A 115,343-nucleotide genomic window follows, 5' to 3' on the forward strand; every position below is an offset into this window, starting at 1 on the left:
TCCCAACCTTTCTATTTTGCTATTCAAATCTTATTATATAAAATAATTGTTGAAATGTACAGAATCTTTAATAAATAATTGATTATATATTTAGTTCCAAAACCTAAGGAAAAAACACATTGAAATAACAATCTTATTACAAAATAAAATTTTTTAAAAATTTTTTATATTAATCTTTAAATTTATTTGATTTTGAAATAAAATAGACATATACTATATAAATACAAAAAATATAATTAAAGGAGAGATTTTAATGGATGACCCCAATCAATTAAAACCAAAAAAGTATTCATTATCAAGTTATTTACAATTTATAATTCCATCAATTATAGGTATATTAGTTTTGATGGTGCCTTTCAATTACCAAGGTGACACTACAATTGTTGTAGCATTACTCGCAAGTAAACTAACAAGTGCTACACAAAACATCTTACCAGGTATAGTATTAACCTTCATTACTATTACTGGAATAGCTACACTTATCTATAAATTATTTAAACCCTCAATTATAGAAGATAATGAATTTTTAAAGGGAATATTTAATGTTTCTATATTTTGGGTTATCACACGTATAGTAGGAATGATATTAGGTTTTCTAGTTTATTTTAAAATTGGACCTGAATGGATCTATTCTGATGCTACAGGTGGATTAATACTATACGACTTGATCCTTACATTATTTACTATGTTTTTATTTGCAGGGTTTTTATTGCCTTTCCTTACTGACTTTGGACTATTAGAATTTGTAGGTTCTCTTTTAACCCCAGTCATGAGACCTGTATTTACACTACCTGGTCGTTCATCAATAGACTGTATTGCCTCATGGGTAGGTGATGGAACTATCGGTGTCACACTTACTAATAGACAATATGAACAGGGCTATTATACAGCAAGAGAAGCTTCTGTAATAGCTACTACTTTTTCAGCCGTATCTATCACTTTTTCACTTGTAGTATTAGGTCAAGTTGATTTAATGCATATGTTTGGAATATATTATCTAACTATCATACTCTGTGGGGTTATAGCAGCTTTAATACTACCAAAAATTCCACCTTTATCTAGAAAAAAAGATATATATTATACTGAAAATAGTATGGATACAGGAGAAGATATTCCTGAAGGATTTACCACTCGAGAATGGGGAACTAAACTTGCTATTGAAAAAGCTAAAAAAACAGGTAACCCTAAAGATTTTGTTATCAATGGTACAAAAATAGTTTTTGATATGTGGCTAGGTGTTTTACCAGCAATAATGGCTTTTGGTACAATAGCTCTTATAATAGCGGAAACTACACCAGTATTTGAATGGTTAGGAATGCCATTTATACCACTATTAAAACTACTTAATGTTCCTTATGCTACAGAAGCTGCCCAAACAATGGTTGTAGGTTTTGCTGATATGTTTTTACCATCTGTAATAGGTGCTAGTATACCAAGCGAAATGACTAGATTTATTGTGGCTACTCTTTCTGTAACTCAATTAGTTTATCTATCTGAGGCAGGAGCTGTAATATTAGGTGCTAGAATTCCAGTAAATTTAAAAGACTTGTTCTTTATATTCATAGAAAGAACTCTTGTAACATTACCAATAATTGTACTAGTAGCTCATTTAATCTTTTAACTTTAAAAGGTACCTATCTAAAGATAGGTACCTTTTTTATACTAATATCTATATAAGGCTGCTATTTTTTTCTCCAATTAAATTTAGGATGAAATTGCCCCATACTTTATCTGTTCGAGAAACAAATAACTTTTCTTGACCTTTTCTTTGTTCTTATTTAAATATAGACTCTAAAGTTTTCCAAGCTTCTTTATGCAATTACTTGTCTGATTTAATATCAGGACTTCCTGATATATGTTTATCTATTAAATTGTTATATTTATTTGCAGCTTTATAGATTGGGAACATACTAAATCTAATTTCTAATAAAAGTTAGACTTTTCTCCTTCCAATTATTAGTGATATGACAAATAATATTAAGAATATGAAAAACAATATTTTAGCCATACCTGCTGCTACTTCCACTATTCCAAAAAAACCAAATATTCCTGCAACTAATGCAATTATTAAAAATATTACAGCCCATCTAAGCATATATCTCACCTCTTTTATTGTCTTAATATTCCAATTCTTCTCTTAATTCATATATATCCTATTAATATATTTATAAACATTTTTGATGTTTTTGTTAGTTATGTATCATTATTGGTTATATATATTAATATAAATGAAAGTAAAAGAGGTGAAATTTGTGAAAGTTAGAAAGTTAAATATAAAAAACATAATACATAGTATGAAATATAGAATAAAACACGATGAAGTTCCAGCACTCGGTGCTCAACTTACATATTATCTTATACTGTCATTTTTCCCTTTTTTAATATTTTTACTTACACTTTTAAGTCATACTTCAATTTCCACTTCAGATGTTATGGGTAATTTATCAGGTGTATTACCTGAACAGTCATTTTCATTAATATCCGATACAATTGAAGAAATCTTACAAAATGGCTCTACACCACTTCTTTCTTTTTCTATTATAGGTACATTATGGTCATCTTCTAGTGGCGTTGCTGCCCTTATAAAAGGACTTAATAAAGCTTATGATCAAGAAGAAAATAGGCCATTTTTATTGTTAAGAGGTTTTGCAATTCTTATTACTATAGCACTTGTAATTGGTATTATGTTGACTTTTACTCTATTAGTATTTGGACAGATAATTGGAAACTATATATTTAGTCTTTTTAATCTAACCGAAGTATTCAGACAATTGTGGGCTACTATAAGATTTGCTTTTCCTATAATAATGCTTATAATTATGTTTACTCTTTTTTATAAATATGCTCCTAATAAAAAAAGATTAAAATTAAAAGAGGTGATACCTGGAGCATTGTTTACTACAGCAGCATGGATAGGAATATCACTATTGTTTTCTTTTTATGTAAATAATTTTGGAAATTATGCTAAGACATATGGTAGTATTGGTGGTATAATAATTCTTTTAATTTGGTTATATATAAGTAGTATAATAATACTTATCGGTGGAGAATTGAATGCAACCCTTGCTTTTGATAAGGTCTCTATAGTAAAACAAATAGAAGATAAAAAATAAAGACTCAGCTGAGTCTTTATTTTATGAAAAAATCATTTTATAATACCTATTAATGCTGGAATCTAATTCATCAATAGTTATAAATTTACTCATTTTTATAGCTTCTTTTCCTTCTATAAATAATATCACCGTAGGAGCTACAAATATTGAATATTGACCTTTTGCTTCTATATTATTATTTATATCTACTTCAATAGATTTTATTTTAGGATACTTTTCTAATAACTTTTTTAGCTTTGGACCAAAGCCAACACAATTAGATCACATATCATCAGAAAAAAATAATAAAGTCATATTATTTTTATCAATTATTTTTTGTATTTCATCAAATGTATCTATTCTTTTCATACTATCACCTCTTTTACCCTTCTTCTATTACATTTTTAACCCATTTTTTTGATATTACTCTAGGTATTCCTATCATGGCTTTAACAAACTCTTCTAAAGACACCAATACTACAACAAAATATACTGGCAAGTTAAGAATATGACCTCCTATTATTGCCATTGGCACTCCTATAAGCCATACACTTCCAGCTTCAATAAACAATGAAGCTGTAGTATCTCCTCCCCCTCTTAATATACCAACTATAAGGGTTGTATTAAATACCTTAAATGCCATAAATATAGCAAATACAATTAGTATTTTCTCTACATTTTCTCTTACTATAGCTGAAACTTCAAAAAATGATATTATTAGAGGAGAAAAGACTATAATTAAAATTCCTATTATGATACCAATTAAAGGAGTTATAATAGAAAATCTCTTAGCATAGCCTATAGCTTGAGTTTCATCCTTTGCTCCAATACTATTTCCTATCATAACTGCAGCAGCATTTCCTATGCCCATAGATACAACCATAAATACCTGTTGAACTGTATTTGAAATTTGAACAGATGCAAAAGCTTCTGTACTTATTCTTCCATATACAGCCGAATAAGTTATAACACCTAATGACCAAAAAGCTTCATTTAAAATCACTGGTGTTGTAGTTTTAACTATTCTCATTATAAATGCTTTTGATAAATCCTTCATTTCTCTTATCTTAGCATCAAGAACTAAACCTTTTCTATATATAGTTGTAAGCAATAATGTTAACTCGATTATCCTTGCAATTAGTGTAGCAATTGCAGCTCCTTTTATACCTAATTCAGGAAAGCCAAAGTTTCCAAATATTAGCAGATAATTTAATATTGTATTTACTCCTAATGAAATTGCACTAACAATCATAGGTAATTTAGCATTTCCTATACTTCTAGCTGCAAAGGAATATGAAAATGTAATAGCAGTAATACTATAACTAAAACAAACTATCAACAAATAACTTACACCTAATTTAATTACTTCTTTATCATTAGTAAATATTCCAAGTATTTTTTCAGGAATTAAAAGTGCTGACAGTGTAAAAACAAGAGAAATTAAGGTTCCACTTATAATAGAAAATCCTAACACTCTTCTAATATTAGTAATATCTCTTTTGCCCCAATATTGAGATATAAAAATAGCTGAACCACTATTTAACCCAAACATCAAAAGGGTAAAAAAGAAAAAAAGTTGATTCGCAATACCTACTGATGCTATTGAAGTTTCACCTAATTTACCTATCATTACTGTATCTACCATGTTTAAAGAAGACGAAATTAAGTTTTGTATGGATATAGGAAGTGCTATTGAAATTAATCTTTTAAAAAATTGTTTATCATTTAATAAATCTTTCATAAAATCACCTACTTACTCAAAATTATCATATGATTATATTATAAACTATTTCGTGTATCTAATCTATTAAATGTTTTATTTATTTGATAAAATTCATGAAAAGATAAACATAAAAAGACACCCATATGGGTGTCTTTTTATGCAATAACTTTATTGTAATTTTGTTCTTTATTTTCATCCTTTTTATCAATTGTTATTCCAGTATATCCATAAATTATAGATATTATTGGATTTAATATATTAACAAAAGCAAATGGTGCATACATTAATGGATTTATACCTAAAGTTTTATGCATAAAAGCACCACAAGTATTCCATGGAATTAATGGAGATGTAAGAGTAGCAGAGTCTTCTAACGCTCTAGATAAATTCTTTGAAGCTAAATCTCTTTCATCATAAACATCCTTATACATTTTTCCTGTAATAACAAGTGCTAAATATTGGTCCCCTGTAACTAAATTAACTCCTATACCTGTTAATATTGTAGATAAAATAAGTGAACCTGTACTATTTGCAACTTTTAGTATTTTTTCAGCAATAGCATAAAGCATACCTGTTTTCTCCATAACACCACCAAAACTAAGTGCTACAACTATTAAAGATACAGTCCACATCATAGAATCAAGGCCTCCTCGTGTGAGCAACTTATCTACTGCTTCTACTCCTGTAGTAGATTCAAACCCATAATGTGCTGCATTTATAATATCACCTAAATTTGCCCCTTGAAAAGTAACAGCAAGTATAGCTCCTGCAAAAACTCCTCCAAGAAGTCCCGGTATTGCTGGAACTTTAAATATAACCAATAGTATTACTATTATTGGCGCTATAAATAGTATTGGAGATATAGTAAACTGATTTGATAATCCTTGTAAAATAGTATTAATTGTATCCACATTTGATACTGAACTACTATATTTCATACCTATAATTCCATATAGTATTAAGGAAATTAAATAACTAGGTCCAGTTGTATACATCATATGTTTAACATGTTCAAAAAGATTTGATCCTGCCATAGCCGGTGCTAAATTCGTAGTATCTGACAATGGTGACATTTTATCTCCTGCATAAGCACCTGATATTATTGCTCCTGCTACTATAGGCAAAGGTATTCCTAAACCTTCTCCTATACCAATTAATGCAATACCAACAGTACCTGCTGTTGTCCATGAACTACCTGTAGATAAAGCAACTATTGATGCAAGAATGGTACTTGCTACTAAAAATATACTTGGTGATAAAATTTTAAGTCCATAATAAATCATTGTAGGTACAACACCTGATAATATCCAAGTACCTATAACCATACCAATTATAAGTAGTATAAGTATTGCTTGCATTGAGGTTTGTATAGAATCAATTATTCCTTTTTCTATTGCATCCCACTTATATCCTACCTTGACACTTATACCTGCAGCTACTATAGTAGCCATAATTAAAGGTATGTGTGGATCCGCTTCATACACCTGAAGTGCAATTATTAATGCTCCTATTAAAAATAGAACTGGTACCATAGCTAATTTAAAACTTATTTTACTAGAATTATCATAGTCATCTGACATACAAAAATCCCCCTCCTTTTATTTGTACATATTATAACAAGAGGGTTACAAAAAAAATCAAAAATATTTATTAAAATTCAAAAATAAATAAGTAATTTTCTGAAAATAATATTTATCCACTAATGTATTTTAAAATTCTATTACTAAATATTTAATTTCTAAACTCTATCTCCGTCATTAAACTATCTATAAACTTTCTTATGCTAATTCTTCCTCCTGTATCTCTTTTCCCTCTTATATAATCCATTTCTGATTTTACATCTTCAAAATTAAACAATGAATTATTATAATTAGTAAATGTTTCATTCATATAATCTTCTATTCCCAAATGTGCTAAATTCGACAATGCTTTATTTATAGCTCTTCTTATTCTCTGCTCAGAAGCACTAGAATTTTCACTTATCTTTTCACAAATTTCCTTTATTTTAAAATCAAATATGCTCTCATCTTTTTCAATCAAAAATGAACAAATATTTATAATATCTTCTGCTCCTTTTTCCCCCATAATACCTAACTTATTTAATATATTCCTAATTCCACTTAATTCATCATAATTTTGCTCTTTAAGTTCATCTGAATTCTCATTATTCATAAAAGCATTTTTTATATTTTTCAATGTTCTTTTCATATTTATAGATTCAATTATATTATCCATTACCTTTTTAATTTCTACAATATTTAACGGTTTAGTTATAAAAAAATCAACCCCTTTATTATATGCTTCAGATATCATATCTTTTGAATTTACTTGTGATACCATTATAAATTTCATTTCCAAATTTAACTTTTTAATCCTATCTACTAATTGTATTCCATCTATATTGGGCATAAGTAAATCAACCATTACAATATCAGGTCTATATTTTTTTATTTCTTCTATTGCAATATCACTACTCGTAGAAAAACCTACTACATTTGCTAAATTATTATCTTCAATTATATTTTCTAATGACTTTATTATAGCTATATCATCATCAACAACATATAATTTTAGCATCTTTTCACTCCATCTCTTCTATTGGTATTATTATAATAAATTTTGTAGATTTGGAATTTGAACTTACTTCTATATTTCCTCTAAACTCTTTTTCAACAATATCCTTTACAACAGTTAATCCTATTCCTCTTTTAATATTACCTGAATCTTTATTAAATTTAGTAGAAAAGCCTGGTTCAAATATATAATTTATGTTATTTTCTTTTATACTTGGACCATTATCTTCTATTATAAATATATATCTATTATTTTCTTTGGTATATTTAAAGTTAATATTGCCATCATTTTCTCCTATAGACTCTATTGCATTCATTATTAAATTTCTAAATACTGACATAATATAATAGTGTTTATATATATTCACATCTTCTTTTATGTAAACATTTAAACTTATATTTAAATTGTTTTTTTCTATATACATATCAATATTTTTTTTCAAAATATCCATTATTGCATATAAAGTCATAAATTTATACCTTACTTTATCTTCCATAATAGATTCTATTCCACCAATTACTCTACTATAATTTTTCTTTATCTCATGTACATCTTTAGATATCATAAGAGCCATTTTTTTATCATCATCATTCTCTAACTTCTCATATAAATTATAAGCATTACTCATCACATTTTCGATATAATTGTTATTCATATTCATATAATAAACTTCACTTTCTAATTCTGATGAAAGTATGACTAATCTTCTATATCTTTCTTCATGTTCCTTTTTTACTGTGAAAAGATTATAGTAATGTATAGATAATAATATTATAAAAGCAAATCCTCCTCTAATTAAAGCTATTAATATTAATGATTTTATATTTGTTTCAAATCCTATATCAGAATATATAAATACTCTAAATATAACTTCTGATAAATTAGCAAATAGATCACATAATACAACAGTTATAAACCAAAAGAAATGGGAAGTTTCTTTTCTTTTATAATATAAAAAATAATATATTAACCCATATACAAGGTGAAATGTAACCTCAGGATAACTTTGTTTAAAAGCAGGTATGAAAGATTTTCCATCTAATGTCATAAATAAGCTTCTAAAAATTACACCTGTCATTCCTGTAAATACTGATGTTATTATTGGATTGAGACTTTTATATAAATTCAAGAAAACTGGAAAAATAACTAAAGAAAGCGTTATTCTAAACCCAGCTAATATATAACTTAAAGAAAAGAAAGAAAATATTACATCCATTAATGAAATATATATTCTTTTTTTAAAATGAGTCCATTTAACCATTTGTAACACATCCATTATATCTTATAAATAGTAATATTATGCATTACTAAGCATGCATAATATTACTATTTAAATATACTTCTATCTCTCTTCTATCGAAGCTAAATATCCCTTCTTTTTCATATAGATTCAAATTGTTAATATCTATAGAATGGATCAAGTTTTTATCTTCAATAAATAAATCATATATATTAGTTAAGTCCATTTTTTTAGGTCTATTTTCAAATGATAGTTCTAAAAATAATTTAGATAAACTCTGTACAATATATACATCATATTTGCTAAATATAGTATCTCCACAACCTTCACATATTAATGCTCTAACTCCATAAAACCTTACTCTATATCTTCCCCAACCTGCTCTTACATCAGAAATACCTTCTTTTAGTTCTTCACCACATAAAAAACATCTTAACTTATTATTCATCTTCTTCTTTCCTCCTCATAATTCCATCTACCATTTCCCATACATCTTCTTTGAAATGACAAACTGATATTACTAAAGGCGGTATTGCTAAAGCAACTACAGAATAATATTTAGGATCTTGTGATTTAGGTTGCTGAAATAAAAACTTTATATCTTTACCATGATATTGTTTTTCTATAGGATCTCCAAGTGAAGCACTTCCCTCTACATCTTCAACTTCTATTCCCCTTTGACACATTCTCTCTATGGCATGCTTACTATAATATAAAGAATCTCTTTTTGTAGATTCAATTATATAATCTTGTTCATTCCTAAATTCTTTTTTTACTAAATCTAATTCCACTTTAAGATTCTCCTTTCTTTAGCATAAGTTAATTTTATACTATTATTAAAACTAATACAATATTACGGATTAATATAAATTGGCTAATCTTATCAATCACCAACTCAAAAAATCTACATATAATATATTAGAAACAAACTTACTTACATTATTTCTAAAGGAGGATTTAAAAATGTCAGAAGTAAAAGGTGTTGGAAAAATATTTAAAGAAATTGACACTGAATTGTTATTCTTCTTTCTACTTTTAGTTATTTTATTCAGTTACAACAGCACATATTAAAGGGGGTGAGGTAATGTCTTGTTACGGAAAGGGCGTAGATTCTGAATTGTTATTCTTCTTCCTACTTTTAGTAGTACTATTCTGCTACTGCTAATTCAAATAAATAGAGGAATTAAAAATATGGGCATATGCCCATATTTTTAATTTTTAATTTTTTGTACCTTAACCCATTTACATAATCTGTTTTCTATTATATCAATTAATCTAAAGATTCCAAAGCCCATTATGCTCAAAGCCAATATTCCACTAAACATTTCTAAATAGTCTACGGTTATCCATTTATTCATTATAAAATAACCTATTCCATATTCAGTAGCAAAGTTCTCTGCATAAAATAGTACAGCAATACTTGTACCAATACTTATTCTTAAAGCAGTTATTATATTAGGCATTACTCCTGGTATTATCATATGTCTATATATTTGATAATTAGAAAGTCCTAATGATCTTACTGAATAAAATAATTCATTAGATAATTCTTTTACTCCATCTCTAGTAGTTACGATAATTGGAAATATGATTATTACTATTATTAAAACTATTTTTGACAAATCCCCAATGCCCAATAATATCATAAAAACTGGTAAAAAAGCTATTTTAGGTACAGGATATAAAATATAAATTATTGGTGTAATTAATTTATCTATTTTATTATTCATTCCTGTAACTAGTCCAATTGTTACTCCAACAATTAAGGCTATTGAGATAGCTATAAATATTCTAAAAAGACTTATTAATATATGTTTAGATAATGTCATAGGAAATAATTTTATAAAGGTTATAATAGTATCATGAGGACTAGGAACTACAGATAAGTCTACTATAAAATAAATTATATACCAAAATAATAGAATTATTGTTATAGCATAAATATTTTTACTGTTTTTCATAATATCTATCCTCTTCTAAAAGTTTCCTTACTCTTAAACACATTTCATAAAATTCCATCTGATTTCTTGATTGTTCTACACCAAAATAAGGATTATTTATTATACTTTTAACATTTCCATGATTCATAATAACAATTTTTTGTCCTAAAAATACTGCTTCTTCTATATTATGAGTTACAGAAACTATAGTTAAAGGTTTATTTTTATATATTTTAAGTACAAGATTTTGTAATTTTTCCTTTGTCATCTGATCTAATGCAGAAGTTGGTTCATCCATTAATAACAAGTCAGGGTTTATAGCTAAGGCTCTACATATACCTACTCGTTGACTTTGTCCACCACTTAATTCTATAGGATATTTATCTTTATAATCATATATTGATAACTCCTTTAATATACTTTCAACCTTATCATTTATTTTTTCCTTAACTACCCCTCTAGCTTTTAGTCCTAAAGCTACATTATCCCATACAGTTTTCCATGGTAATAATCCATGATTTTGAAGTATAACAGCAGTATTTTTTCTAATACCATTATTTTTAATTCCATCTATATATATACTTCCTTTGTCAGGAAAAACTAGACCAGCAAGAGAATATAGTAATGTTGTTTTACCACAACCAGAAGCACCTATTATAGCACAAGTAGTATTTTTCTCTACAAATAAATTCATCTTATTTATAGCTACTTCATCACCATATTTTACTACTAAATCTTTAACCTCTATCATTAATCCAAAAACTTCCCTTCTACCATATCATCATATTCAATGTTTATCTTTTTATCATTCACTTTTTCAACCCATTGAATGACTTTATTCATATATTCAGAAGAAGGTAATCTAGCCATATGATATTCAGGCATATCAATACTATCTATTATTTCAGGATTTAATTCTAATTTCTCTATTAATATTCTCCTAGATTCTTTTTCATTTTCTTTAATATATTTTACTCCTTTATTGTATGCTCTATGAAATTTTGATATAGCTTTTTCCTTCTCAGAAATTGCATCATAAGTAAATACCATTGCTTCAGGTGTGAATTCTTCTTCATTTTCATATACTCTCTTCTCTAATCCTCCTAATTCACCCATAGATGCCATAGGCTCGGGAATTATTGCCATATCCATATTTCCTGACTTAATCATTTCTAAACGAGTAGGGATCTCAGGTATAAATATCTTATTCATTTTATATTTAGAAGATAAATATTGTTCAGATAAGAAATTAGATACGCTTACCTCCATCATACCTATATCAATAGTTTCTTTTTCTTCAAACCCTTTCTTTACTAGGAACGGAAACTTTCCATCTGTACTAGTAGTTATTTTTATCTTAAAATCATTATTAACATTATTAACAAAAGCAATAAGATCTGTCATAGCTCCATCTAATTGCCCACTCTGTAATGCACTTTCTCTATTAACTGCATTTGTATATACTTTTATATCCATATCTAAATTTTCTTGTTCAAAATATCCCATTTCTTCAGCTACAAATATTGGAGCTGAATCAACTGCTGGCATTACTCCTATTTTTAATGATGAAATTTCATCCTCATCATTATTACATCCTATAATACTAAATACAATACTAGTAATTAATAAAATCATTAATATTTTTTTACTCATATATTTCTCTCCTCTATGATAATTTTAAAACACATAATCTATTTTATAACTTATAAATATATTTGGCAATAATGTATCAATTACTTTATAATATATTTAGCACTAAAAAAGGAGGCATAATATGATTAATTCTAAAACCATTACAACAAATATTAATAAAAAAAATATTAAAGATATCTGGATTGCTTCAAGACCTTTATCTTTAACACTAGCTTTATATTCTACTACATTAGGTATTGTAATTGCATATAATGAAGGATACTTATTTAAATCTGAGTTTATAGTTATAGATATATGGAAAATATTTTTAGTAACTATTGCTGGATTACTTATACAAACTGCAACTAATTTTATAAATGATTTTTTTGAATGTGAATATAAATATAGAGAACAAAGTGATATCAAATATAATTTTTTAGGTAAACAAAGAACCAAATTTGATATATTAATATTTTTATTAGGAATTGGATGCTTTCTTATAACTATGGGAATTGGCCTTTATATAATGCTAATCTCTACACCTAAACTTATAATAATAGGATTAATAGGAGTTATAGGAGGATATTCATATACTGGAGAACCTATAGTTTATAAAAAAAGAGGACTAGGAACTCCTTTATCATTTATTTTAATGGGACCATTAATGGTATTTGGAAGTTATTTAGTTTTTTCTAAAAACTTTTCATTAAATCCAATAATTATAGGACTTCCAGTTAGTTTAATGATACCTTTGCTAATGATGAGTAATGAAATAAGAGACTATAAAAGAGATAAATCTCTGGGTATAAATACTTTAACAGTAAGAATGGGGTATAAATTCGGGAAAATATTATTTATAACTTTATTAGTCTTATCTTATAGTTTAACTACCTTATATGTATTATTAAATATTTTGCCAATATGGACTTTATTTATATATTTAACCATACCTTTAGCTATAAAATCATATAAAAATGTATCCGTATCAAAAAAAGAAGGTGTCCCTATCACAAATAAACTCCATCTTATATTTGGATTAATAACTATAATTTCATTAATTGTATAAAAATAAAGGAATCGCATATGCGATTCCTTTACTTTTATATATTAATATATAATCCCAATATTAAAGCTAATATTGTCATTATAAATATTATCACTAAGAATTTCCATACATATTTTAACCATTTACCATAAGGTACTCTTCCTATAGCTAAACCACCCATTACAACAGCAGATGTTGGAGTTACTAAGTTAACTATACCTGATGCTGATTGATAAGCTGTTATTACTAATGATCTTGCAACATTAGCAAAATCTCCAAGTGGTGCCATAATAGGCATCGATACTGTAGCTAATCCTGATGTTGATGGTATTAAGAATGATAATGGTATATAGAATAAATATGTTAAAATTATAAATGGTATACGTCCTGCTTGTGAAAGTGTAGTTTCTCCAGCATGTAGTACTGTAGATGTTATATTACCTGCATTCATTACTACAGTTATACCTCTAGAAACACCAACTATTAAAGCAACACCTAAAAGATCTTTAGCTCCTGTTACAAAAGAATCAATAAATTCTTCTTCGCCAAAATCATCTTCACCAAATGCATGTATAAAGCCTATTATAATTGCTGCTACCAAGAATAACGCTGTCAATTCTGGGAACCACCACCATAACGTAGGAATTGCTTCCACTCCAAAATCTTCTAATGGTAGTACACCATAAATCATTGTAGCAAATGTAAGTGCAAATAAAACTAATATAAATAATCTTTTGCCTGTTAGTTCTGGAAATTCACCTTCATCTTTTTTACCTAAGAAATATTCTTTATTGCTTTCTCCCATATCTGCAACAAGAGATTTAGAAGGATCATCTTTAACTTTTTTAGCATATCTAGTAGTATAAAGGATAGCTAAAATTAATCCTGCTACTAACATAATAAGTCTTATAAGTATTCCTTTACCTAATGCAACATCTGCAAAACCTGAAGCTATTCCTGTTGCAAATGGATTTACTGTAGAACCAAGTACTCCGACACCAGCACCTAGTAATATGACTGATACTCCAGTAACAGCATCATATCCAGCTGCTATAAATACCGGTATTATTAAAGGATAGAATGCTATAGTTTCTTCTGCCATTCCATAAGTACTTCCACCTAAAGAGAAAAGAGCCATAAGTATAATTATCATCCAACTTTCTCTTCCTTTGAAGGTTTCAACTACTTTTGCAATACCCGCATCAATAGCTCCCGTTTTCATAACTACTCCTAAGAATCCACCAATTACAAGTACGAATAACGCTACATCTATAGCATCATAAAAACCTCTAATAGGTGCCATCATTACGTCAAATGCTCCTTGTGGTGTAGTTTCTTCTTCTGGTAATTGTTCATAGGTTCCTGGAACTGGAGCATCATTTTCTCCTAATTCATATTCACCTGCAGGAACAATCCAGGTTAAAATAGCTACTACTATTATGATTGCTACAAGAATTGTGTATGCCGTAGGCATTTTAAACTTCATGTAATCACTCCTTTGTGTTTTTTCTACATTTATAATTATACCCAAGTAGCTTAATTATAATCCTAGTAAATATTTATTAGTCGTAAGGATTGATAATAAAATATCAATAGGTATATAAAATGTATAAATTTATTTTAAATAAATAAACTTAAAATGTATGTTACATTTATAAATGTAACATACATAGCTTTATTACACAACCGTTATTTTTTTACTTTTTCTAAATATTTATTTCTTCGTTGTATCTTTATACATATTTTGTTCAAGGTTAATCTTTGGATAAATAAACTTTTTAAGAATAATTATAAACCATATCATAAGAAATACACCTTTAAATACACTACTTATACTTATACTCCACCATACACCCTTAAGACCTAATAAATCATCAGAAGATAAAATCATAGCAAAAGGAACTCTAAGTCCTGTAAGTATTATTCCCACTAAAGATGGTGGTAATGTTCTACCAAGACCATTAAATGCTCCTGTAGTTGCTATTTCTATAGTCATAAATATTTGAGATACTCCTAATATTCTTAAATATATTACTCCTTCTGCTATAACATCTTTTTCAATAAAAAATTGTTTCATTATAATTTCCCCACCAAAAATCAATATTACTGTAGCAAAAACACCTATAACTCCAACCATTAAAAGACCAGTAAAGTATCCTTCTTTTATCCTTTTAAACTTTTCAGATCCATAATTCTGGCCTACAAAGGCAGATAATGCAGATGAAAATCCTCCTGCTGTCATCCATGAAATAGCTTCGATTTGTGATCCTACCTTTTGTACTGCAATAGGACCAGCGCCAAATCCTGCAAGTATTCTAGCTATAAGCATAGAAAAAAAGGTAAATAAACCACTTTGAATAGCAGGAGGCATGCCCATTTTAGTAATTTTTTTAATATATGTAATTTCTATGTTTTTTAAAAATTTAATATCATTAAATATTTCAATTCTACCTTTTATGCTATATATAAATAATATTGTAACTAACATTTGAGATACAATAGTAGCTATTGCAGCTCCTTTTACACCAAAACTAATTAAAGGTCCTAATCCAAATATAAATAATGGATCCAATATAATATTAGAAATTAATCCTATTATATTTATCTTAAAGGGAGTATTACTATCACCACTACCATTAAAAATAGCAGTAAACACAGGATTTATAAAGTAAAATGGTATGCCAAATGAGATTATCATTAAATAATCTCTTGACATATTGACTACATCTACCTTTGGTAAATCAAAGAATCCTATAAGACTATTTCTAAAAAAGAATAATATAAATGCATATATAATACTAAATATAATATTTAATTGTATTGAACTTCTTATATATCCTTTAGCATCTTTTATATGATTTTTACCTATTGATTGTGCTACTCCTACTTCTGCACCAATTTTTGATATTGTTATAAATGCAACAGCAAACCAAGTGAAAAAACCTGCTGTTCCTACTGCTGCTACAGAATCGCTACCTAACTTACCTATCCAAAACATATCAGTGATATTATAAGCCATTTGACCAAAAGAAGTAGCCATAATAGGTAATGCTAATCCTGTTAAAGCTTTTAAAATATTTCCATCTGTTAATTTTCCTTTTTCTATCAATTTTTATTCACCTCATAGTATTAATATAAATATATATAATTATATTTGTTTTAATATCTTTATACAATATAAATAAAAGCTGAGATAATTTAAATTATCTCAGCTTTTATTACAATTTGCTTTTCTCAAAATATTTTTTTGTTTCAAGCACAACTACACTACTTAATCCAATGAGCCCAATCAAGTTTGGTGCTGCCATAAGTGCATTCATTATATCCGCCAAAAACCATACTAATTTAAGTTTAGCAGTAGCACCTATTACTATTGCTATAACAAAAATTATTCTATAATATTTAATAGATTTACTTCCAAATAAGTATTCTAAACATTTCTCTCCATAATAGCTCCATCCTAGTATTGTGGAAAATGCAAAGAAGATTATACCAAATGATACTATAAAACCTCCAGGTCCTGGAAGTCCCTTATTAAATGCTTCACTTGTTAACTCTGCTCCATTTAACCCAGATGCCCAAGCTCCTGTACTTATTATTACAAGTCCTGTAAATGTACATACTATAATAGTATCTATAAATGTGTCTAGCATAGCAATAAGACCTTGACTTGCAGGGGATTCAGTTTGAGCAGCTGCTTGTGCTATAGGAGCACTACCAAGTCCAGCTTCATTAGAAAAAACTCCTCTTGAAACACCACTTTTTATAGCATACATAACTGTAGAACCAGCAAAACCACCTGCTGCTGCACTTCCCGTAAATGCATCTGAAAAAATAAGCTTAAATGCATTAGGTAAAGTTTCTATATTAAATAACAATATAACAAAACATCCTAATATATATGCTCCTGCCATAAAAGGTACTAGAACTCCTGTTACTTTTCCTATATTTTTTATTCCACCTATTATCACAAGCCCTGTTAAAAGAGCTATTACCAATCCTGTGATTAATGGAGATATATTAAAGCTATTATTTAATGCATCTGCTATAGAATTAGATTGTACAGTATTCCCTATTCCAAATGAAGCTATTACAGCAAAAAATGCAAATGTTTTTCCAAGCCATTTCTTCCCTAATCCTTTTTCAATATAATACATAGGACCACCGGCTATTTCTCCATCTTCTTTTCTTACTCTATACTTTATCGCAAGAACTGCCTCTGCGTATTTAGTAGCCATACCAAAAAAAGCAGTTATCCACATCCAAAATAATGCTCCAGGTCCTCCTGCTGCTATTGCTGTAGCAACCCCAACAATATTACCTGTACCAATTGATGCCGCTAAAGCCGTTGTAAGAGCTTGAAAAGGAGATATGTCTCCTTCATTATCACTTTTTGAGAATAAACTTTTAAATGATGCACGGAACTTAAATAATTGTATTAATTTTAATTTAACACTTAAAAATATACCAGTACCTAATAATAATATGAGTAATGGAGTACCCCATAAGAAATCACTAATATTCTTTAAAATCTCTGAAAATAAATCCATAATTTATGCCTCCTTAGAATATGATAAATTTATTATAACACCTTGTTAATTTATTGTCAGTATATAATGTGTTTAGTTTTGTTAATAGTTTTAAAATATTAATATTAGTTATTTACTTATTTTGCTCTATATTATATCATTTTATTTATTCTAAATTTTCATTTAACAATACCATATGAATATGATCTTCCCATGTTCCATTTATATTTAGGTACCTTTTAGATAGCCCTTCATTTATAAATCCTAATTTTTCTACCACTCTAATTGATCGCTTATTTCTAGGCATTATATTAGCTTCAATTCTATGAAGACCAATAGTACTAAAAGAATATCTTATAACTCTCTTAATTGCTTCTGTCATATATCCTCTGTTTAATTTATCTTTGTCCATTTTGTATCCTAAAAAACAAGATAAAAATCCTCCCATTACAATATTGGATAAAGCAACACTTCCTATTATATTTTCATCATTATCCTTTTCAAATATATAAAATTTTTGTAAATTACCATTTTCTATTTTGTTAATTTCATCTTCTATAATTTGCTTATGGTAATCTACAGTATAATAATCACTATGTTTTTTCGGTTCAAATTCAGATAAAAAATCTTTATTTCTAATATTAAAATCTAAAATAATATCTACAAACCTTTCATCTGATTTTTTCAAATTTAATCTTTCTGTTTCTAAAATTAATTTTTCTATACTCATCCAATCTCCCCCTAAATATTTTTTTCCATAATATAATTAACAAATACCATATTATTATGTTTTTTATTCTGTTTTTCAACTATGTTAAATCCTCTTTTTCTAAAAAAATCTTTTGCTGTAATACTTGCTTCTGTAGTTAATTTAGTAATACTTAGATTTTGAGCCTCTTGTTCAATTCCACTTAAAAGTATAGTTGCAATTCCTTGACCTTGATGATTTTTTGAAACATACATAGTATTAAGATATCCATCTTCCCTTAAATCGCTAAATCCTACAATTTTTTGATTAATAACTGCTACAGATGTTTTGTTTTCATATAAAAAATTCTCCCATTTTTTCTTTTCTGGTATCTTTGGTGCCCAAGCATTTACTTGTTCTAATGTATAGTCTTTTATATTTATACTATGAACTGTATTATAAAATAATTGAAGTACCTCTTTTAAATCTTTCTCGTCATATTTTCTTATTAGCATGTAATTACCTCAATTTCATATTAAATTTAATTGCAATATATTATACCAAACAATTATATATAAATACCAATTATACATTTATAGTATGTTTTAAAATAAATCAAAAAAAATATAATTGATAATGATTATCATTAATAGTATTGGGTATATCTTAAATAGAGAAAAATAAAAGGAGGAATTATTAATGAGTTTCAAATTACCAGAATTAGATTATTCTTATGATGCACTAGAACCAAATATAGATGCAAGAACTATGGAGATACATCACACAAAACATCATCAAGGATATACAAATAAATTAAATAATGCACTAGAAGGCCATAAAGACCTTCAAGATAAATCAATCGAAGATCTTCTAAAATCAATAGATACATTGCCAGAAGATATAAAAACTGCAGTTAGAAATAACGGAGGAGGTTTTTATAACCACTCTATATTCTGGAAAGCTATGAGTCCAAATGGTGGAGGAAAACCAGAGGGCGAATTACTTGAAAAAATAGAAAAAGCTTTTGATAGTTTTGATAAATTTAAAGAAGATTTTACTAATGCTGCAAAAACTAGATTTGGTAGTGGATGGGCTTGGTTAATTCTTAAAGATAATGGCGAATTGGAAGTTGTATCAACACCAAATCAAGATTCCCCTGTTATGGAAGATAAAAAAGTATTACTTGGTTTAGATGTATGGGAACATGCATATTATCTAAAATATCAAAATAAAAGACCTGATTATATAGAAGCATGGTGGAATGTTGTAAACTGGGACTATGTAAATGAAAGATATGAAAATTTAAAATAAACTAATATGATTAAGTCTCGAATATTCGAGGCTTAATTTAATTTTTCTAACTCTTTAGTATTTTTTCTTTCCCTATGAAGAATTTCTCCAACTATATCTCTTGATTTATCATCTAAATTACCTCTTAAAACTTTTTCAGCCATGTTTATTCCTTTTTTTTGACCTTCTAGAGCTTTATTTATTATATAATCATCATCCTTTTTATGAGTTTCAATCTTTAATTTTAATTCAGCCATATTCCCTTTAAGACCTAAATTTTCATCTGGCATCCCACCAATATTTTGAATATATTCAGATAATATAGCTATATTTTCTCTATGTCCTTTTTGTATTTCTTGAAAAACATCTTTATTTTTTTTGTTTTCTAATTTAGATATAAATACATTAAAAGAATCTAAAGCCATGTATTCTCCTTGTAATAAACTAATTAAAGCTTCTTCTATTTTTTTATTCATAATTTCACTTCCTTAATTTTTATACTTTTATTATTCTCATAATCTGTTCTAAATATGTTGGGATATTAGCAGGATATTCTTACTATATTGTAGAATTTTTAATATACTTAATAATATAGTAATTTAAAACTAAAGGAGGTTTTTTAATGAATGAAACATTAAGTGTATTGAATAATAGGATGTCTTTAAGAAGGTATAAAGATAAACCTATATCAGAAGAACATTTAGAACAAATTCTTTATTCTACAATGAGAGCGCCAACAGCTGGTAATATGATGCTTTACTCTGTATTAGTTATTAAAGATAAAGAAAAAATCAAAAGGCTAAGTAGCACCTGTGACAACCAAGCTTTTATAGCTAAAGCTCCATTAGTATTAATATTTCTAGCTGATATGCAAAGATGGACTGATTATCTTCACCATTGTGATATTGAAGATTTTTGTAAAGAAAAAGAAATGGAATATAATGGTCCAAATAATGCAGATCTTTTCTTGTCTATATCAGATACAATGATTGCAGCTCAAAATGCTGTTATTGCAGGAGAATCCCTTGGAGTCGGTTCTTGCTATATTGGAGATATTATGGAAAACTATGAAACACATAAAGTAATGTTTAATTTACCTGATAAAGTATTCCCTATTGGTATGCTTTGTCTTGGATATTATCCTGAAAAACTGAAAAAAACTCTAATACCTAGATTTAATAAAGAGTATATAGTGTTTGATGAAAAGTATAAAAGATTATCTTCAGAAGAGTTTGATGATATGTTCAAACATTTGAACGAAAATTTAAATCCTAATAACTCATTTGGAGCAAGAAATATTGGACAATTAATGTATTCAAGAAAATTCGGTGCTCCTTTCTTCAAAGAAATGGAAAGATCTGTGAAAGTTATTATGGAACATTGGAATAAATAATTACAAATTACCTCTATTAATGTTATAATAATTAAGCAAAAGAAAAAGAGGTGAAAAGTATGGATAAACTAGCAGGTAAAGGTTGTAAACAATTAATACCTGATGAAGATAAAATACCTTTAAAAGATATAGAAAGAAATATAATTAAGAGATATAGAAAATATCTTTGGTCTCCTTTTGTTAAAGCTATTTCTAATTATAACCTTGTAGAAGAGGGTGACAAAGTAGCTGTTGCTATATCTGGAGGAAAAGATAGCCTGCTTTTGGCTAAATTATTTCAAGAGCTTAAAAAACATGGTAATATAAATTTTGAAATAGAATTTTTAGCTATGGACCCTGGATATCATGAAGACATAAAAAAATTGCTGATAGAAAATTGCAACTACCTTGATATCCCCGTTAAAATATTTGAATCTAAAATATTTGAAATAGCAGATGAAAAAGCAAGTGAATATCCTTGTTATTTATGTGCCCGCATGAGAAGAGGTGCATTATACAGGAAATCTAAAGAGCTTGGATGTAACAAACTTGCACTTGGGCATCACTTTAACGATGTAATTGAGACAACTATGTTAAATGTGTTATATTCAGGTAATTTTAAAACAATGTTACCAAAACTAAAATCTCAAAATTATGAAGGTATAGAATTAATCCGTCCAATGTATTATATAAGAGAAGATGATATAGAGAGATTTACAGAGACAAGTGGTATATGGCCATTAAATTGTGCTTGCATGGTTGCTGCTAAAAAAATAGGAAATAAAAGATATGAAATAAAGGAACTTATTTCACAAATGAAAGAAAATTTTGTTGATGTGGATAAGTCAATTTTTAAAGCTGCAGAAAATGTTAATATAGATAGAATTCTTGGATATAAAAAAGATGATAAAAAATATTCATTTTTAGATTTTTATGATGAATAACGATAAAATGACTCCTAATATTAGGAGTCATTTTATTATGCAATTTTTCTAGCCATTATTACACCCATCACTGAAGCCATCATAAGTCCTCTAGTCCATCCACTAGAATCCCCCAATGCATATAAACCTTTAACATTAGTCATAAAATTATCATCTAATTTTATTTTATTACTATAAAACTTAACTTCTGGTCCATATAACAATGTCTCTCTACTTGCAAATCCAGGAACTACTACATTCAAAGATTCTATAAATTGAAGAATATTAAGCATTGGTCTATATGGTATTGCAGATGTAATATCTCCTGCTACAGCATCAGGTAATGTTGGATTAACATTGGATCTAGAAAGCTCTTCTTGCCATGTTCTTTTTCCATCTAATATATCACCATATCTTTGTACTAATATGTTTCCATCGCCTAACATATTAACTAATTGGGATACTTTTTTCCCATATTCAATAGGTTGATTAAAAGGCTCTATAAAATTATGGGAACTCAATATTGCTAAATTTGTATTGTTTGATTTTTTATCTTTATATGAATGTCCATTTACTATAGCTAAATTATCATCATAATTCTCTTGGCTTACAAATCCACCAGGATTTTGACAAAATGTTCTTACTTTATCTCTAAATGGTGATGGATATCCTATTAGTTTTGATTCATATAATACATTATTGACTTTTTCCATAACTTCATTTCTTACCTCTACTCTAACCCCTATATCTACAGTTCCCGATTTATGGCTAATATTATGTTTTATACACATATTTTTTAGCCAATCTGCTCCTTTTCTACCAGCAGCTATTATTACTTTATCTGATAATATTTTTTCTGTAGATTTTTTTCTCTTTGAATCTATTGTGATTATTCCTTTAATGTTATCATCCTCTATTATTAAATCTTCTACCAAAGTATCAAACATTATTTCTACTCCACTTTGAACTAAATACTGCTGTATTTTATAATATATCTCTTGAGCCTTTTCTGTTCCAAGATGTCTTATAGGGCAATCAACTAATTTAAGTCCAGCCTCTATTGATTTTCTTCTTATATCTTTAATTTCTTCGGTATTTTCAAGTCCTTCTACATTTTCATCTGCCCCAAACTCCAAATATATGTTATCAGTATAATTTATCATTTCTTGAGCAAATTTTTCTCCAATTAAATTAGGTAATTCTCCACCTACTTCAGGGCTCAAAGACAATTTGCCATCAGAAAATGCTCCTGCACCTGAAAATCCTGTAGTTATATGACAATATGGTTTACATGAAACACATTTAAATAATTCTTCCTTAGGGCAATGACGTTTTTCAATACTAGTTCCTTTTTCAATTAATAATATTTTTGTATCATATTTCTTTTTAATTAATTCTAAAGCAGTAAATATACCAGATGGTCCCGCACCTACAATTACTAAATCATAATTCATATAAACTCCCCCATTATAAATAGTCGAATATTATACTAATATTATATAATATAGTTCAGGTTTAGTCCAATATAATTCTAAAGTCCTCTTAATCCCTCTGGTTTATAAATATCTTCTTTTAATGCTTCATCAATTTCATTTAACAATCTATCTTTATCATCATTTAATGTTCCTTTAAGAGAAATATAATTTGACGCATGATTTGAACGGAATACACAATTTTTAACATTAAGATTTTCTATAAATAATTTTGTTTCTATCATAACTTCCTCTGGAGATAACAATTCAAAATTTCCTTCTATATAATCATTATATAATTCTGTATCCTCTTCCATCATTAATGTTAATAACCCTACATAATCAGGATTAATCTCATTTATTACTTTAGCTGAATCCATAGCATGTTCTTTGATATAATCTTTACCACCTAAACCAGATATCAATGTTACTGATAATTTTATGCCAGACTCCTTGGCTTTTTCTCCAGCTTTAATCATAGTTTTTCTATCTACACCTTTAGTAATTTTATTCAATATATCTTCATTTCCTGATTCTATCCCCATATACATAATACCTAATCCATTATCTTTCAACACTTTAAGATCATTTAAGCTTTTATTTAGTATATCTTTAGGTGTAGCATAAATACCTATCCTTTCACATTCAGGAAATATCCTTTTTATATGTTGTAAAATAATTAATAAATCCTCTGTTTTCAATATTAAAGCATCACCATCAGCTAAAAATATTCTTTTTATATTTTTATAATATTCCCTTGCAGAATTTAAATCTTCTAATATATCATCTAATTTTCTTATTCTGAATTTTTTCTCCTTATACATACTGCAAAATGTACATTTATTATGAGCACAACCAATTGTTGCCTGTACTATTAGACTCCTAGCTTCACTAGGGGGCCTAAAAACTCTTCCTTCATATCTCATCTTTTTTCCTCCACTCTTATTTCAACTAAAAATAATCCAGTATAAATCTTTACTTGCCTTTTGAAAATATCCCACTTTTAAATAATTCTATATAATATTATAGTACAAAAAAAGATAAAATTACAAATGTCCAAATCAAGTTGCTCACAATTGGCAGGCTTAGTGCTTACCTTTTTGAAATAATAAACCCTCCATTAAAACACCAGACTTTGAATCTATAGTATAATTGATAAAATAGGAGGTGGTGGCAATTGAAAACATACAAAACTTCGGAGGTTGCTAAAATAATTGGCATACACCCCAATACCGTTCGTTTTTATGAGGAATGGGGATTAATACCAAAAGCAGATCGTAAGCCCAATGGATATAGAGTTTTTACGATTTTTCATATTGATCAGCTAAAGCTTGCCAGAATTGCTTTTAAGATAGAGATCCTTCAAAATGGCTTAAGAAAAAAAATTGTAGAAACAATAAAAGCTTCGGCAAATGGGGACTTTGATAAAGCAATCTCTTTAGCGAAAGAGTATCTACATCTTATACACAAAGAACAGAAAAATACCAAGGAAGCAATCAATATAGCAAAACAGATTTTATACGGAAAAACCTCATCTGATAGGTTGTGTTTGAAACGCAAAGAGGTTTCTGAGTATTTGAATATTTCTATAGATAAACTACGAAATTGGGAATTAAATGGTCTATTGTCCGTTAAGCGAAAACAAAATGGCTACCGTTTTTATACAAGCGTGGATATTGAAAGGCTAAAAATAATACGGTCACTCCGATGTGCCAATTATTCATTAGAAGCTATATTGAGAATGCTCAATGCTATGTCTGTAAATCCACAGATAAATATGGAGAAAGTATTGAATACTCCTAAAAGTGATACTGACATTATTTCTGTGTGTGATAAGTTGATTCTATCTTTACAGGAAGCAGCCCAAAATGCGGAATTGATAATAGAAATCCTAAAGGATATGAAAGTTAAATTTAATAACCCTCCATATTAACACCAACCTTTTTTCTACTGTTATAATTAGTTAGTCAATAACAGTAGAAGGAGGTTTTTTAAATGAAAGAAATCATTAAAGTAAAGCAGCTATCCAAATCTTATAACGGTTTAATAGCAATCCAAAACTTGGATTTGTCAGTACAGTACGGTACGGTATTTGGGCTGCTTGGTGCAAACGGTGCAGGAAAAAGTACTACAATCGAATGTATATTAGGTACAAAGAAACCTGATACAGGAGAAATATCAATTTTAGAAATGAATCCCTTCCTTCAAAGAAAACAACTTTTTGAAAATGTGGGTGTTCAGTTTCAAGAAGCAAATTATCAAGATAAGATTACTGTAGCTGAGCTATGTGAGGTCACACAGTCACTCTACAAAAATACTGTAGATTATCGAGAATTGCTGAAGCAGTTTGGAATATCTGACAAAACCAAAAGTATGGTCAAAGAACTTTCTGGCGGTCAGCGTCAAAAATTATTTATTGTTTTAGCACTAATACCAAATCCTAAAGTGGTATTTTTAGATGAACTGACCACAGGACTTGATGCTAGAGCAAGACGAGAGGTATGGAAAATTCTATATGATTTAAAATCAAAAGGTTTGACTATTTTCTTAACCTCTCACTTTATGGACGAAGTTGAGCTATTGTGTGATAAAATCTGCATATTGAAAAAAGGACAGGTGATATTTCATGGAACAGTAAAGGAAGCAGTTTCCGCAAGTCCTTTTGAAAAATTTGAAGATGCTTATTTATGGTATTCAGACGAGGAGGTAATGGACAATGAGAACATTTAGTACAATGCTGAAAAATGAGTTGAAACTATCCCTACGTGGTATGGATATGTTTATTTTTGCTATTTGTATGCCACTTGTTGTTTTAATAATCTTGGGAGTGATATATGGAACTAAGCCCGCATTTAATGGTGCGCAATATAGTTTTTTAGAGCAATCTTTTGGGGCTTTAACCACTATCGCTATTTGTGCAGGAGGTGTTATGGGACTTCCATTGGTAGTCTCGGATTACAGAAGCAGAAAGATATTAAAGAGATTTAAGGTTACACCTGTAAGTCCCGCAATGATATTGGTAGTACAGGCTGCCATTTATACACTTTACTCTATTGTTTCATTGTTGTTACTTTATGCCGTTGCAGCAACTTTCTTTGATTTTCAGTTGCTTGGTTCTCCCTTTGTTTTCTTGGGTGGTTATTTGTTGGTAATGCTTTCAATGTTCAGTATTGGTATGATGGTAGGAGGTATTTCGCCGAATACCAAAATTGCAAGTGCTGTTGCAAGCATTTTATATTTTCCAATGCTCATTTTTTCAGGTGCAACTTTACCTTATGAGATAATGCCCAATACTTTGCAGAAAATAGCTGATGTACTGCCACTGACACAGGGGATAAAACTACTGAAAGCAGCTTCTTTAGGTTTATCCATTGATGATGTCATAATCTCTATAATTATTATGATAGCCCTTGCAGTAATTTGTATTGCAGTTTCCCTGAAGTTTTTCAAATGGGAATAGTAATACATTTCGAATAAATTTTGTCTCCTATATATAGGAGTAAATTACACAATGATAAATAAAAAAGGCTATGCGACATTAAAAAGATGATTTCTGCATTTAGCAGGAATCATCTTTTTAAATCCCAATTTTTATATATTCTTTATAGTAAATGATATATTATCCTCCTCCATATGATTTGATTAGATTTTGAAATACTGTGATTGTATAATGAACACCTTAATCCGAATGTATAAAGGCGTTAGTCCAGAAGATAAATTATAGCATAATGTAAATACTTCTCTCATAATTACTCTTTTTTGTAAGATACAGGCTTTGCATATTTAAATTCTCTAATTTCAAAATATCTAGGAATTTTAATATTGTCATATTCAGTTATTTCTATTTCAAAACCATAACTTTCCATTTTATCTATAGTTCCATTAGACAACGTTAATACTGATTGAATATCACCTAAAGACCCTATAGCCTTTATTTTAATTGGTGCACTTATTGGTTTACTGTTGAAGCTTAGATCTTCTCCTACCTTTATCATTTTTGAAAATAATGTATGTCTAAGATCATTTATAGCTATAGCTTCTATACCTGTCCCGTTAAGATCGTTAATTATCTTTAGAATAAAATCATAATCTTCTTCTATAGAAATAGGATATTCATAAGAGTCTTGAGAATTTGGATTATTTATAACTATCTCTACACCTTTACCTTCTACTTCTTTATACCCTGTAAACATCTTATATTTATCAAGTTCTTTAGAAAGTTCTTTCACATAGTCACTTTCTTTAGATATTTTAGATTCATGTTTTCTAATTTCATTCTCCAAATTTTTAAGTTCATTCATTAATGACTCTTTTTCTTTTTCTAAATTTGAGAGTTCATTTACTAATTCTTTATTTTTTTGACTCGGTATGAAATTAGGTCCTACTAAGGTATTTACCGTTTTATACTGAATAGCAATTATTATACCAAGTATTACGCATACTGTAATTATTAAGGACTTAGAGAACAGATTTTTCATTTACTACCTCCTAATTTATCTTAAAACCATAGGGTTCTTATATATTAAATGTTTTTCATTTAAATATTTTACTATTTTTTCTATAAATTCTAATTTATATTTTATACCATTTAACCTTTTAATTGCAAGAAAACTTTAGATTGTAGAGTTCTATAAGGTTTTAATATTGTTATTTACTACTATTGAAAAAGATATTACTATAAAATTTCATACATCGTATCCTTAGACTAATTAGTTTAAGGATTTTTATAGTTATGAATCTTCATATATGGTAAAATATAGATGTTAGGTTGAAAGATTTAAAGCTTGCTATAAAGATTAAATTAATTGTTTGTATTTGTGTATGGAGGTGTAAATGATTAAAAAAAGCAAAAAAATTACGAGTTTAATTATTGTATTATTACTATTATTAAATATCTACTTTATTTATAACATAAATAAAGTAGATAAGAAAATGAAATCTTTAAAGCATAATATGTTAGCACGTTCTGATATAGAAATGGATAACGCACTTAAAAACATTAGTACACTAAATGATAAGTGGGAAGAAATAAGTGATGCTGAAAAAGTGAAGTACTTAGAGAGAGCAGATAGTAACCTTATATTAGCAATGGAATTAATGAGCAGAGCCGACAAGTTTTTTCTACCTGTAAAAACATATAGAGATGGAGTATACACTTTAGAAGAAAAAATAATAAATAGCATCGATGAAAATACACAAAAGGAATATATTAAAGGATTAGAAAATGATTTTAGAGTTCTTTCAATATTCATAACTAATAACTTCATAGTTTCAGATATTAAAAAAGAAGAAGCGAACAAGAAATGGAAAGATGAAGTGAAATATTTGAAAACTAAGGAAGTAAAGTACTGATTAATAAATGATACATAATCTTTATAAACAGAGTGAATGTTGAATAGTTAAGCTTAGCTAATTAATATTTAAAGGAGGAATTTTATATGACAAATATCTTGCCTACGATTTGGATGTTAATTTTATTGCCTTTATATTTAGGAATACCGGTAATAACTTTATATTTTGTAATTAAAATAGCGATAAAAAAATCAATAAAAGAATTAAAAGATGAAAATATTCTATAATTAAAGAGATACAACATTTATACAGTAATAATGAGTCTCTAGATAAATCTATAAAATCAGAAATATAAAGAAAATTCACTTAATAAACTTTTATACTATGTCATAAAAATATTTAATATTGAGTAAAGCTCATAGATAATAGATATGGAATGAGGGAATATATTGAAAAAAGATAAATATGAAAATTTATTAAAACATTTTTATTGGGGAAATTTTGATACGGGTGTCATCTTCATATTTCTTTCCCTTTTTATTTGGGATAAGACTGAAAACATGATAACTGTTGCAATAGCTTTTTCAATTCCTATTATTATTGATACACTTATTGATTATTTTTTTTCTTATTTAAGTGATAAAAAAAGCAGAATAAAGCTTATAATAATTGGTAATATAGGATCTTCAATATTTTTAAGTTTATATGGTTTTTCTATCAGCATATATATGCTATATGGATTTATTTTTTTAAAATCTTTATTTGCTAAACTGTATCAAAGTTCACTACAACCTTATATAAGAGAAAACATTGAAGAACACGAATACATGGAATTTATCGCAAAAAGAAACATAAAAATTAGTGTAGGAGCTTCAATCGGTGGATTTACTCTTATGTTTTTATATGGATTTACTCAGAGTCTTCCTTTAGTTTTTATTGTTTCAGGATTGATAGAATTATATTCCACAGTATATTTATTAAAACTTAATGATACAAAAGCTCACAGAAAGAAAACAAAGGAAGATTTAATAGATTTAGATTGGATAAAGTATATTACATTAATTTACACAATTGAGGGTTTTGCGATAGCTTTAATAATGAATAGAATGATTATATACATGCATGAATTTCAAAAAGTATCAATGCAAAATGTGGGTTTGATTTTTTTTATAGTATATGGGATCTCTAATATTATGGCATCTAAACTATATAAGGGCTTTAATAAAACATCATTAAAAACAATGCTAATAGTTTCATTTGTTTCTCAAGCAATATTATTAACTTTATTTACAATTATAAATCAAATATATATTGTTGTTGCTGTTTGGTTTTTCTTTGAGTTAGTATCTAATATAACTGACATCTATTCTAGAGATAAGATAAACCGTAGTATTTTTACAAATATAGGCAAAAAACTCTCTAAGTTTAGAATTACTATTGCCTTAGGCAATGTTTTAGGACAACTTGTAATAAGTAAAATTTGGGATGGATTAGGAGTTAGTATTAGTTTTTATTTTTCAAGTGTAGTTTTAATCATTTTATCATTTATTATTTTGTTTAAGAATAATAAAGACTTCGAAAAAAATTAATCTTAGTCTTGTAATAAATATGAGCTTTTCTTAATAGCCATTGAGTAAAACTCAATTAAAATAAATTAAATTTTGAGGAGGTTTTAAAATGAAAAAAAGATTATTATTAATTTTTACTATCACAACAATGACAGTTATATTATTAGCAGGCTGTACTCAAATAGAAGATGAAATTTCAAAAGAAGAAGCACAAGAATTGGTTATTGAAAAGCATAGTGGAAATATTGGAAACGTAGAGATAAGATATATAGAAATTAAAAATAATAAATATATTGTAGAATGGGAAAATGAAGAGAACTTAGAAAGAGGTATAGATGAAGTTGATAAAAAAGGAAATGTGAAGATGATAGAAACAGAAATAGAATAATATATAGTTTGATTTAGCTGAGTTTTACTTAATATTAATTGAGTAAAATTTAAAAATTTATTAATATTTACTCTTTCAAAAAAAGCAAATATTAAGGAGGGACGATGTAATATGTCCGAAGATAACAATAACAACCAAAATAACAAAAATTATTATTTGGGTTATGGAATTGGTTTTGGATTACTTGGTGGTGCTTTGCTTGCAGTAATCCTTGGATTATTTCTTAATACTCCACTAGTTTGGGCTTTCGCACCTGGCTTTGGAATGTTAGCTGGAATGATTATCGGCATTGCAATGGATACAAATAAAAATAAGGGATAAATAATTTTCAAAGAGCTAAATATCACATATGATGAATTAGAGATACTTAATTGAGGGAATTTTAATACTTTATATAGAAGTTTATAATTTCAAAATAATAGAGAAATATGCAACGAAAATATTTTTATTGCATATTAAAAATGAAAGTAATAATTATTAAGTTAATGGTCGTTTATATTAGGGGGGATTGTATGATATTTTTTCAAATTGTAATTGAAATTATCTTGTTCTTTTTTGTATTTTTTATGACTTTTCAGATTACAACAATCATTCATGAGTTTGGTCATGCTATACCAGCATTAATCTTAACTAGAGATAGAGTAAAAATAACATTAGGTAGATTAGATAAAAATAATAAAAAGTTTAAACAAATAAGCTTAAGAAGATTAGACATTGAAATTAAAAGTTTTAGTCCTTTCATAGGATTTGCACATTGGAAATCATCTCAGCTTACAAAATACCAAAGGATAGTTATTCTTGCTGGTGGACCAATTTTTTCTCTAGTTCTTGCTATTATAATGGTATTTATAAGTATAGGTTCAGAAGGTAAATTCTTAATGGGAATATTTAATTTTAAAGAAATAACTATACTAGCGAGAAATATAGCATTAGTATCATTTTTATTTACATCTATTCCAATAATATATCCAAATTGGTGGGGGGATTATGGCGATTATCCTAGTGACGGACATCAGATATTAAAATTAATTAAAGATAATGAAATTAATTAAGACATACTTTTTTAAACTATGTAGTATGATAAGGTGAAATTGAGTTTACATAAGTGACTGACGAATTCATTTTACCCACTAGTTATGAAATCTCGTATGTGGTCAAATATAGATCCTAAATTGAATAAAGCTCAATTCAAGGTAGGATTTTATAGCTCTATTATTTTAATTTATTTTGTTGATATAAATTAAAATAATATATTAATAGTACTAATTAATGCATGTGCTACCTTATTTATAATGTTTGGATTTCTAATGGGAGGGATTTGAGCTCCATTAATCCTAGTAATAAAAATGATTTTGCGTTTTATACCACTTTCTTGGATTTACAGATTAATGTCTTCTTTATTTTTATAATTAAAAGTTTTTTTATTATGATTATATTAAAAAAATATATAGATTAGCATATTAATATAAAAAGATATTGACAATATAAAAAGAATAGTATAATATAAGGATGAACAATGTTCAGGAGGGACATAAAGAGTGGAAAACTATAATGTAAATTATAAAGAGATTATCTTATCTAAAGCTAAAGAAATTGCCATGAATGAAGGTATAATCAAAATAAATATCCGTACTGTAGCAAAAAACAGTGGTATTGCTATTGGAACAGTATATAACTATTTTCCCTCAAAGGGTGATTTGCTAGTAGCTGTTATTGAAGACTTCTGGGAAGGAGTTTTTAAGGATATTGATTGGAGAGGTTTAGCAGATAATAATTTTTATGACAATCTAGAAAAAGTTTATAGTGTTTTACATGATTATCTTCACAACTTTAAAGAGAATTGGCTAGAACAGTTGGCTCTGCTAAAAACACAGGAGAAATTAATTGGAAGACAAAAAGAAGATGAATATTTCCAAAAGATGTATAGTAAAATAATATTATTAATAGATATGGATAGTAATTTACAACAATATCAATGGTCGCAAACTATTTCAAAAGAAAATATGGCAGAGTTTATATTCGAAAATATGCTAATTATGCTTAAAAAAGAAAAAGGGGATATGAAATTTTTTATTGAACTCTTAAAAAAAATAATGTCAAATTGAAATCATACTAGGTATGATTTTTTATTTGAACAATCATGAACAATGTTCACTAATATATTAAGGGGTGATTAGATGCAAGCTATCATGGAAACTTTATTTGATGCATTATATTTGACTAGTGTAATTACTATAGGGATTATAATGATATTAAAGGGTGGAAATAATAAACAATTTAAATTATTTGGAATTATGGCAGTTGTACTAGGAGTAGGAGACTCTTTTCATTTAATACCTAGAGCATATGCTCTTCTTACTACAGGTCTAGAAAATAATGTTGCTGCACTCGGAATCGGGAAGTTTATTACATCTATTACGATGACAATTTTTTATGTGATTCTATATTATATATGGAGACAACGTTATAATATTAAAGGACGTAAAGAGATTACATTTACTATTTATGCTTTGGCTATTGTAAGAATAATATTATGTTTTTTACCTCAAAATGAATGGTTAAACCACAATTCACCTGTTTCATGGGGAATATATAGAAATATCCCATTTGCCATTATAGGAATTATAATTATATATATATTCAATTCAGAAGTTAAAAAACATGGTGATAAAAATTTTAAATTTATGGCTTTAGCTATTATACTATCTTTTGCATTATATGTACCAGTTGTATTATGGAGCAATGTATTTCCATTAGTCGGTGTACTAATGATACCTAAAACTCTTGCTTATGTTTGGATAGTACTTATGGGATATAATGAACTTAGATTGGAATCTAAAAAGAAAGTAATATAAAAAATATATTAAATATGGAGGTATAAATAAATGAATCGTTATATAAAAACTGCAATTTATTATGCTATACTTGGACTTGCAACAGGTGTCTTTTATAGAGAATTCACTAAATTTAATGGAGTAGATGGAGAAACATCTTTAGCTTTTATACATGTTCATACATTGATTTTAGGTATGATATTTTTTCTAATTCTTTCGTTATTTGAAGATAAATTTCATATAAGTACTTTTAAAAGTTTTAAGGTTTTTAATATTTTTTATAATGTTGGACTTATGACAACTATAGGAATATTTTTAGTAAGGGGTATTACAGAAGTGTTAGAATCAAACATTAGTAGAGGTCTAGATAAAGCTTTAAGTGGAATAGCTGGGCTTGGACATATTTCTCTATCAATTGGACTTATAACAATGCTTTTAATTTTAAATAAAGCATCTAAAAAATTGAATAATCAAACACAAAAAATATAATTGCATTTTAGCTCATAGGGTAGAGAAAAACTATACAACCATTAATATTACTAGGATAGAGCAAAGTTTTTGATCTATCCTTTTCTATTTTTCTTATTTTTTTATAACATATTAATTAATTATAATATGTAAAAGTTAAAAACCTACTATTGGAATATTTTCTTTCAAAACTTTTTTAATAAATTTATCATCTTCTTTTTCTCTTTGATTAATTAATATTATCCCGTTAACTATAAGTTTATATGTTAAATCTATCTTTTTTAGCAATATTTATATCACTTATCATAGTTGAATAATTCAACAAGTACAAGCATATATTTTAAAAAGGAAAAGTATCTATACAAATAACTTAACATAAAAATTAATATTAACTATTTAATTAAGTGTGTTAATACACCAAAAAGAAAGGGGTCTTAATGTGAAAAAAATTATTAATAATCCAGAAAATGTTGTAAATGAAATGCTAGAAGGAATAGTAAAGGCTCACCCTAAGTATGTAAGAAGAATTGAAGGTACAGATGTTTTAGTTAGAAAAACATCACCAATAAAAGGTAAAGTAGCTTTAGTTAGTGGAGGAGGTAGCGGTCATGAACCTTCTCATGCTGGATTCGTAGGAAAAGGAATGTTAAATGCAGCAGTATCAGGAGAAGTATTTACTTCACCAACTCCAGATCAGGTTTTTGAAGCTATTAAAGCAGTAGATGGAGGAAAAGGAGTTCTATTAATAATCAAAAATTATACAGGAGATATAATGAACTTTGAAATGGCTGAAGAAATGGCTGAACTTGAAGATATTAAAGTAAAACATGTTGTAGTTAATGATGATGTTGCTGTTGAAGATAGCACCTATACATCAGGTAGACGTGGAATAGCTGGAACTATTTTAGTTCATAAAATAGCAGGAGCTGCTGCTGAAGAAGGTATGAGCTTAGAAGATGTTCAAAGAATCGCTCAAAAAGTTATTAAAAATGTTAGATCTATGGGTATGTCATTATCTTCTTGTATTGTTCCTGCTGCAGGAAAGTCAAGTTTCGAATTAGAAGAAGATGAAATGGAAGTAGGGTTAGGTATTCATGGGGAGCCTGGAACTCATAGAGAAAAGATTAAAAAAGCTGATGAAATCACTAAAGAATTATTAGATAAAATACTAGAAGATATTGAAATAAAAAAAGAAGATGAAGTAGCAATATTAGTAAATGGCTTAGGTGCAACTCCTCTTATGGAACTTTATATAATGAATAGACACCTTCATAAATTATTAAATGATAAAAATATTAAAATATATAACACAATAGTTGGTAATTTTATGACTTCATTAGAAATGGCAGGAGCTTCTATCACTATATTAAAACTTGACGATGAATTAAAACAATTACTTGATTCAATTGCTGATACACCAGCCTTTAAAAATATTTGATTATACAGAGGAGAATAACTATGATATCAAATACTTTACTTATAAAAATATTAAATAATATAGCTATTACTATAAAAGAAAATAAAGAATATTTAACTCATCTAGACTCAGTTATAGGGGATTCTGATCATGGATTTAATATGAACAAAGGCTTTAACGAGGTAAGACAAAAATTAGAACCTCTACAAAATAAAGATTGTGGAACTATACTTAAAAATGTTGCTATGACACTTATTTCAAAAGTGGGTGGAGCTTCAGGTCCTCTTTATGGAACTGCTTTTTTAAAAGCATCAGTAGTTATAAAAGATAAATATGAGATTAGTGAAAAAGATTCTATAAAAATGTTTGATGAATCAATTAAAGGAATTATATCAAGAGGTAAAGCTAAACAAGGAGATAAAACAATGTTAGATGCTCTTATCCCAGCATATCAAATTTATAAAGATTCAATAAATAAAGGAAATAGTATTGAAATAGCTATTTCACAAGCTCAAAAAGCAGCATACGAAGGAGTAGAATATACAAAGACAATAAAAGCTACAAAAGGAAGAGCTAGCTATCTAGGAGATAGAAGTATTGGTCATCAAGATCCTGGAGCTACTTCTAGCTATTTGATATTAAAATCTATATCAGATACTTTAAATAACATAAATAAATAAATTTAAATATTTTAAAATCGGGTGATAAAATGATAGGTATTGTAATAGTATCTCATAGCCATAAAATAGCAGATGGTGTTATAGAGCTAAGTAGTCAAATGGCACAATCAAATATAAATATAATACCAGCTGCAGGAACAGATGATGGTAGAATAGGAACTGATGTTATAAAGATTAAAAATGCTATAATTAAAGCAGATACAGGTGAAGGTGTAATAGTTCTAGCTGATATAGGAAGTTCTGTCATGAGTACAGAAATGGCTTTTGAAATGTTAGATGATGAACTTAGACAAAGAGTTTTTATTGCTGATGCTCCTCTCGTTGAAGGTGCTATAGGTGCTGTTGTACAGGTATCTATTGGCGGTGATTTAAATCAAGTGAAAAAAGCTGCAGAAGAGGCAAAAACTATTGTAAAAATAATTAATTAGCAAAAAAAGCTAATTAAAAATCTATTCTATTATTAAGTTTAATATAAAAAAGAATTCGATCTAAAAAGATCGAATTCTTTTTTATATTTCGTTTTTGTTAATTCTATTTATTAAATCTTCTACTTTTCTTCTAATTATTTCTCTAGTTTCTCTAAAGTCTTTTATGGATCCTCCTGATGGGTCTTCCAATCCCCAGTCTTCATTATGACTATTAGGAACATAAGGACACACTACATTACATCCCATAGTAATTAATATATCAATTTTTTGTGGAATGTCCTTTAATAACTTTGGATAGTGACCTTTCATATCTATTCCCACTTCTTCCATTACTGATACTGCTTTAGGCTTAACTTCATGATACTCTTCTGTTCCTGCAGAGTAGATTTCCATTATATCATTACCTAATTTTTTAGCCCAGGCTTCAGCCATTTGAGATCTACATGAATTATGAACACATAAAAATGCAACTTTCTTTTTCATATCATCTAACTCCTTATATATTATCTATCATAAGCAAACCAACTTTTAGTATTATTTGCTATTTTAACAAGTGTAAGCATAACTGGAACCTCAACAAGTACACCTACTACAGTTGCCAGTGTTGCTCCTGATTCTAGTCCAAACAATGAAATTGCTACTGCAACAGCTAATTCAAAAAAGTTAGATGCACCTATCATTCCAGCTGGAGCTGCTATATTATGTGGTAACTTCCAAACTTTCGCCCATAAGTAGGCTATAAAGAAAATTAAAAATGTTTGAATTATAAGTGGTACAGCTATAAGAGCTATATCAATAGGATTATCCACAATTGTTTCACCCTGAAAAGAGAATATTATTATAAGTGTTAATAATAGTCCTATAATTGTGATGTTGCTAAATTTAGGGATATACACTTTTTCAAAATATTCTTGCCCTTTATTTTTAGTTATAATAAATCTTGACAACCAACCTGCTACTAAAGGAATAACTACAAATAATACTACAGATAAAAATAAAGTATTCCAAGGAATTGATATATCTCCTATTCCTAATAAAAATGCAACTATTGGAACAAATGCCATTAATATAATTAAATCATTTGTAGCTACTTGTACCAATGTATATGCAGGATTACCTCTGGTCAAATGACTCCAAACAAATACCATTGCAGTACAAGGTGCTGCTCCTAAAAGTACAGCTCCTGCTAAATATTCTTTTGCTAATTCAGATGATATAAAGTCTTTAAATACTATATTCAGAAAAAAACTTGCTATCAAATACATAGAGAAAGGCTTAATAAGCCAATTAGATATCCATGTAATAATAAGTCCTTTAGGTGTTTCTTTAACTTTTTTAACACTATGAAAGTCAACTTTTAGCATCATTGGATAAATCATTAACCATATAAGTATTGCTACTGGTATAGAGACATTTGCATACTCAAATTTACTTAATAAATTTGGAATTCCAGGTAAATATACCCCTATACCAATTCCTATTGCCATACATAAAGCTACCCAAATTGTAAGATACTTCTCAAAAAAGCTTATGCCCGATTTTAACACTTCTTTCTTTTGCATATTACCTTTCCTTTTCTATATACTTAATTATTTCTTTTGCTTTATTCACTTTTCCACTTGATATAACTTTTTCATCTATAACAAGTGCAGGAGTTTTCATTACTCCATATTTCATAATTTCTTGAACCTCAGTTACTTTTTCAACTTCTGCATCAATCTTTAATTCTTTTACAGCTTCCTTTACATTGTCTACAACCTTATCACATTTTGCACATCCTGAACCTAAAACTTTGATTTTCATTATAAATCACTCCTATTTTTTATTTTATATTAATAAATATCCAAAAATATTAAATAAATAACCTATAATTAATATGCCTATTGTTACTATAACTATAAATAACCCTAAAAGCTTCTTTTTTACAACCTTTGAAAGCATAACCATTGAAGGAAAAGATAAAGCAGTAACACTCATCATAAATGCTAAAGCTGTTCCAAGTCCCACTCCTTTAGCAACTAATGCTTCTGCAATAGGTAAAGTTCCAAATATATCTGCATACATAGGAATTCCTACAAATGATGCAATTATTACAGAATACCAATTTTCTTTTCCAAGTACAGCAGATATGAAACTCTGAGGTATATAATTATGAATAGCAGCTCCTATACCCACTCCAATTAGTATATATAACCATACTTTATTTATTATATCTATAACCTGATTTTTAGAAAATTCAAGTCTTTGTTTTATACTAAGATCTTCTTCCCCATTGTTATGAACAGGATTATTAAATACAAAAGGTTCAACATATTTTTCTAATTTCATTTTACTTATAATTCCGCCGCCAATTACAGCAAGTATTATTCCAACAACAACATAACTAATAGCAATCTGCCAATTAAATATACTAGCAAGTAATATAACTGATGCTAAATCTACAAGTGGAGAAGATATTAAAAATGAAAATGTAACTCCTATAGGAAGTCCCGCACTTGTAAAACCTATAAAAAGTGGTATTGATGAACAAGAACAAAATGGAGTTACAGTTCCTAAAAGTGCTGCTAAAATATTAGCTTTTATGCCATTAAATCTACCTAGTATTCTCCTAGTTCTTTCAGGTGGAAAAAAAGATTGAATATATGAAATCGAAAAAATTAAAATAGATAATAATATAAATATCTTAATTACATCATATATGAAAAAATGTATACTATTACCTAACTTTGTTGATATACTCAAATTAAATACATCTTCAACAAAAATTCTAACTAAATTAGAAAGCCAATCCATCTTTAATAATTGTGAATTTATAAACTCAAATATAAACACTAAAAACTCCCCCTATTATCTATCTCATCAAAGAAATCCCTTAACATATTTATACTTTGTTTATTTAAACAGTATTTCATCCATTTCCCATCTTTTCTACTGTTAATAAGATTAGCTTCAGATAATATTTTCATATGATAGGAAAGAGTTGGCTGAGATATATTAAATTGCTCTAATAATTCACAAGCACAAAGCTCTCCATATGAAATCATATCAAAAATTTTTACTCTTGTAGGATCACTTAATGCTTTTAGCATTAAAGCATTATCTATATAACCTTTTTCCATAAATTCACCTCCAATAAGCTAAATTAAATATTTAAAATTATAAACAATGTTATTATACATATAGATAATTATCTATATGTATAATAACATTATATATTTATAACTGTCAATATGTTCTTTGAAATTATTTCATATCTCTAGTTGATACTAAGTCCACTCCTGTATCTCCTATATTTTTTATTATAATATCTCCTACATTTATAGGGGATGTTACAGTAACCTGATTTATGAAATCCATAATCTCGAATATCTTATCTTTAGGAACTGCGTCTTTTGTCTTTACTGGAAGTCTTTCTAATAACCCATCTTTTACTTTAACGGTTGATGTAATAATACGTGTAGGGTTTTTCATTTCTTTTATACCATAGGACTCGCCTCTATTACATTTATTTCCACTTACTCTATATCCCTCTTGTCTTTCTTCGTCTTTTTCTATAAGCAAACTACATCCTATAGGACATACTATACAAGTTATTCTTTTATTATCCATATTATAATTCCTCCAACAATTCTACTATTATATTTTGAGTATCAGAAGGTATCTTTTCTTTATCTAAATTTATCATTTCCATTTCCCCTGGTGTTAATTGTCTTTCCTTTTTCTTATATATAGTTTTATCATCAGCTTTTATTTGGATATATGTATTTTTATAAACATCAGTTACTCTAGTAAATAATTTTAATTTACTCTCTAAATTTTCATATCTTACATGATGAGGAATTATATACTTTATTCCATTTCCAGAGGTAGTTTTTATTTTTCTATCTATATATTTAATCTCCCCTTTAATATATTTAGCTGCAAATTTTCCAGCTCTTCTACTTTCTTCTGTAACAAAATCTACTAAATCGTGAACATGAACTACATTACCACAAGCAAATATACCTTCCACAGAAGTTTCCATAGATTCATTTACTATAGGACCTGATGTTGTATTATCAAATTCTAACCCTATATCACTTGACAATTCATTTTCTGGTATAAGACCTACTGATAATAATAATGTATCGCATTCATAATATTTCTCTGTTCCTTTGATAGGATTTCTTTTTTCATCAACTTTTGCTACCCATAGCCCCTCTAATCTATCATTTCCTTTTATATCAATTATAGTGTGACTTAGAAATAAAGGTATATCATAATCATCAAGACATTGAACTATATTTCTATTAAGCCCTCCTGAATAAGGCATTATTTCAGCTACTCCTAAAACTTCAGCTCCCTCTAAAGTAAGTCTTCTTGCCATAATTAACCCTATATCTCCAGATCCTAATATAAAGGCTTTTTTACCTACCATATATCCTTCCATATTAATATATCTTTGTGCACTTCCTGCAGTTAATATACCTGCAGGTCTTTTCCCAGGTATTGCAAGTGCTCCTCTTGTTCTTTCTCTACAACCCATAGCAAGTATTATAGCTTTAGCTTTTATTTGCATAAACCCATCTTCTCTATTTATTGCTTTTATATTTTTATTTTTATCTATATCTAAAACCATTGTATCAATTTTATAATCTATACCTTTTTCTTTTAGTTGTTTTATAAATCTATTTGCATATTCTGGTCCTGTCAACTCTTCATTAAAAACTTGTAACCCAAATCCATTATGAATACATTGCTGTAGTATACCACCTAACTCTCTATCTCTTTCTATAACTAATATATCTTTTATCCCATTTTCATTAGCCTCTATAGCAGCTGCAAGACCAGCAGGTCCTCCCCCTATTATTACTAATTCTATTTTATTCATAACTATATGCCTCCTTTCCCTTATTAGTCTCACCCACTAAAATATTAGAATTATTGTTATCTTTTATAACTTTGTCATAAGCTATATTTAACTCTCTAGATAATATTTCTACTATTCTAGGACCACAAAATCCCCCTTGACACCTTCCAGCTCCTGGTCTAACTCTACGTTTTATTCCATCAACAGTAGTAGCTCCTGCATTCCTATTTATTGCTTCCACTATTTCACCTTCAGTTACCATTTCGCATCTACAAATAATTTTGCCATATCTACTATCTTGTTTAATCAATTCATTCTTTTCTTTATCTTCTAATTCCATAAATACTATAGGCTTTTTTCTAATAGGATTAAAATCTGTTTTTAATTCTATTTCTTTAGATATATTTAATATTAATTTAACTACATATTCTGCAATTGCTGGAGATGAAGATAATCCTGGAGATTTAATTCCTGCTACATTTATAAATCCTTTAGCATCTTGGGCTTCTCCTATAATAAAATCTCCTGTCCCAGGATGGGCACGAAGTCCAGCAAAAGTTCTAATATTCTTATGAAATGGTATATCTTTTGAACTTATATTAGATACATTCTTTACAAATTCTAATCCTTCAAATGTAGTTTCTATGCCTTCTTTATCATTAATATTTTCAGCATTAGGACCTATTAACATATTCCCATGTACAGTAGGGGTTAATAATACTCCTTTGCCTCGTTTGGTAGGACATTGAAATATAACTGTATTAATAAAATCTGTACCTGTACCTTTGTCTAAGACATAATATTCACCTCTTCTTGGAATTATAGTAAAAGATTTTGATGATACCATGTCATTAATTTTATCTGCATATACTCCAGCACAATTTATCACATGTTTAGTATCTATTTCTCTCTTATTAGATATTAATCTATAGTTCTTTCCTGTTTTATGTATATCTTTTATTTCTGTATTTAACGAAAGCTCTACGCCATTTTCCATAGCATTTTCTGTAAGAGCTATGGCTAGTTCCCAAGGACCTATTATACCAGCTGTTTTAGAATACAAACCTCCCACTACTTGTCTACTAAGATTTGGTTCCATTCTTCTAATTTCTGTTCCTAATAATATTTGCATATCAGGTATTCCATTTTGTAGTCCTCTTTCATATAATTTTTTGATGGTTTGCATTTCCTCAGTATTAAAAGCTAATACTAAAGAACCTATTCTTTTAAAAGGCACTTTTAATTCTTCACAAATTTTATCAAACATTGGATTTCCTAAAGCATTAAATTTTGCCATCAATGTATTCTCTCTAGCATCATATCCACCATGAATTATAGCACTGTTTGCTCTTGTAGCTCCTTTTGAGACATCGTTTTCTTTATCTAAAAGTAATATTTTTAATTTATATTTTGATAGTTCCCGTGCTATGAAAGTTCCTATTACTCCTGCACCTATTATCGTCACATCATACATTAGATTACCTCCTTTTGGTATAAAAAAGCCACATGAATCAACACCTACTCTCGTAGATTATGATTCATGTGGCTCTCCTCCTTCTCCGGCCAATATTTAGTTCTTATTTATATTCTATTTTATGCTATATCTATATAAAATATGACTATTCTACTTCTTCCCATTTTTCACTTCTTTTGATAGCTTTTTTCCAACCTTTATAATAGTTTTCTTTTACTCCATCATCCATATGAGGCTTAAATTCCTTGTCACATTTCCATTTTTCAGCGATTTCTTCTTTGTTTTGCCAGAATCCTACTGCTAGACCTGCTAAGTATGCAGCTCCTAAGGCTGTAGTTTCTGTAATCTCAGGTCTCTCTACTGGAACTGATAATATATCAGATTGGAATTGCATCAAGAAATTATTTGCTACTGCCCCTCCATCTACTTTTAATTTTTGTAGATTTATTCCAGAATCTACTTGCATAGCATCTAAAACATCTCTAGTCTGATAAGCTATAGATTCTAATGAAGCTCTGATTATATGATTTTTATTTGTACCTCTAGTAAGTCCTACTATTGTACCTCTAGCATACATATCCCAATATGGTGCTCCTAAACCAACAAAGGCAGGAACTACATATACTCCACCAGAATCCTCTACTTTAGATGCAAAATATTCACTATCCGCTGCATCAGATATAAGTTTCAATTCATCTCTTAACCACTGAACTACTGCACCACCAATGAATATACTTCCTTCAAGAGCATACTCAACCTTACCATCTACTCCCCAAGCTATTGTTGTAAGTAATCCATTATCTGATAATACCATATCACTACCAGTGTTCATTAGCATGAAACATCCAGTACCATAGGTGTTTTTAGCCATTCCCTTTTCATAACATGCCTGACCAAATAACGCTGCTTGTTGATCACCAGCTATACCTGATATTGGTATTTCAGCTCCACCAAAGGTTTGTGTATCTGTATGCCCATATACTTCACTTGATTCTCTTACTTCAGGAAGCATTGATTTAGGAATATCTAATTCATCAAGTAATTTATCATCCCACTTTAAACCTTTTATATCATAAATCATTGTTCTTGACGCATTACTATAATCAGTTACATGGACTTTTCCACGTGTTAAATTCCATATTAGCCAAGTATCAATATTTCCAAATAATAAATCTCCTTTTTCCGCCTTTTCTCTAGCCCCTTTAACATTATCTAATATCCATTTTATTTTTGTACCAGAAAAATATGCATCCACTACAAGTCCTGTAGTATTTTTTATATAATCAGTTAATCCTTTTTCTTTTAAACTATCACATATATTTGCTGTTCTCCTACACTGCCAAACTATAGCATTATAAATAGGTTTGCCAGTATTTTTATCCCAAACAACAGTTGTTTCTCTTTGATTTGTAATCCCTATAGCAGCAACTTCCTCTGGTCTCACTCCTGCTGTCTCTAAAACTTCTCTAGCTACTCCAGATTGTGTACCCCAAATTTCCATAGGATCATGCTCAACCCAACCTGATTTAGGATATATTTGAGTGAACTCCTTTTGAGCTGTCTTTACTATTTTTCCTTCATGATCAAATAAAATAGCTCTAGAACTAGTTGTACCTTGATCAAAAGCTAAGATGTATTTTTTATCCATTTACTATTCCCCCTCTTAATTTATTATGCATTAGTTTCATTACATCCACATATTTAAAAAGAATTTATATATAAATGCTCCCAATACTCCACCTATAATAGGTGCTGCTACAGGTACCCAACCATAGCCCCAGTCTGAATCTCTTTTATCTTTTATAGGCAATAAAGCATGAGCAATTCTTGGTCCTAAATCTCTAGCAGGGTTTATAGCATATCCAGTTGGTCCACCTAAACTTAGTCCTATTGACCATACTAGAAAACCTACTAATAATGCACCTAGTGCGCCAGTATTGTTGTTTCCATGACCTATACCTAGAATACCTATTAATAACATAGCTGTACCTATTATTTCTGTTATTATGTTCCATTTTATATTTCTGATCTCTGGTGCTGTTGCAAATACTCCTAATTTACCATTTTTATCATCAGTAGCATCAAAATGATTTTTATAAGTTAAATATACCAAAACCGCTCCACAAAAAGCACCTATAACTTGTGCTAATATGAACCCTGGAACTAAATCCCATGAGAAATCACCTATTGCAGCCAGTGCAACTGTAACAGCTGGATTTATATGTGCTCCACTTATCCATCCAGTTACATAAACAGCCATAGCTACAGCTAAACCCCAACCAGTAGCTATAACTATCCAACCACTATTCTCTCCCTTGCTTTTTTTCAACACAACATTTGCTACTACACCATCACCTAGTAATATAAGAATTAAAGTCCCTAAAAATTCTGCTAAATACATAGCCATATTTGACATAATTACCCCTCCCACAATATAGTACTAAATTTTACCACTCTAAATAACCCACCTCCATTCTTTATATTCACAATATCGTAATTGTTATACCAATACAGCAATCATTATTTTAAATTTTATTTTTTAAAATTAATTATCAATTTTTTGAATAATTATCTATATTAAATAAACCAATAAATCTAATGATACAAGCTGTATTAATAATATATATGTATATTTAAATATAAATATTCTAAATTTTTATGTAACCCCTATAGTCAAAAATGAATATATTATTATTAGCCTTAGCTAACTTGATATTTTCTTTGGAGGGATAATAATGAATGATAAATATATAAATTTAAATAAATTGCCTATTGGAGCTATGGGAAGAGTTAAGGAAGTCACTTCAAGTGGAAACACAAGAAGAAGAATGTTAGATTTAGGACTTATAAATAATACAATAGTTAAATCACTTAGAAAAAGTCCTTTAGGAGATCCTATAGCATATGAAATTCGAGGAGCTGTAATTGCTTTAAGAAGTGAAGAATCTACTCATATATATGTAGAAAAAATAGATAATTAAAAGGAGGATAATAGAGTGAATATAAATAAAGAAACATTTAATATAAAATCAAAGTCAGATGATGATATTGTAATAGCTTTAGCCGGTAATCCTAATACAGGAAAAAGTACAGTATTTAATAATTTAACTGGACTTAAACAGCATACAGGGAATTGGCCTGGTAAAACAGTTACCAATGCTCAAGGTAAATATAAATATAAAAATGATAATTATATTTTAGTTGATTTACCTGGAACATACTCATTACTATCTAATTCTCAAGATGAAAAAGTAGCTAGAGATTTTATATGCTTTGGTAATCCTCATGCAACTGTAGTTGTAACAGATGCTACATCTTTAGAAAGAAATCTTAACTTAGTACTTCAAATTTTAGAGATGACAAAAAAAGTAGTAGTATGTGTAAATTTGATGGATGAAGCAAATAGAAAGAATATAAAGATAAATATAAAAGAGCTATCTAACATACTAGGAATTCCTGTAATTGCAACCTCTGCAAGAGAGGGAGAAGGCCTAGATAAATTACAAGAAGCCATACGAAAAGTCTCTAAGGAACAAGTAAATACTAAGCCAATACAAGTACAATATGATGATGAAATAAAAACAGTTTTACAAGATATAAAAATTCAAGTAAAACCTTTATTAAAAGATAAACTCAACTTAGAATGGACTTGTCTACGTCTACTAGAAGATGATAATGATTTACTTAAATCTATTAACGAATATATAAATATAGATTTATCTGAGAATAACGAATTAAATAAAAAAATACAAAATTCTAAATCTAAAATTCCTAATATTAAAGATAAAATTGTTTCTTCAATTGTTAATCAATCAGAAGATATTTCTAATAGAGTAGTAAAAAAGCCAAAAAAAAATTATAATGAATTTGATTATAAAATAGACAATATACTAACTTCTAAAATATTTGGAATTCCTATAATGATTGCTTTATTAGGTGTGATTTTTTGGATTACTATACAAGGCGCTAATTATCCTTCTCAAATGCTGGCAAATGGCCTATTCTGGATTGAAGGAAAGTTAACTTTATTTTTTAGCTTTCTAGGTACTCCTCAATGGATACATGATATTTCAGTTTTAGGTATATATAGAACTCTTGCCTGGGTTATTTCTGTCATGTTACCTCCTATGGCAATATTTTTTCCCCTTTTTACTTTACTAGAGGATTTAGGTTATCTACCAAGGGTTGCATTTAATCTGGATTATTATTTTAAAAGAGCATGTGCACATGGAAAGCAAGCTCTTACAATGTGTATGGGATTTGGATGTAATGCTGCAGGAATTATAGCCTGTAGAATAATAGATTCTCCTAGAGAAAAACTCATAGCAATAATTACAAATAACTTTGTTCCATGTAATGGCAGATTTCCTACACTAATAGCTCTTGCTACTATCTTTATTGCCAGTGGAACTGGAGCCTTTAGTTCTGTACTTGCAACTCTTTCAGTATTATCTGCTATAATACTTGGAGTATTCATTACGTTAATAATATCTAAAATACTATCTAATACAATATTAAAAGGTCTTCCATCTTCATTTACTTTGGAACTTCCTCCTTATAGAAAGCCACAAGTAGGAAAAGTAATTGTTCGTTCTATTTTTGATCGTACATTATTTGTTCTTGGTCGCGCAATAGCTATTGCTGCTCCTGCTGGTTTAGTTATTTGGATAATGGCAAATATAACTATAGACGGTAGTAGTGTTCTAACTCATTCTGCTATGTTTTTAGACCCATTTGCAAGATTACTTGGAATGGATGGTTATATTATGATGGCTTTTATATTAGGACTTCCAGCTAATGAAATAGTTTTACCAATATTAATAATGAGCTATTTATCCAAAGGAGCTATGCTTGAATTAGATAGCTTAAGTGAAATGAGAAATTTATTTATAAATAACGGTTGGACGTGGTTGACTGCAGTATGTACTATGTTATTTTCACTAAATCATTGGCCATGTGGAACTACTCTTTGGACTATTAAAAAAGAAACAGGTAGTCTAAAGTGGACTGTTATTTCATTTCTAATTCCAACTATTACAGGTATTATAGTTACATTCATAGTAGCTCAAACCGCTAGATTATTAGGTTTAGTATAAAAAAGTCCGTTCTTAAGAACGGATTTTTTTATTATAAATACCAAATTTCTTCTTTGCTTGTAGATATCCCAATAGCACCTGACTTTAAACTATTAATAACATCTGTTTTATCTAATATTAGCCCACCTGTAATTATAGGTATATTAGTTTTCTCATGAATTATTTTAGTTACTTTAGGCATTACTCCTGGAAGTATTTCTACAGCATTTGGTCTTATTGATTTTATAGCTTTTATTCCTGTATCTAATGATAGTGAATCTATTAAAAATAATCTTTGAATAGCAAATAATCCAATATTTTTAGCATATTTAACCAAATTACTTTTCGTAGTTATTATACCATCAGGTTTTATATTATTATTTATATAATCAATAGCCACAGTATCTCTAGAAAAGCCTTCTATCAAATCAATATGAATATATACTTCCATATTATTTTTCTTTATTTCTTCTACCATTGAGCTAAGATTAAATATATTACCCGTAAGTAAAAATATTATATTTGAAGGTGATTGTATTGCCTTTTTCAAATTTTCAGCATCATTAACTGCCGCAATTACTGGATTATTATTGATATTATCAAAAAATAAAGAACTCAACTCTTCACCACCTTAATATATATTTTATATAATTATACCATATTTTCCCCAAATATAATCACAAAAAAAGATACATCTTAAGATGTATCTTTTTATCTTTATTCACTTGCCAAATTGTCAAAATACCCTTGTATAAACACTACCGGTGTTCCTTTATCACCACTACCACTTATAAGATCACATAAACTTCCTAATAAATCTGTAATTTGGCGAGGAGTTGTTCCTAAAGACGCATTATTTGCTGTCAAATCTGATTCTTTTTCAGTAATTTTATTTTTCATAGCATTCATAACTTCATCTTTAGATATTTCTCCTAATTCTGTGTCTACTATATATTTTAATTTCAATTCATTTGGAGTACCTTCTAATCCTTTTGTATATGCAGGAGATACTACAGGATCAGCTAATTCCCAAATTTTACCGACTGGATCTTTAAATGCACCATCACCATAAATCATAACTTCAATATTTTTGTTTGTTTTTTCTTTTAATTTTTTTTGTATTTCATCTACATAATATTGACTATTTCTTGGAAATAGTTTAACTTTTGTCTCTGAAGATAGATTAGAGCCAAGAAGACCATATTCAGGATTATAACCGCTTCCATTAATAGATTCAGCTAATATATCGTCTAAAGAATATACAATATTAGCCCCTTCTTTTTTAAGCAATTTTTTTAATCTTTTTCTATCATGAATGTTTGCAATCAATACATCTTTTGTAAACTTTAATATTGTTCGTGGATCATTAGAAAAATGTATTTCTATATTATTATTTGCTGCCTCTCTATATAAATCTATATAATCTATTCCTGTAAAAGGATGAACTACTTTTTCTCCAAATTTTTCTCTATATTCTTTTTCTGATAATGTATCTGTGAAAGGGTTGATGCCTAAATCATCCATTTTATCTACGTCCATTAAGTGATTTCCTACTTCATCTGATGGATAACTTAAAAGCAAATGTATTTTTCTATTACTTTTTGCTATACCTTTAAGCAGAATGGAAAATCTATTTCTACTTAATATAGGAAATATCAATCCAATTTCATTCGGAAACTTATCAGCTACGTCTTTTCCAATATCATCAATATTTACATAATTACCTTGAGCTCTTGCAACAAGTGATTCTGTTATTCCTACGACATCTCTATCTCTAAATTCTATATTCTCTGATTCTGCTGCAGTTATTACAGAATCTACTACAATATTAACAATGTCGTCCCCTTCTTTTACAATAGGTGTTCTTATACCTCTAGCAGTAGTACCTATAGTTCTCATAAATTTTTACCTCCAATATAGATTTAATCACAGACTCAATTATACCATACATTAATTTAATTTTCTATAAAAATGTTAGGAAATTACAAAATAATTTTATTCCATAATATATAATTAAAATTCCACAAACTACATTTATTATTCTTATTATTTTCATTTTAAAATTTCTTATGAAAATACAAACAACTATTATAGACCCAGTAAATCACGCTATTTATACTAATGCAAATCCTCCAAATAAACACTCCATTTTATCTACCTATTTTTATTATTATACTATAATAACAAAAGTCCCCCATATTATAATATGAGAGACTTTTAGATTATATTTTTTCTTTTGGTGTATAGTACGTATGGAGAAGTTCATGTGCCTTTTCTCCATAAGGTTCACCTAAAAATTCTTTATACAATTTCAAAACTTCTTGATTTTCATGTGATTTTCTTTTTTTCTTATTCCTATCTTCGCTATAAATAGCTTTCTGTCTTTTCTTTATAATTTCCATGTCACCATGATGATAAGGTTGGCCTCCACCACCTATACAACCACCAGGACAAGCCATTATTTCTATAGCATCATATTTAGACTCTCCTTTTTGGATAGATTCAAGCATTGCTCTTGCATTGCCTAAACCATGAGCTATACCTATTTTCAAACTTTTATCTCCAATTTGAACTTCTGCCTCTCTAATTCCATCCATACCTCTTAAAGCTTCAAATTCTACATTCTCTAACTCTTCTCCAGTAAGCCATTCATATGCCGTTCTTGTTGCAGCTTCTATAACTCCTCCTGTAGTTCCAAATATCACAGAAGCACCAGTACTTTCACCTAATAATTTATCAAATTCTTCATCTTTTAAATTTTTAAAGTCTACTCCAGCTTCTTTTAACATCTGTGAATATTCTCTTGTTGTGATTACTAAATCTACATTGTCATTATCACCTTTTGTAAGTTCTGGTCTTTTTGCCTCAGCTTTTTTTGCAACACATGGCATTACTGAAACCACTACAATATCCTTTGGATCTATACCTATCTTTTGCGCATAATATGTTTTAGCAATTGCTCCAAACATTATGTGAGGAGATTTACAAGTTGAAGGTATATCTAATAAATCTGGAAACTGATGTTCAAAGAATTTTACCCATGCAGGACAACAACTTGTAAGCATTGGTAAAGTACCATCATGCTGTAATCTATGTGCAAGTTCTGATGCTTCTTCCATTATTGTAAGATCAGCACCAAAGTCTGTATCATATACTCCATCAAATCCAAGTCTTCTAAGTGATGCTGCCAGCTTCCCAGTAACAAGACTTCCAGGCTCCATGTCAAACATCTCACCTATTGCAACTCTTATGGCTGGAGCTACTTGAACAATTACATGCTTTTTAGGATCGTTTAATACTCTCCAAACTTTATCTGTATGGTTAAGTTCAGTTAATGCAGCTGTAGGACACACTGCTACACATTGTCCACAATAAGTGCATGATGTATCTTTCATTGGTAGATTAAAGGCAGGTCCTACAAAAGCATCAAAGCCTCTATCTATACCTGATAATATATTACATGTCTGAACTTCATTACACATAGTTTCACATCTTCTACACATTATACATTTATTTGGATCTTTTACAATTGCATCACTAGACTTATCTGTTTCATAATCTATTTTTTCTCCTTGCCACGGAATATCTCTTATTCCAAGCTCTTTAGCTAAGGATTGAAGATCACAATCTAAATTTTTTGGACAAGTAAAACAATCATTAGGATGATTAGAAAGTAAAAGTTCTACACTCATTCTTCTTCCCATAATTGCACGTAATGTATCACTTTTTATTTTCATTCCATCATACACTTTTGTAGAACAAGCTGGCATTAAATTAGGTCTACCTTCTACTTCTACCATACATACTCTACAAGATGCTCCTTCATTTACTGCTCCAAATTTACCTAAATCTAAATGACATAATGTAGGTATATGAACACTTACTTTTTTAGCAGCTTCTAATATTGTAGTACCTTCTTCAACTTGTAATTCATGTTCATTTATTTTAATATTAAGCATATTATCACTCCTTTATGGCTTTTTAATTGCTTCAAATTTACATGCATTGTAACAAGCTCCACATTTTATACACTTTTGTTGGTCTATTATGTGTACCTTTTTTACTTCTCCACCAATACAATTAACTGGACAAACTCTAGCACATGCTGTACATCCTACACAATTCTCACGTATTATTTCATATTTACTAAGAGCCTTACATTCACCAGTTTCACAATATTTTTCTTCTACATGCTGCTTATATTCATTTTCAAAAAAATCCATAGTACTTAAAACTGGATTAGGAGCTGTTTGACCTAAACCACAAAGTGCTGTATCTTTTATAGTGTTTGATAATTGATATAAATTTTCTAAGTCTATATTTTCTGCTTTTCCATCTGTTATATTTTCTAATATTTCATGCATTCTTTTTGTACCTACTCTACAAGGAGTACATTTACCACAGGACTCTTCCTGAGTAAATTCAAGATAAAATTTAGCTATATTTACCATACAATTATCTTCATCCATTACAATCATTCCACCAGATCCCATCATAGATCCAATTGCTTTTAAGGATTCATAATCTATAGGAGTGTCTAAATCTTTTTCAGTAATAACTCCTCCAGATGGACCTCCAGTTTGGACTGCTTTAAATTCTTTCCCATCTATTATGCCTCCACCAATATCATATATTATTTCTCTTAAAGTTGTTCCCATAGGTACTTCTACAAGTCCTACATTATTAACTTTACCAGCTAATGCAAATACTTTTGTACCTTTACTTTTTTCTGTTCCTATAGAATTAAACCAATCTGCTCCATTTAAAAGTATAGGTGGAACATTAGCAAATGTTTCTACATTATTTACACTAGTTGGCTTTTCCTTATATCCAGATTGTGATGGAAATGGAGGTTTTCTAGTTGGCTCTCCTCTTTTACCTTCTACTGAATGAATAAGTGCTGTTTCTTCTCCACATACAAATGCTCCAGCACCAATTTTTATATCTATATCAAAACAAAAATCAGAATCAAAAATATTTTTTCCTAAAAACCCATATTCACGAGCTTGAGTTATTGCATGATTTAACCTTGATATTGCTAAAGGATATTCTGCTCTAATATATACAAACCCTTTACTTGCCCCTGTAATATATCCTCCTATTGTCATAGCTTCTATTATACTATGAGGATCTCCTTCTAATATACTTCTATCCATAAATGCACCTGGATCTCCTTCATCAGCATTACATATAATGTACTTATCATCTGAGTTTTCTTTTTTAGTCATTTCCCACTTTACTCCTGTAGGAAATCCTCCACCACCGCGACCTCTTAATCCACTTTGTTTTATTATATCTAATAATTCTTCTCTATCAGTTTTTATAGCATTTCCTAAGGCTTCATATCCTCTAAAAGCTATATATTCCTCTATAACTTCTGGGTTTATAATTCCACAATTTCTTAAAGCTATTCTATATTGTTTCTTATAGAATGGCATATCGTGATGTTTATCCATTTTAGTGTTTGTTCTAGGTTCTTCATATAAAAGTTTTTCTACTCTATTGCCATTTATAATATGCTCATTTACTATAGCTTCTGCATCATCAGGAGAAACCTTAACATAAAAAACATCTTCAGGATAAATTTTAACTATAGGACCTTGTCCACAAAAACCAAAGCATCCAGTTTTTGCAACTTGTACTTTATCATCATATCCCTTTTCCTTTAGCACTGAATTTAGTCTGTCTATAATTTCATCACTTTCTGAAGATATACATCCAGTACCAGCACAAACCATAATATTGCTTTTATAATTACCTGATATTTCTTGCATATTTACATCATTATCATTTTCACGTCTTAACTCTACTTTAATTTTTGAATCTTTAGATAATTTTTTTAATTGTTCCAATGATTTTACTTGCAATATTATACCCCCTTAAATATATTCATTTAATATATTTTTTATATCATCTTCTTTTACTTTTCCATATACCTTCTCATTTACTGTTATAACTGGTGCAAGTCCACATGCACCAATACATCTAACTCCTTTTAAAGTAAACTTATTATCTTTAGTTGTTTCGCCACTTTTAATATTTAATTCGGATTCTAATCTGTTCATTAATTTTTCTGAACCTTTTACGTAACAAGCTGTACCCATGCAAACACTAATAGTATGTTCTCCCTTAGGCTCTGTAGAAAAATATGAGTAAAAACTTACTACTCCAAATACTTCTGATGCAGGAATATCTAGTTTTCTTGCTATAAACAATTGTACTTCACTAGGTAAATATCCAAAAATAGACTGTGCTTTATGAAGTACTTGTATTAAAGATTCTTTTGGTGCTTCTAAATTATCAATAAATAATTCTAATTCTTGATACTTTACTTCTGGTAACTTTCTTACATTTTCCACCTTAACACCACCTTAAATAAAAGTATAATTTAATTATTAATCTAAGAAAAGATTTAATGATAAAATATTAACATTCTATATATGTTAATATTTTACCATAAAGTTCTCTTTATACCTAGTTCTTTTTATAAAAAAACAATTAAATCTATTCTATAGATTTAATTGTTTTATAAACTCATATAATTATTTTAATAATAAGCCAGGTAATATACTTAATATATATATGCTATTAATAATCACAAAATTCTTCACTGCAAAAATAAATGTATTCTTTTTTGTTTGCTCTTTAAAAAACACATCTATATTTTTCTTTATAGGTATTAAAGTAAATAATACTAATATAGTTGTAATAGGTAATATTTTAAATATTATAGATAATATAATATTTATATAAGCAATATAATATAAATATTTAAACAATTTAAGTGATTTTTCTTTACCTATATATATAGGTAAAGTATATCTTTTATTTTCTATATCGTCTTCTATATCACAAATATTATTTGCAAGCATTATATTAGAAATACCTACAATAGCAGGTAGTGATATTAAAAATATAATTATTACCTCTAAAAAATCAAACTTAACAATTAATTGTGATAAATTAATATTCATATCTATTAATCCTTTATTATATCTATGAATATATATAGATACGAAAGGTATTATAAATCCCATAAAAAATCCTGAAAATATTTCACCAAGAGGCATCCTAGAAATTGGTACAGGACCAAATGAATATAATATTCCAACACCAAAAGATATAATTCCTAGAATTAAAAGTATATAATTTGTATTAATAAATAATATTAACCCCATTGCTACAGCCACAAGTACCAAAATAAATATGGTAAAAACTACTGTACCTTCTTTAAGATTAAAATTTGCTATAGCATTATGAACTTCATATCCAAAACCATGTTTTTTTATAGCTTTTTTATAATCAATATAATTATTTATAGCAGTAGTAGCCATATCAAATGCAATTAGAGAAATGTACATAAACAAAAAATTCTTAACATTAAAATCATCATATCTATATAATGTATATACTGTTCCTAATATAAATGGAATGATACTAGCAACTTTCGTTTGTATTTCTACTAATTTTAAAAAACTTTTTACTCCCATATAAAAACTCCTTTAATCACTTTATCGATAATATTATAACATATAAACCTTCATATGATTAACACTTTTAAAAATATGGTAAGTAATATATATGAGATCTATTAAATTTAATAAGTAGGTGATCTGTTTGACAAAAAATAAAAATGCTCTTGTAGTAGAAGGTGGGGCTATGAGAGGAATATTTGCAGCAGGAGTATTAGATGCATTTTTAAAAGAAAAATTTAATCCCTTTGATATATGTATTGGTGTATCAGCTGGTGCTACCACATTGTCGGGATACCTTTCAAATATGTATGGTAGAAATATGAATATATATACAAAATATTCTACTCGTGCAGAATTTATAAACATTAAAAGGTTTCTTCAAGGTGGAGATCTATTAGACTTAGATTGGTTGTGGGATATCTCATTAAGAGAAATTGAACTTGATATAGATAAAATAATAGAATACAAGGGTAAATATCTTGTAGGAGTTACAAATATAAATACAGGAAATATAGAGTATATTGAACCTAATAAAAATAATATAAGTAGGGTAGTAAAAGCTTCTAGTGCTATACCTGTAGTATATAGAAGTCCTATTGAAATCAATGGACAAAAATATGCTGATGGTGGTATTTCAGATCCAATACCAGTAAAAGAAGCATATAAAAGAAATGCTAAAAATATTATAGTAATACGTTCAAGACCTAAAGATTATAGAATGACAGTCAGTAAATCTTATTATATAAGTAAATTAATATTGAGAGATTATCCTAATCTAATATATGCTTTAGGAAATAGAGCTAAAAAATATAATGAATCAATAGATTTTATAAGAAGACCACCAAATAATATAAATATATTAGAAATTAATCCTCCTCTAGACTTTAAAACCACAAGATTTACTACAGATTTAAATATATTAAACAATGATTATAAAATAGGTTTGAAAAAAGGTAAACAAGCTATTAATCAGTGGTATAATTCATGTGAAAAATTTAGCTAATTTAATTTTAAAAGTTGTTAAATTTAATATATAATATTTTTTATTTAATATATTGTTATTTGACTCAAATTATTATATAATTTTAGAACAAATAAAAAATAATTTCGAGGTGAAAAATGAAAAATATTAATTTAAACTTTATTGATAATTTAAACGATATCTTACCATTTAAAGATGCTATTTGGAATCTTTTATTATTATGTGATAAAGATTTTTATCCCACATTATCTGAAAGGGAAAACAATCCTAATGGACCTTATAAATATTTTAAAAGCTTATTCATAGATGAAGCTAAATTTTTACTAGCATTTGATAATAAAAAGCTAGTTGGTTTTTCTATTTTTTATCATAATTATTATGAAGATATAATATCACAATATACACCATGTAATTATATAAAAATTGCATGTGTACACCCTGACTATAGAGGTCAAAAAATCGCTTCAAAATTTAATAAATTTATAGAAAGTGAATTACCATTTGAACTTTCATTACCTTTTATAGTAAGAAGAACTTGGTCATCCAATTTCCCACAAATGAGTCTCCTTCAAAATTATGGATATACTCTTTTTCATAAATTTGAAAATGACCGCGGTGATGGGATCAATACTGTCTATTTCTCAAAATTTATAGAACCTATAGAAAGAATAAGTTAACCCTGACATATGTCAGGGTTATATTTAATTCATATTTCCCATTATACCTAAAATACTCTGGTCCATATTATACATTCCCTCATTACTTAATATTCCTAAATTCTTTATTGTTTTTTCAGCAGAATCCTCGATTATTCCATTTCTATCAAATGTAATATTTTCATTTATTGCAAGAAGTGCTGACTGTACTGCTACTGAAGCAGAAGTAGATACTTTTAATGCACAACTTGGTTTTGCACCATCACAAATCATACCACTTATATTAGCTATCATGTTTTTTATAGCTCCATCAATTTGTTTATGACTTCCACCCATAAGCCATGTTATAGCTGCACTTGCTCCAGTACCAGCTGCTACTGCACAGCCACATAATGCTGACAACCTTCCTATATATGATTTTATATAACAATTTATCACATGACTTATAGCTAATGCTTTAACTAATTTATCATTAGTTTGAGGATATTTTTGATTAAATGCTACTATAGGAAGTATTGCTGTTAGACCATTATTTCCACTTCCATTTGAACTCATCACTGGCAAATTAACTCCACTCATCCTTGCATCAGCACCTGCAGCTGTAATCATCATTGAATTATTTAATAAATCATTTGAAAGTACATTTTTATCAATTAATTTTTTTGTTCTATAGCCTACTCCTATTCCAACCTTTTTTTCTAAACCTTTCTGAGCCATCTTTTTATTCATATTCATACCATCTAATAAAAATAATAGATCTTCTTTGTCTATTTCCTCTATTGTTTTTACAATGTCCTGTATTTTTTTATTAATTAAAAATGATATTTCTGTATTATCTTTATTTTCATCATTACTCTCTTTACTAACTATTACATTATTATTCTTTTCAATATATACTATATTATTATGCCTGTTTTCTATTATCAAATGTACATTATTATTTTTTCCTTCTATATTAACTTCTATATATATTTTTTTATCTGTATCTTTGATATCTAATTTAAAGGGAATCTCTTTTAAAATTTTATGTGCTTTTAATACAATATTTTCATCTACATCTTCTAATAATTCAAGACCTTTATTAGAATTACCTATAGATATTCCAAGTGCAGCAGAAATACTAAGTCCTACTTCTTCAGTATTGGGTATACCTACACCAAGGCCATTTTTATATATGTTTGGACTTACAAGAACTTGTATTTTTCTTATGGATTCATCCTCTAATACTTGTTTTGATTTGGCACATGCAAATGCTACAGCCACAGGTTCAGTACATCCCATTGCAGGAACGACTTCATTTTTTAGTATATTTATAATTATATTTTTTAATCTCACCTAATCACCCTATCATTTCATTTACTGTATTATATTTGCAAATTTTATGCCAATAGCTATTTCATCATATTTAGGTCAACTCTGTATCATTATGATATTTGAAGTATTAAAAAACAGGTATCAATTTAAGACATTCTCTCAAATTGATACCTGTTTAAATATTATATAATTTTATTTTTCTATATATTGTTGCTCTACCAATACCTAAAGCTCTTGCAGATTTTTCTATACCTTTATTATCCCTACCATATCTATCTAAAGCTTTTTTTATTTCTATTTTTTCTAACTCTTTTATAGTCATTATAGGAGAAGTGCTCTCTTTTATATTTTCATATTCTTGTTCTCTTATATTCCTTGGTAAATCTCCTATATTTATTATATCTGTAACACACATATTAACAGCATATTCTATTACATTCTCAAGTTCACGAATATTTCCAGGCCAATGATATTGTCTAAATAAATCAATTACATTATTACTCACTTTATTTATATTTCTATTTAATCTTTTATTGAATTTCTCAAGAAAATTATCTACTAATATATTTATATCATCTAATCTTTCTCTCAAAGGCGGAATTTTTAAAGGAATTACATTTAATCTATAATATAAGTCCTCCCTAAACTCCTTGTACTTAACTTTTTGTTCCAACAATTTATTTGTAGCAGCTATAACTCTTACATCTACTGGAATTACACTATTCCCTCCTACTCTCTCAATTACACTTTCTTGTAATACACGAAGTAATTTTGTTTGTAAATGTAATGGCATGTCACCTATTTCATCTAAAAATATAGTTCCTTTATGTGCAAGTTCAAATTTACCTAATTTCCCACTCTTTTTAGCTCCTGTAAAAGCACCTTCTTCATATCCAAAAAGTTCAGTTTCTATTAAATTTTCAGGAATAGCAGTACAATTTATTGCAATAAATGGCTTATCTACTCTTTCAGATTCAAAATGTATGCTTCTTGCAAAAAGTTCTTTCCCTGTGCCACTTTCACCAGTTATTAATACAGTAGAATTGCTTTTAGATATTTTTTTTGCATATCTTTTTACATCTTTGATATTTATGCTTTCACCAATAATGTCACTAAAAAATGTCATTTGAGTAGGACTTGATAAATCATTTACTACTTTTAATATTTCTTTCATCTTGTTAAATGTAAATATATAACCTGTTACCTCATTATCTATAATTATAGGTTTCACACTGTAAAATGCTCTATAATTTTTATTTTTATATTTATATATAAATTCTTTATTTGATATAGGTGACTTTTCATTTGAAAATTTATTTTTTATTATTTCTTTTATATTATTTATTTTATTTAATTCAAACATTTCATTTGCTATTATATTATATCTTTTTATTTCTCCATTTTGTCCAGTTGAAATTACTCCTGTATTCATAGAATTTAATAGTATTTCTAATTCACTAGCCATAAGAGTAATTTCTTCTTTTTTTCTATTTTCATCTAATTTAGATGCTATTAAATCTGCCATATGATTTAAAAACTCTAACAAATTCATTTTATTACTTGTTATTATTTCTTTTTGTTCCTTGTTAAATGCTATAAGCCCTATAATCCCAATTGTATTTCTATTTATTTTAATAGGACAACATACTTGAGCCCATTCTCTACACACACCTTTATGAGTACAATTCTTACAGGCTTCATGTTCTCTAGGATTTTCTATTATAAAGCTTTCATTTTGCTTAAGTGCATAAGCAAAAAGACAATTATCGTTTAGCTTTTCACCTATATTATCTAAATATTTTCCAGTTCCAGCAATTCTATTTAATTTTTCATCAACTATTGTAACATCTACATTGATTACACTTGCTGTAGCATTAGTTATATTTGTAAGAGTATCAGATATCTTATATAAATCATTTTGACTATACATTTTATCAAATCCTTAAAATATTTTTAAAGCTTTTTATCATCTATTTTTTCTAACCATTCTTTTATAGGTTTTGAAATTTCAGATATAGTTCCCTCATTAAATGGATTTTTAAGTCCTGCGGTTTCTACTAATTGTAAGAAAGATTTACTTCCTCCCATTTCACATAATTTTATATAGCTTTCTAAAGCTTTTTCTTTATTATCTCTATATTTAACCCAGTATTGAAATGCACAAACTTGAGCTAAAGTATAATCTATATAATAAAAAGGATCTGTAAAAATATGACCTTGTCTAAACCAAAATCCTCCTCTTTCTAAGAAATCATTATCTTCATAATTTAAGTTAGGAAGATATTCCTTTTCTAAATCTCTCCATTTTCTTTTTCTATCAACCTTTGATGCTTCTGGATTTTCAAATACAAAGTGCTGGAATTCATCTACTAATGCTCCGTAAGGTAAAAATAAAACTGTTCCACTTAAATGAGAAAATTTATATTTCAAAGTATCTTCTTTAAAAAATAAGTCCATCCATGGCCATGCTAAAAATTCCATACTCATAGAGTGAATCTCACATGCGTCAAGAGTTGGAAAGTTATACTCAGGCAGTTCAAAATCTCTACTACTATACATTTGAAAAGCATGACCTGCTTCATGAGTTAGAACGTCTACATCATCTGAAGTGCCATTAAAATTTGAGAATATAAATGGTGATTTATAATCATCTATAAATGTACAATATCCACCACCAGCTTTACCTTTTTTAGCTTCTAAATCCATAAGGTTTTTTTGATTCATAAACTTAAAAAATTCACCTGTTTCAATAGACAATTCATTATACATCTTTTCTGCATTTTCTATCATCCAATTTTTATCACCTTTAGGTGTAGCATTTCCAGACAAAAATTCTAAAGGTTCATCGTAATATTTAAGAACATCAATCCCTAATCTTTCTGCTTGCCTTTTTCTTAAAGAATTTGCAATAGGAACTATTTCTTCTTTAATTTGATCTCTATATTGTTTTACCATATCTTTATTATAATCACTTCTTTTATGTCTATCATATGCAAGTTCTATAAAATTATTATATCCTAATTTTTTTGCTATTTTCTGTCTCACTTTTACCATTTCATCATAAATATTATCAAATTCTTCTTCGTTTTCAAAAAAGAAACTATTATAAGCAACTTGTGCTTTTTTTCTTATATTTCTATCTTTTGATTGTAGAAATGGACCCATTTCAGATAAATTTCTTTCTTCTCCTTCAAAATTTATTTTTGCAGAACCACGTAATTTAGTATATCTACTTACTAATTTATTTTCTTTTTTTAAGTCTTCTATTATATCTTCTGAGAAAGTTTTAATTTTAAGTTCTGCAATCTTAAATATCTGCTCTCCCCATTGGTCTTCTAATTCATTTTTAAATTGTGAATTAAGAAGTGCTTTATAATATTTTGAAACAAATCCAGTATAAACAGGTGAATTTTCATCCATAAATTCTTTCTCTTTTTCATAATATTCATCATTTAAATTTATTGTATGACGAATTAAAACTAAGTTTTCCATAGTTTCAAAGTTTTTTCTTAAATTATTTATATTTTTCATCATTTCATTTTGAATATCTACAGATTCTGCTTTTTTAAATTTTTCTAAATAATCTATAAATTTCTTTTCTAATTTTTTAATATTTGGTCTTATATATTCATATTCATTAAATTTTTTCAAAAATATTCACTCCTTTTATCTTCTACTTATATCATATCACTATTTATTGCTTTTTTTCTACTATAATATAAATATATCTGGGTAATAATAAGTTGAATATATAGAAAGAAGGGATATAAATGAATGATGCAAAATTTAAAGCATTTTTTGTAGAACAAGATGGAGAAAACTTTAAAAGAAGTATAATCTCAAAGCAAATAAGTGATTTGCCAGAAGGTGATATTACTATAAATGTAAAATATTCTTCTTTAAATTACAAAGATGCATTGTCATCAATAGGAAATAAAGGAGTAACTAGAAATTATCCTCATACTCCTGGAATCGATGCAGCTGGAATTGTAGTAGAGAGTAATGATAATAATATAAAAGAGGGAGATAAAGTATTAGTTACAGGATATGATTTAGGTATGAATACTGATGGTGGATTTGAAGAATATATTCGTGTTCCTAGTAAATGGGTAGTTAAACTCCCCGAAAATTTATCATTAAAAGAAAGTATGATATATGGTACAGCAGGTTTTACTGCTGCTATATCTGTATATAAACTTATGAAATTAGGAAGAGTAAAACCTGAGGATGGAGAAATATTAGTAACTGGTGCTACTGGTGGAGTTGGTAGTACTGCTATAAAGATATTATCTAAATTAGGATATGATGTAATAGGTGCTACAGGAAAAAAAGAAGAAAAAAATATGATAGTTAATATGGGAGCAAAAGACATCATAAATAGACATGAATTTGAAGATGAAAGTGGGAAACCTATTTTAAAATCTAGATGGGCTGGAGTAATTGATACCACTGGAGGAAATATCCTTTCAACTGCAATAAAAACTACAAATTATGGTGGTAGTGTAACTACATGTGGAAATGTGGCTGGTCATAAATTTGATGCATCTGTTTATCCATTTATATTAAGAGGTGTATCACTTCTTGGTGTTGACTCAGTAAATGTAGATAATGAACTTAGAAATATATTATGGAGCTTACTTTCAAATGACTGGAAGATAGATACTCTACATGATAATATAAATGAAATTGGACTTAGCAACTTAAATGATGAAATCCATAAAATGTTAAATGGATCTCATAAAGGAAGAACTATTGTAAATTTAGAAATATAAAAAATAATGACATCATATTAATATGATGTCATTATTTTTTATATTAACTTTTATCTTTTATGGCTATAGTAACAGTAACTGCTATGCCACCCCATAATACAATTGCTCCAAATAAGAAAAATGCTATAGAAGTCCCTGTCATTAAATTGCCTCCTCTTCATCTTCAATATTTTTTTCTAATACTCCTTTATGCCATTTTGTACTCTTAGCTATAAAGGCTGCTATAATTATAAATCCTATAATTCCCCATCCTAATATCATAAGAGCATTAGTTGGGTATCCTTCATAAGGATTCTTTATTTCATTAATTATCTTTGTAATAAGCATTACACCTAGTATTGCCGGTGTTACAAACTTAATCATTACTTCCCACCATTTACCTATACTATAAATAGATACTGAGTTAGTATGTTTTCTGATCTTATCTGCACCAATTATCCAACCTAATATTATAGCTTCAAGTAAGCCTACAGTTACTAAACTAAATGAATTAATAAATGCATCAACTATGTCTAGTACAAATACTCCAGCACCTGTTGCATATATTACACATACTAAATATCCTACTATGGAAGTTATAGTAATTACTTTTTTTCTACTTGCTCCAGACTTATCTATTACTGCACTAGAAAATGCCTCTAATAAGGAAATACTTGATGTAAGTCCTGCAAATACTAGTGCTAAGAAGAATAATACTCCAAATACTGTACCAACTGGCCCCATTAAACTAAATACTTTTGGGAAAGCTACAAAAGCAAGACCAATTCCTTGTGTTGCAACATCTTCAATTGGTATCCCTTGGCTAGTTGCCATAAATCCTAATATTCCAAATACTCCAATAGCTGATAAAAATTCAAATCCACTATTTGAAAATGCAGTTATAAATGCACTATTATTTATATCTGACTTTTTAGGTAAATAAGATGAATATGTTACGAGTATTCCCATAGCTAAACTAAGTGAGAAAAATACTTGACCATATGCATCTATCCATACATTTAAATCTTTTACCTTTGACCAATCAGGTGTAAATAGTTTATTTAATCCTAAAGATGCTCCAGGTAGTGTAACTCCTCTAATAACTATAATAATCATAATTCCAAGTAATGTAGGTATGAGTACTTTATTTAATCTTTCTATTCCTCCAGAAACACCATTATATGATACAAACCAATTTATAGCCCAAATAACTGTAATACCTATGAATATTGGCCATCTCATTCCTGATATATCAAATGGTCCAGATGAAGCTTGTAAAAATTCACCAAAGAAAAATGCATTAGTATCAGAACCCCAAGTTTGACCAAATGAAAAGAATAAATAATTAATTGCCCAACTTAATATTGCAGTATAATATGAAAGTATTATAAAAGAAGTAACACTAGGCCACCATCCAAGCCACTCAAATTTTTTATTACCTCTAGCAAATGATAATGGAGCAGACCCTCTAAACTTATGTCCAAATCCATATTCTAATATAACTAAAGGAATACCCGCTGTAAATAAAGCTATAAAATAAGGTACTAAAAATGCACCTCCTCCATTGGTATATAAGAGATAAGGGTATCTCCAAATATTCCCTAAACCAACTGCTGAACCTATAACTGCTAAAATAAAACCTAATTTTGAACCCCATTGTCCTCTGTCATTGTTTTCCAAAAAATATCAACTCCTTACTTAAAAATTGTTGTGTAAAGCCCCTATCCCCCTTTCTGTATATTCAGAATATTTTGTATCATTAGTTTAACATATGACAATTATATACGATTTATTTCAATTTAGCAATACTTTAAATTATATTTTTTACTTTTTATTAATAATTAAAATCACCTATATAATATAGGTGATTTTAATCGTTATATTTAAGGTTTTATAAGACATTTTTTAGAAAAACCAATTAAATCTTCTCTATTTTCTTTCAAAAGAGCTTCTTTTACAAGCTTATAATTTCTACGGTCACTATATTGAATTAATGCTCTCTGTATAGCTTTTTCATGTGGTGATTTTGCCACATATACTTTTTTCATAGTTCTAGGATCAAGACCTGTGTAATACATACAAGTAGAAAGAGTAGAAGGGGTTGGATAAAAATCCTGTACTTGTTCTGGTCTGTGTCCTATCTTATTTAAATATTCTGCAAGGGATATAGCATCTTTTAAAGTTGAACCTGGATGAGAACTCATAAGATATGGAACTACAAATTGTTCTTTTCCTATCTTTTTATTTATATTTTCAAACTTATTTATGAATTTTTCATAAACTTCTTTTTTAGGCTTTCCCATTTTTTCTAATACATTCTCTGAAATGTGTTCTGGTGCAACTTTTAATTGACCACTTATGTGATGCTTACATAATTCCTTAAAAAAGGTATCATTCTTATCATGTATAAGATAATCATACCTAATTCCTGAACGAATAAATACTTTTTTTACATTAGGAATATTTCTAAGTTTTCTTAAAAGATGTAAATAGTCCTTATGATCTATTTCAAGCTGAGTACAAGGACTAGGAAATAAACATTGTTTTTCTTTACATACTCCATATTTTTCTTGCTTTTTACAAGCTCTTTTCCTAAAATTAGCAGTAGGTCCTCCTACATCGTGAATATATCCTTTGAAGTTTTCATCTTCAACTATTTTTTCTGCTTCATCTAATATAGACTTATGACTTCTTGATTTAACTACCCTTCCTTGATGAAAAGCTAAGGCACAGAAATTACAGTTTCCAAAACAGCCTCTATTACTTATAATACTAAATTTAACCTCATTTATTGCAGGTATTCCACCCTGTTTTTCATATATAGGATGATAATTTCTAGTATAAGGAAGATTATATATATCATCTAAATCCATATTTTCTATAGGTCCTTGAGGTGGATTTTGTACAATATAGTAATTACCTTCATAGGGTTCTACTAGTGGTTTGCCTTGTATACTATCCATATTTTTATATTGAATCATAAAACTTTCTGCATATTTTTTCTTATTATTAGTTATTTCACTATATGAAGGCAAGAAAATAGGTTCATAAGCCCTATCCTTATCTTTTGTCTTATATACTGTACCTTTTATATATGTTATTTCTTCTATAGGTATACCACTTTCCAAGGATTCAGCTATCTCTACTATTTGCTTTTCTCCCATTCCATATACTATTAAGTCTGCTCTTGAATCTATTAGTATACTCCTTCTAACACTATTATCCCAATAATCATAGTGAGCAAATCTCCTAAGACTTGCCTCTATTCCTCCAAGTATAATAGGCACATCCTTATATGCTTCTTTAATTTTATTACTATACACTATAGAAGCTCTATCAGGCCTATAACCTGAATTGCCTCCAGGTGAATATAAGTCATTTCTTCTTTTCTTTTTTGCTACTGTATAATGGTTTACCATAGAATCAATATTTCCACTTGTTACAAGAAATGCTAATCTAGGCTTCCCTAATTTTTTGAAGTCTTTTAAACTTTTCCAATTAGGTTGAGATATTATTCCAACTTTATATCCATATCTTTCTAATACTCTTCCAATTATTGTAGTTCCAAATGATGGGTGATCTACATATGCATCTCCTGATACAATTATAAAGTCTAATATATCCCATCCTCTATCTTTCATATCCTTTTGTGATATTGGTAAAAATTCCATTTATATTCATCCTTTGTATTATAATATAGTTATTATATACATTATAATACTTTTAAGCAACAAAAAACCGCCTTAAATAAGGCGATTTTAAAATTTATGCATTTAAACCTGGTAAATTTAATAAGTTCCATGGTTTATTATAATGTGGTTGGAAAAAGAAATCAGTATATGCAAGTTCATCTAAAGTCATTTTATTTTGTATAACTACTGACATAGTATTCATATACTGTGTTAAATCTGCATCTGATATAATTTGTGCACCTAATATTCTTCTTGTACCTTTTTCATATACCACCTTTAATGTAGCTTCTTCATGTGTTGGCATAAATTCAGGTCTATATTTATCTTTTACTGTAACAGTATCAAAGTCTAAACCAGCTTGTTTTGCTGCTTCTTCTGTAAGCCCTGAAGAAGAAATATTATGATTATATATCTTTATACCAGAAGTTCCTTGAGTACCCATATATCTAGCTTTATTTTCTAAGAGATTTTTAGATGCTATAGTTCCCATTCTTACTGCATTTGTAGCTAATGGTATGTATCTATGCTCTCCTGTTGGGTTATAAATTATTGCTGAATTGTCTCCTGCTGCAAATACGTCTTCTTTACTTGTTCTCATATATTCATCTACTTTTATTGCACCATTACCTAACATTTCTACTTGATCCTTAAGTAAAGAAGTATTTGGTTTGAAACCAATACATAATATAACTAAATCTATATCATACTCACCCTTATCAGTTATAACCTTTGATACTTTACCATCATTTCCTTCAAATTTTGTAACTTTTTCACCTAACGCAAGTTTTATTCCTTTTTCTCTAAAAGTATTTTCAGCTATATCAGTATATTCTTTATCTAAATATTTACTTAGTATTCTATCAGCCATATCTATAAGAGTAACATTTTTATCATTTAAATTAAATGCTTCCGCAAGCTCTACACCAATATATCCTGCACCTATTACTGCTATATTCTTTGCATTTTTAGCTCTCTCTATAATAGTATTTGAATGATTATAATTTTTAGATAATAATATGTTATCCAAGTCTATACCTTCAAAAGGAGGTATAATTGGCCATGAACCTGTTGTAACTATTAATTTATCATAAAGCTCTTCAAATTCTTCTCCTGATTTCATATCTCTAACTTTTATTTTCTTTTTGTCAGTATCTACATCTAATACATCATGCTGCATCTTGGTATTAACTCCAAGTTTAGCAAGTTCCTTTGGTGATGAATAAAATAATCCTTCTGGATCTTCTATAAATCCACCTACATATAATGCTATACCACAAGAAAGAAAAGAAATATTATCATTTCTTTCGTAAACTGTAATTTCTGCATCAGGATACATCTTAGCAGCATTTACTGTTGCCGCTGTTCCTGCATGTGTACATCCTATTACTACTATTTTCATAAAATACACTCCTTGATTGTTAAATTTAAAATTATTTTATTTGCTGCTATATTAATAGTACCCACAATTTTTAGAAATAAACTTTAATTGATAATTATTTTCAATAAAATATAAAAATTTAATGATAATATAAAAATTAGTATTACTCAAATGGTCATAAAAACTTAAGTACGTTTAATTTTACTATTTATTGTTATATTAACATAATCATAGTTTGAATTAATTTTTATTTAATACACATAATAATATGGCAGCAAAAATTTTAAAGGAGTGAAAACTTTGAAAAATAAAATGGGAAATAATCAAGGTAAAAATGCTAGACAAAGAGTTCAAGGAGTTACAGGCCAACTTCAATCTTCAGTAAGCGAATTAAATCAAGCTCTTTCTTCTGTAGAAAAGCCAGAAAACAAGCAAAAAATCCAAAACACTCTTAACTCAGTAAATAATGCATTACAATCTGCTAATGATACATTATCAAACTATAAAGAATAATATATTTATTTAAAAAGGAGCTTAGGCTCCTTTTTAAATTCTAAATATTACATTTGATTAATATTTAGAATTCTACTATAATATAAATATTAATCAAAGGAGGTGAGAATATTCGTGATAAATGGTCTTCAAATTTAGGTTTTATTTTAGCAGCATCTGGTTCTGCAATAGGTTTAGGTAATCTATGGAAATTTCCATATAATACTGGTTCAAATGGTGGCGGAGCTTTTGTTTTATTATATATATTATTTCTAGTAATTATAGGTATCCCTTTAATGCTTGCAGCCATAACTCTTGGACGAAAAACTGAATTATCTGTTTTTGGTGCATATAGAAGCATTGATAAAAGATGGGCTTTTGTTGGTACTCTAGCAATAATATGTGGTTTTATTATACTTGCCTTTTATTCTACTGTAGGAGGTTGGGTTATATTTTATCTAAAATCAGCAATAGTAGGTGATCTAAGTACCACTGATTCAGCATATTTAAATAGCCTTTTTGATAATTTACTTAATTCACCTATAGAATTATTGTCATATCAATTTATTTTCATGATAGCTACCATATTAATAGTTTTAAAAGGTATTAGTGGTGGAATTGAAAAAGCTTCAAAAATAATGATGCCGGCTTTATTCATAATGATTATAATTATAGCTGTAAGAAGTATTACTCTTAAAGGTGGTATAGAAGGTATAGAGTTTTTATTTGTACCTGACTTTTCGAAAATTAATATGAATGTAGCAATGAATGCTCTAGGTCAAGTATTCTTTTCAATTTCTATAGGAATAGGAACTATGATTACTTATGGAAGCTATCTAGATAAAAAAGATAACCTCTTATCTACAGCAACTCTTATTCCAGTGTTAGATACAATTATTGCTATACTCGCAGGACTTGCAATACTACCTGCCGTATTTGCCCTTGGTTTTGAGCCTACAGACGGTCCAAAACTTATGTTTGTAACATTACCTGCTGTATTTTCATCTATGCCATTTGGTTACTTTTTCAGCTTATTATTCTTTATATTAGTATTATTTGCAGCGCTTACTTCTTCTATATCAATGCTAGAAGTAGCTGTATCATATTTTGTAGATGAAAAAGGTAAAAAGAGAGTACCAACAACTATAATTACAGGTGGATTTATATTTTTACTTGGAGTACCCTCTTCACTTTCTCTTGGAGCTTGGTCATTTAAAGTATTAGGTAATTTAAACTTCTTTGACCTTTATGATAAATTAGCTTCAAATATACTTTTAACAACAGGTGCATTCTTACTTGCAATATTTGTAGGATGGGTTTTAACTCCAGAAAAAGCAATAGAAGAAATAGAGAGCTCTAAAATAGAATTTAAATTAGCTAAAATATGGTCTTTACTCATAAAATATGTAGTTCCTATTGCTATAGGTATAATATTAGTTAATTCTTATATAGATTTTATTAAATCAGTTCTTGGCATAGAATAAAATAATCCCTGCATATTAATATGCAGGGATTATTTTTATTTTAAGTATTTATCAAACCAATTAGTTATTTGTTCAAGTCTTTCTATTCTACTTTTTGGCTTACCACTTCTACTAAGTTCATGATTTTCATCTTTAAATATACATAATTTACTTTCAATATTATGATATTTAAGTGCTGTAAACATCTGTATCCCTTCAACTACCCAACATCTATAATCTTTTTCTCCATGAATAAAAAGCGTAGGTGTATTTACTTTATCTGCATATTTAAGGGGAGAATGCCACCATAATTTTTCATTATCACTCCAAGGAGTTTCACCAATTTGATCCTCTGTAAAGTAATATCCTATATCTGTAGTAGAATACATACTCGTCCAATTAGATATACTTCTTTGAGATGCAGCTGCCCTAAATCTACTAGTATGACCTATTATCCAATTTGTCATAAAACCTCCATAAGATCCACCTGTAACTCCTACCTTGTCTTTATCTATAAAAGAATACTGTTCAAGTACTTTATCAGTAAATTTCATTATATCATCATAATCAATTGTTCCATATTTCCCTCTAATATCTGCAAAATCATTTCCTTTTCCATCACTACCACGAGGATTACAGAAAAACACTACATAACCTTGATTTGCCCAATATTGCATTTCATGATAAAAAACATTTCCATATACAGTTTTTGGTCCTCCATGAATATCCAATATAGCTGGATACTTTTTACTTTTATCAAAATTAACAGGTTTAATTATGAATCCATCAATAGTAATCCCATCATTTTCTACACTATAATTTTCTACCTGGGATAATGTTCTTTCTTTTTGTAACCAGTTATTAAAATTAGATATCTGAATTTCTTCTTTTTCATCTAATTTATATATTTCTTGTAATTTTAAATCGCGAAGCCCTATAAAATATATTTCTCCATTTTTTACACTAAATCCATCTACTGAACCTTTATTCTTTACTAGCTTTTGTATATTACCATTCTCATCTATTCTATTTATATATGAACTGTCATTTTCTGTAGTAATAAAATAAAGATAATTTCCATCTGCCTTTACACTAGATGACGCACCATATCTTACATCTGAACCCACTGAATTCCATACACTTTTACCAAAATCAGGAGTTATACATTTCATTTCATCTTTATTTAAATCATAAGTATAAAACTTACCATTTTCATTTATACCATAATTTTTCATATTTGTAGCATTTATTATTAACTTATCATCTTTAATAAATCTAGCATAATCATATGAAAAACCATTACTATCTATATTTTTCAATTCATCATTTTTTATATCATAAATATATAAAGAATCAGTTAAGTCCATTTTATTTTCAAATTTATTAGATATAAATACTACTTTATCTTTATTATCATTTAATGAAAATTCACCTATATTTGTAATGTCATCTGTAAGAGCTTTATATTCTTCTTTTTCTAAATCATAAATATATAATCTGCTTCTTTTTTTATTCGTATAACCACTGCCATTAGACCAAAAAGGTATTTCATCTAATTCAATAAAACTTTTTTTATCTTTATTTTTATCTTCTTTATCATAGCTAGCTGTAAATATAAACTTATTCTCAGTTAATTTTTCAATATTAATTACATTTTTATCTATTTCAAAATACTTTTTGGCCTCTCCTCCATTTATATTTATTTTATAAAATTTAGTAATTTCTTTTTTTGTCTCTTTACTCTTATCTATTTCATCTCTATTGCTTGAAAATATTATCTCTTCATCATTTAACCATATAAATGAACTTTCCTTATCAAATGTAGTAATCTGTCTTAAATTTCCTTTATAATATAACCAAATATTAGATAAGTATTTATTTTCTTCTTTATCAATATTATGTACTACAAAAGCAAGTTTCCCTTTTTCTTTTCCATGTTTAATACCTGATAAAAACTTATACTTTGTAAAATCATCTAATTTTAACTTTTCCATAAAATTCCCCCTCTATTATTCTAATTTATATTATATAATAATATCAGAATTATTAAAACATTATAATATTTGAGAATTTAAATGACTTTTTAGAAAATTTAATATAAAATAATATTAAACTATATGAAAGGATGATAAAATGAACAATTTCAATGAATTATTAAAAAAATATGCTGATATTGCAATTAATATTGGTGTAAACATTCAAAAGGATCAAATTCTTTATATTAATGCTCCTATTGAAAGCAATGAATTTGTAAGAGCTCTTTCAAGATCTGCCTATGATGCAGGTGCACGTGATGTTATGGTTAATTGGAATGACGATGAATTAGCCCTTATAAGATTTTTAAATGCACCAGACAAAGCATTTAAAGAATTTCCACAATGGAAGGCAGATGGATTAGCAGAGCTTGCAAAGGATAATGCTGCTTTTATATCAATTACTGGTAATGATCCAGACATATTTAAAGATGTAGATCCTGAAAAAATGGCAACAGATACTAAAACAAAACTTAAAGCCCTTCAAGAATATAGAAAATATACAATGGCTAGCAAAGTAGCTTGGTGTGTTATAGCTGCTCCTTCAAAAGCATGGGCTAAAAAAGTTATAGGTATTGATGATAGTGAAAAAGCTATAGAAAAGCTTTGGGATAAAATATTTAAAATAGTTAGAGTAGATAGAGAAGAACCTGTAGAAGCATGGAAGGAACATACTACAAATTTAGAAAATAGAGTAAAATATCTAAATAAAGAAAACTTCAAGAAATTACATTTCAAATCCTCTATTACAGATTTAGAAGTAGAACTACCAAAAGGCCATATTTGGGCAGGTGGAGGAGAAAAGAATGATAAGGACACATATTTTGTAGCTAATATTCCAACAGAAGAAGTCTTTACTATGCCTCATAGAACTGGAGTAAATGGTGTAGTTAAAAATACTAAACCATTTAATTATAATGGCAATTTAATAGATGACTTTACACTTACACTTGAAAATGGTAAAGTTGTAGATTTTAAAGCAGAAAAGGGCTATGATGTACTTAAAAAAATGTTAGAAACTGATGAAGGAGCATTACATTTAGGTGAAGTTGCCTTGGTACCACATGATTCTCCTATATCAAATTTAGATACAATATTCTATAATACATTATTTGATGAAAATGCATCTTGTCATTTAGCTTTAGGAAAAGCATACCCTACATGTATAGAAAATGGAAGTGATATGGAAACAGAAGAGTTAACAGAAAAAGGTGCAAATGATTCACTTATACATGAAGATTTCATGATAGGTTCAGCTGATATGAATATAATAGCTGAAAAACAAAATGGTGAAAAAGTACAAATATTTAAAGATGGTAATTGGTCTATATAAAATTACAACCACTAGGACTTAACCTAGTGGTTTTTTGTTATTTAATCAATTCATTCATTTGTACAGCTATGTCTTTTAAGTTTTCAGCATTTGCCGAAAGTTCTTCACTCATTGCTGCACTTTGTTGAATTGATTGAATTAAAGTATTAAATTCTCCTATTGTACTTTCTGTATTTTCATAAATGTTTTCATTGAAATTTACTATTTCTTTTGTTTTATTAAGTTGTCCTTTAGTCATAACATTTATATTTTTTATAGTTTCAGTAAAATCTTTTAATTCTGATATCATATCTTTTACATTATGTACAGTATCACCTACTATATTATTTCCTTCAGTTATATGATTATTATTATTAGTCATTAAATCTTCTACATCAGAAATTTTTGTTTTTAACTCTGTAGTTATTCCAGCTACATCTTTCAACGAATGCTTAGTATTTTCAGCAAGTTTTCTTATTTCTTCAGCTACAACTACAAATCCTCTTCCAGATTCCCCAGCTCTAGCAGCTTCTATTGAAGCATTTAATGCAAGTAAATTAGTTTGTTCAGCAATATTTCCAATAATAACTAATATCTCATCTACTTCTTCAGCCTTATCCTGAAGTTTTCTTGTAGCATCAAAAGTGAATTCTATTCGTTCCTTTATTTTATTCATAATGTTAGATGCTTCATTTAATGATATTTCATTTTTATTGGATTTTTCTATAAGTTCTAAAGCTATACTTCTACTATTATTTGTTTTGTTATGTATACTCTCATTCTCTGATAGTAACTCATCTAATATATTTGTATTCTTTTTAGACTTATCTAACATAGAGTTACTCGATTGTAGTACATTATCACTAGTATAAGCTATTTCTTGCATAGCTGTACTTTCTTCTTCTGCTATAGTTGACACCATTTTACTAGAGTCTAATAATGAATCTGCAAATTCAGAAGTTCTATTAAAAATATTTGATATTTTTTGATTGTTATTTGCTAGTTCTTCTTCTCTTTTTTGTATTTGATTAAGTATATTAGAAGCAAACAATGTAAATATGAATATACCAAAAGAAGTTAGAGTAATTATTATTGCTCTGATTACAAATTCTTGTATTATCAATTCTTCTGATGGAAGTGTGTTAGAATTAAATGTAAATATAGCTATTTGGCTTATAATTCCAGTAATTATAAATGCAATATTTAATTTAACATCTAAAAATAATGCTCCTAAAATAATAAAGTAAAATATGCTCATCCATAATTCCTTAGATGGTATCATAAATACTAAATATAAGTAATTTATAAAAGTCATAATAAATATTATATACTTTAAAATATTAAAATTCTTTTTATTAAAATTTCCATTATCAACAGTCTTTCTATGCATTAAATAAAAAATAATAGATTCAACTATAATTAAAAGTCCAAATAAAGACAAATCTAACCATTTAATTGAACTATATAACCCTAAATATTTCATAACTGAAAAAGTTGTTGCAGCTAATAATCCACTTATTGAATAAATAATAAGTACAAATTTCAAAGTTTTTTTCTGATAATCTATTATTGTATTAGTATCTTCTCTCATATTAACCTCCTTCATAAACATTTACCATTTATAACTCAATGCTTGCATAGTATAACCTGCTGCAACAGAACAAAATACTATTAAATCATCTTCTATAAAATTTTCTTTTTCTAACCTTTCATTTAGAGCCATTATTGGACTGGCACTACCAGTATATCCATACTTATCTGCTATAAATGTAGCTTTTTCTAAAGTATTACCTAATTTTTCTAAAGTAACTTTTATATCGTCTTTAGAAAATTGTGACATAAAATAATGTGATACATTTTCTGGAGTATATTCATTTTCTTTTAGTAAGTTAACTACTAATTCTGACCACTCATCTGAAAGAAAACTAAAATCAAAAGGTTTCCATTGCATCTTTCTATCATAACTTGTTAGATTTGTATCAACTATATTTTCAAGGCCACATTCTGGAAATCTTATAGTATCATTGTAATTATCATCAGTAAACATTCTTGTTGCTAAAAATCCTCTTTGTTTGTCTTCTTCTATAGATTCTAAAATAATTGCAGCAGCACCATCTCCTACAATAGAATATGTAATCATATCATCTTCCCTAGCAAAAGGACTTACGTGCAAAGAACCAATTATTAAAGCTCTTTTAAATTTTTTATCAGTTTTTAAATATCTAGTTGCTACATCAATAGCACTTATCATTCCAACACAGTTATTATTCAAGTCAAAAACTGAAGTTGCATTAGTAGCCTTTAATTCATTTCTCATCATCAATGCACAAGAAGGCATTAAATATTGTGGTGTATCTGTAGCAGATATTATTATATCTATATCTTCAGGAGAAAGATTTGCATTTTTCAATGCTTTTTTAGCAGACTTAACCCCCATACCTATCATAGTTTCATTATTATCAGCTTGCTTTCGTATGTCTCTACCTAATTTCTTCATTAAATTAGTTACATGATCATCTAGTTCATACTTTTTAAAGTGATTTATAACTTCTTTATTTTTCACTTCTTTTGTTGGATTATATGAACCAACACCTTTTATTAATACATTTTGATACATTTTACACTCCCCTTTAGTTTAATTACTAAGAAGATGCACAAAAAGTAAAATAGATAACTCTAAGTAGAGCTATCTATTTTATAGCAATCAACTTAGCGGCTTGGCAATCATAGATTCATTCCTTAGACCCATAGCTTTGCGTCCTTAACTTTCGATAAGTTTGCCTTTATTAAGTTATATAATTCGACAATATTTTACTAGATTATAATATCATATAAAGTATCTTTTTCCAATATATTTAAAACAAAAAAGATGAGAATTGAATCTATCAATTCTCACCTTTTTTATTAATATTTGTGACCAAAGCTAGGGAAAATAAGGAATATAACTACAATCACACAAATTATAAGTAATAAATCATCATCCAATCCAAAGAAGCCTTTTGTTGTTGCTGACATTTACCACACCTCCTAATAATATATGATATGTTTTAAAACAAATATTGCTACTCTTAGAAGGTAACTTTTTTTCCAAATAAATATACAAATGCTATTACTACAATTAATGCTGATGGAAGAACAAGATAAACTGGGACTCCAAGTCCTACTGGAATATAACCAAATAATATTGTAATTATACCAACAGTTATAGCATAATATAATTGAGTTTTTACATGATCTATATGATCACATGCAGCACCCATTGAAGATAATATTGTAGTATCTGAGATAGGTGAACAATGGTCACCAAATATAGCTCCTGTAAGTACTGCTCCTGCATTCATTAACATATATGAATTTTCTGGAGATATAGAAAATGCTAAAGGTATTGTAAGTGGCATAAGTATACCCATTGTTCCATAGGATGTACCTGTAGAAAATGATATTATTGCTCCAAATATAAATATTACTGATGGAAGTAAAAACTCAGGCATTTTATCACTTAGTATTGATATCAAAAATTTACTTGTTCCTAAATCTTTGATCACTCCTGAAAGTGACCAAGCAAGCACTAATATAACACCAGTAATAAGTAATGATTTTAAACCATGTATAAAAGTATCAATACCTTCATTTACTGTAAATATTTTTTGTTTTATTCCCATTAAAAGTGCTACAATACTTGCTAAAAGTGCTGCTTGAAATAAAACTATACTAGCATCTGATGCTCCAAATGTTTCTCTTATAGCCATAAGTGATAAAGGAGAATCCTTTATCATTTCTATCATATTAGCATCTTCTGCTAAAGCTATATATCCATTATAATAAAATCCTGCAAAAGCTGATATCATAAGCACAAGTATTGGAACCAGTGCATTTTTTATTTTTAATTTAGTACCTTCATTTGGTTCTAAGTTTTTATCATTATCACTCATCATTGGACTTGAATCTTTTCTTAATACCTCACCTTTAATTCTAGCTCTTTTTTCTACTTTATACATTGGTCCAAATTCTTTCATAAGAATTGCTGTTGCTACTATAAATATAAGTATAAGTATATTATAAAATCTATAAGGTATTGTAGATACAAATATGCCATATGCATTTACATTTTGTCCTATTGATTCATATGCATCCTTTATAAGACCTACCTCATATCCAATCCAAGTAGATATAAGTGCAATCCCTGCAATAGGTGCTGCTGTTGCATCTATAATAAATGCTAATTTTTCTCTTGAAATTCTCATTTTATCAGTGACAGGTCTCATAATAGGACCTACTATAAGTGCATTTGCATAATCATCAAAGAATATAAAAAGTCCTAATATCCAAGTAATTATTTGTGCACTTACAGGTGATTTAGCCTTTTTAGCTAAAGACTCTGCAATAGCTTTTGCTCCACCCATTTTTGAAATCAAAGCAATCATTCCACCAATAGTTAAACATTGAAGAATAATTCCTGCATTCCAGCTATCTGCAAGAGATGAAACCATATATACTATTAAGTCTAAAAAACTATGAATTAATGCTCCAAATACATTATAATTATTTAATGATAGAATAAATGCTCCAGTAAGAACTCCTATAAATAATGATATAATTACATTTTTACTTATAAATGCAAGAACTATAGCTATAAGTGGTGGTAAAAGAGTCCAAATACCAAATTTTTCTGCATTAAGCTTTGCACTATCTACTTCATCTGCTAAAGCATAAGTAGAAATAAAAATTAAAATTAATACTAATAACAATACTTTTCTCTTCAAGAATAATCCCTCCTTTCTTAAATATATATTCGATAACTTTTAAAAATATCCTAATTGTAAGTTTACATTTAAATTTAATTATTATATATTATGTATTATAAATAGCTTCGTAGAAAGGAAGATTTTATGAGTATTTTAACAGTTAAAAACCTAACTCATGGTTTTGGTGATAGAGCCTTATTTGATAATGTATCATTTAGATTATTAAAAGGTGAGCATATCGGACTAATTGGGGCAAATGGAGAAGGTAAATCTACATTTATGAATATAATTACAGGAAAAATAACACCAGATGAAGGTGACATTGAATGGTCTAAGAGAGTAAGAATAGGATACTTAGATCAACATACAGTTTTAAAAAAAGGCATGACTATTCGTGATACATTAAAGTCTGCTTTTAGTTATCTTTTTGATTTAGAAAAAGAAATGAATGCTATATGTGATGAAATGGCTAATGCTACTCCTGAAAGATTAGAAATACTTTTAGAAGATATGGGGACAATCCAAGATATTCTTACAAATAATGATTTTTATATAATAGATGCAAAGGTAGAAGAAATAGGAAGAGGTCTTGGACTTGATGCTATAGGGTTTGAAAAAGATGTAAATGATTTAAGTGGAGGACAAAGGACTAAAGTACTACTTGCAAAATTATTATTAGAAAAACCAGATATATTACTATTAGATGAGCCTACAAACTATTTAGATTATGAACATATAGAATGGTTAAAAACTTATTTAAATGATTATGAAAATGCATTTATACTCATTTCTCATGACATACCATTTTTAAATAGTGTAATAAATCTAATCTATCATATGGAAAATCAAAAATTAGATAGATATGTTGGAGATTATGATGATTTTATGAAAGTTTATGAAATGAAAAAGAAACAAATAGAAGCAGCATATAAAAAACAACAACAAGAAATAGCAGGACTTAAAGATTTTGTAGCAAGAAATAAGGCAAGAGTATCTACTAGAAATATGGCTATGAGTAGACAAAAAAAGCTTGATAATATGGATATAATAGAATTAGATAGAGAAAAGCCAAAGCCAGAATTTAATTTTAAAGAAGCAAGAACTCCATCAAAATTAATTTTTCAAACTAATGATTTAGTTATAGGATATGATGAGCCTCTTACTAAGCCTTTGAATATTCGTATGGAAAGAAAACAAAAAATAGCTATAGTTGGAGCAAATGGTATAGGTAAAACTACATTATTAAAGAGTATATTAGGTGAAATAAAACCTATATCAGGTACAGTTGAAAAAGGTCAAAATCAATATATAGGATACTTTCAACAAGAAATAAAAAAAGATAATTATAATACATGTATTGATGAGATGTGGAGTGAATTCCCTGGATTTAATCAATATGAAATAAGATCTGCACTAGCCAAATGCGGACTTACTACAAAACACATTGAAAGTAAAGTAGTTGTCCTAAGTGGTGGAGAACAAGCAAAAGTTAGATTATGCAAACTTATAAATAAAGAAACTAATATATTAATTTTAGATGAGCCTACAAATCATCTAGATAAAGATGCAAAATCCGAACTGAAAAGAGCATTAAAAGAATACAATGGAACAATACTTTTAATCTCACATGAACCAGAGTTCTACAATGATATTGTAACAGATATTTGGAATTGTGAAAATTGGACAACAAAAATAGTTTAAAAAGAAAAAATCCTGATTTATAAATCAGGATTTTTTCTAATCATTTAGTTTTCTTACATTTATTCTTATTTATATTATTTTTCATTATATTTTTCTATATCAATATTGTTCATAACCTTACTTGAAACCAGTCCTGCAAGCATAGAACCACTTACATTTACTGCAGTTCTACCCATATCAATTAATGGTTCAATTGCTATTAAAAGTCCTACAAGCCCAACAGGAAGTCCCATTGTAGATAAAACTATTAAAGCTGCAAATGTTGCTCCTCCACCTACACCTGCAATACCAAATGAGCTAAGTGCTATTACTATTACAAGTTTAATTAAAAATGCTGGCGCTAAAGGGTTTATTCCTACAGTTGGTGCTATCATAACAGCAAGCATAGCTGGATAGATTCCTGCGCATCCATTTTGACCTATACTTGATCCAAGAGATGCTGATAAATTTGCATGGCCTTCTGATACTCCGAATTTATCTGTTTGAGTTTCAACATTTAATGGAATCGCTCCTGCACTAGTTCTAGATGTAAATGCAAATGTTAAAACTGAAGCTGATTTTTTAAGATATGTCATAGGATTTAATCCAAATATAGCTAGTATTACAAAGTGAATAATAAACATAATTATAAGTGCTACATATGAAGCTATTACAAATTTAAGTAACCTTGCAATTTCACTAAAATTACTTGTAGAAACCACCCTTGTCATAAGAGCTAAAACTCCATATGGAGTAAGTCTTAATACTAAAGTAACCATTCTCATAACTACATCATGAAGTGTAGATATTATTTTCGCAAAATGTTCTGCTGATTCTGGTTTCTTTCTTCTAAGACCAAGTGTTGCAATAGATATAAATGCTGCAAATACAACTACTGAAAGAGTAGCTGAACTTCCCTGACCAGTCATTGCATAAAAAGGATTTATTGGTATTATCTCAACTATTTGTTCAGGAATAGGTTTTGCTGTAAATTCTCCTAATCTGTTTTCTAGATTATCTGCTGCTTGTGATTCATCTTCTCCCACTTGAAGTCCTTCTGCAGAAAGATCAAATATAGATGCTGTACCTACACCTACTAAAGCTGCAATACCTGTAGTTAATACTAATACTAATATTATAATACCTGCCATCTTACCTAAATCTTTTCCAGTTTGTTTTATTATGGCTCCAGTTATGGCTATAAATACAAGAGGAATTACAATCATTTTAAGAAGTCTTACATATGCTGTACCTACTATTGAAATCCATGTATTAGATTGAATAACAACCTCTGAGTTTGGACCATAAATTAATTGCAGTACTGCCCCAAATACTATACCACCAAGTAATGCTAAAAGTACTCTTTTGGTAAATGATACATATTTCTTTTGCATCATAAATAACCCAAATGTTATAGCTAAAAATACTAAAATGTTTATTATGGTTAAAAATATATCATTCAATATTATTGCCTCCTTCTCTTTTTTTATATTATACCATACTATTCCGGTATGTAAATAGGGAATTAAAATTATTCTATATTTACACCTGCCATTTTCATAAGATATATTGCATTTCTAGTAGTTGATACACCCCTCCTTAACTTATAATCAAAATGTATTTCTCCTCTTTCATAGTATTCCTTGAAATGATAATTTAGTACATTACCCAAAGTCTCCTTTTCCATTTCACCTAATTCTAAATCATGAGTAGAAACAAGGCCTATAGCTTTATTCTTATAAAGCTGTTTTAAAAGCATTTTTGCACCAATATGTCTATCATATGAATTGGTACCTTTAAATATTTCATCTAATAAGAAAAATACTTGCAAATCTTTATTTGACTTTTCTACTATACTATTTATTCTCTTAAGCTCGCCATAGAACGAAGAAATACCTGCTTCTAAGTCATCACTTATTCTCATACAGATTTGTAAATTCATTATAGATAAATTCATACTTTCTGCACATACTTTACAGCCACAATAGCCAAGCACTATATTTATTCCAATAGTTCTTAAAAAAGTACTCTTCCCTGCCATATTTGAGCCTGTTACAAGTATTACTCTAGAAGGATCTTCTATATTTATACTATTAGCTACTCCTTTTCTTAAAAGAGGATGAGCTATACTTTTTGAATTAAAAATTGAATCTTTTTTTTCTATATTTGGAAATACCCAATCTCTATTATCAAAACTAAGTCCTGCAAAAGAACTTAATTCTTCTAACTCTCCTACTATATTAATCCATTTTTCAACATTATCCCCTGATTGTTCTTTCCATTTATATAAAGATATTAAACACTGATAATCCCATAAAAGTAATACATTTATAGGAAAGAAGATCATATTTTTTCGATTTAGAGATCTTTCAACTATTTTCTCAAGTTTTCTTAATTGATTAGAAGCATCCTCATTATTTTTATTTTTTAAACCATCTCTTAAATCTAAAATATATTTAGATTTAAAATTACCTTTTTCAAATTTTTCTATCATCTTTGCATAGGTTTTTATATCATCTCCATATTTATATATTTTGTCAAATTCCTTATTTAAGTTGTTAGAGTTAAGTGCTCTCATCAAAAATTGAATTGCTACAAATGATAATGCTACTATTTTTGGTATAGCTAAAAATACATATGCCCCTAAAAGTAAAATAATAGTTATTAATGGTAATACTTTAAAAAATATATTAGTACTTTTTTTAGTATATATATCTTCTTTATGTTTCGACCATAATATTATATCTGTATTATCTCTATTACCCTTCTTTTCCTTCTCTATAGCTGATGCAGCAAATCTTTGTCGCCACCACCTCTTTTTTGCTAACTCTTCTATAGCTTCTTGTCTACTTTTTATAACTTCTATATCTCTAGGAGGATTCTTTAAAATATTTGCTAACTTTTCTTTCCCAATAGGAGTATATGTCCTATTTATATATTGAAAAAGTGAATTTTTACCGAATATATCTAAGTCATAACTAAATCTATGATTCATATCAATAAACTCTTTTCCATCTTCTTTGAAATTTTTCCAATTCCAATTTAACCTTTCTATTCCATTACTATTTATATCTCGTATAGATGATATATATCTATAATAATTTTTTAAATAATTATGTATTTTTACAAGATATAAAAATAATAATAATGAAATAGTAAATAATCCCCATAATACTAAATCACCTAAATCTCTAGCTAAAAATATCCCTAGCATTATAATAACTGCAGCTGTTAAAAGTCTAATAGTACTAATTATATTCATTGTTTTATTTGTACCTTTTAATAAATCACTATACTTTGCTGTTCTTCTTTTATATATATTTATTGGCTCAACCAAAATTATATCCACCTTTCTTTTATCTCTATATAATAATTGTATCTAAAAAGGGTAAATATATCCATAAGAGATTTAATTTTTTGAAATTAATTTGGAGGTGAAGAAATTTGAGCATAGAAGGTTTTTATTTACTCCCCCACCCTCCTATAGTTATTCCAGAGGTTGGAAGAGGAGAAGAGCAGAGAATAAAAGAAACTTATGAAAGTTTAGAAACTGTAGCAAAAGATATAAAAAAAATTTCTCCTAACACTATTATTTTAGTAACTCCACATGGTACTATGTTTAGAGATGCCATATCTATTTCATATGGTACTACTATACATGGAGATTTATCAGATTTTGGTGTGAATAATGTAAGCATGGATTTAGATATTGATTTGTCTCTCACTGATAAAATTTATGAATTAGCTGAGAACAAAGAAATTCCCATATTAAAATCAACATCTTCATTACTAGATAGTTATGATGCTTCTTTTTATTTAGACCACGGAGCAATAGTTCCATTATATTTTATAAATAAATTATACACTGATTATAAAATAGTCCATATAACTTATGCTCCAATAGAAGATGAAAAATTATATGAATTTGGAAAAGTTATAAAAGAAGCAATAGAAAATATGGAAACAAAATCAGTATTTATAGCTAGTGGAGATTTATCTCATAGACTTAAAGATAGTGGTCCTTATGACTATCATCCAGCTGGAGAAAAATTCGATAAAGAAATATTAAATCTTTTAACTAAAGGACAAACTAAAAAAATATTTAATATGGACAAAGAAATGATAAAAGATGCAGGAGAATGTGGAATGAGATCAATTCGTATACTTTTAGGTACGCTTTCTAATATGGACTATAAAGGTACACTTTTAAGTTACGAAAATACTTTTGGTGTAGGATATGGAGTGATGAAATTTGACTATAAAAGGAAATAACCCTTATGTAAAATTAGCAAGAGAAAATTTAGAAAGCTATATAAATAACAGACATATATTAAATACTTTACCTGATTATATAACAAAAGAAATGCAGCAAACTAGAAGAGGAGTATTTGTAACTCTTCATAAAAATGGTAATTTAAGAGGTTGTATTGGTACAATTTTCCCTGTAACCGAGTCCGTAGTTGACGAAATTATAAGAAATTCTATAGAGGCAGGAGTTTATGATCCTCGATTTCCTGCAGTTACAAAAGATGAATTAAAAGATATACAATTTTCAGTAGATGTACTATCAAAACCAGAAAGAACTAGCAGAGAGAATTTAGACCCTAAAAAATATGGAATAATAATTACAAGTAACAGAAAAAATGGAGTATTGCTTCCTGATTTAGAAGGAGTAGATACAGTGGATCAACAAATTAATATAACGCTTAAAAAAGCTCAAATAAGTCAAAGTGAAAATTATGAAATAGAAAGATTTACAGTTACAAGATATGAAGAAGAGTAGGTGATATTATCAAAAAAGAAGCTATGTTTTATGAAAAACTAGATGATAAAAAAGTACATTGCTATTTATGCCCACATAATTGTGTAATAGAAAATGAGAATGTAGGTAAATGTAGTGTAAGATTGAATGAAGATGGTAAGCTTTTTTCTACTAATTATAGAGAAGTTACAGCTATAACAGTTGATGCTATAGAAAAAAAGCCTCTAAAATTCTTTCGAGAAGGATCAAATATATTATCTGTAGGTACATTTGGATGTAATTTAACATGTGCTTTTTGCCAAAATTATTCTATAGCTCAATTTACAGATTATCATGCACATAGTCAAAGGATAACAGAAGAAGAATTAGTAGATTCAGCACTTAATACCAGTAATAATATAGGACTTGCATTTACTTATAATGAGCCTACGATTTGGTATGAATATGTATATGAAACAGCTAAATTATTAAAAGAAAAGGATAGCACTAAATCTGTAGTAATAGTTACAAATGGATTTATAAATAAAGAGCCCTTAGAAAAATTGCTCCCATATGTAGATGCAATGAATATAGATTTAAAAGGATTTAATAATGAATACTATACTGAAATTTGTGGTGGCAGATTAAATCCAGTACTAGATTCAATAGAAATAGCAGCAAAAAGTACCCATGTAGAAATAACTACACTATTAGTTACAGGAGAAAATGATAATCTAGATGAAATAGAAAACTTAACAAAATTTCTATCTAATATAGATAAAACCATCCCCTTACACATTACAAGATATTTTCCAATGTATAAAATGGATAATCCACCTACAGATTTAAATATAATGTATAAAGCAAAAGAAATAGCAGAGAAATATTTGGATAGAGTAGTTTTAGGGAATATATAAAGCTGAACTTTTATTAGTTCAGCTTTATGCATTACTTTGATAAATCTATAGTAAAAGGCTCTAATTTTTTATTTTCAATAAAACTTGTGAAATCAAATCGTAAAATAGTATTTTCTAATGAGAAATCTTCTATCTTTTCTTCTCCATCAAGTTCAAATACTGATTGAAAATGATAATTATCTTTATCAATTAATTTTACATTATTTCTAGATATACTATGACCTTTAGGTAAAAAAGGATTTTCTGGATCAATGTCATTGATAAAGTCTTTATCAACTAAAGAAAAGCTATAAGATAGATTGTGAGCTAATATATCAAATTTATCCTTGCTTAAATTTTCCTTTAGCCCCTTAAAATTATAATCAACAATTAGTGTATTTCCTTCTTCAGTAATATTTTTTACTTTAATTTTAAAATCTGTACGTTTACTTTCTAATATAAATGATCTTTTATTTAAAGTCTCTTGAACGGGAGTCTCAGATATTAAAAGAGACGGATAAAGTTTAATTGATTTTATATCTTTATCAATTTTATTAATATTTTTCCTGTAAATATTATAATGATTATCTTCCTTTACTAAGGTAGAAAGTTTAGTATTATTTTTATAGTTAAATAATTCATTCCCATTTTCATCTTCTGCTTTATAAATATCTATATAATCATTTTTATATTTTGATACAGTTTCAAAAATCATATTGGAAGTTTCTCTTGCTACATTAATTTCATCAATTTTTATTTTAATTTCTTCGTCTTTATAAAACTTAGATTTATTAACCATTAATGTCTTATTTATATCTTGTTTAATAGGAACATCAAAACTCCAATTTCCTTTTATACCATTAATATTATGAATAGAAACAGGTAATGTGAAATCTTCTTTAATCTCTCCATAAGGATATTTTAATTTCCATTGAAAGTCATATCCATCTTCTGATTCATGTATTCCAGTTGACATATTATTAAGCCATGAATCTTCCTTATCCCCTTTATTATTTTCAAAATTAACATCAAAATGTAATTCTCCTTTTTCAATATTTCCACTTACATGTCCTATAATTGAAACATTATCACCATCAAAATATGCATTCTTTAATTTAACTGTCACTCCATTTTGAGTTATTTCTTCATCTAATTCTGTTACTAATTCATCTTTAGCTAATTCTACTCCTAAGTTATCTCCAAATTCTTCATATATTCTTCCAATAAAGGGTGCACTAGCTAATACTTGATTCATACTGGGAATGAAAAAACCTGATAAAAAAGTAATACCACAAATAGATGCAGCAGCTACACAACTAATTATTAATTTCTTTTTAGTAGATTTTTTTGTTTTAGTTTGACTCTCTCTTTTTATTCCTTCATCAATTGCATTGAAAACATCTTCTTTTGGTACTTCTATTTTATTAATAGATGACTTTATATATTTATTATCCATAACTTCTCTCCCTTTCAAATTTCTTTTTTAGTTCTGCTTTACCTCTACTTAAATAAGTCTTTACAGTCCCTTCTGGTATGTTCATCATTTTACTAATAGTTTTTATAGAATAATCATGATAATAAAAAAGTATAATTGGTGTTCGGTAATTTTCCTTTAATTTACCTATAGCTTCTATAATATATAAAGAATCATTATCTACTACTCCAATATCAGAGTTTAACTTAAAGGAAATACCTTCTGTTAAAGAAACAATATTTTCCCTTCTTGAAAGTACTTGACCGGCACATCGAATTATAATCTTTGTAAACCAAGTCATGAAATACTCTGGATGTTTTAAGGTATGAATAGATATTAACGCCTGATAAGTTGCTTCTTGAACAATATCTAAGGCATCTTCTTTGTTATGTACATATAAATAAGCTGTGCGATAAATTTGTTCATAATTTTTCTTAAGTAATCTTTCAAAAGCATTTTTATTCCCTTTTATTGCTTTTTTTATTAATTTATAATCTTTTTCTTCCATTTCATAACTCCTTTCAATACATTAGTGGGCAAAATGGATAAAAAAGTTTCAACTTTTTTAAATTTTATCATAAAAAAACTAGAACGGATTTAATCCATTCTAGTTTCTTGTTTTTCTTTTCAATTAATATATATATCATATTTTATATAAATTATTTAAAAAGATTTTGTTCATTTAATTGGCCTCTTTCTACTCCCCATTCTAAGCTGTAAGGAGCATATAAAGTTGACAATAATATCATATTTATTATTGTAAATATAACAAATGTTTTTAACAATGCTTTATTATTTGTCTCTTTCAAGTAGGAAAATGTAATTATCAAAGCACATATTGCTATGATAATAGGTACTATTATATACTCCATTGAATATCCAAATACATAATTCTCTCTCATGGATATTATTTCAAATAAAATATTGATTATTAAACTACTAAAAACTACAACTTTAAGATATTTAGAGTTTTCTTTTCTTAATAACCTATATATCCCGAGAACTATTAATCCTGGTAATACCAAATACATTCTACTGACTAAAAATACAGGCATCATAATTATATTTTGTATTATATTTCCTAATTTTATAAAGAAATCTACCTTTTTCTCATCATTTCCAAACTGAGAGTCTGATGATGAAGATTTCAAAGTATAGTTATTTCCCTTACCTTCCATCCAAAAAACATAACTATAGTTACTTGAATCTAAAATTTGTAAATCTTTTATATTTACTTTATCTTTTTTGTATATTAATTTTTCCTCAGTAACTCTTCCATTATATAAATTTCTTAAAAATATATAAGATACATTATTTTTATCCTTGCCTTTTGCTACTAATGATATCTCTCCATCTTTATCCATATCTTTATTTATAGTTAAATTTATATCTTTATCTACTTTAATGCCACTATTTCCAGTCAATTCTAATTCCTTAAAAGATCCAATAGTTGAGCTTCTTGACCCTAAATTAAATGTCCCATACTTAATAGTTTTTTTATCGTTTGTAAATATATAACCCTTACCTATATCTATCCCAAATTGAATATCATTCTTTTTATCTATTTTTCCTATTGATTTGATTTCTCCTATTTCTTCATTAGAATTACTATATAAGTATAATAATTCAGTATTTGAATCTTGTTCTCTTTCTAATAGTATATGAATATTTTTATTTCTATCTTCTTTAGCCTTAATACTTTCAATACCAGAAACAACTTTTTCTCTCACTGAGCCTTCATTTATTAAATATAGCCTTTTTCCATCAGATGCTATTATATAAGGTGTCTTACCTTTTCTTAATACATCAAATCCAATAATATTATCTTTTATTTTTTCAACTTCATTTCTATCATTTATTTTAGAGAGTGTGTTTTTGTTTATAAAATATACTTTATTGTCTAATATTTTTATATCTTCTGATGATATATTATCAAGATTTAACTCCTCCCTATCACTTAATTCACCTTTTTTATTTATTGTTAAGTTAGCTATATTTTTATTATCATTTATAACTATATTTATATTTTCATAAAAATCAGAGTCATATATACCCTGAGCTTTAGTGATATTTTCAGTGTCCTTCCATGGCTTGCCTTTATATTTATCTGTATTTATCATCCTAGTAACTCCATACTGTTCGTATTCATAGAAGGTATTATAAAATAAAATTAAAATCATTATCACAATTAAAAGTATAATAGTAAGTATAGGTTTGCCCTTTTTCTTTCTATATTTTAATAATAATAGAAAAACAAAAATTATAAAGAATAATGATACTATTAATATATATATATTCTTATTTTGAGTATCAGATATACTTCTATTTATTAAATCTTTAGCTTTAACTCCATAGTAATCCGTTATCCATAATACAAGCTCTCCAGGTTGTTTTAATCTTTCTTTATCAATATTATCTATATCATCACTGTATGTATGAATAAGTTCCATTGATGGATGATTTAATGTTATAGAAGGAATGTCTTTCTCTCCAAATACAGCATGATCACTAGAAGCTGAAGGATTAAGCTTTAAATCCTCTCCCCACTTATCTTTTATTTCCTTTGCTAAATCTTTACTAGTTTGGCTATTGGGAAAATAGTCTATATACAGGTCTAGATTTTCTTTAGATCCTATCATATCTAGATTGATAATCTTACTTCCTATTAAATCAAAAGGTCTAGACCTAGTATAATAAGTGGAACCTTTAAGTCCACTTTCTTCTCCATCAAAGGCTACAAATACTATATTTTTCTTAGGAGATATATTGCTTTCTTTAATACTCCTAGCTATTTCTAATAACATACCTATACCTGACGCATTATCTAATGCACCATTAAATACTTTTCCATCTGCATCATAGCCTACATGATCATAATGCGCTGTTATTATCAAAGCTTCTTCTGTTTCCTTGTCTTTAGCAGGGATATAACCTATCACATTTCTCATATCTACCTTTTTCACATTTAAATCCATATTAAATTTAATGGTATATCCCTCTTTAGTATATTTTACTAATTCACTAAAAACATCAGATTTAACTAAAATTCTAATTAATTGAGATTCTTCGGTATCATCAGTCTTTCCATCCGTTATTACAGTTTTAAGAAATTTCTTTTCACTATTATCTTTAGATGGACTTATTACTAGATTAACTCCTAAACTCTTTAATTTTTCTATGTCAATATGGTTATAAAAAGTTTTAGAACTTAATATTATTTTACTATTCTCTTCTATCTCATCAAGTGATTTAACTATAGTTGCATTACCTTCTATTAACCCACCTACAGTATTATTCACAGGAAGTTCAGTATAGTCATCTCTGATACTATATTCATGAGCTATATTTCCGTTTTTATCTATAACTTGAAAAGTAGATTCTTCTTCAAGGATAGGAGAGTAGTCTTGAAATTCTTGAAAGTATTCATTTCTCTTATGTATAGGGGCAAGTCCCATTTCTCTAAATTCATTAGCTATATATTCTGATGCTTTTCTATGTCCCTCTGCCCCAGGGAGTCTACCTTCATATTCATCAGATGATAACTCTTTTATGTGGTTATAAGCATTGTCTTCATTAAACTTTAAATTATTAGTATTGCTACAACCCATAAGAGTAACAATCAAATATATTAAAATAAATATTAGAATTAATTTTTTTCTATTTTTCCTATCCATATCTAATTTCCTTCTACTTGAGATAACCATTCATCTTCTAATTGGATTAAATCTTTCCCATATACTTTGATAAAAGAATCATTTAATCCTTTCTCTGTATTCGTCTCATAAAGCTCAATATATCTGTCTAATCCATATGTATCTACAAGATATTTAGAAAATAAAGTAAGTTCAGTTGCTACTATATCCCAATCTAATTGTCTATCTATAATATAATCAGACATATAACTAAATTGAATATACTTATCCTCTTCTATAACCTTTTCTATATCTAACTCTATATCCAATTCACTTTCAACTCTATCCATAGTTATATAATAAAATAGACCATATTCTATAAACTGGTTTAGTGGGAACCCCTTTTGACTATTAATTGCTTGATATATTCGGGCCATAATACTTGAATCTTCTCCATAAACTTCATAAATACTCCCCAAATAAGAACTATTATGATTTCCATACACTACTTTATTTTCTACTTGCTTAAAGTCAAGCAAAATATAATCACTTATTTTTTCAGGATTTTTAAATCCTAATTTATCAGATATATTATCATAAATTTCTTCTCTCTCTTTCATTATTTTTTCTATATTTTCATTTACATCCGTATTAAATTCACTATATATAAATTTGAAATTGTCACTTTCTTTAACTATATTATTCTTATCAGAATAATCATTATCACCTAACTGAACTTTCCATTCATCATCTTCTTTAATAAAATCTCCTTTATATCTTTCATTTTCATTAATTTTTATATCATAATCTTCTCTTATACTATTATCTTGATTTATAGCAATATATTCATTGTTTAATGAGCCATTTATCCATACATATTTATTAGTATTTAAAGGATTTGGATGAATATAGTTAAACATTACTTTATCTCCTGTAAATATTTTATCCCCAGCTATTACTTCATCACCATCTATATATATTGGCAATTTATCATTGATTTCTTTATACATAGAATTTACTGATGGATTACCTGTTAAAATAATATGGGTATTTTTAATATCTTCTTCACTCACTTCACTATCAGATTTAATTATTATGTTATCTGTAGAATTTACCTTTAAAAGTTTAAGCATAAGATTTTCATAACCATAAGCAGATTTTTCAGAAGACAAATTTTCTTCCTCACTTCCTATAGTGCCATAAACTATAACGACCTTATCATTATTTTCACGAACACTAATAAAAAAATCTTCATAATTCATATCATCATTTAATTTCGTACCTACTTTATCAGTTTCACTACATCCAATTAAAAGAATAGTAATTATACTTATTATTAAAATACCTTTAATTAATTTCACCTCTAAACCCCTTTCATTTAAATGAATCATTTTGTTTAATAAATTAGTATTTATAAGATTTTAGGCCTAATAACTTCATTATAATAATATGAATATTTTTTGTCATTAATTACTACATTATTAATTGTTTGATATTCTTCTTTATTTCTTAGTTGACTTATAAGTCTGTTATTATCTAAACATATTTTAGAATACACTTTTATTAAATTTAACTCTTGGAAACAAAAATTAATAATCATTTGACCTACTAAAGATCCATAACCTAAGCCTAACCTATTTTCTGATATTAGTATACTATATTCTGCATTCCCATTTACCCAATTTATATTTTCAATAGAAGCATAACCTAATGTTTTATAACTTTTAGTTAAAACTAAAAAATAAATATTATTACTTTTTACCGAAGTTAAATTGTTATAAAAATAATTATAAAGTTTATCTTCATCCATATTTGCACCAAATTTCTCCGATAAATATTTTGAAGATTCTCCTTTTAAAACTTCTATAACCTTAGATATATTTTCTTCAAAGAGCGGTTTTAATATTATTTTTCTTCCATAGATCATTATAATTATCCCCCTAATCATCTTGTGATAAAATCAATAAATCATGGTATTTATTTTGTTTGTATATATGCTCTTTTAGTATTAATTCTGTTTTAAAGTTTAATATATCAGCAATTAATAATCCTTCTTTATCAAAACTATACATTCTCACAAAACTAACCTTATACTTATTTACATATTCTAGTATAATACTTTTAAACTTTTTACAATTATTATATATTACATTTATATCAGATATTGAAATAGTCATAAATCTGTTATCAAATTTCTCCTTAAAAGCAACTAAGCCTATCAATTCCGTACCATAAAAAATTGTTCTAATATCTTTAAATTGATGTAAAATACTTTTTATATTTCCTTCAGATAAAGAATTGGGGCGTTTAGTATCAAAATAGAAGTTTTCATTTTGAAATAAAGTAAATACCTCTTTCAAAAATATATCTTCCATTTTTTTTAATTCTATAAGCAAAATATCAACTCCAGTATAATATATTTATAATTCAAATCTTTTTTATTATTAAATTTTATATTAGTGTAATTAATATTTATTTTAATTTTATTGGTCAAATTCATATTTTAAAATCTTGTATTATTAAATAAGAAGCTATTAAATAACCTCTAAGTCAAAAAGTTTCAAAATTCCAATATCTTCAATTTATCTTATCACTCTATTTAATAAATATTTATAATTTTTTATTGATGTTTCTAACTCAAATACCAGATTCTTTATCCACTCTTCAAATAGATTACTAATTTAATATTAATACTTATCTAAAGCTCTGTAGATTAATTTTAAAATTGCGGTTCTATTTGTTATACAACAACTATTCAAATAAAAAAATATAGGATTATAGTTTTTATTTCTAATACTTTATTACTAACTATAACAAAAATTCAAGTATTAACACAATGAAAAATGCCACAATTAATGTTATTTTTATAGACAAAACTGATTATATCTATAATATTGTATATTCTATAGGATTATTTAAAACCAGTTTATAAATATTAAATATTTCAAACAATAGTAGTTTATTTAACGTTGCTATTTTTCACTAAAATCTTAATTATAATAATAAAATCAAAACAATTTAGTTTAACTTAAAAAACTCACTATTTTTTAGTGATATTTAGAATTTAAATTATTTTGAATAAAATCAACTCTTCCTAGATGATCATCATTTCTAATATATTTACTTATATTAATCTTACTAATATCAATTATACCTTTTTATATAATTATATAAAAAGGTATAATTGATATTTAATATATAATAATTAGATGAAACCAATACATATTTAACTAAAAGTTAATTTATTATGCAAAAAAACCACAAGGATAATCTATATAAGAATTAACACAAGTCTCATATGCATAAATATCTTTGTTATCTTCTTTTTCATATAATGGCTTCTTGTAATCCAAAACCTTTTTTACCTCTAACATAATACTATCTCTCCTTTCTGTATTTATTAATATCCACCTGGATCATATGGTCTACCTGAATAAGAAGGATAACAATTATAACAAATCTCATATGCATAAATATCTTTGTTATCTTCTTTTTCATATAATGGCTTCTTGTAATCCAAAACCTTTTTTACCTCTAACATAATACTATCTCTCCTTTTTTTGTTTGGTTACATCTAATTATAGTCAATAGCTTATAAAATTCTCTCAAAATAATTAATTTCAAATTCATTACTTATATTTTTTTTATGAAAATGATTATTTACTGCATTATAATAAATATTATCTTTTTTTAATAACCCCCATACTTTATGCATTCTAATTTCATTTTTACAAAAGTTTAGTAATAGTTTAATATATTGATTTAAATCTTCTCTATCATCAAAATAATCACTTAGAATTCTTCCTATCATTTGACAATTTCTATTTTCCCAATCAATATTATATATACATAAAATCAGATCGGGTTTATAGTTTGATTTCTTATTTTTTTGTTTGAAAATAAATGGATATAATGATTTACTTAGAATTAGATTAGTTACACTTTTTTTCGAATAGTCAGCTATTAATCCCCTGCTACTAATAATTTCATATTGATCTATTGTACTTAAAATTAAATTACTATATTCTTCACTAGGTCTTTCGAGTAATAATTTCACTTATATCACCATTTTATATGATTTTTTTATTTTTTGCTAAGTTAAAGATATAACTATCCCAAAAAACACCTTCTTTAAATATATCTTTCTTTTTGATTATCTCTTCATTGATACCTAATTGATTATAAAAATCTAGCTCATATTTATCAAATCCATAAACTACAGTTTCTATCCTTTGAATATTTTTATATTTTTTAAATAGAAATATTAAAAATTCTTTAAAAGCTAATCTTCCTACACTCTGATTTAAATCTGATTTTATTATTTTAAATTTATATAATATATATTTGAGATTAAATTCTTTAATAAAGGCAAGTCCAATTACTTGAAAATCTCTATCTAGTATTTTATATGTTTTACCATTTAACATTAAAAAACTGTTAAGTTCTTCATAAAAAACTATATCAGGATTAGTAGTAAAAAAATAAAAATCATCTGTGAATAGAGATATAATATTCTCAAATTCATCTCTTTTTAACTCCTTTATAAATCGCATTAAGAATCTCTCCTTTATTATAAAATTGAGGTTGAATTTAATTAATATTTAATCAAAATTAAGCATCAGGATAAGCTTTAGCATTTGGTAGTATAATATCCATATATAACAACTCCTTTAAATTATTAATCTTATTTTGCATACATTTTCTAATTGCCATTTAATTAAATTATTACTTAAATTCGATTTAGTAGACTAAAACCAAGGTTGAGGTCCTGCCTTAGCATTTGGTAATATTATATCCATATTCTCTTCCCTCCTATATTCAATTTTATGAAGAAATATTATTGAGCTTTAACTTTTAATTCTATTTAAAAATGACTAAATCTATTCATACTTGAATGATTTAAAATCAACCTCAATTTATAGCAATTTAACAATTTATAAACAATTTATTATATATATATTCTCCTAAAGTCTCTATACTTTCGAACAAATCTACTGAAAGTTCTTCATCTTCTATTTCTATGTCAAATTCATCTTCTATAGCAAATACTACTCTTATAGTAGCTAATGAATCAAATCCAAGTTTCCCCTCAAACAACAATTCTTTATCAGCTATTTCATCTTCACTCATTTCTAAATTTAAAATATTAATCAAAACTTTTTTTAGTTTCCTTTTTATTGAATCTTTATTCACTTTTACTTACCTCCTTTAAACCTTGAGAATAAGATAGAGAATGTATAATATGTTCAACTAAATTATATACATCATTATTATAGTAAGTATCAAAAACAGGAATATTAAATTTATTTTCTATTTTATTTTTTTTAATAAAGTAATCATCAGCACTAATTTTTTCATTTATTATTAATTCACTAGTGTTAAAACCAACTTTTTTCTTAGATATTCTTCCCATAGATATTGCTATTACTTTTCCCTTTCCTATAAATTCAAGTGCTTTCAAACTCTCTTCTATATATTTAAGTGAATCTGATGGATTAACAGTTAAAATATACGCATCAGCATTTATTCCCATTAGAAAAGCAATGCTAGGTAAAGTATAGTTATCTCTAGGTATAGTATATATACCATATGGTATAATCCCTGATTGAGATCCTGCTATAATAATATCTGGCTTTTTCAAAGCAACTTTCTTAATTATATAATCTAAATACGATATATAATTATCTATAGGAATCTTGATATCCCCTTGAAAACCTAATGGAAAAGTTTCATCTATCCCAAATAACTCTGAATGAGGTTCAGTACCTATTTGACCAACTTTATAGTTATATTCTTGTAGTTTATTTCTTATTGCTAATTGAGTAGTAAATTTTCCCTGATTTGAGCTTGTTCCGAATATTCCTAATATAGGAACTTTTATCTTTTCATTTTTTATGTATCTATAATAATCTTCATATTCCTTCCAATTATCTTCATTTATTAATGGATATTTTATTATCTGATTATTTTTTTTAGCTAATTCTAATAATTTTGAATACTTTTTATTTGTTAAACTGCTAAAGCTAAAAACATTTTTACCTGATTCTATAGAAATTTTTAAATATTTAAATAATATATCTTCATTATAAATATTACTAATTTTTTCTAAATGTCCTAAAATAACTGTATCGCTATCCTTAATAGCTTCCTTAAATTTAGTTTGAATCAGTAGACCATTTTCTTTACCTCTTATAATCATTCCTGTATCTTTGCCTTTTGTTCCTTTACCTTTAATATCACATACATTTTTTATTTTAAAATCTAATAGCTCTTTAAAGTTTAACAAGGAATGCATCTCTTTATTAAAAGGAAAAACCGTCGCTTGTTTTATCCATTTAATATTTTCTTTTTTTAAAACTCTATACATCAATGAATTTGTATATTTTAACTCTTTTATATTTTTATTTGATAAAAAGATTAAAGTTTTTTTAATATCTTCTGTTTTTATTCCATAGTCTAATAACAATGATACACAAGCACTCATATGTGGTGCGGCAAAGCTTGTACCATCTAAAAAGATATATTCTGGTACAGTCCAACAAAGCTTCTGTCTATCTCCTCTACAAATAAATCTATCTCCTAATGAGTCTCTTTGATAATAAAAATTAAATTTACCTCGTACATCTCCACCTCCTACTCTTATTGTATTCTTAAGAGATGCTGGGTAACTAACATGGCCTGTGTTTGATTCTGAAGAGATTATATTAATTTTGTTTTCTTCTGCAATATTAATTATTCTTTTTATTTCTTTTAAATTTTTTTCTTCTGTAGTTCCTAGGCTTAGATTTATTATATCTACATCTTTGTTTATTGCTACTTCAATAGCTTTTACTAATATTCTATGATTACACTTTAATTTTTCTTGAAAAATCTTTATAATAAATAATTCTACATTTGGAGCTTTTCTTACAATAATACCTGCGGTTGCGGTTCCATGTCCAATATTATCATCAAAATTTTTGCTAATTATAATTTCTTCTTTTGAATTTAATTTAAGTGAGCATCCTTTTACTCTTGTATTTTTAAAAATTTTGTGTGTCATATTAATCCCACTGTCAATTATAGCAACTTTAACCCCTTCTCCCGTTTGTTTTGACAAATCAAAATTATTTAATATTATTTTAAACACCTTCTTTCTGCATGGAATGATTATAAAGCGTCTGATATGTTTCAGATACATTAACTAACGAACTGTGATTTCCAAATGATTCAATTAATCCATTATTTAAAACGATTATCTTATCAAATTTTTTTATTTCTCTTAAATCGTGTGTAATATATATACATGTCCTATTACTACTTACATTACTTATAATATTAGTCAATTGTGAGCTTGCAAGTGCATCTAACCCTGTTGACATCTCATCAAATATTATAACTTCAGGATTCCTCAAAAGGACTCTTGCTATAGACAATCTCTGTCTCTGACCTCCTGATAAATTATTAGCATTATCTATAAGATTAGTATAGTATTTATTGGGCAAACTATTTATATATTCATGCATACCTACAGTTTTACATACTTTTATTACATCTTCTATTTTATAGTTCTCGTTATTTAATCTAATATTTTCTATTATAGTATTTTTAAAGAATATAGATTTTTGAGGTACTATTCCTATTTTATCTCTCCACAAATCTATATTCATATCAAAAATATTATATCCATTAATTAATACTTGTCCTTTACTTACAGTGTAAAAACCTGAAATTATATCAATTATAGTAGATTTACCATCTCCATTTTTACCTACTATAGCTACATTTTCATTCTTATCGATAGTAAAATTTAAATTCTTAAATAAGCATATATTATCTTTATATATGAAATTTACATCCTTAAATTCTAAACTCTCAAATTGATCTATTGAGAAATTATTGTTTGTTTCCACACTATGTTGATATAATATTTTACTTATTCTTTTATAAGATACTTTTGATCTTTGAAGTGAAAAATGAATATTTTTTATAAAAGATATAGGCTCATTTAATCTAGCATAATAACTAGAAAAAGCTACAATCCCCCCTATAGTTATAAGATCATTTAAATATAAGTATCCACCATATCCAAATATCATAATAGTTCCAGTAAATATTAGCCATCCTACTATTGCTCCAGATGTTATAGTAGCCATATTAGATTTAATTATTTTTTCTTGTAATTTAGTTATGTTTTCCAAAAAAATTTCTTTAATGTATTTCTTATAATTAAATAACTGTATAGTCTTGACTTTAGAGATACTATCATAAAAAAAAGTGTTATACTTGGATCTCATAATTTGTTGATTTTGATGAAATACTTTTATTTTCTCTGAATATAAGCGATTTAATATTAAGACAAAAATATATATTGATACTACTAGCAAAGTAAGTCTTACGCTAAGATAAAACAATAAAGTTGTTATTCCAAAAATCATTAAAAGGTTATATATCGACATTGGCAATATGGTGGCAATAAAGTCTTGTACTACCCCCACATCATTATTAATTATTGTAAATATATCTCCTTCATTATACTTTTTAAAGAAGCTAATTGGTAACTTTAATGTTTTATTAAATAATTCATTTTTAATATTTTTTTCAACTTTTAGTAATAGTTTTACATGTATATATTCTCTAATAACTTTAAGAATAAACTGTAAACAGTTTAATAGAATCATCAGCATAACTATTTTTATAAGTTCTAATGGCATTGTATTTTTTATTAGACTATCAATAGTTAATTTAATTAAATATGGTATTCCTAAAAATGATATAGACTCTAATATAGATATAAATATGAAAATCATCCATAAAATTTTTACTTTAAATAATTCATTTAAGAAAAACTTTTTTTCTCTATGTTTAATTTTTATATTTTCTTCAATCATGTGTCACTCCTAATTTTAAATCCATTATATTGCATGTTCTTTATTTTCAACAAATTTCTTTCTGAAAAAATCTGAATTCTCTAAATATAATTCATCTAATATTTTTCTCATTAAATTTATTATAGTTCTTTGATAAAAACAAAATAATCCATTAACCCTATAAAAACTCCCAGTATTATTTTCATTTAAAGCTATGCATTTATAACATACACCAAACAAATCACAATCTTTACATTCATGTTGATTATAGTCATATATTAAGTTATTACTAATATGCTGTGCATTCTGAATATTATGGACATCTCCTATACGATATTTCTTTTCTAGTAACCTTGCACATAAATATTTGTTCCCATCTGCATCAATAGTATACATTACAGTTCCAGCGCCACAATAGGATTTAGTATTAGGTTTAATTATTCTTTTCATAGTCTGATTAAATACAAAAATATCTTTTTTATCATTTTGAATGATAATTTCTTTATAATATTTAGCTAATTTATTAAGTTCATGTTCTAACTCTCTACCCTCAATGTCTGTCCAATTTTCAGTTATATCTAAATCAAAATTAACTTTTTTGAATCCTAAGTCAAATAAAGATTTAATATCCATATAAAGATATTTTACTGTTTCTTTAGTAGCCGTATGACGTACTTGTATACTGTTTTTTAAAATGTTCTGATAATCTAAAAAGTAATGCATATTTTTTTCAATCAAATTATATGATCCAGAACCAGATTTTGTAATTCTATTTAAATTGTGTGTTTTTTTACTACCATCGATACTTAAAAGAACCCCTACTTTATTTTCTACTAAAAATTCAAATATTTCTTTGTTCATTATAGTACCATTAGTAGTTATACTAAATAAGAATTCTCTTTCACCTTTAATCTCTAGTGATTTTGTGTATTTTAGAATTTCTTTCATTAATTTAAAGTTTAATAATGGTTCACCACCGAAAAAAGCTATATTATAATATATTGATTTATTTAATATTTTATTGTTTTCTTTATCACTAATCAACATATCTATAGATTTTTTAGCAGTCTCAAAATCCATTGTTTTTTTACGCTTGTCCAGCCCTTCAAAGCAATATTTACACTGTAAATTACAATCCTCCGTTAATAAAAGATTTAGACCTTTCAAAACCTACTCCTCCTTTATAGTTATAATTATTCGTTTAGTAGATTATTTATATTAATTCCTCACCCATGAGTACTGACTTAAATAAATATCCCCTTATTTAAGTTCCATATCAGTAACCAAAAATATCTCAGGTATATCATCTCCTGCATAATTTAATTGTGGAGTTAATATAAGTAAAGTTAATATTAATATTAATATTCTGAATATTCTCATGTCTATTCACCCCTTAAATTTTAAAAATTATTATATAAATAATTAAAATAGTATTTTTTGGGTAATTATGTATTAAATATTTCTTACTTAGTTTACATTATAAAATATTTAAAATAATCAAACAATACGAAAATTTTCGGCATTTTATAAGGGGGGTAACATGTTTGAAACTTATGATTTGAAAAATTTTGGTGCAAGAATAAGAAAAATAAGAAAGTCATTAGGTTATAGTCAAACACAAGTTTCTACAGAAACGGGTGTTCATAGAGATACTTTGAGAAGAATAGAAAATGGGAATAATATTGTGACCTTTGATACATTAAATAAATTATCCATGTTCTTCAAAAAAGACTTATTTCACGAGATAGCTCATTATAATACTAACAGAAACTTACTAAATTATTATGAAAAGATAGATGATATTATAAGTTCATATGATTACGATAAACTTATTAATATATCTAATGATTTTGAAGTTAATTTTAAAGATAAATCACCTTCTGATTTTAGCTTATATGAAGGTGGGGTTATTGAGCAATTCAGATTAATTGTTAAAGGAATTGAAAAATTAATTAAAAAAGATCAGGATAATAAAAAAATAATGAGTATCTTTAAAGAAGCATTAAAACTTACTCTAAAAGATTTTAATTTATATAATTTCTCTAAGTTTAAATATAATCTATTTGAAATTCGTATATTAATTATGATAGCAGTGGCTCTTAAAAGAGATAATAATTATGAAAAAAGTAATGAAATTTTAAAGTTTGCACTTAAATCTTTAGATTTTAGTGAAGAATCACTTCTAAATGAAAAAAAGCTTATAATTAAATGTTTTTCTAATATTTCATATAATTATCATAATATGAATAATTATATGAAATCTCTAGAGTATGCTATTAAAGGCATAGTCTATGCTATTAACCAAGATATTATATATGCTTTAAACCATCTATATTATAGAAAAGGTATTGCAGAATATTTACTTGATAAAGATGAAAGTATTTATAAAGATTCTCTTAATAAAGCCATACATATATTAGAAATAAAAGGATATTATGAATTAGCTAAAAAGTATAAAGAGATTACTAAAGATAGATATAACATATATTTAGATAGGTAATAATATTTAAAAAGTAATAATATTTTTCTTCTATTTCTTAACTCTTTTCAAGTGGAAAAATCATTCAGCACTTTCTTTCATAGCAAACTTCTCTATAATTTAATTTAATCTTCTAGTTCTTCTACATCTAAATTTAAAGCTTGTATGGTTCTATAATATTATAGAACCATACAAGCTTTAAATGAATCAATAACCAGTTCTAGGTTAGATAAATATACTAATTTATTTAACGTTAATATAATTATCTACTGCACCCTTATTCTTTTCTTCTTTACATTAAAATAAATAGAGCCAGTAAGATTAATGAGAATATGCATCAAAATGCTCATCCACAGTGATGATGTGAGTAAAACTAGATAACCTATAGCATTTCCCACAATAAAAATCATAATGAATCTCAATATAGAATTTCTATTGAATTTAAATTCTCTCTCATAATTAATATGAAACACAGAAAATAATAATGAGCTTATCATTACAAATGGTTCCTCATATTTCAATATTGGAAACATATTTAGCAAGCTCATTAAAATAATACCTCTAAATAGAATCTCTTCAAAAATAGGTACTACAAAAGAAAAATAATAGAATTCTGAACTATTCCAACTATGAGCTGCAGCAGTACCATTTAGATTTTGATCAGTTAAAAAATAAAATATTAAAATTCCTGATATCCAAGAAAATATATGCTTAATGGCTTCTTTGATATATAAAATATTTCTCCAAGGTTTATATTCACCAGGAATTATAAAAATAAGTACTATGAATAATATAGAACCCCAAAGAAAAGCCCACTGACTAGACCAAAGCAAACTATTTTTACTTAAAAAATTCTTCTTATGTAAAAAGAACTCTAGAATTGTATAGAGAAAAAGTGAAAAAATCATTATAATTATCCATAACATAATATTAATTTTGTATGACATCTATAAAAGAAAATCATACTCCCCTTATATAATATATTTAGATTTTAAAGATAATCTATAAACTTTATGCAATAAAACATTTAATTATTAATTAAGACGATTTTATGTTTTTTAACAGTTCTAATAAAGCTAGTGAAGTTGATGAGTAATATTCTTAATTAACAAATAGTTAATTCTTCAAATTAGAATTTTTATGAATTATATCTAATAAAAAACTTTAATATGATATAATTATAATACAAAAAAGGTATAAGTAGGAAATTATTTTGAAAAAAATAAATTATATTATAAAGGGAGGGATAAATATGAGAAATAATGTATCTTTTTATATGACTGTTATAATAATATTTACTGCCATATTAAGTAGAATAAATATACATAGGCACGAAAAAAATTATAATAAGCTTTTAAATGAACTCAAAAAAGAATACAGCCAATATAATAATGAATTAAATATTATTACAAATTATGTGAAGAAACATTATGAAATTCAAGAAAATAATCAAGGCACCTATGTATTAGTACTAATATTAACATTAGGAATATTATATATGAACATATAATTTAAGCAGGAAATAAATATGCTAATTGTAAAGATTTTATTATAAATAATGAAAAGATAGAGTTTGTCCCTATTGGAAAGGGCATTATCAATTATAAGACAATCTTTAATATGTTAAGTCAAGAAGGTTTATTTCGTAGAAATATAACCATAAGTGTGGAAACTCATGCATCAGAGGAAAAATATAAATACATATATTCGAAAGAATCATTTGAATATATGACAAAAATATTGGAGGTTAGTAATGATTAATTTACAGACAATACTTAATTTTCCTATAATAAATGAAGGTGATATTATTAGTGATATCATTATGGATTGTATAAAATATAATAAAATAACTTTACAAAATAATGATATTTTATGTGTAGCTTCCAAAATTGTATCTATAGCAGAAAGTAGAATTCTTTCTTTAGAATCTATAATTCCCTCACCATTAGCTTATGAAATACATAAGAAAGTGCCGAGAAAAGACCCGAGAATCATTCAACAAATAATTAATGAAACAGGTGCAGCAGATGGGTCTAGAGTAGAGGTATCAGATAATTATATAGGTGCTTGGTTGCCTAATGGAATGAGACTAACAAGTGCCGGTATAGATAAATTTAGTGAAGATAAAATAATTTTGCTTCCTATAAATCCTGACGAGAGTGCTAAAAATATAGGCGAGAAAATTTTAAATAAATTAGGCATAAATGTTGCCGTTATAATCACCGATAGTGACGGAAGAATCGAAAAAAGAGGAGCTACTCAAATTGCAATCGGCATCTACGGTTTAGACCCATTAAGAACCACTTCTTTTAATGGAAAAATAATTGAAGAAACCATTTGTGATATGTTTGCCGCCTCTGCTGGTATATTGATGGGACAAAGAGGAAACAACAAACCTGTTGTAATTATTTCTGGATATGAATTTGATTTTAATCAAAGTTCTTGTATTAATTCAGCACTTGCAAAAAATAAAGATTAATCAATATCTCAGTTCATTAGAAAATAGTTTAAACCTTTAAATTCTGGATGAATTTGTAAATAAATTAAGTTACTTATATTTTTTTCAAATGCAATTAACTCTTTGAATATGTCTATTTTTCGTTTAAAGTAATTAATAATCTTATACTATCCTCTTTTAAATAGAGTTTAGTTTCGGTTGTTGGCTTTTTAGATACTCAGAAAACTATGTATTTCTGTAGAAGTGTTTGCTCACTACATAAATTATAGAAACTTGCTTAATAGTATTAAAATTATAATTTAAATCTTTTTTTATACTCTCAGTGATGTAAAAAACTAGAATAGTTTTACCCATTCTAGTTTTTCTTCTTTATTTGTTTTATATATTCCCTTTATATATTATAAAATTATATTACATTTATTTATTTATATCATTTTTAATTTTTGCGAAATAATTCTTATATATTAACAATATAAATATACTAAATAATAATATTCCTATTATGATAATAAAGAGAAAATCTCTAATCATGTGATAAGTTGTGCCATTAGTTCCTAATATAATAATATGTGATAATATATAAGATAAAGCTAATATCATTATTGGAGTAGTTATTTTATTTATTCTATGATTTTTTCTAAATATTAATGATAAAATCATGAATATAATAAAAACTATTCCTGCTATCACAAAATAATAATTAATAGTTAGTCTTGGAAGAGTAATTGTATTTTTTTCAAAAGATTCACCATAAATAAGTTTATCTAAACTACCATCTTGATTTAAATAGTATACTGTATCAACTTTATCTTCTTTAACATTTATTACCGCATTTTTCACCTCTCCTGTATCAAATATACTACTCAAATAAGTTGTCCAGGCAACAATATCATAATGAACTTCTCCATAATATTCAGAGTAATTAATTTCATAATTAGATACATCTTCACTAAATTCTATGAACACTTTTCCGTCTTCTTCTTCTATTGATTCAACAGCTTTGGAATAAACTATAGGGATAGGTTTTGTAAGTTTATCAAATGCTATAAATAAAAATAGAGAGACGATAAGTGCTGTTAAAATTCCTATATAGATATTTCTATTTTTAAGTTTTCTTTTAACATTTTTTAAAGGAATAGCTTCTAAATCCTTTTCATTTTCAAAGTCTATTTCAGTTGATTTTAGTTCTTTATATTCACATCTACATCGTTCACATTTTTCTAGATGTTCATTTATAATATTTACTGTATCTTCACTCGCTAAATCTTCTGCTACTAAAGGCAATAGATCTTGAATTGTATTACAACTTAATTTCATGATTTTCCCTCCAATTCTTTTTGTATTTTCTTCCTTGCTCTATGATAAGTGACACAAGCCCAGTTATCAGTTTTTCCAAATATATTTCCTATTTCTTTAAAGCTTAATTCATCATATACTCTTAATCTAAATATTTCATTGTAAGGCTCTTTAAGTGAAGAACGAATAATATTACTTATTTTTATAAACCCTTCATTGGATATTATATCTTTTTCAAAAAGGTCAGCTTCTTCTTTTTCTATAATATCGTCTAAATCTTTCCTAAAATCTACTTTTTTATTTTTTCTTAAATATGAAAAATATTCATTTTTTGCAATTTGACATAGCCATACTCTAAGCTTAGTATCTCCTCTAAATTTATCGATAGATTTTATTGCTTTTAGGAATGTCTCAGAAGTTATATCTTCTGCTATATGTTTATCCTTAGATAAACTTAACATATAATAATATATATCTTTAAAATAAATTTGGTATATATTTTCAAATTCTTCACTTGTCACTTTTTCACCTCCTCATATATAAGACGCATAAAGAATAAATATCTTACAAGTTTTTTAACTAAACGGTAAAAAACTAGAATAGTTTTACCCATTCTAGCTTTTTATTTCTTCTTTTCCTTAACTTTTTTAAGTCTAAAAAAGTCTTCTCTTTCTTTTTCTTCTAATGTTTCTTCTATATATTTAATTTGTTTTTTATATTTTGGTATTTGAATTTTATCTAAAGCATTGGCTCTTTTTTGAGTTCTTTGTATTTCTGTTGCTAATTTAAATACTGAGTTTTCTATTTCAGCTAATCTATATATTAGATATTTTATGTTTTGAAAATCAATTACTGCTGTATCTAGTGCTGGATTTGATCTAAATATACCATATTGAGCTTTAAAGTCTTTTTTATCATATTTAACCTCTGGTATTTCCACTCCCATTACACTACGAAGTAATATTTCAAAATCATCTTCTTTATTTATAGAAAGGGCTATTTCTTCTACACTGTTTATACCCATTGTGACATTTGCATCTTGTAATGCTTTATATGAATCGCTAAATGTAGATCTAATTTTAGATTGTATCTCTTTCGCTTCATCTATTAGATTCATCATTTCTCCTATTAATATAGTTCTTTTTTTATCTAATAAATCATATCCCTTTTCAGCTAATTTTTTTGAACTTTGAGCTTTCATTAAATTACTCTTAGTTGGAACTTTTCTCTTAGCCATTATTATTTGTCCTTTCCATAATGTCCATACTTTTCTATAATCTTTGGATCTATACGATCTAATTCATTTGGAGGTAATATAGCTAATATCTCCCAAGCTAAGTTTAGAGTTTCTTCTATAGTTCTGTTTTCTGAATTCCCTTGCTTTAAAAATTTTTCTTCAAAATTTCTTCCAAATTCCATATACTTTTTATCCTCATCTGACAAATCATCTTCTCCTATAATCTGTGCTAATTCTCTAATATCAATTACTTTAGAATATGAAGAAAAAAGTTGATTTGAAACATCAGGATGATCTTCCCTTGTGTAACCTTCCCCTATACCATCTTTCATAAGTCTTGAAAGTGATGACAATATATCAACTGGAGGATATATATTTTTAGTATCTAAATCTCTAGCTAGAACTATTTGTCCTTCTGTAATATATCCTGTTAAATCAGGGATAGGATGAGTTATATCATCATTTGGCATTGTAAGTATTGGTAAGAATGTAATAGAACCTTCTCTATCTTTAAGCATTCCTGCTCTTTCATAAAGTGCCGCTAAATCTGAATAAAGATATCCTGGATATCCTTTTCTACTTGGTACTTCTTCTCTAGCTGATGAAATTTGTCTAAGTCCTTCACTATAGCTTGTTATATCTGTCATTATAACGAGTATTTCCATATTTTTTTCAAATGCCAAATATTCTGCTGCAGTTAATGCACATCTTGGAGTAGTAATTCTTTCTGCTATAGGATCATCTGCATAATTTATATACATTACTACATTATCAAGTACTCCTGATTCTTCAAAACTCTTTATGAAAAAGTTAGCATCATCATGTTTTGAACCAATACTTGCAAAAACTATAGCAAACTCTTTATCCTCATCTGAACTTATTTTAGCTTGATTTACTATTTGAGCTGCAAGTTCATTATGACTTAGTCCATTTCCTGAAAATATAGGTAATTTTTGCCCTCTTATAAGTGTTGTTAAGCAATCTATAGAAGATATGCCAGTTTGTATGAAATTTCTAGGGTATTTTCTCGCTACAGGATTTATAGGCCTACCATTTATATTATAATCTTTCCCAGTATAAATATTACCTCCACCATCTATAGGTTCACCTAATCCATTAAAAACTCTACCCATTATATCTTTTGATAATTTTACTGTAAATGGCTTTCCTGTAAATCTTATTTTTGTGTCTTCTGTGCTCATACCTGATGTAGTTTCAAATACTTGAGCTACCATATTATCTTCTTCTATTTTTATAATTTTTCCAGTTTTATGTTCATTATCTTCAGTTTCTATATTTATAAGTTCACCATATCCTACCCCTTCTATAGAATTTAAGGATATGAGTGGTCCATCTATAGATTTGAGTCCCATATAAGACTTTTTCATTAAATCACATCCTCATTTCCATCATCTTTATATTTTGACAGTAAATTTGTATAATAAGACTTAATCTTTTCCTCTAGTTCGTCTATTTTTTCTAGCTCATTATTAGGAATATTATATTTCATTTTAGTGACTTCATTAAATAATTGATCATTTTTTACTTGAGATATTGCAATCCCTTCTCTTATATTATTACTTGTCATTTTATATAAATAATCTATAGCCTTTAACATTTTATATTGTTTTTTAAGTGGTACATAAGTATCTTCTTTATGAAATGCATTTTGTTGTAAAAATCCATTACGAATAACTTTTGCTATTTCTAATACCAACCTCTGATCATCTGGTAATACATCTTCACCTACAAGAGAAACTATATCCTTTAATTTATCTTCTTCTTGAAGCAATCTCATAATATTAGCTCTTAATTTAAATGCATCATTTGCTACATTTTCCGTATACCATTCATCTAACACTTTAATATATCCACTATAGCTTTCAAGCCAATTTACTGCGGGATAATGTCTTGCATATGCTAAATCTTTATCTAGAGCCAAAAATACATTTACAAACCTTTTAGTGTTTTCAGTTACAGGCTCAGAAAAATCTCCTCCTGCAGGAGATACTGCTCCTATTATAGTGACTGAACCTTCTTTCCCATTTAATGTGTCAACATAGCCACCTCGCTCATAGAACTCAGCAAGTCTTGTTGGAAGATATGCAGGATATCCTTCTTCTGCTGGCATTTCTTCAAGTCTACCTGATATCTCACGAAGAGCTTCTGCCCATCTTGAAGTAGAATCTGCCATTATTGCTACATGATAACCCATATCTCTAAAGTATTCTGCCATAGTAATTCCTGTATAAATACTTGCTTCTCTTGCTGCAACAGGCATATTTGAAGTATTTGCTATAAGTATTGTTCTCTCCATTATAGGTTTGTCTGATTTAGGGTCAATAAGCTTTGGAAAATCTTCTAAAACCTCTGTCATCTCATTTCCTCTTTCACCACAACCTATATATATTATAATATCTGCATCAGACCATTTAGCAAGTTGATGCTGAGTCATTGTTTTCCCTGTACCAAATCCACCTGGAATTGCGGCAGTACCACCCTTTGCTATAGGAAAAAATATATCTATAACCCTTTGACCTGTAACAAGTGGTCTCTCTATCTGCCTTCTTTTCATCACCGGCCTAGGTTCTCTTACTGACCAATATTGATACATCTTTATATCATGATTATTGCCCTTATTATCTTTTAAAACTATAAGTGTTTCTTCTATATTGTATTGTCCATCTTCTTTTACTTCTACTACTTCTCCATTTAATTTAGGCGGAATCATTATTTTATGAGTCACTAAAGAAGTTTCTTCTACTTCTGCAAAGATATCTCCTGATTTTAGCTTTTCTCCCTTTTTAACATTGATTTTTACACTCCATAATTTTTCTTCATCAATAGATAAAAGGCCTATTCCTTCAGGTATAAAATTTTGTGAAATTTTATTTATTTTTTGTAAAGGTCTCTGTATGCCATCAAACATATTCCCAAGCATTCCAGGTCCTAATTTAAGTGATAAAGGTCTACCTGTAGGATAAATTTTCTCATTAAGCTTAAGTCCCTCTGTTTCTTCATATACTTGAATAGTCCCTATGTCACCATTTATTGATATTACTTCTCCAATTAATTTATCATTTCCTACTGTCACCATTTCTCTCATTCTAAAATTGCTCATAGATTTTCCTTTTATAACAGGTCCATTAATTTGTGATATTATGCCATATTTATTTTTCACTTTCTTCACCTTCTCTCAATGCTTCATATAACATTTTTCCTATATACTCTTTATTCTGTTCCAATTTATCTAGAAGGCTAAGGTCCAAAATAGCACGATTACTTTTATCAAATAATATCATTCCACCAATTATATCTTCACCTGATTCCAATATATTTATATTCTTAAAACCATTGTCTAATATTATAGTTTTTATATCTTCTTTATTATTTTTCATATCATATTTAGAAATTTTCACTTCTATATTATTTTTGTTACTCATTTCCTTCAATCCATTTTCCACAATATTTCTCAGATAATTTTTATATTTATTAGTAGTTATAAATATTGTTAATTTGTTTTCTATATCCTCTATAAGCTTATTAAATAGTCTATTCTTTTCAAGCATAATTTCCTTTTTAATTTGTCCTTTTTTCTGAGAAACTTGTTTATCATTTTTTTCTTTTTCTTTTTTTATTACCTCTTCTGCGTATGATTTCTTTTCTTGTTCTATTTTATATCTATGTGCGTCCATTTGCTCTTTGTTGTGTTGTTCTATTTTCCTTATTTTTTCTTCGCTAGTTCCCCTAATCTCTTCAAAAACATGTTTGGAAAAGAGATTTAATTTTTCTTCAATGGTTATCAAATTACCACCACCCTATATTTTTATTCCTATAGATTCATTTATATATTTAGTTATAAAATCCTCTTTACTTGAAAATCCATGTCTATCAGGTATTGTAACTATAAGGTGATTATTTTCATTTATCCTTACTTCCATTACCCTATCCATGATTTTATCTTGTATTTTCTCTGTTATTATTATAATTCCTATATTTTTATCTTTTAGTGCAGAGTTTAGCTGTTTTAAAATTTCTTCTTTCTCATGTGCTATTATTCCATCAATTCCTGCAAGTCTCATTGCAAGAAGTGTATCTCTATTGTCACTTATTAAAAATGATTTCATAAATATCACCTATACAAAAAGTATAAATATAGATACAATTAATCCATATATTGCAACACCTTCTGCAAGTCCTACAAATATAAGAGTTTTACCTAGTATTTTAGGATCTTCTGATACTGCACCAAGTGCTGAGGATCCAACTGCTCCAACTGCATAACCCGCACCTATTGTTGCAAGTCCTGTAGATAGTGCTGCTGCAATATATTGAAGTCCAGAAGCACTAGTTTCTTCTGGTGCCCTAGTAGCAGCTCTTACAGCATCTGGCATTAGTATAGTAAGTGCTCCTAAAAGTAAAGGTATAAATACAAATAGATTTATTCTTAAAGCTTTACTTATTTTTAATCCTGTATGGTGGTTTCCCTTATTTAAAAAATATAAACCTGTTGCTATAGTAGCAATTACTAAAATAGTTGTCATAATCATTATTGCAATAATCATTTTTATCTCTCCCATAATCTATTTATTTTCTTCATGTATTTTAAAAGGTTTGTAAGGTCTCCCTTCTCCTCTATAATATTTACTAAACAATTCATAATACTCAAGTCTGAGTGCTTGAATACCAACTATAAGACCTTCTAAAGCAATTATTACTATATTCCCAATAGTTAATACTATTATGCTAAATCCTAAATTACTTAAAATATCAGATATAACTTGAAATGCCATAAATAATCCTACATGTGTTAGAGCAAATGCTCCAATCCTTATAAAAGAAAGTGTATTACTAATCATACTAAGTAATGTTTCAATTATTTCAAATGAACTTTCTATATAATAAGCACCTATATCTTCAGAATATAAAGGTTTATTCCCAAAAATAATATTTGTTAAAGGCTCTCTTAATATCATTAATGCTATTAAAATTAAGGATATTATAATTCCTAAAAATGTTGAAATTTGAGGTAGGTTTAAGAAATTTTGTGCTACCAAATAAAGTACAATTCCATAAAACAAGCCACCAACAATTCCATTTTTCCCAAATAAGGCATCTTCATATTCACTTAATCTTATTCCATTAATAATATTAAATATATAAGCTATAAATACTAAAAACACACCTGCTGAAACTGAAGCTATTAAAACCGTTTGTATATTTTCAAAAGGTCTAATTACTAATGCAGGAATTATCTCTTCAAAACCAAATACACTTCCATATAAAAAACCAAATATCATAGAGCTTATACCAATTCTTGATATAAGTTTTGCAAATTTACTTCCATTTTTTCTACCTAAATAAATCCCTCCAATTGTTATCACAAAACCTTGGCCTATATCACCAAACATAGCTCCAAAAAATAACATATATGTTATTGCTAAGAAAGGAGTAGGATCTAATTCCTTGTATGAAGGCGTTGCATACATCTCTATAAGGTATTCAAAAGGAGATAATAACCAATTGTTTTTTAATTTTGTAGGAGGATTTAATGCAGTAGTTAAATTTTCTTCCTTTTCATAATGAATAGTTATATCAAAATCCTTTAATCTTGATTCAAACTCCTCTGTACAATTGGTAGGTATCCATGCGGATAAATAAAAAAAGTATTTAGTTGCTACCATTAACTTTTTTAGGCTATTTACTCTTTCCTGTAATTTAAATATTGAATAACATCTTTCAATGGTTTTTCTATTTTCTTGTTTGAAATTTTCTAGTTTTTCTATAACTTTTAATAATTCTGACTTTTTATTGTGTTTTTCTTGATTTAATTGTTGTATTATATCTTTAGGTTTGCCTTTAAATCCTTTTTTAATATCTAATTTTTTAAAACTTAAAGAACGTAATATTCTTTCAGTTTCTTTCCCTAAGTCAACTGGATATATTACAAGATATAGTTCGCCAGAGTTTAGAGTGTCTTCATGTAAAACTATAGCTGGAATATTTTCATAATTTTTTTTCAATTTTATTCTGTTTTCTTTAGATAATAATCCAAAGTAATAATTAAATCTCTTCATATCATCTAATTTTTCAAGCTCTATATCTAATCCCTCTATTAGCTTTATATTATCAAGTGATTTTTGTATATTATCTATATCATTTTTGATCTTTTCTCTTTTATTCATTATAGGCAAAATTTTATTATACAGCTCATCCATATTTTTTTCCATAGCATCTAAGCTACAATTTTCATTTATATATTCTTCCTTTATATCAAAGCTTTCATCATATATTTTTTCTATTAGTTTCATTTTTTCAAGAGCCTTTTTATAACCTTCATGTAAAGTTAAGGGATGAACACTTGCCATTCCTGCCAAACTTTCTACATTTTTTTCTGTTACATCTAAATTAAATCTACTTTGTTTTATTTCATTTAATGCACTTACTACATCTAAGTTTCCAGAAAGTATAATTTGTCTTGAAATTTTATCTACATCTTCAATTGAACCTACTAAATTTATCATAGACATTTTTTCTATACTCAATTATTTCACCCCCTTGCTAATTTCTCTTATAATATATTTTTCTGTTTCTTTTTTATCTAAATCATATCTTATAGATTCAGCTATAGATATTATATCTCTTATTTCATATTCTAATAAGTGGATATAGCTTACAGCAACCATTATATTCATTTTGCCTTGATTGAAATAATCTAAAAATCTATTATACATATAAGTTTCTAATTTTATTTCCATATATAAATCTATTGTATTTTTATCTTCAAATAAAAAATAATACGGGGTAGTAGCTACTATTTCTATAAAGTCTTGTTCAGAGTTTGCATAGCTAAGTTTTTTAATTAAATTATAATTTGTTATCTTGCCACCCTTTAAAGCATAATTTACGAGTTCTTCTTTAGATAAATTGAAAAATTTACTCCCTCTATATAACCACTCTATATTTAAAAGATCTATATTTATACCTAATATACCCTCTAAAGTTTTTCTATCTGTGCTTTTTAAATGCTCAATCTGTTCATATAATTTTGTAAAATAAAGTCTATCTAGGTTCATCTCAATATAAAACATCAATCTATCTTCTTCTTCGTCTAAATAAGGATGAAGTCTATCATAATATATTGTTCCTTTTAAATTTTCTATTAACTCAGAAATATTTTTTGACTTAATTAACTTATCATGGTCAACAATACTATAACTTCCCTTATAAAGTATCAAATCTTTTATAGAATCTAAATCTTTTCCTCTAGCAAGAGTTCTTAAATATAATTTTAAATCTTCTATCTCAAATTTTTTAAATAATATTTTAAATAGTTTTCTATATTCACCAATAAAAAAATGAATTATTTTCTCATACTGATTTATCATATATTTTTTAAGATATATTTCTATCTTATCTCTATGTATACCTTTTATATTCACTTGTCCTAACGCTTCACTATATCCTGTGTTAGATTTTAAATAATCTACAAAGTCTTCAATAGTATTCTTTGATATTAAATTTTCATAATCATTCAATGTAAGCATTTTTCGTTTCAATGCTCTTATTTTAGTATTTACAGCAGCAAATTTTGTAACACTACTCAACATATTCACTCCTTAGATGAAAACTATATTTCTAATATTTGTTTTAGCGCTTTCTCAATCATTTTCTCTTTATTTTCATTATATACCTTTTTGAAACTTGAAATCTTTCTTTCTTTTTTATTTTCCATAAATTTAATAGTTTTATAAGTCTCTTGTCTTATCAAACTTGTTTCTTTTCGTATCTTTTCTTCTGCTTTTTTTTGCTCCTTATTCTCTATATCTTGAAAATACATTCTCAAGTTATTTTGTTTTCGTTCTATTAAATCCTTAGTTCTTTGTTCTAAATCAATTGCTTCTTTATCTATATCAATTATTTTTTTTATAATTTGTTCCAAATATATCACCTCTATTGATTTTAAATTTTCATATAATTATATTATATCTCTTTAAATTTTAAATTCAACTCTACACTAATAATATACCCATTACACAAAAAAAAGACTCCAACTAAATTAAGCCTTTTTTATAACAATATATATTGAATCTTTATATTCCATTTCAGTATAATATGCTATATCTAAAATTTTAAATTTTTTACTAAACAAATTTATTAATTCATCTTTATCATAATATACAAATTTTAATCCATCTACTATTTCTTCTGTTTCTCCTCTCCAAAAACTATGAAGAGCTATACCATCATTATTCAATATATCATATTGTTTATTTATAGATTCCTTTAGTTCATCTTTATCTAAATGAATAAGA

General features: G+C 27.3%; 111 protein-coding genes, 3 pseudogenes and 1 riboswitch (1 of these 115 running past the window's edge). Of the genes and pseudogenes, 36 read left to right on the forward strand and 78 right to left on the reverse strand.

All coding sequences use genetic code 11. The features are described from left to right. Window positions 1-253: 253 nt before the first annotated feature. Window positions 254-1,621, forward strand: coding sequence for a YjiH family protein (locus D3Z33_RS05795; protein WP_160196840.1), 1,368 nt, complete (start codon window positions 254-256; stop codon window positions 1,619-1,621). Between the two features lie 198 nt (window positions 1,622-1,819). Here D3Z33_RS05795 and D3Z33_RS05800 read toward each other — a convergent pair whose 3' ends face one another. Continuing rightward, window positions 1,820-1,909, reverse strand: coding sequence for a hypothetical protein (locus tag D3Z33_RS05800; RefSeq protein WP_160196841.1), 90 nt, complete (start codon window positions 1,907-1,909; stop codon window positions 1,820-1,822). 24 nt (window positions 1,910-1,933) lie between these two features. Continuing rightward, entirely contained in the window at window positions 1,934-2,095 is a 162-nt protein-coding gene (locus tag D3Z33_RS05805; protein WP_160196842.1) for a DUF1328 domain-containing protein, read from the reverse strand. A gap of 157 nt (window positions 2,096-2,252) precedes the next feature. Here D3Z33_RS05805 and D3Z33_RS05810 point away from each other — a divergent pair, with 157 nt between their 5' ends. After that, entirely contained in the window at window positions 2,253-3,113 is an 861-nt protein-coding gene (locus D3Z33_RS05810) for a YhjD/YihY/BrkB family envelope integrity protein (RefSeq protein ID WP_201750448.1), read from the forward strand. A gap of 21 nt (window positions 3,114-3,134) precedes the next feature. On the opposite strand, the pseudogene D3Z33_RS17160 reads toward D3Z33_RS05810, so the two are convergent. The 10 genes and pseudogenes from D3Z33_RS17160 to D3Z33_RS05860 form a co-directional block, all read right to left on the reverse strand. Then, window positions 3,135-3,359, reverse strand: a pseudogene (locus D3Z33_RS17160) (thioredoxin family protein); the annotation flags it as partial. Between the two features lie 115 nt (window positions 3,360-3,474). Beyond that, complete coding sequence (locus D3Z33_RS05820; RefSeq protein WP_160196843.1) at window positions 3,475-4,833, reverse strand: MATE family efflux transporter; 1,359 nt, start codon at window positions 4,831-4,833, stop codon at window positions 3,475-3,477. Between the two features lie 137 nt (window positions 4,834-4,970). Beyond that, window positions 4,971-6,395, reverse strand: coding sequence for a Na+/H+ antiporter NhaC (gene nhaC, locus D3Z33_RS05825; RefSeq protein WP_160196844.1), 1,425 nt, complete (start codon window positions 6,393-6,395; stop codon window positions 4,971-4,973). Window positions 6,396-6,546: 151 nt separating this feature from the next. Continuing rightward, a complete protein-coding gene (locus D3Z33_RS05830; RefSeq protein ID WP_160196845.1) occupies window positions 6,547-7,392 on the reverse strand; it encodes a response regulator in 846 nt (281 codons plus the stop codon). Between the two features lie 4 nt (window positions 7,393-7,396). Beyond that, window positions 7,397-8,650, reverse strand: coding sequence for a sensor histidine kinase (locus D3Z33_RS05835; RefSeq protein ID WP_160196846.1), 1,254 nt, complete (start codon window positions 8,648-8,650; stop codon window positions 7,397-7,399). Between the two features lie 46 nt (window positions 8,651-8,696). Continuing rightward, on the reverse strand, window positions 8,697-9,077 hold the full coding sequence (locus D3Z33_RS05840) for a YgiT-type zinc finger protein (protein ID WP_160196847.1): 381 nt from the start codon (window positions 9,075-9,077) through the stop codon (window positions 8,697-8,699). Further along, window positions 9,070-9,420, reverse strand: coding sequence for a DUF4258 domain-containing protein (locus tag D3Z33_RS05845; RefSeq protein WP_160196848.1), 351 nt, complete (start codon window positions 9,418-9,420; stop codon window positions 9,070-9,072). Before D3Z33_RS05845 ends, D3Z33_RS05840 begins: the two co-directional genes overlap by 8 nt. A 420-nt stretch (window positions 9,421-9,840) precedes the next feature. Continuing rightward, window positions 9,841-10,590 (reverse strand): ABC transporter permease, encoded by a 750-nt coding sequence (locus D3Z33_RS05850; protein ID WP_160196849.1) that lies wholly within the window; start codon window positions 10,588-10,590, stop codon window positions 9,841-9,843. Further along, the gene (locus D3Z33_RS05855; protein WP_160196850.1) at window positions 10,577-11,320 is read right to left on the reverse strand and encodes an ABC transporter ATP-binding protein; all 744 of its coding nucleotides are present in this window, start codon (window positions 11,318-11,320) and stop codon (window positions 10,577-10,579) included. Before D3Z33_RS05855 ends, D3Z33_RS05850 begins: the two co-directional genes overlap by 14 nt. After that, window positions 11,320-12,222 carry an ABC transporter substrate-binding protein gene (locus D3Z33_RS05860; RefSeq protein WP_160196851.1) on the reverse strand — a complete coding sequence of 301 codons (903 nt, stop codon included), beginning with the start codon at window positions 12,220-12,222 and terminating at the stop codon, window positions 11,320-11,322. The genes D3Z33_RS05855 and D3Z33_RS05860 overlap by 1 nt, the downstream gene beginning before the upstream one ends. A 121-nt stretch (window positions 12,223-12,343) precedes the next feature. Between D3Z33_RS05860 and D3Z33_RS05865 the strand changes: the two genes are divergently transcribed. After that, complete coding sequence (locus D3Z33_RS05865) at window positions 12,344-13,267, forward strand: prenyltransferase (RefSeq protein WP_160196852.1); 924 nt, start codon at window positions 12,344-12,346, stop codon at window positions 13,265-13,267. Window positions 13,268-13,301: 34 nt separating this feature from the next. On the opposite strand, the gene D3Z33_RS05870 is transcribed toward D3Z33_RS05865, so the two are convergent. From D3Z33_RS05870 to D3Z33_RS05890, 5 genes are all read right to left on the reverse strand, one after another. After that, entirely contained in the window at window positions 13,302-14,732 is a 1,431-nt protein-coding gene (locus D3Z33_RS05870; protein ID WP_160196853.1) for a YfcC family protein, read from the reverse strand. 228 nt (window positions 14,733-14,960) lie between these two features. Continuing rightward, entirely contained in the window at window positions 14,961-16,355 is a 1,395-nt protein-coding gene (locus D3Z33_RS05875; RefSeq protein WP_243153435.1) for an MATE family efflux transporter, read from the reverse strand. A 109-nt stretch (window positions 16,356-16,464) separates the two neighbouring features. Continuing rightward, window positions 16,465-17,796: an alanine/glycine:cation symporter family protein gene (locus D3Z33_RS05880; RefSeq protein ID WP_160196854.1), complete on the reverse strand. Its 1,332-nt coding sequence runs from the start codon at window positions 17,794-17,796 to the stop codon at window positions 16,465-16,467. Between the two features lie 145 nt (window positions 17,797-17,941). Next, the gene (locus tag D3Z33_RS05885) at window positions 17,942-18,505 is read right to left on the reverse strand and encodes a GNAT family N-acetyltransferase (protein WP_160196855.1); all 564 of its coding nucleotides are present in this window, start codon (window positions 18,503-18,505) and stop codon (window positions 17,942-17,944) included. A gap of 11 nt (window positions 18,506-18,516) precedes the next feature. After that, entirely contained in the window at window positions 18,517-18,978 is a 462-nt protein-coding gene (locus D3Z33_RS05890; protein WP_160196856.1) for a GNAT family N-acetyltransferase, read from the reverse strand. 184 nt (window positions 18,979-19,162) lie between these two features. On the opposite strand from D3Z33_RS05890, the gene D3Z33_RS05895 reads away from it, so the two are divergent. Next, complete coding sequence (locus D3Z33_RS05895; RefSeq protein WP_160196857.1) at window positions 19,163-19,774, forward strand: superoxide dismutase; 612 nt, start codon at window positions 19,163-19,165, stop codon at window positions 19,772-19,774. A gap of 32 nt (window positions 19,775-19,806) precedes the next feature. Here D3Z33_RS05895 and D3Z33_RS05900 read toward each other — a convergent pair whose 3' ends face one another. Further along, a complete protein-coding gene (locus D3Z33_RS05900; RefSeq protein WP_160196858.1) occupies window positions 19,807-20,229 on the reverse strand; it encodes a DUF2383 domain-containing protein in 423 nt (140 codons plus the stop codon). A 146-nt stretch (window positions 20,230-20,375) separates the two neighbouring features. Here D3Z33_RS05900 and D3Z33_RS05905 point away from each other — a divergent pair, with 146 nt between their 5' ends. Then, window positions 20,376-21,146 (forward strand): nitroreductase family protein, encoded by a 771-nt coding sequence (locus D3Z33_RS05905; protein WP_160196859.1) that lies wholly within the window; start codon window positions 20,376-20,378, stop codon window positions 21,144-21,146. Window positions 21,147-21,205: 59 nt separating this feature from the next. Beyond that, window positions 21,206-22,069 (forward strand): tRNA 2-thiocytidine biosynthesis TtcA family protein, encoded by an 864-nt coding sequence (locus tag D3Z33_RS05910; RefSeq protein WP_160196860.1) that lies wholly within the window; start codon window positions 21,206-21,208, stop codon window positions 22,067-22,069. A 35-nt stretch (window positions 22,070-22,104) separates the two neighbouring features. Here the strand turns inward: D3Z33_RS05910 and D3Z33_RS05915 are convergent, their stop codons facing one another. Next, window positions 22,105-23,502 (reverse strand): NAD(P)/FAD-dependent oxidoreductase, encoded by a 1,398-nt coding sequence (locus tag D3Z33_RS05915; protein ID WP_160196861.1) that lies wholly within the window; start codon window positions 23,500-23,502, stop codon window positions 22,105-22,107. Window positions 23,503-23,579: 77 nt separating this feature from the next. Next, entirely contained in the window at window positions 23,580-24,446 is an 867-nt protein-coding gene (locus D3Z33_RS05920) for a radical SAM protein (RefSeq protein WP_160196862.1), read from the reverse strand. 251 nt (window positions 24,447-24,697) lie between these two features. On the opposite strand from D3Z33_RS05920, the gene D3Z33_RS05925 reads away from it, so the two are divergent. From D3Z33_RS05925 to D3Z33_RS05935, 3 genes are all read left to right on the forward strand, one after another. Further along, window positions 24,698-25,453 (forward strand): MerR family transcriptional regulator, encoded by a 756-nt coding sequence (locus D3Z33_RS05925; protein ID WP_160196863.1) that lies wholly within the window; start codon window positions 24,698-24,700, stop codon window positions 25,451-25,453. A gap of 62 nt (window positions 25,454-25,515) precedes the next feature. Next, complete coding sequence (locus tag D3Z33_RS05930) at window positions 25,516-26,250, forward strand: ABC transporter ATP-binding protein (RefSeq protein ID WP_160196864.1); 735 nt, start codon at window positions 25,516-25,518, stop codon at window positions 26,248-26,250. Continuing rightward, the gene (locus D3Z33_RS05935) at window positions 26,237-26,980 is read left to right on the forward strand and encodes an ABC transporter permease (protein ID WP_160196865.1); all 744 of its coding nucleotides are present in this window, start codon (window positions 26,237-26,239) and stop codon (window positions 26,978-26,980) included. The genes D3Z33_RS05930 and D3Z33_RS05935 overlap by 14 nt, the downstream gene beginning before the upstream one ends. Window positions 26,981-27,269: 289 nt before the next feature. Here D3Z33_RS05935 and D3Z33_RS05940 read toward each other — a convergent pair whose 3' ends face one another. Continuing rightward, window positions 27,270-27,998 (reverse strand): DUF881 domain-containing protein, encoded by a 729-nt coding sequence (locus tag D3Z33_RS05940; RefSeq protein WP_160196866.1) that lies wholly within the window; start codon window positions 27,996-27,998, stop codon window positions 27,270-27,272. A gap of 355 nt (window positions 27,999-28,353) precedes the next feature. Between D3Z33_RS05940 and D3Z33_RS05945 the strand changes: the two genes are divergently transcribed. The 9 genes from D3Z33_RS05945 (at window position 28,354) to D3Z33_RS05985 (ending at window position 34,091) form a co-directional block, all read left to right on the forward strand. After that, complete coding sequence (locus D3Z33_RS05945) at window positions 28,354-28,872, forward strand: hypothetical protein (RefSeq protein WP_160196867.1); 519 nt, start codon at window positions 28,354-28,356, stop codon at window positions 28,870-28,872. Window positions 28,873-28,958: 86 nt separating this feature from the next. Continuing rightward, a complete protein-coding gene (locus D3Z33_RS05950) occupies window positions 28,959-29,099 on the forward strand; it encodes a hypothetical protein (RefSeq protein WP_160196868.1) in 141 nt (46 codons plus the stop codon). A gap of 162 nt (window positions 29,100-29,261) precedes the next feature. Further along, window positions 29,262-30,401: an MFS transporter gene (locus D3Z33_RS05955; protein ID WP_160196869.1), complete on the forward strand. Its 1,140-nt coding sequence runs from the start codon at window positions 29,262-29,264 to the stop codon at window positions 30,399-30,401. An 88-nt stretch (window positions 30,402-30,489) separates the two neighbouring features. After that, window positions 30,490-30,768, forward strand: coding sequence for a hypothetical protein (locus D3Z33_RS05960; RefSeq protein WP_160196870.1), 279 nt, complete (start codon window positions 30,490-30,492; stop codon window positions 30,766-30,768). Between the two features lie 111 nt (window positions 30,769-30,879). Continuing rightward, on the forward strand, window positions 30,880-31,089 hold the full coding sequence (locus D3Z33_RS05965; protein ID WP_160196871.1) for a hypothetical protein: 210 nt from the start codon (window positions 30,880-30,882) through the stop codon (window positions 31,087-31,089). A 191-nt stretch (window positions 31,090-31,280) separates the two neighbouring features. Then, on the forward strand, window positions 31,281-31,820 hold the full coding sequence (locus tag D3Z33_RS05970) for a hypothetical protein (protein WP_160196872.1): 540 nt from the start codon (window positions 31,281-31,283) through the stop codon (window positions 31,818-31,820). 486 nt (window positions 31,821-32,306) lie between these two features. Next, window positions 32,307-32,873, forward strand: a complete 567-nt coding sequence (locus D3Z33_RS05975) for a TetR family transcriptional regulator (protein WP_160196873.1) — start codon at window positions 32,307-32,309, stop codon at window positions 32,871-32,873. A gap of 72 nt (window positions 32,874-32,945) precedes the next feature. After that, the gene (locus tag D3Z33_RS05980; protein ID WP_160196874.1) at window positions 32,946-33,623 is read left to right on the forward strand and encodes a hypothetical protein; all 678 of its coding nucleotides are present in this window, start codon (window positions 32,946-32,948) and stop codon (window positions 33,621-33,623) included. Window positions 33,624-33,653: 30 nt separating this feature from the next. Next, on the forward strand, window positions 33,654-34,091 hold the full coding sequence (locus D3Z33_RS05985; RefSeq protein ID WP_160196875.1) for a DUF2871 domain-containing protein: 438 nt from the start codon (window positions 33,654-33,656) through the stop codon (window positions 34,089-34,091). A gap of 135 nt (window positions 34,092-34,226) precedes the next feature. Here D3Z33_RS05985 and D3Z33_RS16920 read toward each other — a convergent pair whose 3' ends face one another. Beyond that, window positions 34,227-34,358, reverse strand: a complete 132-nt coding sequence (locus tag D3Z33_RS16920) for a hypothetical protein (RefSeq protein WP_279279068.1) — start codon at window positions 34,356-34,358, stop codon at window positions 34,227-34,229. Between the two features lie 151 nt (window positions 34,359-34,509). On the opposite strand from D3Z33_RS16920, the gene dhaK reads away from it, so the two are divergent. The 3 genes from dhaK to dhaM are packed head-to-tail and all read left to right on the forward strand — an operon-like array spanning window position 34,510 to window position 36,595. Then, window positions 34,510-35,508 (forward strand): dihydroxyacetone kinase subunit DhaK, encoded by a 999-nt coding sequence (dhaK, locus tag D3Z33_RS05990; protein WP_160196876.1) that lies wholly within the window; start codon window positions 34,510-34,512, stop codon window positions 35,506-35,508. Between the two features lie 20 nt (window positions 35,509-35,528). After that, the gene (dhaL, locus tag D3Z33_RS05995; protein ID WP_160196877.1) at window positions 35,529-36,167 is read left to right on the forward strand and encodes a dihydroxyacetone kinase subunit DhaL; all 639 of its coding nucleotides are present in this window, start codon (window positions 35,529-35,531) and stop codon (window positions 36,165-36,167) included. A 29-nt stretch (window positions 36,168-36,196) separates the two neighbouring features. Next, entirely contained in the window at window positions 36,197-36,595 is a 399-nt protein-coding gene (gene dhaM / locus D3Z33_RS06000; RefSeq protein WP_160196878.1) for a dihydroxyacetone kinase phosphoryl donor subunit DhaM, read from the forward strand. An 81-nt stretch (window positions 36,596-36,676) separates the two neighbouring features. Here the strand turns inward: dhaM and D3Z33_RS06005 are convergent, their stop codons facing one another. The 10 genes from D3Z33_RS06005 to D3Z33_RS06050 form a co-directional block, all read right to left on the reverse strand. Continuing rightward, on the reverse strand, window positions 36,677-37,078 hold the full coding sequence (locus tag D3Z33_RS06005; RefSeq protein ID WP_160196879.1) for an arsenate reductase ArsC: 402 nt from the start codon (window positions 37,076-37,078) through the stop codon (window positions 36,677-36,679). Window positions 37,079-37,098: 20 nt separating this feature from the next. After that, on the reverse strand, window positions 37,099-38,157 hold the full coding sequence (gene arsB / locus D3Z33_RS06010) for an ACR3 family arsenite efflux transporter (RefSeq protein ID WP_160196880.1): 1,059 nt from the start codon (window positions 38,155-38,157) through the stop codon (window positions 37,099-37,101). A 1-nt stretch (window position 38,158) separates the two neighbouring features. Continuing rightward, a complete protein-coding gene (locus D3Z33_RS06015) occupies window positions 38,159-38,398 on the reverse strand; it encodes a thioredoxin family protein (protein ID WP_160196881.1) in 240 nt (79 codons plus the stop codon). A gap of 24 nt (window positions 38,399-38,422) precedes the next feature. Beyond that, a complete protein-coding gene (locus D3Z33_RS06020) occupies window positions 38,423-39,427 on the reverse strand; it encodes a permease (protein WP_160196882.1) in 1,005 nt (334 codons plus the stop codon). Further along, window positions 39,427-39,714 carry an ArsR/SmtB family transcription factor gene (locus D3Z33_RS06025; protein WP_160196883.1) on the reverse strand — a complete coding sequence of 96 codons (288 nt, stop codon included), beginning with the start codon at window positions 39,712-39,714 and terminating at the stop codon, window positions 39,427-39,429. Before D3Z33_RS06025 ends, D3Z33_RS06020 begins: the two co-directional genes overlap by 1 nt. A gap of 124 nt (window positions 39,715-39,838) precedes the next feature. Further along, on the reverse strand, window positions 39,839-40,204 hold the full coding sequence (locus tag D3Z33_RS06030) for a DUF1667 domain-containing protein (protein ID WP_160196884.1): 366 nt from the start codon (window positions 40,202-40,204) through the stop codon (window positions 39,839-39,841). Between the two features lies 1 nt (window position 40,205). Continuing rightward, window positions 40,206-41,465: an NAD(P)/FAD-dependent oxidoreductase gene (locus D3Z33_RS06035; protein ID WP_160196885.1), complete on the reverse strand. Its 1,260-nt coding sequence runs from the start codon at window positions 41,463-41,465 to the stop codon at window positions 40,206-40,208. Then, on the reverse strand, window positions 41,458-42,918 hold the full coding sequence (locus D3Z33_RS06040) for an NAD(P)/FAD-dependent oxidoreductase (protein ID WP_160196886.1): 1,461 nt from the start codon (window positions 42,916-42,918) through the stop codon (window positions 41,458-41,460). Before D3Z33_RS06040 ends, D3Z33_RS06035 begins: the two co-directional genes overlap by 8 nt. A 145-nt stretch (window positions 42,919-43,063) precedes the next feature. Continuing rightward, window positions 43,064-44,566, reverse strand: coding sequence for a glycerol kinase GlpK (gene glpK / locus D3Z33_RS06045; RefSeq protein WP_160196887.1), 1,503 nt, complete (start codon window positions 44,564-44,566; stop codon window positions 43,064-43,066). 39 nt (window positions 44,567-44,605) lie between these two features. Further along, entirely contained in the window at window positions 44,606-45,325 is a 720-nt protein-coding gene (locus tag D3Z33_RS06050) for an MIP/aquaporin family protein (protein ID WP_201750458.1), read from the reverse strand. Between the two features lie 328 nt (window positions 45,326-45,653). On the opposite strand from D3Z33_RS06050, the gene D3Z33_RS06055 reads away from it, so the two are divergent. Beyond that, on the forward strand, window positions 45,654-45,899 hold the full coding sequence (locus D3Z33_RS06055) for a FeoA family protein (RefSeq protein ID WP_160196889.1): 246 nt from the start codon (window positions 45,654-45,656) through the stop codon (window positions 45,897-45,899). Window positions 45,900-45,914: 15 nt separating this feature from the next. Beyond that, on the forward strand, window positions 45,915-48,014 hold the full coding sequence (feoB, locus tag D3Z33_RS06060) for a ferrous iron transport protein B (protein ID WP_160196890.1): 2,100 nt from the start codon (window positions 45,915-45,917) through the stop codon (window positions 48,012-48,014). 31 nt (window positions 48,015-48,045) lie between these two features. On the opposite strand, the gene D3Z33_RS06065 is transcribed toward feoB, so the two are convergent. The 6 genes from D3Z33_RS06065 to menA form a co-directional block, all read right to left on the reverse strand. After that, window positions 48,046-48,612 carry a glycerol-3-phosphate responsive antiterminator gene (locus tag D3Z33_RS06065; protein ID WP_160196891.1) on the reverse strand — a complete coding sequence of 189 codons (567 nt, stop codon included), beginning with the start codon at window positions 48,610-48,612 and terminating at the stop codon, window positions 48,046-48,048. A gap of 98 nt (window positions 48,613-48,710) precedes the next feature. Beyond that, entirely contained in the window at window positions 48,711-49,892 is a 1,182-nt protein-coding gene (locus D3Z33_RS06070) for a coenzyme F420-0:L-glutamate ligase (RefSeq protein ID WP_160196892.1), read from the reverse strand. Window positions 49,893-50,215: 323 nt separating this feature from the next. Beyond that, a complete protein-coding gene (locus D3Z33_RS06075; protein ID WP_160196893.1) occupies window positions 50,216-51,952 on the reverse strand; it encodes an NADH-dependent [FeFe] hydrogenase, group A6 in 1,737 nt (578 codons plus the stop codon). 12 nt (window positions 51,953-51,964) lie between these two features. Beyond that, on the reverse strand, window positions 51,965-53,863 hold the full coding sequence (locus tag D3Z33_RS06080) for an NADH-ubiquinone oxidoreductase-F iron-sulfur binding region domain-containing protein (protein WP_431768830.1): 1,899 nt from the start codon (window positions 53,861-53,863) through the stop codon (window positions 51,965-51,967). A 9-nt stretch (window positions 53,864-53,872) separates the two neighbouring features. Next, window positions 53,873-54,352: an NADH-quinone oxidoreductase subunit NuoE gene (gene nuoE, locus D3Z33_RS06085; protein ID WP_160196894.1), complete on the reverse strand. Its 480-nt coding sequence runs from the start codon at window positions 54,350-54,352 to the stop codon at window positions 53,873-53,875. A 183-nt stretch (window positions 54,353-54,535) separates the two neighbouring features. Beyond that, window positions 54,536-55,483 carry a 1,4-dihydroxy-2-naphthoate polyprenyltransferase gene (gene menA / locus D3Z33_RS06090; protein ID WP_160196895.1) on the reverse strand — a complete coding sequence of 316 codons (948 nt, stop codon included), beginning with the start codon at window positions 55,481-55,483 and terminating at the stop codon, window positions 54,536-54,538. A 127-nt stretch (window positions 55,484-55,610) separates the two neighbouring features. Here menA and D3Z33_RS06095 point away from each other — a divergent pair, with 127 nt between their 5' ends. Both D3Z33_RS06095 and D3Z33_RS06100 read left to right on the forward strand, forming a co-directional pair. Further along, entirely contained in the window at window positions 55,611-56,471 is an 861-nt protein-coding gene (locus tag D3Z33_RS06095; protein ID WP_201750449.1) for a patatin-like phospholipase family protein, read from the forward strand. 116 nt (window positions 56,472-56,587) lie between these two features. Next, window positions 56,588-57,127 (forward strand): GNAT family N-acetyltransferase, encoded by a 540-nt coding sequence (locus D3Z33_RS06100; RefSeq protein WP_160196896.1) that lies wholly within the window; start codon window positions 56,588-56,590, stop codon window positions 57,125-57,127. A gap of 24 nt (window positions 57,128-57,151) precedes the next feature. Here the strand turns inward: D3Z33_RS06100 and D3Z33_RS06105 are convergent, their stop codons facing one another. From D3Z33_RS06105 to D3Z33_RS06115, 3 genes are all read right to left on the reverse strand, one after another. Beyond that, complete coding sequence (locus D3Z33_RS06105) at window positions 57,152-58,441, reverse strand: L-serine ammonia-lyase, iron-sulfur-dependent, subunit alpha (RefSeq protein ID WP_160196897.1); 1,290 nt, start codon at window positions 58,439-58,441, stop codon at window positions 57,152-57,154. Window positions 58,442-58,595: 154 nt separating this feature from the next. Then, entirely contained in the window at window positions 58,596-60,350 is a 1,755-nt protein-coding gene (locus D3Z33_RS06110) for a sigma-54-dependent Fis family transcriptional regulator (RefSeq protein WP_160196898.1), read from the reverse strand. 23 nt (window positions 60,351-60,373) lie between these two features. Next, window positions 60,374-62,071, reverse strand: coding sequence for a M3 family oligoendopeptidase (locus D3Z33_RS06115; protein ID WP_160196899.1), 1,698 nt, complete (start codon window positions 62,069-62,071; stop codon window positions 60,374-60,376). A 119-nt stretch (window positions 62,072-62,190) separates the two neighbouring features. Here D3Z33_RS06115 and D3Z33_RS06120 point away from each other — a divergent pair, with 119 nt between their 5' ends. Continuing rightward, a complete protein-coding gene (locus D3Z33_RS06120) occupies window positions 62,191-63,192 on the forward strand; it encodes a YhdH/YhfP family quinone oxidoreductase (protein ID WP_160196900.1) in 1,002 nt (333 codons plus the stop codon). 43 nt (window positions 63,193-63,235) lie between these two features. Here the strand turns inward: D3Z33_RS06120 and D3Z33_RS06125 are convergent, their stop codons facing one another. The 4 genes and pseudogenes from D3Z33_RS06125 to D3Z33_RS06140 form a co-directional block, all read right to left on the reverse strand. Further along, window positions 63,236-63,334: a MetS family NSS transporter small subunit gene (locus D3Z33_RS06125; RefSeq protein ID WP_130805283.1), complete on the reverse strand. Its 99-nt coding sequence runs from the start codon at window positions 63,332-63,334 to the stop codon at window positions 63,236-63,238. Next, window positions 63,334-64,851, reverse strand: coding sequence for a sodium-dependent transporter (locus D3Z33_RS06130; RefSeq protein ID WP_160196901.1), 1,518 nt, complete (start codon window positions 64,849-64,851; stop codon window positions 63,334-63,336). The genes D3Z33_RS06125 and D3Z33_RS06130 overlap by 1 nt, the downstream gene beginning before the upstream one ends. 212 nt (window positions 64,852-65,063) lie before the next feature. Next, a pseudogene (locus D3Z33_RS06135) lies at window positions 65,064-66,842 on the reverse strand (YgiQ family radical SAM protein); the annotation flags it as partial. A 94-nt stretch (window positions 66,843-66,936) separates the two neighbouring features. Further along, window positions 66,937-68,262, reverse strand: a complete 1,326-nt coding sequence (locus tag D3Z33_RS06140) for an FAD-dependent oxidoreductase (RefSeq protein ID WP_160196903.1) — start codon at window positions 68,260-68,262, stop codon at window positions 66,937-66,939. Between the two features lie 279 nt (window positions 68,263-68,541). On the opposite strand from D3Z33_RS06140, the gene D3Z33_RS06145 reads away from it, so the two are divergent. Both D3Z33_RS06145 and D3Z33_RS06150 read left to right on the forward strand, forming a co-directional pair. After that, complete coding sequence (locus tag D3Z33_RS06145; protein ID WP_243153436.1) at window positions 68,542-68,754, forward strand: EscE/YscE/SsaE family type III secretion system needle protein co-chaperone; 213 nt, start codon at window positions 68,542-68,544, stop codon at window positions 68,752-68,754. Window positions 68,755-68,921: 167 nt separating this feature from the next. After that, a complete protein-coding gene (locus D3Z33_RS06150; protein ID WP_347561223.1) occupies window positions 68,922-70,217 on the forward strand; it encodes a sodium-dependent transporter in 1,296 nt (431 codons plus the stop codon). A gap of 35 nt (window positions 70,218-70,252) precedes the next feature. Here D3Z33_RS06150 and D3Z33_RS06155 read toward each other — a convergent pair whose 3' ends face one another. Next, window positions 70,253-72,190 (reverse strand): S9 family peptidase, encoded by a 1,938-nt coding sequence (locus D3Z33_RS06155; protein WP_160196904.1) that lies wholly within the window; start codon window positions 72,188-72,190, stop codon window positions 70,253-70,255. A 139-nt stretch (window positions 72,191-72,329) separates the two neighbouring features. Here D3Z33_RS06155 and D3Z33_RS06160 point away from each other — a divergent pair, with 139 nt between their 5' ends. Continuing rightward, window positions 72,330-73,562: an aminopeptidase gene (locus tag D3Z33_RS06160; protein ID WP_160196905.1), complete on the forward strand. Its 1,233-nt coding sequence runs from the start codon at window positions 72,330-72,332 to the stop codon at window positions 73,560-73,562. A 37-nt stretch (window positions 73,563-73,599) separates the two neighbouring features. Here D3Z33_RS06160 and D3Z33_RS06165 read toward each other — a convergent pair whose 3' ends face one another. The 3 genes from D3Z33_RS06165 to D3Z33_RS06175 all read right to left on the reverse strand — a co-directional run bounded on the left by D3Z33_RS06165 (window position 73,600) and on the right by D3Z33_RS06175 (window position 78,304). Further along, window positions 73,600-75,132 carry a methyl-accepting chemotaxis protein gene (locus D3Z33_RS06165; RefSeq protein ID WP_160196906.1) on the reverse strand — a complete coding sequence of 511 codons (1,533 nt, stop codon included), beginning with the start codon at window positions 75,130-75,132 and terminating at the stop codon, window positions 73,600-73,602. A gap of 21 nt (window positions 75,133-75,153) precedes the next feature. After that, window positions 75,154-76,158, reverse strand: coding sequence for a ketoacyl-ACP synthase III (locus tag D3Z33_RS06170; protein WP_160196907.1), 1,005 nt, complete (start codon window positions 76,156-76,158; stop codon window positions 75,154-75,156). Between the two features lie 91 nt (window positions 76,159-76,249). Continuing rightward, a riboswitch (cyclic di-GMP riboswitch) is annotated at window positions 76,250-76,333 on the reverse strand. Window positions 76,334-76,609: 276 nt separating this feature from the next. Then, on the reverse strand, window positions 76,610-78,304 hold the full coding sequence (locus D3Z33_RS06175; protein WP_160196908.1) for a Na+/H+ antiporter NhaC family protein: 1,695 nt from the start codon (window positions 78,302-78,304) through the stop codon (window positions 76,610-76,612). A 126-nt stretch (window positions 78,305-78,430) separates the two neighbouring features. Here D3Z33_RS06175 and D3Z33_RS06180 point away from each other — a divergent pair, with 126 nt between their 5' ends. Then, window positions 78,431-79,987: an ABC-F family ATP-binding cassette domain-containing protein gene (locus D3Z33_RS06180; RefSeq protein ID WP_160196909.1), complete on the forward strand. Its 1,557-nt coding sequence runs from the start codon at window positions 78,431-78,433 to the stop codon at window positions 79,985-79,987. Between the two features lie 74 nt (window positions 79,988-80,061). Here D3Z33_RS06180 and D3Z33_RS06185 read toward each other — a convergent pair whose 3' ends face one another. Both D3Z33_RS06185 and D3Z33_RS06190 read right to left on the reverse strand, forming a co-directional pair. Continuing rightward, the gene (locus D3Z33_RS06185) at window positions 80,062-81,429 is read right to left on the reverse strand and encodes an L-cystine transporter (RefSeq protein WP_243153437.1); all 1,368 of its coding nucleotides are present in this window, start codon (window positions 81,427-81,429) and stop codon (window positions 80,062-80,064) included. Between the two features lie 68 nt (window positions 81,430-81,497). Further along, complete coding sequence (locus tag D3Z33_RS06190; RefSeq protein ID WP_207708350.1) at window positions 81,498-83,315, reverse strand: MutS-related protein; 1,818 nt, start codon at window positions 83,313-83,315, stop codon at window positions 81,498-81,500. A 95-nt stretch (window positions 83,316-83,410) separates the two neighbouring features. On the opposite strand from D3Z33_RS06190, the pseudogene amrA reads away from it, so the two are divergent. Both amrA and amrS read left to right on the forward strand, forming a co-directional pair. After that, window positions 83,411-84,749: pseudogene (gene amrA / locus D3Z33_RS06195) on the forward strand (AmmeMemoRadiSam system protein A). An 8-nt stretch (window positions 84,750-84,757) separates the two neighbouring features. Then, window positions 84,758-85,624 carry an AmmeMemoRadiSam system radical SAM enzyme gene (gene amrS, locus D3Z33_RS06200; protein WP_160197053.1) on the forward strand — a complete coding sequence of 289 codons (867 nt, stop codon included), beginning with the start codon at window positions 84,758-84,760 and terminating at the stop codon, window positions 85,622-85,624. 31 nt (window positions 85,625-85,655) lie between these two features. On the opposite strand, the gene D3Z33_RS06205 is transcribed toward amrS, so the two are convergent. From D3Z33_RS06205 to D3Z33_RS06265, 14 genes are all read right to left on the reverse strand, one after another. Further along, window positions 85,656-87,059 carry a DUF4179 domain-containing protein gene (locus D3Z33_RS06205; protein ID WP_160196911.1) on the reverse strand — a complete coding sequence of 468 codons (1,404 nt, stop codon included), beginning with the start codon at window positions 87,057-87,059 and terminating at the stop codon, window positions 85,656-85,658. Beyond that, entirely contained in the window at window positions 87,052-87,585 is a 534-nt protein-coding gene (locus D3Z33_RS06210; RefSeq protein WP_160196912.1) for a sigma-70 family RNA polymerase sigma factor, read from the reverse strand. The genes D3Z33_RS06205 and D3Z33_RS06210 overlap by 8 nt, the downstream gene beginning before the upstream one ends. A 151-nt stretch (window positions 87,586-87,736) precedes the next feature. Further along, window positions 87,737-90,751 (reverse strand): M28 family metallopeptidase, encoded by a 3,015-nt coding sequence (locus D3Z33_RS06215; protein ID WP_160196913.1) that lies wholly within the window; start codon window positions 90,749-90,751, stop codon window positions 87,737-87,739. A 2-nt stretch (window positions 90,752-90,753) separates the two neighbouring features. Next, the gene (locus tag D3Z33_RS06220) at window positions 90,754-92,070 is read right to left on the reverse strand and encodes a hypothetical protein (protein ID WP_160196914.1); all 1,317 of its coding nucleotides are present in this window, start codon (window positions 92,068-92,070) and stop codon (window positions 90,754-90,756) included. Between the two features lie 50 nt (window positions 92,071-92,120). Continuing rightward, window positions 92,121-92,636, reverse strand: a complete 516-nt coding sequence (locus tag D3Z33_RS06225; RefSeq protein ID WP_160196915.1) for a GNAT family N-acetyltransferase — start codon at window positions 92,634-92,636, stop codon at window positions 92,121-92,123. 13 nt (window positions 92,637-92,649) lie between these two features. Then, the gene (locus D3Z33_RS06230) at window positions 92,650-93,105 is read right to left on the reverse strand and encodes a hypothetical protein (protein ID WP_160196916.1); all 456 of its coding nucleotides are present in this window, start codon (window positions 93,103-93,105) and stop codon (window positions 92,650-92,652) included. 849 nt (window positions 93,106-93,954) lie between these two features. Continuing rightward, entirely contained in the window at window positions 93,955-94,083 is a 129-nt protein-coding gene (locus tag D3Z33_RS16925; protein ID WP_279279070.1) for a hypothetical protein, read from the reverse strand. 26 nt (window positions 94,084-94,109) lie between these two features. After that, on the reverse strand, window positions 94,110-94,250 hold the full coding sequence (locus tag D3Z33_RS06235; RefSeq protein ID WP_160196917.1) for a hypothetical protein: 141 nt from the start codon (window positions 94,248-94,250) through the stop codon (window positions 94,110-94,112). A 51-nt stretch (window positions 94,251-94,301) separates the two neighbouring features. Continuing rightward, complete coding sequence (locus D3Z33_RS06240; RefSeq protein ID WP_160196918.1) at window positions 94,302-94,766, reverse strand: hypothetical protein; 465 nt, start codon at window positions 94,764-94,766, stop codon at window positions 94,302-94,304. Window positions 94,767-94,779: 13 nt separating this feature from the next. Continuing rightward, window positions 94,780-95,262: a hypothetical protein gene (locus tag D3Z33_RS06245; RefSeq protein WP_160196919.1), complete on the reverse strand. Its 483-nt coding sequence runs from the start codon at window positions 95,260-95,262 to the stop codon at window positions 94,780-94,782. A gap of 373 nt (window positions 95,263-95,635) precedes the next feature. Further along, window positions 95,636-95,902, reverse strand: a complete 267-nt coding sequence (locus D3Z33_RS06250; protein WP_160196920.1) for a phosphopantetheine-binding protein — start codon at window positions 95,900-95,902, stop codon at window positions 95,636-95,638. After that, the gene (locus D3Z33_RS06255; RefSeq protein WP_160196921.1) at window positions 95,895-97,808 is read right to left on the reverse strand and encodes a S8 family serine peptidase; all 1,914 of its coding nucleotides are present in this window, start codon (window positions 97,806-97,808) and stop codon (window positions 95,895-95,897) included. Before D3Z33_RS06255 ends, D3Z33_RS06250 begins: the two co-directional genes overlap by 8 nt. Window positions 97,809-97,830: 22 nt before the next feature. Then, window positions 97,831-99,579: an ABC transporter ATP-binding protein gene (locus D3Z33_RS06260; RefSeq protein ID WP_160196922.1), complete on the reverse strand. Its 1,749-nt coding sequence runs from the start codon at window positions 99,577-99,579 to the stop codon at window positions 97,831-97,833. A gap of 24 nt (window positions 99,580-99,603) precedes the next feature. After that, window positions 99,604-100,725, reverse strand: coding sequence for a radical SAM/SPASM domain-containing protein (locus D3Z33_RS06265; RefSeq protein WP_160196923.1), 1,122 nt, complete (start codon window positions 100,723-100,725; stop codon window positions 99,604-99,606). Window positions 100,726-101,098: 373 nt separating this feature from the next. On the opposite strand from D3Z33_RS06265, the gene D3Z33_RS06270 reads away from it, so the two are divergent. Further along, a complete protein-coding gene (locus D3Z33_RS06270; RefSeq protein WP_160196924.1) occupies window positions 101,099-102,058 on the forward strand; it encodes a helix-turn-helix domain-containing protein in 960 nt (319 codons plus the stop codon). A gap of 245 nt (window positions 102,059-102,303) precedes the next feature. Here D3Z33_RS06270 and D3Z33_RS06275 read toward each other — a convergent pair whose 3' ends face one another. Further along, complete coding sequence (locus D3Z33_RS06275) at window positions 102,304-102,984, reverse strand: CPBP family intramembrane glutamic endopeptidase (protein WP_160196925.1); 681 nt, start codon at window positions 102,982-102,984, stop codon at window positions 102,304-102,306. 305 nt (window positions 102,985-103,289) lie between these two features. Here D3Z33_RS06275 and D3Z33_RS06280 point away from each other — a divergent pair, with 305 nt between their 5' ends. The 3 genes from D3Z33_RS06280 (at window position 103,290) to D3Z33_RS06290 (ending at window position 104,516) form a co-directional block, all read left to right on the forward strand. Further along, complete coding sequence (locus tag D3Z33_RS06280) at window positions 103,290-103,547, forward strand: hypothetical protein (RefSeq protein ID WP_160196926.1); 258 nt, start codon at window positions 103,290-103,292, stop codon at window positions 103,545-103,547. A 110-nt stretch (window positions 103,548-103,657) separates the two neighbouring features. Beyond that, on the forward strand, window positions 103,658-103,798 hold the full coding sequence (locus tag D3Z33_RS06285; RefSeq protein WP_160196927.1) for a hypothetical protein: 141 nt from the start codon (window positions 103,658-103,660) through the stop codon (window positions 103,796-103,798). Next, a complete protein-coding gene (locus tag D3Z33_RS06290; RefSeq protein WP_160196928.1) occupies window positions 103,791-104,516 on the forward strand; it encodes a coenzyme F420-0:L-glutamate ligase in 726 nt (241 codons plus the stop codon). Before D3Z33_RS06285 ends, D3Z33_RS06290 begins: the two co-directional genes overlap by 8 nt. Before the next feature lie 396 nt (window positions 104,517-104,912). Here D3Z33_RS06290 and D3Z33_RS06295 read toward each other — a convergent pair whose 3' ends face one another. The 12 genes from D3Z33_RS06295 to D3Z33_RS06350 all read right to left on the reverse strand — a co-directional run. Then, the gene (locus tag D3Z33_RS06295; RefSeq protein ID WP_160196929.1) at window positions 104,913-105,812 is read right to left on the reverse strand and encodes a zf-HC2 domain-containing protein; all 900 of its coding nucleotides are present in this window, start codon (window positions 105,810-105,812) and stop codon (window positions 104,913-104,915) included. Next, a complete protein-coding gene (locus tag D3Z33_RS06300; protein WP_160196930.1) occupies window positions 105,809-106,312 on the reverse strand; it encodes a sigma-70 family RNA polymerase sigma factor in 504 nt (167 codons plus the stop codon). Before D3Z33_RS06300 ends, D3Z33_RS06295 begins: the two co-directional genes overlap by 4 nt. Before the next feature lie 101 nt (window positions 106,313-106,413). Next, window positions 106,414-107,028, reverse strand: a complete 615-nt coding sequence (locus tag D3Z33_RS06305; protein WP_160196931.1) for a V-type ATP synthase subunit D — start codon at window positions 107,026-107,028, stop codon at window positions 106,414-106,416. A gap of 2 nt (window positions 107,029-107,030) precedes the next feature. After that, window positions 107,031-108,416, reverse strand: a complete 1,386-nt coding sequence (locus tag D3Z33_RS06310) for a V-type ATP synthase subunit B (protein ID WP_160196932.1) — start codon at window positions 108,414-108,416, stop codon at window positions 107,031-107,033. After that, window positions 108,416-110,209, reverse strand: a complete 1,794-nt coding sequence (locus D3Z33_RS06315; protein WP_160196933.1) for a V-type ATP synthase subunit A — start codon at window positions 110,207-110,209, stop codon at window positions 108,416-108,418. Before D3Z33_RS06315 ends, D3Z33_RS06310 begins: the two co-directional genes overlap by 1 nt. After that, complete coding sequence (locus tag D3Z33_RS06320; RefSeq protein WP_160196934.1) at window positions 110,199-110,834, reverse strand: V-type ATP synthase subunit E family protein; 636 nt, start codon at window positions 110,832-110,834, stop codon at window positions 110,199-110,201. The genes D3Z33_RS06315 and D3Z33_RS06320 overlap by 11 nt, the downstream gene beginning before the upstream one ends. Window positions 110,835-110,846: 12 nt before the next feature. Further along, window positions 110,847-111,155: a V-type ATP synthase subunit F gene (locus tag D3Z33_RS06325; RefSeq protein ID WP_160196935.1), complete on the reverse strand. Its 309-nt coding sequence runs from the start codon at window positions 111,153-111,155 to the stop codon at window positions 110,847-110,849. Between the two features lie 9 nt (window positions 111,156-111,164). Further along, complete coding sequence (locus tag D3Z33_RS06330) at window positions 111,165-111,593, reverse strand: ATP synthase subunit C (RefSeq protein WP_243153438.1); 429 nt, start codon at window positions 111,591-111,593, stop codon at window positions 111,165-111,167. 18 nt (window positions 111,594-111,611) lie between these two features. Further along, complete coding sequence (locus D3Z33_RS06335; protein WP_160196936.1) at window positions 111,612-113,573, reverse strand: V-type ATP synthase subunit I; 1,962 nt, start codon at window positions 113,571-113,573, stop codon at window positions 111,612-111,614. Then, entirely contained in the window at window positions 113,574-114,635 is a 1,062-nt protein-coding gene (locus tag D3Z33_RS06340) for a V-type ATPase subunit (protein WP_160196937.1), read from the reverse strand. A gap of 23 nt (window positions 114,636-114,658) precedes the next feature. After that, complete coding sequence (locus D3Z33_RS06345; protein WP_160196938.1) at window positions 114,659-114,970, reverse strand: hypothetical protein; 312 nt, start codon at window positions 114,968-114,970, stop codon at window positions 114,659-114,661. A 117-nt stretch (window positions 114,971-115,087) separates the two neighbouring features. Then, window positions 115,088-115,343, reverse strand: partial view of a class I SAM-dependent methyltransferase gene (locus tag D3Z33_RS06350; protein ID WP_160196939.1) — the final stretch only. The gene runs 308 nt beyond the window's last position; the window shows 256 of its 564 coding nt (coding positions 309-564); the start codon falls outside the window, past its right edge; the stop codon is at window positions 115,088-115,090.

The organism is Senegalia massiliensis, from assembly GCF_009911265.1.
Lineage (GTDB): Bacteria > Bacillota > Clostridia > Tissierellales > SIT17 > Anaeromonas > Anaeromonas massiliensis_A.

Bases quoted from the DNA above. Each gene is read 5' to 3' on its own strand.
- D3Z33_RS06070 (WP_160196892.1), bottom strand. From the start codon at position 49,892: ATGAGAACTATAGGTACTACTGCTAGAGGTATAAGAACACCTATTGTA.
- D3Z33_RS05870 (WP_160196853.1), bottom strand. From the start codon at position 14,732: ATGAAGTTTAAAATGCCTACGGCATACACAATTCTTGTAGCAATCATA.
- D3Z33_RS05890 (WP_160196856.1), bottom strand. From the start codon at position 18,978: ATGCTAATAAGAAAATATGACGAGAAAGATTTAAAAGAGGTACTTCAA.
- D3Z33_RS06280 (WP_160196926.1), top strand. From the start codon at position 103,290: ATGAGAAATAATGTATCTTTTTATATGACTGTTATAATAATATTTACT.
- D3Z33_RS05840 (WP_160196847.1), bottom strand. From the start codon at position 9,077: ATGAATAATAAGTTAAGATGTTTTTTATGTGGTGAAGAACTAAAAGAA.
- D3Z33_RS06325 (WP_160196935.1), bottom strand. From the start codon at position 111,155: ATGAAATCATTTTTAATAAGTGACAATAGAGATACACTTCTTGCAATG.
- D3Z33_RS05900 (WP_160196858.1), bottom strand. From the start codon at position 20,229: ATGAATAAAAAAATAGAAGAAGCTTTAATTAGTTTATTACAAGGAGAA.
- D3Z33_RS06205 (WP_160196911.1), bottom strand. From the start codon at position 87,059: ATGGATAATAAATATATAAAGTCATCTATTAATAAAATAGAAGTACCA.
- D3Z33_RS05985 (WP_160196875.1), top strand. From the start codon at position 33,654: ATGAATCGTTATATAAAAACTGCAATTTATTATGCTATACTTGGACTT.
- D3Z33_RS06235 (WP_160196917.1), bottom strand. From the start codon at position 94,250: ATGTTAGAGGTAAAAAAGGTTTTGGATTACAAGAAGCCATTATATGAA.
- D3Z33_RS05980 (WP_160196874.1), top strand. From the start codon at position 32,946: ATGCAAGCTATCATGGAAACTTTATTTGATGCATTATATTTGACTAGT.
- D3Z33_RS06215 (WP_160196913.1), bottom strand. From the start codon at position 90,751: ATGGATAGGAAAAATAGAAAAAAATTAATTCTAATATTTATTTTAATA.
- D3Z33_RS06035 (WP_160196885.1), bottom strand. From the start codon at position 41,465: ATGAATAAAATAGAATTAGTAATAATAGGGGGAGGACCTGCTGGTCTT.
- D3Z33_RS05885 (WP_160196855.1), bottom strand. From the start codon at position 18,505: ATGAGTATAGAAAAATTAATTTTAGAAACAGAAAGATTAAATTTGAAA.
- D3Z33_RS05935 (WP_160196865.1), top strand. From the start codon at position 26,237: ATGAGAACATTTAGTACAATGCTGAAAAATGAGTTGAAACTATCCCTA.
- D3Z33_RS06140 (WP_160196903.1), bottom strand. From the start codon at position 68,262: ATGAAAATAGTAGTAATAGGATGTACACATGCAGGAACAGCGGCAACA.
- D3Z33_RS05970 (WP_160196872.1), top strand. From the start codon at position 31,281: ATGATATTTTTTCAAATTGTAATTGAAATTATCTTGTTCTTTTTTGTA.
- D3Z33_RS06285 (WP_160196927.1), top strand. From the start codon at position 103,658: ATGTTAAGTCAAGAAGGTTTATTTCGTAGAAATATAACCATAAGTGTG.
- D3Z33_RS06055 (WP_160196889.1), top strand. From the start codon at position 45,654: ATGAATGATAAATATATAAATTTAAATAAATTGCCTATTGGAGCTATG.
- dhaM (WP_160196878.1), top strand. From the start codon at position 36,197: ATGATAGGTATTGTAATAGTATCTCATAGCCATAAAATAGCAGATGGT.
- D3Z33_RS06110 (WP_160196898.1), bottom strand. From the start codon at position 60,350: ATGTATAGTCAAAATGATTTATATAAGATATCTGATACTCTTACAAAT.
- glpK (WP_160196887.1), bottom strand. From the start codon at position 44,566: ATGGATAAAAAATACATCTTAGCTTTTGATCAAGGTACAACTAGTTCT.
- D3Z33_RS06100 (WP_160196896.1), top strand. From the start codon at position 56,588: ATGAAAAATATTAATTTAAACTTTATTGATAATTTAAACGATATCTTA.
- D3Z33_RS05920 (WP_160196862.1), bottom strand. From the start codon at position 24,446: ATGAGATATGAAGGAAGAGTTTTTAGGCCCCCTAGTGAAGCTAGGAGT.
- D3Z33_RS06125 (WP_130805283.1), bottom strand. From the start codon at position 63,334: ATGACAGGGACTTCTATAGCATTTTTCTTATTTGGAGCAATTGTATTA.
- D3Z33_RS06120 (WP_160196900.1), top strand. From the start codon at position 62,191: ATGAATGATGCAAAATTTAAAGCATTTTTTGTAGAACAAGATGGAGAA.
- D3Z33_RS05950 (WP_160196868.1), top strand. From the start codon at position 28,959: ATGACAAATATCTTGCCTACGATTTGGATGTTAATTTTATTGCCTTTA.
- D3Z33_RS06275 (WP_160196925.1), bottom strand. From the start codon at position 102,984: ATGTCATACAAAATTAATATTATGTTATGGATAATTATAATGATTTTT.
- D3Z33_RS05860 (WP_160196851.1), bottom strand. From the start codon at position 12,222: ATGAGTAAAAAAATATTAATGATTTTATTAATTACTAGTATTGTATTT.
- menA (WP_160196895.1), bottom strand. From the start codon at position 55,483: ATGGGAGTAAAAAGTTTTTTAAAATTAGTAGAAATACAAACGAAAGTT.
- D3Z33_RS06330 (WP_243153438.1), bottom strand. From the start codon at position 111,593: ATGATTATTGCAATAATGATTATGACAACTATTTTAGTAATTGCTACT.
- D3Z33_RS05830 (WP_160196845.1), bottom strand. From the start codon at position 7,392: ATGCTAAAATTATATGTTGTTGATGATGATATAGCTATAATAAAGTCA.
- D3Z33_RS06290 (WP_160196928.1), top strand. From the start codon at position 103,791: ATGATTAATTTACAGACAATACTTAATTTTCCTATAATAAATGAAGGT.
- D3Z33_RS06005 (WP_160196879.1), bottom strand. From the start codon at position 37,078: ATGAAAAAGAAAGTTGCATTTTTATGTGTTCATAATTCATGTAGATCT.
- D3Z33_RS05865 (WP_160196852.1), top strand. From the start codon at position 12,344: ATGATTAATTCTAAAACCATTACAACAAATATTAATAAAAAAAATATT.
- D3Z33_RS05800 (WP_160196841.1), bottom strand. From the start codon at position 1,909: ATGTTCCCAATCTATAAAGCTGCAAATAAATATAACAATTTAATAGAT.
- D3Z33_RS05880 (WP_160196854.1), bottom strand. From the start codon at position 17,796: ATGGATTTATTTTCAGAGATTTTAAAGAATATTAGTGATTTCTTATGG.
- D3Z33_RS06305 (WP_160196931.1), bottom strand. From the start codon at position 107,028: ATGGCTAAGAGAAAAGTTCCAACTAAGAGTAATTTAATGAAAGCTCAA.
- D3Z33_RS06015 (WP_160196881.1), bottom strand. From the start codon at position 38,398: ATGAAAATCAAAGTTTTAGGTTCAGGATGTGCAAAATGTGATAAGGTT.
- D3Z33_RS05930 (WP_160196864.1), top strand. From the start codon at position 25,516: ATGAAAGAAATCATTAAAGTAAAGCAGCTATCCAAATCTTATAACGGT.
- D3Z33_RS05820 (WP_160196843.1), bottom strand. From the start codon at position 4,833: ATGAAAGATTTATTAAATGATAAACAATTTTTTAAAAGATTAATTTCA.
- D3Z33_RS05940 (WP_160196866.1), bottom strand. From the start codon at position 27,998: ATGAAAAATCTGTTCTCTAAGTCCTTAATAATTACAGTATGCGTAATA.
- D3Z33_RS06050 (WP_201750458.1), bottom strand. From the start codon at position 45,325: ATGGCTATGTATTTAGCAGAATTTTTAGGGACTTTAATTCTTATATTA.
- D3Z33_RS05965 (WP_160196871.1), top strand. From the start codon at position 30,880: ATGTCCGAAGATAACAATAACAACCAAAATAACAAAAATTATTATTTG.
- D3Z33_RS06030 (WP_160196884.1), bottom strand. From the start codon at position 40,204: ATGGATAATAAAAGAATAACTTGTATAGTATGTCCTATAGGATGTAGT.
- D3Z33_RS06260 (WP_160196922.1), bottom strand. From the start codon at position 99,579: ATGATTGAAGAAAATATAAAAATTAAACATAGAGAAAAAAAGTTTTTC.
- D3Z33_RS06225 (WP_160196915.1), bottom strand. From the start codon at position 92,636: ATGATCTATGGAAGAAAAATAATATTAAAACCGCTCTTTGAAGAAAAT.
- dhaL (WP_160196877.1), top strand. From the start codon at position 35,529: ATGATATCAAATACTTTACTTATAAAAATATTAAATAATATAGCTATT.
- D3Z33_RS05915 (WP_160196861.1), bottom strand. From the start codon at position 23,502: ATGAATTATGATTTAGTAATTGTAGGTGCGGGACCATCTGGTATATTT.
- D3Z33_RS06245 (WP_160196919.1), bottom strand. From the start codon at position 95,262: ATGCGATTTATAAAGGAGTTAAAAAGAGATGAATTTGAGAATATTATA.
- D3Z33_RS06170 (WP_160196907.1), bottom strand. From the start codon at position 76,158: ATGTATCAAAATGTATTAATAAAAGGTGTTGGTTCATATAATCCAACA.
- D3Z33_RS05905 (WP_160196859.1), top strand. From the start codon at position 20,376: ATGAATGAAACATTAAGTGTATTGAATAATAGGATGTCTTTAAGAAGG.
- D3Z33_RS05835 (WP_160196846.1), bottom strand. From the start codon at position 8,650: ATGGTTAAATGGACTCATTTTAAAAAAAGAATATATATTTCATTAATG.
- D3Z33_RS06025 (WP_160196883.1), bottom strand. From the start codon at position 39,714: ATGGAAAAAGGTTATATAGATAATGCTTTAATGCTAAAAGCATTAAGT.
- D3Z33_RS05855 (WP_160196850.1), bottom strand. From the start codon at position 11,320: ATGATAGAGGTTAAAGATTTAGTAGTAAAATATGGTGATGAAGTAGCT.
- D3Z33_RS05850 (WP_160196849.1), bottom strand. From the start codon at position 10,590: ATGAAAAACAGTAAAAATATTTATGCTATAACAATAATTCTATTATTT.
- D3Z33_RS06075 (WP_160196893.1), bottom strand. From the start codon at position 51,952: ATGCTTAATATTAAAATAAATGAACATGAATTACAAGTTGAAGAAGGT.
- D3Z33_RS06310 (WP_160196932.1), bottom strand. From the start codon at position 108,416: ATGAAAAAGTCTTATATGGGACTCAAATCTATAGATGGACCACTCATA.
- D3Z33_RS05795 (WP_160196840.1), top strand. From the start codon at position 254: ATGGATGACCCCAATCAATTAAAACCAAAAAAGTATTCATTATCAAGT.
- D3Z33_RS05805 (WP_160196842.1), bottom strand. From the start codon at position 2,095: ATGCTTAGATGGGCTGTAATATTTTTAATAATTGCATTAGTTGCAGGA.
- D3Z33_RS05960 (WP_160196870.1), top strand. From the start codon at position 30,490: ATGAAAAAAAGATTATTATTAATTTTTACTATCACAACAATGACAGTT.
- D3Z33_RS06155 (WP_160196904.1), bottom strand. From the start codon at position 72,190: ATGGAAAAGTTAAAATTAGATGATTTTACAAAGTATAAGTTTTTATCA.
- D3Z33_RS06165 (WP_160196906.1), bottom strand. From the start codon at position 75,132: ATGAGAGAAGATACTAATACAATAATAGATTATCAGAAAAAAACTTTG.
- arsB (WP_160196880.1), bottom strand. From the start codon at position 38,157: ATGCAAAAGAAAGAAGTGTTAAAATCGGGCATAAGCTTTTTTGAGAAG.
- D3Z33_RS06270 (WP_160196924.1), top strand. From the start codon at position 101,099: ATGTTTGAAACTTATGATTTGAAAAATTTTGGTGCAAGAATAAGAAAA.
- nhaC (WP_160196844.1), bottom strand. From the start codon at position 6,395: ATGTCAGATGACTATGATAATTCTAGTAAAATAAGTTTTAAATTAGCT.
- D3Z33_RS05895 (WP_160196857.1), top strand. From the start codon at position 19,163: ATGAGTTTCAAATTACCAGAATTAGATTATTCTTATGATGCACTAGAA.
- D3Z33_RS06295 (WP_160196929.1), bottom strand. From the start codon at position 105,812: ATGAAATTAAGTTGTAATACAATTCAAGATCTATTGCCTTTAGTAGCA.
- D3Z33_RS06040 (WP_160196886.1), bottom strand. From the start codon at position 42,918: ATGTATGATGTGACGATAATAGGTGCAGGAGTAATAGGAACTTTCATA.
- D3Z33_RS16925 (WP_279279070.1), bottom strand. From the start codon at position 94,083: ATGTTAGAGGTAAAAAAGGTTTTGGATTACAAGAAGCCATTATATGAA.
- D3Z33_RS06180 (WP_160196909.1), top strand. From the start codon at position 78,431: ATGAGTATTTTAACAGTTAAAAACCTAACTCATGGTTTTGGTGATAGA.
- D3Z33_RS05945 (WP_160196867.1), top strand. From the start codon at position 28,354: ATGATTAAAAAAAGCAAAAAAATTACGAGTTTAATTATTGTATTATTA.
- D3Z33_RS06160 (WP_160196905.1), top strand. From the start codon at position 72,330: ATGAACAATTTCAATGAATTATTAAAAAAATATGCTGATATTGCAATT.
- D3Z33_RS05910 (WP_160196860.1), top strand. From the start codon at position 21,206: ATGGATAAACTAGCAGGTAAAGGTTGTAAACAATTAATACCTGATGAA.
- D3Z33_RS06210 (WP_160196912.1), bottom strand. From the start codon at position 87,585: ATGGAAGAAAAAGATTATAAATTAATAAAAAAAGCAATAAAAGGGAAT.